A 115343-nucleotide genomic window follows, 5' to 3' on the forward strand; every position below is an offset into this window, starting at 1 on the left:
TGCGTGGCCGTGGTGAGCTTGGCCTTGAACGCCTCGTTCTCCAGCGGCTGGATCACGACCTTGACGTTGGTGTGCGCGGTCTCGTACTCCTTGGCGATCGCCGCCCAGACCGGCAGCATCGGCTCGGTGTTCTGAATGTGCCACCAGTTGATGGTCTGCGGACCGTCAGGGGTGCTGGGTTCATCGCTGCCGCAGGCGCTCAGCAGGTACGCGCCGGCGCCGGCGCCGGCGATGCCGAGCAGCGTTCTGCGGGAGAGGTGCGCTGTCATGTGCCATCCCTTCGAGGACTTACCAGGTGCTCGGATGCCGACCAGGTCGGCGGGAGGTGCGGAAACGCGGCTCCGAAACTTTCAGTACGCAGCCGGTATTTTCAAGTGATGGCGGGCACGTTACGACGTGGGCACGCACGGGGTCAAGGGGCTGTCGTTTCTCGACCTCAACCGTTACGGTGGGCGGGATTTCTGAGAGTTCAGTCCGAGAATTTTCGGAACTTCGCCGGAAGCCGGCGCAGTGCATCCCCGAACACAAGGAGCCGAACATGTCGACCGAGACCGCAGACGTGGCCACCGCCGCCCGGTCGATCCGCAACCCCGTCCTGCCCGGGTTCCACCCCGACCCCTCGATCCTGCGCGTCGGCGACGACTACTACCTCGCCACCTCCACCTTCGAGTGGTACCCCGGCGTCCGCGTCCACCACTCCCGCGACCTCGTCCACTGGCGCCCCATCGGCGGCATCGTCACCGAACGCCGCCTGCTCGACCTACGCGGCTGCGGCGACTCCAACGGCATCTGGGCACCCGACCTCACCTGGCACGACGGGCTCTTCCACCTCGTCTACAGCGACGTCGCCAGCTTCGCCAGCGGCTACTGGGACCCCCAGAACTACCTGATCACCGCCCCCGACATCACCGGCCCCTGGTCGGATCCGGTGGTGCTGCACTCGCACGGGTTCGACGCGTCCCTGTTCCACGACGAGGACGGGACCAGCTGGCTGCTGGCGATGAGCGCGGACTGGCGGCCGGGCCGCGACCGGTTCGGCGGCATCGAGATCCAGCGCTACGACCGGGCCAAGCGGCAGCTCGTCGGCAACGCGCAGATCATCTTCACCGGCACCGCGGCCGGCCTGACCGAGGGCCCGCACCTGTACCGCCACGACGGCTGGTACTGGCTGGTCACCGCCGAGGGCGGCACCAGCTGGGAACACCAGGTCACCGTCGCCCGGTCACGCAACCTGCACGGTCCGTACGAGGTCGACCCGGTCGGGCCGCTGCTCACCTCGGTCGGACGGCCCGACCTGACGCTGCAGAAGGCCGGACACGGCAGCCTGGTGCGGACCCAGCACGGCGACTGGTACCTCGCGCACCTGGCCGCCCGCCCGTACACACCACTGGGCAACTGCGTGCTCGGCCGCGAGACCGCCATCCAGAAAGTCGACTGGACCCCCGGCGGCTGGCCGAGCATCCCCGGCGGCATCCCCGCCGACGAGATCACCGCCCCCGGCCTGCCGACGCACGCCTGGCCGGTGGAGCCTGCCACCGACCACTTCGACGCCCCGCAGCTGTCGACCGCGTGGTCGACGCTGCGCCGCCCGGCCGGACCGGAGTGGCTCGACCTGCGCGCACGCCCCTCGCACCTGCGCATCCGCGGCGGGCAGTCGCCGGTCGGCAAGCAGACCCCGAGCCTGGTCGCCCGCCGCGTCGGCGCGACCCACTGCTCCCTGGAGACCGTCGTCGAGTTCGACCCCGCCGACCACCGCCACCTTGCCGGGATCACCGCCTACTACAACACGCTGAACTGGCACTACCTCTACGTCACCCGGGCCGACGACGGCCGGGCGGTGCTGGAGCTGCTCAGCTCCGACAGCGGCCGGCGCACGGTCTACCCGGAACTGACCGTGGACGCCAGCGCCGCGGGCCGGGTCGGCTTGCGCGCGGAGTTCGACGGCCCCGCGGTGCTGTTCTCCTACGACCTCGGCGACGGTTGGCGGCCGCTGCCTGTCGAGCTGGACGCGACGATCCTGTCCGACGAGCACGCCGCCCTGATCATCGACGGTGAGCCCGCCGCGTGGGGCTTCACCGGCGCGTTCCTCGGCCTGTGGGTGCAGGACCTCGGCAACGACGGCGTGCACGCCGACTTCGACCACGCGACCTATCTCGAACACTGACCCGTCCCGCCGATCGGGGCCCGGCCGCGTGCCGGGCCCCGATCGCGCTCTGCCGGACGAGACAACGACCTGCGCACATATCTCTGACCGAAACTTTCGGCGCTGAGCTGCGCCTATTCGACGCCACACCAAGGGGTTTCCGGAAGTTCCGACGGTTGACGACCTTCGAAGCCCATCGTAATGTTTCGGCTTAGTAACGGAACTTGAGCCGCAACTACCGCGCCGGGCGCGGGAGGGCTTTCTCCGCCCGCGGCCGCTTTCGCCGCTCACGCGTCATCCGCACCATCGCAAACTCCCGTGCCACTTCGTCGACCCCGTCGACCGCTCACCACGGAAGGAACGCCATGAGAATCAAACGGTGGATCGCCACCGGCGCCGTCGCCATCGCGACCGTCGGCGCGCTCAACACGCTGCCGGCCTCGGCCGGTCATCCGTACAACCCGGCCGACCAGAGCCTGCGCAACCTCGGTCTGCGCCACGACCTGTACATGGGCACCGCGGTCTCCATGGCCGCGCTGAACGACACGGCCGACCCCCGCTACCGCGAACTCGTCGCGTCGGAGTTCTCCACGGTGACCGCGGAGAACGAGATGAAGTGGGAGAGCCTGGAGCCCACCCGCGGCACCTACAACTGGGGTCCGGCCGACGAGCTGATCGCCTTCGCCAAGCAGAACAACCAGCGGGTGCGCGGGCATGTGCTGGTGTGGCAGAACCAGCTGCCCGGCTGGCTCACCACCGGCGTGAACGACGGCTCCATCACCACCGAGCAGCTGCGCGAGATCCTGCGCAACCACATCACCACCGTGGTGAAGCACTTCAAGGGCAAGATCTGGCAGTGGGACGTCGTCAACGAGGCCGTCAGCGACCCGTGGGACACCCCGTCCACCCTGCACTACAAGGGCTTCTGGGCGCAGCACCTGGGTCCGGACTACATCGCCGACGCGTTCCGCTGGGCGCGGGCCGCCGACCCGAAGGCGCTGCTGTTCTACAACGACTACAACATCGAGGCCTTCGGCTCCGGTGACCCGGCCAACGACAAGACCCAGTTCGTGTACGACATGGCCAAGAACCTGCTGGCCCAGCGGGTGCCGATCGACGGTGTGGGCAGCCAGGGTCACCTGGGCACGCAGTACGGCAACTACGACACCCTGCAGGTCGCGGCGGCACTCAAGAAGTTCGCCGGCCTCGGGCTGGCCACCGCGTTCACCGAGGTCGACGTGCGCAGCCAGCTGACCGAGGCGGTGCAGAACGGGGACTCCAACGAGATCAACCCGCGGCTGCAGGCGTCGGCGGCGAACTACAGCGTGCTGCTGCAGGCCTGCCTGGCCGACCGGCACTGCCTGTCGTTCACCGTCTGGGGTTTCACCGACAAGCACTCCTGGGTGCCGGGCTGGTTCGGCAACGAGGGCATGGCCAACATCTACGACGAGAACTACCAGCCCAAGCGGGCGTACAACCTGATGAAGGGCGACCTGATCTACACGGGTCCGCCGTACGTGCTGCCGCGCATCCCGCAGAAGCCGCGCAAGTAAGGACGTCGCACCCGTGGGCCCGGCAGCCTGGTTTCCAGACGCCGGGCCCACGGTGTCGGCAGACGAGTGGTGCCGGGCGGCGCGATGCAGGCGGGCGGCCCTACACCGCCCGCCGCCGTCGTGTCCTCGCACCGCCCGGCGACACCGGGCCCCTCGGAACGGCCCGGTCCGCGGCCACGCCGCCGACCCGCCGCCCGGTCGCGCCAGGAGACGCCCCGGCGCAACCCCGTGCGGTCGCCACCGCCGGTCACAGCGCCTCCTCCAACGCGCCGGGACAGCGGCGAACGGCCGACAACCTGGCCACAGCCTCCGCAGTATTTTGGGCGACACCGACCGCCGTCAATGACTTTCGGAAAGTATCGGAACCGGCACGCCGCCCGAGTCGCGATCGTTTTCCGGAAGTCGTTGACGCTGCGAAGACAGTCCGCGGACAATGAGATCCGCTACGGAAGAAACGTTTCTACGTGACTACAGAACAGTTTCCAGTGCTCATCGACACCGCGAGCGGCGACGGTGACGTCGTCAGCCTCACCTTCGACGACGGCCCCAACCCCGCCGACACCCCGCGCCTGCTCGACGTGCTTCGCGGCCACCAGGTCACCGCCGTGTTCTGCCTGCAGGGCGACCAGGTCGAGCGGCACCCCGAGGTGGTGCGCAGGATCGCCGCCGCCGGGCACACGCTGTGCAACCACAGCATGCACCACGACGACATGAGCGCCTGGACGCCCGAGCGGATCGCCGCGGACCTGCGTGAGACCAATGTCGCCATCCGCCGGGCCGTGCCGCACGCCCGCATCCCGTACTTCCGCGCCCCGTACGGAGCGTGGGGCCAGACCCCGGCGGTCGCGGCCTCGCTGGGCATGCGGCCGCTCGGCTGGCGGCTGGCCGTCGCCGACTGGGAGACCCCCGGCGCCGGCGAGCTGGTCCGCCGCCTGGAGCGGGGCATCACGCCCGGCGCGGTGGTGCTCCTGCACGACGGCGGTGGCGACCGCAGTCAGACCGTTGCCGCCGTCGAGCAGGTCATCCCGACCCTGAAAGCCCGGCACTACCGGTTCACGCTGCCCGAGACCGGCCGCTGACCCGCATCGCATCGATCAATGTCACCATCGTGAAACCTCGATGTCGTACTCTCGACGCGGGGAGGTCGCCATGCCTGATCCGCGCCGATCGCCGTCGCGGCTGGTGCCGTCGCCGCGGGGCGGCGTGCTGTCGGTCGAGGTCTCCGGCGCGCCGGACGGGCGTCCCGTGTTCCTCATGCACGGCACGCCCGGCAGCCGCAGCGGACCGCGGCCGCGCAGCATCGTGCTCTACCGGATGGGCGTGCGCCTGGTCTCCTACGACCGCCCCGGGTACGGCGGCTCGACCCGGGTCCCGGGCCGCCAGGTCGCCGACGCCGCGGCCGACGTGGCGGCCATCGCCGACACGCTGGAGCTGGACCGCTTCGGGGTCATCGGCCGCTCCGGAGGCGGCCCGCACGCGCTGGCCTGCGCGGCGCTGCTGGCCGACCGGGTGACCCGGGCCGCGGCGCTGGTGGGCATCGCGCCGCCGGACGCGCCCGGGCTGGCCTGGTTCGACGGCATGGCGCAGTCCAACACCAACGACTACGACATGGCCGACCGTGACGTGGCGCTGTTCACCGAACGGCTGCTGGCCCGCGCCGACCGCGCCCGCCGCGACCCGGAGAGCCTGATGGCGGCCCTGCGCGGCGAGCTGACCCACTCGGATCTGCGGGTCATCGACGACACCGCGATCCGGCGCCTGATCACCGACAACTACGCCGAGGCGACGCGGTTCGGCGGGCACGGCTGGGTCGACGACGCGCTGGCGTTCCGCCGCGAGTGGGGGTTCCAGCTGTCCGATGTGACGGGCGAGGTGCTGCTGTGGCACGGCGCCGACGACGCGTTCTCGCCGGTCGGGCACACCGAGTGGCTGGCCAGGCGCATCGCGCACGCGTACGTGCAGGTCCAGGCGGACACGGCGCACTTCGGCTCGGTCGAGATCCTGCCGCAGGCGCTGGCCTGGGTAACAGCCGGGCCCTGAACCCCTCAGCCGGGGAACGGGTCGTGGTGCAGGGTCGCCGTCTGATCGCGCAGGTGCCCGAGCTGGCGGTGCAGTTCGGCGTGCGAGGCCGGGTCCGCGGTGCGGTCCAACGCCCGGGTCCACAGCTCGTCGAGCCGGCGGCTCAGGGTCCGGCTCTCACCGGTGTCGCCGTGCAGCTGCAGGTAACGCAGCCGGTGCAGGAGGAGCTGCCGGACGGCGGCGTCACCGCACTCGGCCGCGCCCGAGGCGTCCAGGTGCGGCCACAGCGCGCCGTACGCGGCCCAGGAGCGGGGGTCGTCGACGTCGGCGCGGGGGCGGGTGGCGGCGAGCACCAGGTGGGCACGGTGCCGGTTGGCGGACAGGTCGGCGTCGGACATCCGGGACCGGACCACCCGTTGCAGGACCGGGTGCATCAGCACGCGCGCGCCGCCGGCGTCCTGGCCGCGTACGTCGAGGCGGACCAGGGCGAGCCGGTTGACCGTCTGCAGGAGCTTGCCGCGTTTCCAGCGGTCGGTGAGGGCCGGGTCGACCTCGCCGAGGGTGGCGGCGAGCGCGTCGCTGTACACGATGTGCAGTGGTATCTCCGGGGCGAGCAGCGCGCAGATCTCGATCAGCCGGTATGCCGCGGGGGTCTCCTCGCCCAGCCTGCGCAGTGACGCGTCCCAGGTGAGCTGCAGATTGGGACCGAGGCGGCCTGGTTCGACGAGTAGGTCGGCCGGGGGGCGGCCGGTGTCGGCCAGCCAGATGCCGGCCGCGGCGACGGCGATCGGCAGGTCGGCGACGGAGGCGGCCAGTTGCACCGCTTCGGAGTCGCGGATGGTGGGCAGCCGGTGGCGCAGGTGGGCGATGCTCTCGACCCGGTCGAACAGGCCGACTTCGAGCAGGTCGGCGTGTTCGGCCCAGCCGGGGTTGCGGGAGGTGACCACGACGTGCCCGGACCCTCGGGGCAGCAGGCCGACGGCCGCGTCGATGTCGTCGGCGCCGTCGATGACGATGAGCCAGTGCCGGTACATGCGACCGCGTTCGAGGGCGGCCAGCGCGGCTCGGGCGGTGGCGGCGGGAGTGGGGCGCGCGGCCACGGCCAGGTGCGGCGCGAGCGCGGCGAGCTGGGCGGTGACGTCGGCGGTGGCGTCGATCCACCACACGAGGTCGTAGGCGCCCGCGTAGCGGTGGGCGTACTCGACGGCGAGCTGGGTCTTGCCGATCCCGCCCATGCCCTGCACGGCCACACGCGCGCCGGCGGGCAGCAGGGTCGCGTCGTCGTGGTCGCGCAGCCGGGCGCGCAGCAGGCGCAGGTCGTCGTCGCGGCCGGTGAAGCCCGGGTCGCGGGGCGGCATGTGGAACATCATGGGCGGCAGGCCGGGGAAGCGCACCGGTGGATGTGCCGGGTCCAGGGCGGTCGCGGCGTGGCCGAGCAGGGTGAGCAGGCCGGTGCTGGCGGCGAGGACGTCGTCGCCGGACAGGCGCACGCTGTGCGCGGCGTCGAAGGCGGGCACGGCGGCGACGTCGGCGACGTACACGGCCAGCGGCGGGTTGGCGGCGGGGGCGCGCTCGTCGCGGGTGAGCCGGGCGAGCGCGGCGGCGTTGGCGGTCGAGACGATCGTCAGCCGGCGCCCGTGGCCGCGGCCCGGCGTGTTGCGGGGTGTCGGATCTGCGACGGTGAGCCCGGCGGCGTGGCAGAGCGAGATGACCCATTCGGCCCAGACCGCGTCGGTGGCGTCGTAGTGCAGGATCACCTCGGTGACGGCGGGGTCGGGAGTGCGGACGAACCGCGCCGCGGTGCGCCGCCGCAGGCCCTCGTCCATGATCGGTGCGCCGGTGACCGCGCCGCGGGTGATGTGGGCGACGAGCTCGGAGTATGCGGCGAGCAGCGTGCCGGGCATGCCGGGCGGGTCGGTGACGGCGGCGAGGATCTCCTCGAACGCGTACGCCGGCTGGTAGGGCACCTCGACGGCGGCCCAGTAGCGGCGGCGCTGGGCCTCGGTCATGTTCGCGGGCAGCCCGGCCATGCGGCGCATGGCGACGGTCCGCCCGGCCTGGGCCTGGGCGGGCTGGGTGGTGTCGACGTGCATCGCGACGGGCAGGATGCGGATGGACCGGTTGCGGTAGCGGGTGGATATCTCCTTGGCCAGCACGGCCGCTCCGTTGATCGCCTGTTCGGCGAAGGTGAAGCAGTTGACCAGGGTGTCGGGCAGGTGCGCGGTGCAGATGTCGGCGAGCTCGGTCAGGCCGGTGCGGCTGTCCACCAGGACGTAGTCGTAGTGGCGGCGCATGTCCTCGCGCAGCGCGTCGAAGAACCGGCCGCCGTGGCGGCGTTCGTAGAAGTCGTCCCAGTCGAGGTCGCCGAGCTGGGTGGCGTAGTCGCGGTTCTGCCGGCCCGCGGACAGGAAGTGCACGCTGCCGCCGCCGGGAAAGGACCAGCGCAGCGGCGTCGCATAGCGTTCCACCTGGGCGTAGTGGGCGTACCAGGACGGCTCGCGGGGCTCGTCGGCGGTGGTGGCGTGGTCGAACTCGCGGATCAGGTCGATGACCCCGCCGAGCGCGGACAGCCTGCTCACGTCGAGGAACGGATGGAAGAAGCGATGCAGGCCCGGGGACTCCAGGTCCCAGTCGGCGGCGAGCACACGTTTGCCGGCGGCACCCAGGATCCAGGCCACATTGGCCACCGCCATGGTGCGCCCGGTGCCGCCCTTGAAGGAGTAGAACGTGACGATCTCACCCTGTCGCGCCTCGGCGCCGTTCTGCACGGACGGCCCTCCTTGCATGTTATATGTATCGATTAAAGCACCCCGCGACGCCCTTTCGGCTCCTCGTCGCGACCCGCTCGACAGTCGGCAATTCACCGGTTCCGATGTTTTGCGGGGCGGGTCAGGTCGGATAGGATCCGCAGAGGGTGTCGGTTCACAGCTGAAATGAGTGCCAATGGCCGAAACGGTGGGAACCCGAGGCACGCTCGAAAACCTCGTGGAGATGCTCGTACGCGTACCCGAACTCGCCGATCCGGCCGTCCGTGACCAGCTCATCGAACAGATGCGCCTGGTGCTGCGGCGGACGTTGCGGGTCAAGCGTTTCGACGACGTGCGCCATGAGATGTCCAGCCTGGTCAACACTTCCGCGGCGTGCTCCGGCGGACTGCGCGTGCTCGCCTCGATCGTGGCCGAGCAGCATGTCGGCGACACCTCGGCCATCCGCGCGGCGGTCGCCGAGCTGAGCCCCGGCCTGCTGTCCGGACCGGACCGTGACCACCTGCGCAGCCTGCTGTCGAACCTCGCCGCGAGCCAGGTCGCCGAGGCCGTCGACGGGCTCGGTGGCGCCGAGCAGCTGTACTCGATGCGCACCTGGCGCGACACCGCCGGCGCCATCCGGATCATGGAGGGTCTGCCGATCCCGGACGACGGCGTGCCGCAGGTGCTGGCCTTCGCCAGCCGCCTGTCGGAGCTGCTCACCGGTCCGATCGCGGACGGCCTGCGGACCTGGGTGGACACCGTCGCCGGCGGTCTCGGCGTGGACCTCGCGGCGCTGGTGCTGCTGCGCGGCGGGGCGGGTCCGCTGCCCGCCACCGCGGCCCCGGCGTTCACTCCCCCGTCCCCGCGCACACCCAGTTCGCGCCGTTCCGAGACGCGCGTGGTCGGCGGCGGGGTGCCGATCCGCAACCGTAACTTCACCGGCCGCAGCGAGCTGCTGGACCAGCTGTCGGAGGTGCTCAGCAGCGGGGCGCAGGCGGCCGTGCTGCCGCCGACGATCCACGGGCTCGGCGGGGTCGGCAAGACCCAGCTCGTCGTGGAATACCTCTACCGCCACCTCGACGACTACGAGGTGGTGTGGTGGATCCCCGCCGAGCGCACCGCCACCGTGCTCGGCGCGCTGACCCAGCTCGCCGAGACGCTGCGGCTGACCGTCACCGAGGACCGGCAGCAGACCGCGCGCACCGTGCTCGACGCGCTGGCCGGCCTGCGCGTGCCGTGGCTGCTCGTCTACGACAACGCCGACGACCCCGACGCGCTCAAGCCGCTGCTGCCCGCGACCGGAGGCCACGTCATCGTGACGACCCGGAACCCGGAGTGGGGCTCGGTCGGCCGGCCCATCGAGGTCAACGTGTTCCCCCGCGAGGAGAGCATCCAGATGCTCGAGGGCCGCGGGTTGCACATGCGGCCCGGCGAGGCGAACGAGCTGGCCGAGAAGCTCGGCGACCTCCCCCTGGCGCTGGAGCAGGCCGCGCTGTGGTGCCGGTCGACCGCGATGCCGGTCAGCGAGTACATCGAGCTGCTGGACAGCCACAGCCGCACGGACCTGCTGTCGGAGTCCAAGCCGTACGGCTACCCGGTCACCGTGACCGCGTTCGTCACCCTGGCCAGCGAGACGTTGCGCGCCACCGCCCCGGCCAGCGCACAGCTGTTCGAGCTGCTGTCGTTCCTGTCGGGTGAGCCGGTGTCGCTGAACCTGCTCAGCCGGGGCCGCTCCGCCGACGTGACCGAGCCGCTGCGCAGCACCCTCAACGACCCGGTGAAGCTCAGCCGCGTCGTGCGCGACCTCAACAACCGAGGTCTGGCCAAGGTGGACCCGGTGCAGCGCATCCAGGTGCACCGCCTGGTCCAGGACATCCTGCGCGACATCCTGCCACCCGACCTGGCGAAGGTGACGCTGCGCAACACCCAGCGGCTGCTCGCCGAGGCCAACCCGGGCGACCCCGACGAGCTGGGCGGCCTGGACGTGCAGGCGGAGCTGGGTCCGCACCTCGACCGCGCGCAGATGATCTACTCCGACGACGAGGGCGCGGTCAAGACCGTCCTGGACCACACGCGCTACCTCTACATCATCGGCGACTACGAAAACAGCCTGCGGCTCGCCACCGAGGCGGCCGGCCACTGGGCCAAGCCCGCCGAGAACCCGGAGCGCGGGCCGAACGGCCTGGCGACACTGCGCGCCCGCAGCATGATGGCCAACGCGCTGCGCGTGCTCGGCAGGGCCAGCGAGGCCGCGACGCTGGTCCGCGACACCTATGACCGCATGTGCGCCAGCCCACGGCTCGGTGAGCTGCACGAGTTCACCCTCATCCACGCCAACCAGGTCGGCGCCCACCTGCGCATCGACGGCCGTTACAACGACGCGCTGGAATTCGACAAGGCGTCCCTGGACCGGCACCGACGGGTGTTCAACGCGACCGAGGCCTACACCTTGCGGGCGCAGGCCAACCTCGCCGTCGACCTGCGGATGATCGGCGACTTCGCCAAGGCGTTCGAGCAGGACCGCGACATCGCCAACCACTGGGAAGACGTCGGCGGCTCCGACCCCCGGGCACTGGCGGCGTACATCAACCAGGCCCGCAACTACTACGGCATGGGCGCCTACCGGGCCGGTCTGGACTGGATCCAGCAGTGGCGCGAGCCGCTGGCCGAGGCGCTGGGCGCGGGCAGCAGCCAGGTGCTGCTGGCCGAGCGCACCTACGCGATCCTGCTGCGCAAGCTGGGCTACCTCGACGACGCCCGGTGGATTCTGCGGGAGCACTTCGAGCGGACCCTGTCCCGGCTCGGCGACACCCACGAGTTCACCAACGCCGCCGCGGTCAGCTACGCCAACGTGCTGCGGCAGGTCGGTGGCACGTACGAGGCGGCGCAGCTGCTGGACGAGGCGATGCCGCGCTACGACCGCTACTTCGGCGTGGACCACCCGTTGACCCTGGCCGCGAAAGTCAACCAGGCCATTCTGGCGCGCACCATGGGCGACCTGGATCAGGCGCGTGCCCTCAGCGAGACCTGTTATGCCGGCTTCGGCGAGGTGCTCGGCGAAAAGCATCCGTACACGCTGTGCGCGGGCGCGTCGCTGGCCAGCGATCTCGCCCTGGCCGGTGAGCACGCCGCGGCGTGCGAGCTGTCCGAGAAGACGTACGAGCTGAGCCAGGGGTCCGGCGGCGGCCACGAGGCCCGCGGCGGCGGCGAGCACCCGTACCTGCTGATGCGCGGCATCAACTACGCGCATGACCTGCGCGCCGTGGGTCGCACAGCGGAGGCCGACAAGCTGCGCCGGACCTCGCTGCAGGCGCTGCGCGAGGTGCTCGGCGCGAGCCACCCGGAGGTGGAGGCGATCGAGCGGGACGAGCGCGCCGAGGGCGACATCGAGCCGCCCCCGACCTGAGCCCGCAAACCTGTGGCCCGCTGCCGGAACATCGGCTGCGGGCCACCGGCGTTTCGGCTCAGCCCGCGACGAGCTGCTTGTTGCGCTCGAGCCACTGGCGGTGCGAGTCGCTCAGCGCTTCCTCGGCGGCCGCGACCACAGCCGCGTCCAGCGGCTCGGCCAGCAGCTCGTCGGTGCGCTCGCGCAGCCCGGCGACCAGCCGCGCCCCGGCGTCGGTGAGCGCGCCGGAGGCCTCCACCGCGCCGAGCCCGCGTTCGACCTGCAGGCGCGCCTCGGCGAAGCGTGCGCTGGCCAGGTCGGCCAGGCCGTCCTCGTCGCGCAGCGCCCGCCAGGAGTCAGCGACCCCGACGAACGCGTAGACCCCCTGCAGCAGCCCGGCCAACGGCCGCGGGTCGGTGCGCCACGGCGCGTAGAAGCGGCGGGTGTCGGCCGGGTCGCTCATCGGGGTGAGGTCGAGCATGCCGCTGAGCTTCGAGTGCTGGAACTCGTGCACCATCGTGACGACCAGGTCCGCCGCCGACGAGGGGCGGGTAAGCCCGAAAGCGCCGAACGCGTACTTGATCGTGGCACTGCGCGCCGAGTGCGGGTCGGTCTGCGCCAGCGGCACCAGCACCTGCAGCCCGGCGGCGAGTTCGGCGGCGCGGCCCGGCATCCGGCGCTGCAGCATCCCCCAGGCCTGCGCGAACACGGTCTGCCAGTGCGCGACCTCGGCGTCGTCGAGCCGGTTGGCGGGCGGCGCGTGGTGGCCGTGGCGGTACGGGTCGACATCGTCGAGCGCGACGCCGGACGCGCCGGGGGCCGTGAGCCGGTGCACGGGCTGCCACCCGGGCGCCATCTCGCCGGTTCCACCCTGCGCGGGCACCGGCGACCCGGACCCGCCGGGCAGCGACCCGTCGGATGATCTCCCAGCGGACGGCGACTCGGCGGGCAGCGGCACGACCTGGCCGCCGACCGCCACGGACAGCCGGCCGCCGGCGGCGACCAGCCGTGCTTCCACCGCGTCGCCGACCGTCAGTGCTCCGACGCCGGGCACGGAGAGCACGCCGTCCCGGACCGGCACCGGCAGGTCGGCGGGCACACCCGCGGCTGCGGCGGCAACCACGGCGATGCCGCACAGCTGCCCGAAGTCGGAGGCGGCCGCGACACCGCGTTCGGTCGCCCGCACGGTGATACCGGTCCACGAGCCGACCAGCGGCGCACCGAGCACCTGGGCGAACCGGTCCGGCGCGGCGCGACGGGCCCGTTCGAGGGTGTCGGCCACGGCGTCGCGTTCGGCCTCGCTGCCGGGCCAGTTGCGCAGCAGGTGCCCGATGAGCAGCAGGTGGCGGCTGAGCTGCGCGGTCCGCAGCGCGTCGATGGCCGCCGGGCCGCCGTCACCGCGGGCGAGCGCGGCGAACTGGTCGGGATCGAACTCGTGGAAGGCAGTCATCATTTCTCCGGTTGAGCGGCACGGTTCAGGTCCGCCGCGACGCGCGCGGACACGTGGTCGATGAGGCGGCGCATGTCGTCGCAGTACACCGACGGGTTGAGGAAGCCGGCGCCGGGTCGGTACCGGTGGGCATAGTGGCCGCCGCCGCAGACGGGGCGCACCGGGCAGGCGTGGCAGGTGCTCGACAGCGCCTGCGCCCCGAGCTGGCGGGCGGCGACACCGGCGTCGTCGAAGACCCGGTCGAGTTCGTCGCGGCGCACGTCGAGACCGGTGGCCGCGGCCCCGGGATAGGCGGACTTGAGGGCGTCGACCTGCTCCAGCGCGCCGTCGGACTCCACCACCAGCATGCCCGCGGGGCTCAGCCCGACCTGCTCGGATCCGCTCGCTCCACCCAGCAGCAGGGCCAGGATGTCGTCGAACAGCCGGATCCGGACCGGTGAGTCCCGGCCGTACCAGCGGTCGAACACGGTGATCAGCCAGTCGGCGTACGGCGTCGTGCCGGGCCGGGCGGCGGGCGGCGGCTCGCCCCAGTTGGCGTGCGGCAGCAGGAAGTCGATCATCGGCGGGTCGAACGCGGACAGTGCCTCGAACGTGGCCACCGGGTCGGTGTCGGGTGCGACGGTGGTCAGGATCCCGGCGTACGCCGACCGGTTCGCGGGCTCGCGCAGCAGGTCCAGGGCGCGGGCGACGGCGGTGAAGCTGCCCCGTCCGGAGTGGGTGCGCCGATGCCGGTCGTGATCGGGCTGCGCGCCGTCGACGCTGACCCCCACGCTGATCCCCAGCTCCACCAGCCGGGTGACGGTGGTCCTGGTCAGCAGCACGCCGTTGGTCTGCATACCCACCCGCACCTGCGTGGTCTGCGGCATGCGGGCGTGCAGGAAACCGACGAGGCGTTCGATGCGGTCGAGCCGGAACAGCAACGGCTCACCGCCGTGCAGGATCACCTGCACCCGGCGCAGCCCGTGTGCGGTGACGTGCCGGGCGAAATTGTCGACCGCGGCCTGCCAGATCTCGTCGGCCATCACCGCCGGGCGATCACGCCAGGTCTGGTCGGTCGACTCGTAGACGTAACAGTAGTCGCAGGCGAGGTTGCAGCGCTGGTGAACCTTGAGGATGAGGTCGCGGATCGGTGTTGGCCGCCAGCCGGCGGCGCGCAGCCGCTCCGGATCGAGCTCGGCGTACGGCCACGGTGCTGCCGCTCGCTGTGCCTGCCGCAGCGACGTCATCGCGTCGCCGGCCGACAGCACGGTCACGAGGTGAACGACTGGAAGGCTGAGATGATGCCGTCCGGGTCGTCGAGCGCGCGGATCACTCGGCGGGCCGCCCTGGCGAGGGCGTCGTCGCCGGCTTGGATCGCATCGAGCAGGGGACGATCGGACAGATCAACCAGTGGCGACCATGCTGCGGCCGGAGGCTCCATCGTGATTTCAGCCTTCACCATTTGCTCCCCATCGGGTATGCCATACGGCGACCCTCGCCGGATGACGTGTTCGGCGCCGGACTATGTGCCCGGACGACTCAACATAGGGCTCAGTGGCAGGTGTCGGCACGTTTTTGCCACCCTGTTTGGCAAAGTTTGGCGGCGCGGGCTTGGCAAAGTTTGTCGATCTTCCAGTTGCGCCGCGGCCGCCGGAATGCTGTGCCCTCCCGAGAGTCAGATCGGCAGCGGATCCAGATCGCACTCGACCCGGGAACCGCGCGCCCAGCGGGCGACGAACTCGTGCTCGCCCAGCAGGTCCTGCCAGCCGACGAGCATGCGTTCACGCAGGTCATCGTCGGGTTTGCCGACGGCGATCAGGTCCAATGCCAAGTTCGTGCCGGCGGCCAGGGTCTCCGGGTGCTCGGCGCCGCGAGCGGCGACGGCGATCTCGTACGCGGCCCGGGACGCCTTCACCGCGCCGGCCCGGTCACCGGTCAGCGACAGATCTGTCGCATGATTGACCGCGGCCGCGATCGCGTACGGGTGACTCTCCCCGAGCAGCTTGTCCAGCTGCGCGGCGGCCTGCCGGCCGGTCTCGCGCGCGGCCGCCCACAACCCGCGGGCGCGCTGCACCGCGGCCAGGTTGACCCGGGCGACCGCCGTCAGCGGGTGCCCGTCGGACAGCCTGCTGCGGTAGCCCTCGACGGCGTCGGTGACCAGCCGCTCGGCCCGGGAGGTGACACCCGCGTCGCGCAGCGCGTTGGCGTAGCTGACCGTCACGCTGAGCAGGTGCGCGTCGGAGCGGTCGAGCATCTCCCGGCAGCGCATGTACAGCTCCGCCAGCTCGTCGAGCGCCTGCGGCCAGCCGAGACGGCGGCGGGCGACCGCGGCGGTGCGGCGGGCGGCGAGCATGCCTAGGTCGCCGTCGCCGAGCAGCCGGCTGCCCAGGGGCAGGTACCGGTCCAGCAGCTCCAGCGCCCGGTCGTAGTGGCCCAGCCCGGACTGGTCCTCGGCCAGCGCGAACGCGGCGCGGACCGTGGCGGCGGTGTCGCCGGCCTCCAGCCGCTCGAAGTCGGGCAGGTCCAGGAAAGCGGCTTCGGCGTACGCGCCCGCGTGCCGCAGGCTCGCCGACAGCCGCCGCCGGCAGTCCGCGGTGCGCGCGTGCCCCGCGCCCAGCGCGCGCAGGGACCGGTCGTGGTTCTCCCGGCCGGCCGTGACGGCCTGCGCGTAGTCGCCGGCCACCAGCAGGTCGGTGGCGGTGCCCGCGACCGCGGCCAAGGTCAGTTCGTGATCGGCCCCGTGCGCCGGGCTCGCCTGAAGCCGCCGTACCACGTCGACGGCCAGTTCCCGGGCCCGGGCGTAATCCCCCAGCCCGCGCCACGCACCGGCCAGGTCCACCTGCACCCGCAGGACCAGCTCGTGATCCGGGCCGAGGAAGTCCGGCTGCTGCCACACGGCCGCGGCCTGGCCCGCCAGGTCCGCGGCCTTGGCCAGGTCGCCGTCCAGGACACGGAACCGGACCTGGTCGGCGATCAACTTCTGCGCGTCCGGGTTGCGCGACTCGACCAGCCGGGACGGCTGCAGGTGCCGGCCGATCTCGCGGTACTCCCCCGCCGCGGCCACCCCGGGTACACCGAGCGCCGCACGGGCCAGGATCTCGTGGACGTGGTGGCGGGCCCGCGCGTCGGCGTCGGCGGGCAGCGTCGACCGCAGTGCCTGCCGGGCCAGGTGCGTCATCTCGACCTGGTGCTCGCCCAGCCGGATGAGGCCGTAGTTGGCCAGTGCCCGCAGCGCGCGGCGCAGCTCGACGCGGTTGCGCAGGGTCATGCCCAGCGCCGAGCCGAGGGTGGTCCCGGCGCGTTGCAGCAGGGCGATCGGCACCGGTGCCGGTCCGAACCAGCCGAACAGGTCGCACAGGTCCCGGTGCTCGGCGCTCAACCCGGCCCGGGCGATGGCCAGCGCGCTGACCACCGGATCCGACGGCGCGTACTGGCCGTGCAGCGCGGCCGGGTCGATCCGGGCCGCGATGTTCAGGGCCTGCGGCAGCCGGCCCACCAGCTCGATGAAGTCGGCCAGCTGCGCGTCGGTGATGCCGGGACGCTGCCGGGAGAGGAACTCGCTGGCCTCGTCCGGCGCGAATTCGAGCACCTCGACCTCGACCATCGTGGCGTCGTACGGCAGCTCGCGGTCGGTGGTGGTCAGTATGGCGTGCCCGCCGCCGATCGGCAGCAGGTCACGGATCTCCCGCTCCTGCTCGCCGTTGACGTCGTCGAAGATCAGCAGATGCGGCACCTCGGGCGCGCCGAGATAGCGGCGCAGCTCCGCCAGCGAGCGGTCGCCCGGCGATCCGTTGCCCAGCCCCAGCCGCGCGGCGAGCTCGGCCATGCCGGCGCGTGCCTGGTCGACGTCGGTGCAGCGCACCCACCACACGATCGGATAGCTCTCGCCGTACCGGTGAGCGTATTCGGTGGCGAGTTCGGTCTTGCCGGCCCCGCCGACGCCGTGCAGCACGACGGTCGTGTGCTCGTGCTGTTCGAACGCCGTGCGGATGCGGGCCAGGGCCGCGCGGCGGCCGGTGAACGAGGAGTTACGGGTGGGCAGTTGCTGCACCGGCCAGGAGACGACCGCGTCGGGTCGTGGGGGCTGCGGTGGAATGCCGCGCCCGGCGCGTGAGTTCGGCACCGTCGTCGTCTCCCCCGTCCGCGTCGGCCGCTGGCTGTCCTCCTGCGCGCGCGCCCAGAGTGCGTGGAACCTGGCGACCAGTTCGGTCTCGTTGCGCCGGGCGAGCGTGCGCTTGTTGAGATCGACGATAATCGACTGATACTTCGGCCACGAGAGCAGATATGCGCCACGCAGGGCCGCGCGGTAGGTCTCGTGCGAGACGTACTCCAGGGAACGGTCGCGGTTGATGCTCGTGCTGACCGTGCGGCCGGACGGGCAGCCGGCGCTCACGTACAGCTCATGCAGCGCGTCGATCAGGTCACGGAAAGGTCCCAGTGGGACCGCGTCCAAACTGGGTCTGCTGATCTGCACGTGGCGGCTCCGCGCGGATGACGGCCAGCCGAGGGTCGACGGTGGCGGGACTGACGGTGGCGGAACACGGAGACGCCCTGCGGGCCCCCGGCGAGCATATCGACGGATGACCCACCGGCGCCATCGACACGCGCCGTCATCGGCCACACCCCGCGAGCGGGTGAATCGCCTTGACAGCGTCACATTCCCGACAGTCAGGGGCGGCGGGCGCGGTGGCGCGGGGTGGATAGGTTTGGCGGATGGCGCGGGTGGTAGCGGTGCACGGCATTCACAACACGTACGCCAGCCGGCCGCAGATGGCCGACAGCTGGGTCCCCGCGCTGCTGGGCGGACTGGACAACGCGGCCCAGGCCGGCCTGGCCCCCACCGCCGGACTCACCGCATCCGAAGTGGCCTGTGTGTTCTACGGGGACGTGTTCCGCCCGCAAGGCAAGCGTCTGAGTGGCGACATTCCCCCGCTGACCTCCGACGACGTCGAGGAGGGCCCCGAAACCGACCTGCTCCTGCAGTGGTGGGCGGCGGCGGCGCGGATCGACCCCGCGGTGGTCGCGCCGGACGCGCGCACCCTGGGGCCGCGCACCTCGGCCCGCAAGGCCCTGCTGGCACTGGCCGGTGCGCGTTTCCTCGCCCAGGTGTCGGAGCGCCTGCTCGTGTGGTGGCTCAAGCAGGTCACGTCCTATTTCACCGACCCGGCGGTGCGCTCGGCCGCCCGGGAGCGCTTCGCGGCCGGGATCGGCGACGACACCCGGGTGGTGGTGGCCCATTCGCTGGGCTCGGTCGTCGCGTACGAGGCGCTGTGCGCCCACCCCGAGTGGCCGGTCACCGACCTGGTGACCCTGGGTTCGCCGCTGGGGGTGCCGCACCTGGTCACGCACCGGCTCGACCCGTCGACGGGGGCCTGGCCGACGGTCGAGCGGTGGACGAACATCACCGACGCGGGTGACTTCGTGGCGCTGCAACCACTGCTGCGCACCGTGTACGGCGAGCGCGTGCGCGATGTGGAGATCAGCAACGGGTTGGGCGCCCACCAGGTGGAGCGTTATCTGTCCGATCGGGAGACCGGGACGGCCGTGGCCGCGGGACTGCTCGCCGGCCGCGCGTGAACGGGCAGGAGGGCGCCGCGGAGCCGCGCCGGTACTTCATCGGCGCGGCGACGACCGTGTACGCGCCCGCGACCGACCTTGTGGACCTGCCCGAGCTCGTCGACGAGCTGGGCCGCGCCGCCGAGCTGTTCACCGGCCTGGGCTACGAGGTGGTGCCGGGCTTCGGCACCGACCTGACCGCGGTCGATTTCACCAGCCGCCTGCGGACCTTCCTGCGCAGTTCCGAGCGCCTGCCCGACGACATGATCGCGGTGTACTACACCGGGCACGGCGAGGTGGCCGGGTCCGGGACCGAGCTGCTGCTGCCGATGGCCGACGCGACCGCCGACCGCTCGTTCAGCTTCCTGCATGCCGGTGACCTGACCGGACGCCTGCTGGACAGCTACGCGCCGGGCGAGATGGTCGGCCAGCGGCTGCTGTTCGTGCTGGACACCTGCTACGCGGGCGCGGCTGCCGGCATGCTGGCCACCGGGGCGGTGGGCTTCGCCGACCGGCTGCGCCGCACGGCCGGCGGACCCGCCATCGCGGTGATCGTCGCGGCCCGCGACTACCAGCAGGCCGGGGTCGGCACGTTCACCCAGGCACTGGCGCTGGCAGTGCAGGAACGGGCGATCGCCGGTCACGAGGTGCCGTTCCTCCCGCTCGAGCCGTTGATCACGCAGGTGAACGCGGAGATGGCCGAGGCCGCGGCGGGTGCGGCGGTCAGCCAGCACGCCCGCCTGCTCTACTTCGGCGAGCGGGCCGGGGAGTTCTTCCCGAACCGGCTGTACAGCCAGTGGTACGCCGACCTCGACGTGCGCACCCGGGATCTGCGGCTGCAGCAGGACGCGCGGCGCGCCGACCGGGAGTTCATCGCGCGCATCGGGCAGGGCCTCGACCCGTCGTCCGAACGCGACGACCTGTGGCTGTTCACCGGGCGGCACGCCGCCCTGCGCCGGGCCTCGGAGTGGCTCGCCGAAGCCGCAGCGCACCCGCCGCCGCCCACTCTGGTGATCACCGGCGATCCGGGTTCGGGCAAGTCCGCGCTGCTCGCCCGGCTGGACACGCTGGCCGACCCGGGCCGCAGCGCCCGGGTGCCCGACGTGCACCTGCTGCCGCCGGACACCATCCCGCCCCGGGAGTCGATCAGCCGCTTCATCCACGCCCGCGGCCTGACCCCGGTGGCGCTGCTCGCCGGGCTGGCCGAGGCCTGCGGCCTTGACGACATCGCCGCCGTCGACTCGCCGGGCAAGCTCGTCGCGCAGCTGCGCAACCGGACCGAGCCGGTCACCGTCGTCATAGACGGCGTCGACGAGGCGGCCGGCGAGGTCGGCGACACCACGGTCACCGGCCTCGCCATGGTCACGCAGGTCCTCGCGCCGCTGGTGCGATCGGCGCACCGGACACCGCTGCGGCTGCTGATCGGCACCCGCCGGCACCTGATCGGCCCGCTCGGCAAGCCGGTCGAGGTCGTCAACCTCGACCGGGCCCGCTACGCCGACCAGCCCAGCCTGCAGGCGTACGTGCGCTCGTGCCTGATCGAGCTGGTCGACACGTCGCCCTACCGCAGGCAGCGGCCCGAGTACCTCGACGCGGTCGTCGACGCCGTCGCGGCGGCCGCCGGGGACTCGTTCCTCGTCGCCCTGATCACCGCTCGCAGCCTCGCCCTGCAGAAAGAGCCGGTGGCCGACCCGCACGACCCGGCTTGGCGTGCGTCGCTGCCGCGGGAGGCCGCGGGCGCGATGCGCCGCGATCTCGACGAACGCCTGGGCGACGACGCCGCGCGGGCCCGGGACCTGCTGCTGCCGCTGGCCTACGCGCAAGGGTCCGGGCTGCCCTGGGAGGACCTGTGGCCGCGCCTGGTGACCCGGCTGACCGGCCGCCCGTGCGGCAACCGCGACCTGGACTGGCTGTTCGAGAACGCCGGCTACTACATCATCGAGTCGCGGCTGGCCAACGGCTCCGTGTACCGCCTCTACCACGCGTCGCTGGCCGAGCACCTGCTCGCCGAACGCCGGGCCGGCCACGGAGCGCTCCCCCACCGCCTGCCCGACAACGGCGACGCCAAGGCCGACGCCGCGGCGATCACCCGAGCCGATCACCGGGCAATCTTCGACCTGCTCGTCGACCGGGTGCCCCGACGGCTCGACGGCACCCGGGACTGGGCCAGGGCCCATCCGTACACGGCGGCCGCCATCGCGAGCCACGCCGTCCGGGCCGACTGCCTCGACATGCTGCTCGCCGAGCCCCGGCTGCTCACCGACACCCCAGCCGAGCCGCTGCTGACCGCGCTGCACCGGGTCCGCACCCCGCAGGCGTGGGCGACCGCGGACGCGTACCGGCGCGCGATCGCCCGCATGCAGGCCCATCCGGCCGAACGGGCCGCCTACCTGCAGCTCGCCGCCCGGTGCGCGCGAGCCCCGCACCTGGCCGACGACATCACCGCCAGCGGCCTGCCGCTGCCCTGGACGGCGCACTGGGCGTCGTGGCGTCTGCACCCGCCGCACCAGACGCTGACCTGGCACCGCGGCCCGGTCACCGCCGTCGCGCTCGGCGAGGTCGCCGGCCGGGCGGTCGTCGCGTCGGCCAGCGGTGACCGCAGGCTTCGGCTGTGGCACGCCGCGACGGGTCGTCCGCTCGGCGAGCCGCTCGTCGGCCACACCGACTGGGTCACGTCCGTCGTGTTCGGACAGATTGACGGCGAGGCGGTCGTGGTGTCCGGCGGCCGGGACGGCACCGTACGGCGCTGGGACGCCACGACCGGCCGCCCGCTGCCCGGACGGCCCCACCGCCACCGCGGGCCGGTGCGCACGGTCGCGTTCGGGCGGCTCGACGGCCGCGCGGTCATCGTGTCCGGCGGTGAGGACGACAGCGTCATGGTGTGGGACGCGGCCACCGGCCAGCTCGTGGGCGGCCCTCTGGCGGGCCACTCCGGCGGGGTCTACGCCGTGGCGGTCGGCGACATCCGCGGGCAGGGCGTCGTGGCGACGGCCGGCGCCGACGGTCTGGTGCGGCTGTGGGAGGCGAACACCGGCAGCCTGTACGACGTGCCCTACGACGGCCACACCGGCCGGGTGAAGGCCGTCGCGTTCGGGCGGCTCGGCGACGACACGATCGTCGTGTCCGGCGGCGAGGACCGGACGGTGCAGGTGTGGTCGGCCGAGACGGGACGGCTCGTCGCGGACGTCTACACCGGGCACACCGACCACGTCAACGCCGTCGCCTTCGGCCGCCGCGGCTCGCAGCCCGTCGTCGTGTCCGGCAGCAACGACCAGACCGTACAGGTGTCCGACGTGGTCACCGGACGCCAGATCGGGGTCCGGCTCACCGGCCACAACGACTGGGTGTCATCGGTCGCGTTCGGCGTGCGCGACGGCCGGGCGGTGATCGTGTCGGGCAGCGAGGACGAGACGGTGCGCCTGTGGGACGCGGTGTCCGGCGAGCCCGTCGGCGAGCCCTTCACCGGTCACACCGGCGCCGTCGACGCCGTGGCGTTCGGCGACCTGGCCGGGCAGCCGATCGTCGTCTCCGGCGGCGGCGACCGCGCGGTGCGGCTGTGGGACGCCGCGTCCGGCCAGCCGGTAGGCGACCCGATCACCGGCCACACCGGCGCGGTCACCGCGGTGGCGTACGGAACCGTCGACGGTCGACCCGCGATCGCCTCGGGAGGCGGCGACGAGACGGTACGGGTGTGGCATGCCGCGTCCGGGCGGGCGGCAGGCGAGCCGATCACCGGCGCCGGCCCGATCCGGTCGGTGGCTCTGGGCAGCGTCGACGGCCGGGCCGTGGTGGCCGGGGCGGGCGCGGACGCCACGGTGCGGCTGTGGGACGCGGCGTCCGGACGGGAGGCGGGCCCGGCGCTGGCCGGGCACACAGGGCCGGTGAACGCGGTGGCCTTCGGCGAGCTAGACGGGTCGGCCGTCGTCGCCTCCGGCGGTGACGACCACACGGTGCGGCTGTGGGACGCCGCATCCGGCGAGCCGGTAGGCGACCCGATCACCGGTCACACCGGCGCGGTCACCGCGGTGGCGTTCGGGACCGTCGACGGGCTGCCCGCGGTGGCCTCCGGCAGCGACGACGAGACGGTCCGCGTGTGGTACGCCGACTCCGGCGAGCCCGTCGGCGAGCCGATCACGGGTGCCGGGCCGATCCGGTCGGTGGCGTTCGGGCAGCTCGGCCGGCAGCCGATCGTCGTCGCCGGGGGCGCCGGCGCGCAGGTGCGGGTCAGTGACGCGATCACCGGGGAGCCCGTCGGCACCCTGTACGCGACGCCCGACGGGGTGCGCTCGGTGGCGTTCGGGCGGCTCGGCCGCCAGCCGATCGTCGTCGCGGGTGGCGCCGACCGCGCACTGCGCGCCTGGGACGCGGCCACCGGGCAGGTCGTCGCGGCTCCGTTCGCCGGCCATCTGAGCCCGGTCACCGCGATCGCGTTCGGCCGCCTCGACCGGGCCCTGGTCGTCGCGTCGGGTAGCACCGACCACACGGTGCGGCTGTGGGACGCGGCCTCCGGCCGGCCACTGGCCGCCCCGTTCACCGGGCACACCGACGGCATCCGCTCGGTCGTGTTCGGACAGGTCAACGGCCGGACCGTCGTCGTGTCCGCCAGCGACGACCGCACCGTGCGGATCTGGGACGCTGCCACCGGCCGTCCCGTCGGCGAGCCTTTCACCGGGCACCGCAGTTCGGTGAACGCGGTCGCGTTCGGACGGCTGGACGGGCATCCGATGATCGTCTCGGGCAGCAACGACCACAAGGTGCAGATCTGGGACGCGGCCACCCGGAAGCTGCGCCGGCCGCCAGTCGACGCCCACCACGGCTACGTCAGCGCGGTCGGGTTCGCGTCGCTGCGCGGCCGCCCGATCGTGGTGTCGGGGGGCTTCGACCATGTCGTACGGCTGTGGGACGCACGCACCGGCGAGCCGGTCGGGGAGCCGTTCACCGGGCACGCCTCCGACGTCAACGCCGTCGCGGCGGGTGAGTCCGGCGACCGCCTGCTGGTGGTGTCGGCGGGCAACGACGGCACCGTGCGGACCTGGGACGCGGCCACGGGTGAGCCGGTCGGTGCGCCGTTCACCGGCCACGAGGGCTGGGTGCACGCGGCCGCGATCGACCGGCGCGGCGACCGTACGGTGGTGGTCAGCGGCGGGGCCGACCAGACGCTGTGGGTGCGGCCCGCACCGGGCGGGGCCGGTGACCGGCCGGCCGGCGGGACCCGTATCCGGCTCAACGCGACGGTGCACTGCGTGGCCGTACGCGACGCGTCCCACCTGGTCGTCGGCACCGAACTGGGCATCGTCAGCCTGCAACTGCCGTGATACCGCCGGCCGGGGCACGGGCCCTCGCCACCCCTAGGGCCCGCCCCGTCCCCCGGGTTCAGGCTGCGGCGCTCTTTCGCCGCTTGCGCTCGTCGCTCAGGATCTGCTTGGCCTCCTGCCGGCTGAGGCCGAGCTCGGCCAGCAGTTGCCGCTGCGGGATGAGCAGCAGCGCGCCGATGCCGACGCCAACCGCCGCGCCGCATCCCGGCGAGATCATCAGATTGTTGGCGATGAGCAGGGCCAGCACACCGATCATCGCGAACGAGAAGATCCAGACCGAGATCTTCAGGTTGCGGTGGGAGCGGACCAGCCGGTCGCGGTCTTGCGGGCTCAGCGTGCGCATGGTCACCGATGCCTTCCACTGGTGAAGCTGCCTGGTGTCGGCCGCGGCGGGACACGCCCCGGCGCGCCGACGCTAACCGCCCGGCACCGCCGCCCGCCCGGACCCTCGGCTCACAGCGCCGCCATCCGGCCAGCTCAGCGCGCCCAGGTGACGGCCGCGTCCGCTCCCCGGTGCGGGCCGGTCCGGCGACCGGCGCGGGCTGACCGTCCACATCGGCGCGTCCTAGAATCGGCTAGTCGACGAACCGGGGAGGGGGCCGCGGGCCACGATGGCGGAGCGTTCGAACGATCAGGACTCCGCGCCCCGGGTCGCGTTCACGGCCGCGCTGGCGCAGCTGCGCCGCCGCCTGCCCGACGTGTCCGACGAGGTGCTGGCGCGCCGGGCGAGCGGGATCGCGCTGCCGTCGGGGCGGCGTATCGCCGTCAACGCCCGTCGGCTCGGCGAGTGGATCAACGGTCGGTCGGTGCCGCGCGACTTCGAACAGGTGCACGCGCTCGTGCAGGCCGTCGAGACGGCTGCGGGCGGTTCGGCGACGGGCCAGTCGCTGCAGCGCTGGCGGCAGCTGTGGCGCGCCGCGCACGAGCAGCAGCGCGCCCCGGCACGCACGCCACAGGCCACCACGCCCGTGGCGGAGCTGGTCGTCGGCCGTCCGCCCAGCGACGCCGCCTCGCTGCGCGAGCGCCCGGAGCTGGCCGAGGCCATCGACGACGCGCTGCGCGACGACGCGGTCCGCCAGGTGCTGCTGACCGGGCCGGGCGGATCGGGCAAGTCGCAGCTCGCGGCGGCCGCGTTCCACCGGGCGCGCGGCGGCGGGGGCCTGTTCGCCTGGGTGTCTGCGTCGTCGCGGCAGTCGCTGCTGGCCGGCTACGCCCGGGTCTGGCGCGCCGTGTCCGGCGGAGCCCTGGACCGGCCTGCCACGGCCGGGCGCGCCGCGCACCCTGACGGCTACGGCCACGACGAGGAGACGCAGGCCGACCTGCTGGTCGCGTGGCTGCGCACGACGCCTCAGCCGTGGCTGGTCGTGCTCGACGACGCCGACGACCCGGCCGACCTGGACGGGCTGTGGCCGATCGGCGAGCACGGGCGCAGCATCGTGACGACCCGACGCCGGGACGCGATGGTGCTGCGGCCTACGGCGCGGGTCGTGCGGGTGGGCATGTTCACCGGCCCGGAATCGGTGGACTACCTGCGCAACCGCCTGTCGCTGGACCCTGCGGCGGGGCATGGCGAGCCGCCGCCGGACGCCGAACTGGCCGGGCTGGCGGCGGCGCTGGGGCACTTCCCGCTGGCGCTGTCGCAGGCCGCGGCGTTCCTCATCGACACCGGCACGGGCGTGGCGGCATACCGGCGGCTGCTCGACGACGAGCGCGAGCGGCTGGCCGACCTGTTCCCGCCGTCGTCGCCGGCCGACGGCCACGACCGTACGGTGGCCAGCACCTGGCAGCTGGCGGCGCAGCGGGCCGCCGCCCTGGCCAAGCCGGGCACGGCGCAGCGGCTGCTGGAGCTGGTGGCGCTGCTGGCCCCGGTGGGGGTGCCGCAGGAGCTGCTGCTGACCGGCGCGGCCCGGGCCCGGATCGGCGCGGACCGCCGCGAGGCGCTGGCCGCGCTGCGGGCGCTGCACAGGCTCAGCCTGCTCACCCACGACTCGGCGACGGTGGCGATGCACGCCCTGGTGCAGCGCGCGGTCCGGGAGTCGGTTCCGGACGCCGAACTGCCCGGCCTGGCCCGTGCGGCTGCGGACGCGCTGGACGAGGCGTGGGCGGCCCCGGACGGCGGCCTGCCGGTGGCCGCGCTGTACGACAGCCTGCTGGCGCTGCACCGGGCGGTCGGCGAGTTGCTGTGGCACGGGGGCATGCACCCGGTGCTGCGGCGGCTCGGCGAGCACCTGATGGCGGTGGGCCGCACCGCCGCGGCCCGCGACGCCCTGGACGACCTGGTCCGGCAGGCGCACACCCGGCTCGGCGGCGAGCACCGCGACTCGGTCTTCCTGGCGGCGCAGCGCGCCCAGGCGGTCGGCGAACTCGGCGACCCCGCCGCGGCCCACGCCGACCTGACCCGGCTGCGCGCCGACGCCGAGCGGCTGCTCGGCCCCGACGACCCGGACACGCTGTGGATCCGGCTGCACCAGGCGCTGCAGCCGTTCGAACTCGGCGCGCCCGCGGCGACGTACGACGAGATGGTGCCGCTGCTCGCGCACGCCTCGGCGGTGCTCGGCGACGACCATGCGCTGACGCTTCAGGCCAGGCGTTACGTGGCCCTGTGCCGGGGCATGTCCGGCGACGCGGCCGGGGCCCGGGACGGTTTCACCGCGCTGGCCGACGAGCTGGCGCGGCGGCGGGGGCCGGCACACCCGGACACCGTCAGCACCCTGTCCGACCTGGGCCGATGGATCGGCGAGGCCGGGGACGCGGAGCTGGCCGTCCAGACGTACCAGCGCGCGGTCGAGGGGCTGGTCGCGGTGCACGGGCCGCTGCACCACGACACCCTGACGGCACGGCACAACCTGGCCTACTGGCGCGGCCTGGCCGGGCAGCCGGCGGCGGCGGTCGCCGACTTCGGCGTGGCCACGCAGGACGCCGAGCGGGCGCTCGGGCCCAGGCACCCGACCACGCTGACGTTCCGCACCAACCTGGCCTACTGGACCGGCCTGGCCGACGACCCCGCCGCGGGCATGGCGGCGCTGGCCGAGCTGCAGGCGGTCGTCGAGCAGGTGTTCGGGCACGCCCATCCGCGGGCGCTGCGCACCCGGCAGCTGCACGCCCAGCTGCGGCACCGCGGCGGTGACGTGGCGGGCGCGGTCGGCGAGCTCACGGCGGTGCTGGCCGACATGCGTGCCGTGCAGAGCGACGACCATCTGCGTACTGGAGAAGCGGCGCAGCTGCTCGCGTCGTGGACGGTCACGTCGCACGACGCGGCCACCTCCCCTTAGCGGACGGTGCGTTGACCAGGCGCTGCTGACCGGCCACAGTGGAGTCGTGCACCGTGCTCTCCACGCGCTGACCGTGGCCGCGTACCTGACGCTGGTCGCCGGGGTGGTCGTGGCGCAGCCACCACCGGGCATGCCGCACTCCCCGGTCGCCGCGATCGTGCTCGGCGCGGTGTACGCCACGGCGGCCACCGCCGGTTTCAGCCGCGTGCACCGGGTGTCCCGGCGCGGACCGCGGATCGCCTTCGTCGCCGCTCAGCTGCTGCTCGGGTACGCCGTCTTCGTGACCTCGGGCGCGATGGTCGGCGCGATCCTGCTGCTGCTGGTGCTGGTCAGCCAGAGCATGCTGCTGCTGCCGCCGCGCGGCGCGCTGGTGATCGTCGCCCTGGTCCCGTTCGCGCACACGGGCATGGCGTGGCGCGAAGGGCTGCGCGAGGCACTGGGCATGCTGGCCGCAGCGGCGTTCGCCGCCGTGCTCACCCGCCTGATCATGCGCGAGCAGCAGGCCCGCCAGGAGCTGACCCACGCCCATGAGCAGCTGCGGGAGTACGCGCTGCAGGTCGAGCGGCTGGCCGTCGCGCAGGAGCGCAACCGGGTCGCCCGCGACATCCACGACGGGCTCGGCCACTCGCTGACCGTGGTGCAGATGCAGGTCAAGGCCGCGCGGGCGGTGCTGGGCAGCGACCCGGACCGGGCCGACGCCGTGCTGGCCAAGGCGCAGGTCCAGGCCGAGGAGGCGCTGGCGGAGGTGCGCCGCTCGGTGGGCGCGATCCGCGAGCCTCGCCCGCAGGCGCCCCTGGCCGAGGCGCTGCGCGGGCTGGCCGAGCAGGCCTCGGCCGCGGGCGTGCCCACCAGCCTGGACGTCACGGGGCAGGCCCGGCCGCTGCTGACCGCCGCCCAGGAGTCGCTCTACCGGGCCGCGCAGGAAGGCCTGACCAACGTGCGCAAACACGCCGGGGCGACCCGGGCCGAGCTGGTCCTCGACTACACCCGCCCGGCCGCCGTGCGGCTGGAGGTCCGCGACGACGGTGCCGGCCTGGCCGCGGACCCGGCCGAGCTGCCCGGCTACGGCCTGCTGGGGGTACGCGAACGCGCCGCGCACGCGGGCGGCCGGATGAGCATCGAGTCCGCGCCCGGCCGGGGCGCGACGCTGAGCGTGGAGGTGCCCGGGTGAGCCGCCTGCCGGTGCGGGTGCTGCTCGCCGACGACCAGTCGCTGTTCCGCGAGGCCCTGGCCGTGCTGCTCGGCGTGCGCGACGACATCGTGGTGGTCGGCGAGGCCGGCGACGGCGCGCAGGCCCTGGACCGCGCGGCCGAGCTGCGGCCCGACGTGGTGCTGATGGATCTGCGCATGCCGGTCCTGGACGGTGTCGCGGCCACCCGGCGTCTGCGGGCCGAGCACCCGGGCGTACGGGTCATCGTGCTGACCACGTTCGACGACGACGAGGACGTGTTCGCGGCGTTGCGCGCCGGGGCGCTGGGTTACCTGCTCAAGGACGCGTCGTCGGCGCAACTGGTGGAGGCGGTCCTCGCCGCCGCCCGCGACGAGGCCGTGCTGCAGCCGTCGGTGGCCGCGAAGGTGGTGGCCCGGTTCGCCCGGCTGCCCGACGAGGAACCGGCCGTCCGGCCGCAGCCGCTGGTGGTGCCGCTGTCCGAACGCGAACTCGACGTGCTGCGCCTGCTCGCCGACGGCCGCTCCAACCGGGAGATCGCGGCGACGCTGTTCCTGGCCGAGGGCACGGTCAAGAACCACGTCAGCGGGGTGCTGGCCAAACTCGACGCCCGCGACCGCACCCAGGCGGCGTTGCGCGCCCGCGCCCTCGGCCTGCTGTGACCCGGGCGTCCGCGTGCGCGGCGGCGTCGGAGCGCCCGTGCCCGCCCATGACCACCACCATGACTTCCGGCACCTGTGCGCACGTCCTGGACCGTTCAGGATGGTGGCCATGACAACCTCCACGACCGGTCCGGACACCCCCGCCGAGCGGCCCGCGCGTTCGGCCGCCCGCAAGAACCTGCGCTTCGCCCTGCATTTCGTCGAGATGGTCGTCGCCATGGTCGTCGGGATGGTCGCGCTGGGCCCGCTGTGGTCGCTGGCGTGGCCCGGCCTGGCCGACCTCACCGTCGCGAGTGTGCTGGTGATGGCGACGAACATGACGATCGGCATGGCGGCGTGGATGCGGTTCCGGCGGCACGGCTGGGCCCGTATCGCCGAGATGTCCGCCGCGATGTACGTGCCGTTCCTGATCCTGCTGGTGCCCTATGCGTTCGGGGCCGTCTCCGGTGAGGCGCTGATGATGGGCGGGCATCTGCTGATGCTGCCCGCGATGCTGGCCGCCATGCTGTGGCGGCACCAGGAGTACCGGCACCGGCCGGCGCTCAGCCCAGCCGCACCACGCGCACACCCCGCGGCGGTAGCGGCAGCTCTCCCTGCGGCCCCCGGGTCCCGGCGAGCAGTTCGCCGGGCAGGTCGGAGACGGTGACAGGCTGGTCGGTACGGTTGATGAGGAACGCGAAACGCTCCTCGCCCCGGCGGCGCACGGTCAGCTCGACGTCGCCACGCGAACCCGGCGGCAGTTCGCTGGTCACGCCCGCGGCGGTGGCCAGCGTCTCCAGAACCGCGGTGAGGCCCTGCGCCCCCAGGCGGGTGGACACGTACGCGGCGGAGCCTTCGCCGGTGGTGCGGCGGGTGACGGCCGGGTGTCCGGTGTGCTCGCCGGTGGCGTAGCGCGACAGCACCGCGACGTCGGGGCCGGTGACCTGGACCCGTTCGGTCCACAGGTTCGCGGGCAGGCCGTCGTCGAGGGTGACCGTCTCGGTGTCGAGCAGCGGCGCGAACTCCTCGACGCGTACGCCGAGCAGGTCGCGCAGCGCGCCCGGGTGGCCGCCGAGCCAGACGTGGTCGTGCTCGTCGACGATGCCGGAGAAGTACGTCGTGACCAGGTGACCGCCGGCTTCGGCGTACCCCCGCAGGTCCTTGGCGACCGCCTCGGTGACCATGTGCAGCATCGGCGCGACGACCAGGGAGTATCCGTCGAGCGGCGTGCCCAGCGGCACCACGTCGGCGCGGATGCCCAGGTTGAGGAACGCGGTGTACCAGTCCAGGGCCTCCTGCCGGTAGCGCAGGCGGTCGGTGGGGTGCGAGTCGGCCTCGGCGGCCCACCACGACTCCCAGTGGAAGACGATCGCGGCGGGGGCCTGCTCGCGGCCGGAGCCTGCGATCGGGGCGAGCTCGCGCAGGGTCGCGCCGAGGGCGGCGGCGGAGCGGAACACGTCGCTGTCGGGTCCGGCGTGCGGGACCATCGCCGAGTGGTACTTCTCCGCGCCCGCCGCGGACTGCCGCCACTGGAAGAAGCAGACCGCGTCCGCGCCGTGCGCGACGTGCGTCAGCGAGTCGCGAGCCAGCTCACCGGCCTTCTTGGCGACGTTGACCGGCTGCCAGTTGACGGCGCTGGTGGAGTGCTCCATGAGGAACCACGGCCGGCCCCCGGCGATGTTGCCGGTCAGGTTGGCCGAGAAGGACAGCTCGTCGAACGCCTGCGGGCCGGGCTCGACGTAGTGGTCGTTGGACACGAAGTCGATGTCGGCGGCCCAGGCGGCGTAGTCCATGCCCTTGGTGCCGCCCATGACCATGAAGTTGGTGGTGACGGGCACGTCCGGGGTGTGCCGGTGCAGGATGTCGCGTTCGGCGCGCAGGTACTGGCGCAGCGCGTCGGAGGAGAAGCGCTTGAAGTCCAGCTGCTGGGTCGGGTTGGGGTGGGTGGCGGCCAGGCGCGGCGGCAGGATCTGCGTCCAGTCGCTGTACTCCTGCGACCAGAACGCGGTGCCCCAGGCGTGGTTGAGCGCGTCCAGGGTGGTGTAGCGGGCCTGGAGCCAGGCCCGGAAGGCGCGGGCCGCGTCGTCGGAGAAGTCGTAGACGTTGTGGCAGCCCAGCTCGTTGGACACGTGCCAAGCGGTGAGCGCCGGGTGCCCGGCGTAGCGGGCGGCCAGCTTCTCGACCAGGGCCAGGGCGTGCTCGCGGAAGACCGGCGAGGTGGGCCGCCAGTGCTGGCGGCCGCCCGGCCAGATCGTCTCGCCGCGGGCGTTGACCGGCAGGATCTCGGGGTGCTTGGCGGTCAGCCACGGCGGCGGGGAGGCGGTGGCGGTGGCCAGGTCCACGGCGATGCCGTTGTCGTAGAGCAGGCCCATGACCTCGTCGAGCCAGTCGAAGCGCCAGGTGTTCTCGGCGGGCTGCAGTTTCGCCCAGGAGAAGATGCCGAGCGAGACGATGTTGACCCCGGCTTCGCGCATGAGGCGTACGTCGTCGCGCCACACCTCGCGGGGCCACTGCTCGGGGTTGTAGTCGGCGCCGTAGGCCAGGCCGGGCGCCACGTTGTCGGGCCGGCGCAGCCACTGGGGACGGGCGGGGTGGGTCACGGGGAGGCTCCTTGCGAGGTGGTGCGGTCGGGCCAGGGGGCCGTGCCGCGGGCGGTCGGGGTGTGCCGCCCGCGGCACGGGGAACGCGGCGGACAGGTGGTGACCCGTCCGCGACGCCGGGCTACGGTCAGCCGACCGTGAAGCCCTGGTCCTTGCCGTACTTGGCGGACGCCTCCTGCCAGGCCTTGAGGCCGTCGGTCAGCGGCTTGTCCGTCACGTACGCCTGTCCGACGGTGTCGTTGAAGATGCTGTTGGCGTACACCTGGAAGGGCAGGTACGACCAGCCCGGCACGACGTCGGCGGCCGACTTCGCGAAGATCTCGTTGGCCTTCTGGCCGCCGAAGTACGGGAACTCCTTGCCGAGGAACTCGGCGGACTTCAGCTCGGCGGTGGTGGCCGGGAACGCCCCGTTTTCGACGCGGATCTTCACGCCCTCGCCGGCGGTGGCGTACTTGAGGAACGCGTAGCCCAGGGCGTTGTTCGCGCCGGCCTTCGGGATGGTCAGCGAGCTGCCGCCGTTCTCGGCCGCGGCGTTGGCGCCGGCGGTCCACTGCGGCATCGGCGCGACGCGCCACTTGCCCTTGGCGCCGGGCACGCCGGACTCCAGGTTGGCGGGCATCCACGCGCCGATGACCAGGGTGGCGATGCTGCCGTCGCCGAGGCCCTTGTACCAGCCGTCGCTCCACGAGCCGACCGGGGCGAGCAGCTTGTCGCTGATCAGCTTCTGCCAGGTGCCGGCGAACTTGGTGGAGCCCTCGTCGGCGAGGTTGATCTTCACGTTGGTGCCGTCGACGGCGAACGGCTTGCCGCCGGCCTGCCAGATCAGGCTGGTGGTGAAGCCGGCGTCGCCGGTGTCGTTGGTGATGTAGGCCTTCGGGTCGGCGGCGTGCAGCTTCTTGGCGGCCGCGGCGTACTCGTCCCAGGTGGTCGGCACCGCGATCTGGTGCTTGTCGAAGACCTCCTTGTTGTAGAACAGCGCCATCGGGCCGGAGTCCATCGGCAGGCCGAAGGTGCCGCCGCCGGTCTTCACCGACGACCACGGGCCGGGGGTGAAGGTGCCGTCGAGCTCACCCGCGCCGAACGCGGCCAGGTCGGTCAGCGACTTGCCGAGGGCGAACTGGGGCAGGGCGTAGTACTCGACCTGCGCGACGTCCGGCACGCCGGATCCGGCCGCGATCGCGTTCTGCAGCGCGGTGTACTGGTCGTTGCCGGTGCCGGCGTTGACCAGGTTGACCTTGACCTTGGGGTACTTGGCCTCGAAGGCGGTGACGACCTGCTTGAGGGTCGGCTCCCAGGCCCAGACGGTGATCGAGCCGCCCTTGTCGAGCGCGGCCTGCACCTGGTCGGCCGTGACCGGGGAGGTCGTGTCGCCGCCGTCGTCGGAGCCGCAGGCCGCGAGCGCCGCGGTCGTGATCGCGGCGGTGGCGAGCGCCGCGGTGCGCAGGAACGCGCGTCGGTTGGTGAACATCGGTGTCCTCTCAAACGGGGTGTGGCGCATTTCGTGAGCGGTGAGGTCGGTGGGTCAGTCCTTGACGCCGCCGGCGGCGAGGCCGGACTGCCAGTAGCGCTGCAGGAACAGGAAGGCGGCCAGCAGCGGCAGGATGGTCAGCAGCGAGCCGGTGATGACGAGGTGGAAGATGGCCTGCCCGCCGGCGGTGGCGGCCTGGTCGTTCCAGGCGTTGAGGCCCAGGGTCAGCGGGTACCAGTCCGGGTCCTTGAGCATGATCAGCGGCAGGAAGTAGTTGTTCCAGGTCGCGACCATGGTGAACAGCGCCACGGTGACGATGCCGGGGGCGAGCAGCGGCATGCAGATGCGGATGAAGGTGCGCAGCTCGCCCGCGCCGTCGACCCGGGCGGCCTCCAGCAGCTCGCCGGGGATCGCCGAGGCCGCGAAGGTCCACATCAGGTACAGGCCGAACGGCGAGATGAGCGACGGGATGATCACCGCCCACGGGGTGTTGGTAAGCCCGAGCTTGGAGAACATGAGGAACGTCGGCACCGCCAGGGCCGTGGCCGGCACGGCGACCGCGCCGATGACGACAGCGAACACGCCGCGCTTGCCGGGGAAGTCGAACTTCGCCAGGGCGTACCCGCCCAGCGTCGCCAGCGCGGTCGCGCCACCCGCCCCCAGCACCACGTAGAGCAGCGTGTTGAGCAGCCAGCGGACGAACACGCCGTCGTCGTAGGTGAGCGTGGCGCGGATGTTGTCGAACAGCGCGAAGTCGTCGTCGAACCACAGCCCGAACGAGCTGAACAGGCCCTCCTGCGTCTTGCTGGCGTTGATGAGCAGCCATACCAGCGGCACCAGGCTGTAGATCAGCATGAGCGCGGTGAGCGCGGTCAGCAGCGGGCTGCGCCGCTGCTCCTTGCGGCGTACGCGGTTGCGGGCGGGTGACGCCGGACGTGGCGCGGCGGCGGTCGTGGGGGTGGTCTGCGTCGTCATGGCTACTTGTCCTTCCGCGTGCCACGCAGCTGGACGGCGTAGGCGACGATCATGGTCAGCACACCCATGACGATCGCGACGGTCGCGGAGTAGTTGTACTGCTGGCCGGAGAACGACAGCGAGTACGCGTACATGTTCGGGGTGAAGTACGTGGTGATCGCGTTGGGCGCCAGGCTCTGCAGGATGCTGGGCTCGTTGAACAACTGGAAGCTGCCGATGATCGAGAAGATGGTGGCGATGAGCAGCGCACCCTTGATCGCCGGGAGCTTGATCGCCCGGATCACCTGGAACTGGCTCGCGCCGTCGAGTTCGGCGGCCTCGTACAGCGACTTCGGCACGACCTGCAGCGCACTGTAGAAGATCAGCATGTTGTAGCCGACGAACTCCCAGGTGACGATGTTGCCGATGGAGGCGAGCACCAGGTCTGGGGAGAGCGGGTCGGGCAGGATCACGCCGAGCGCGTCGTTGAGGTTGCCGATCAGGCCGAACCGGGTGCCGTACATGAAGCCCCACATCAGGGTCGCCACCACGGCGGGCACGGCGTACGGCATGAACACCGCGACGCGGAAGAAGGCCTTGCCGTAGAGCCGGCCGCTGTCGATGGCCAGGGCGACCAGCAGCGCCAGGAACAGCATGATCGGCACCTGGACGAGCAGGAACAGCGTCACCCGCCAGGTCCCCGACCAGAACTGCGGGTCGGTGAAGGCCTGCTGGTAGTTCTCCAGGCCGACGAAGCTGGTCCCGCCGATCAGCCGGGTGCGGAACACGCTGAGGTAGAGCGCGTAGGCGATGGGCGCGACGAAGACGAAGGCGAACACGGCCATGAACGGGCCGACGAACGCCCATCCCGTCCAGGACCGGCGGCGGCGCGGTGGTCGGGTGGCGGCTTGGCCGGTGCGCGAGATGGTCGGAGGGGCAAGCACCGTCATGTCTCCTCCTTCCGGCAAGTTCTCAAGAATGGCTGGTCAGACCAGATGTTTACGCAAACATAGCGCTGCTGCCGAATCACACCCGGGCATGCACATGAGGGTACGACTCGATCACGTTGCGTAATGTTTACGTAAACATCAGCTCGGTGATAGTGTCACCGACGCCGAACAGGCGTCAAGGACCGGTTTCGGATTCGTTACACGAAGCACTCCGACGCCCGCGTACGCCGCACGAAGGGAGCACGGGATGAGCCGGCCGAAGGCGCCCCGGGTGTCGATGGCCGACGTGGCCCGGCTCGCCGGCGTCTCCTCGCAGACCGTCTCCCGCGTGGCCAACGGCCACCCCAGCGTCGTCGGCAGCACCCGCCAGCAGGTCCTCGCCGCCATGAAGGAGCTGCACTACCGCCCCAACAGCGCCGCCCGCGCGCTCAAGAGCGGCGAGTTCCGCACCATCGGCGTGATCCTGTTCACCCTGTCCAGCACCGGTAACAGCCGCACCCTGGAGGCCATCGCCACCCACGCGGCACTGCAGGGATACGCCATCACGCTCATCCCCGTGGCCGTGCCGACCCAGGACAGCGTGCTCGGCGCGTTCACCCGCCTCGGCGAACTCGCCGTCGACGGCGTGATCGTGATCATGGAGGTGCACCTGCTCGACGCGGCGACGGTGACGCTGCCGCCGAACGTGCAGGTGGTCGTCGTCGACTCCGACGCCGGCGACCGGTATGCCGTCGTCGACACCGACCAGGCCGACGGCGCCCGCCAGGCCGTGGCGCACCTGCTCGGACTGGGCCACCGCACCGTGTGGCACGTCACCGGGCCACAGGACTCCTTCGCCAGCCAGCGCCGCGCCCAGGCCTGGCGCGACACCCTCACCGCCGCCGGCCGCGAGGCGCCCCCGCCGCTGCACGGCGACTGGTCGGCCGAGTCCGGATACCGCGCCGGGCTCGCCCTGGCCGACGAACCCGACTGCACCGCCGTCTTCGCCGCCAACGACCAGATGGCGCTCGGCGTGCTGCGCGCCCTGCACGAGCGGGGCCGCGCCGTGCCCGCCGACGTCAGCGTCGTCGGCTTCGACGACATCCCCGACGCAGGCTCCTTCATCCCGCCGCTGACCACCGTGCACCAGGACTTCGCCGAGGTCGGACGCCGCTGCGTGGAAGGCATCCTGCAGCAGATCGACCGCGGCGAGACCGGGCCCGGCACCGCGCTGGTGCCCACCCGCCTCGAGGTCCGCGCCAGCACCGCACCACCGCGGCAGGCCGATCCCCGCCGGTGATTCCGCCCATCGCCCGGATTGGCGGCAACGCCCCGATGCCACCGGTTCGACCGGTGATTCTGCCGATGCCGGTCCCGTTAACATCGATGAAACTGACTCCACTGCTCGATCGACCAGCTTCCCGTCCCCCGCAGCACCGCTGCTGGGCAGCTGGTTCCTCACCGTCAGGAGTGGAACAGTGCAGCAATCCGTCTCGTCCCCCCGCCGGCGGCTCACCCGCCTGATCGCCACCGCGTTCGTCGCCACCGCTCTGGCCGGCGGAACCGCGCTCGGCGCCGCCGCACCGGCGTACGCCGACGAGATCGGCCAGGCGCCGACCTCGTCGAACATCACCGGCAACGGCAGCTTCTCCGTCTCGACGTACAGCATCTCCAGCCTCGTCACCGGCTTCGGCGGCGGCGTGGCGTACTACCCGAGCACGTCCGGCCGCTACCCGGTCATCGCGATCTCCCCCGGCTTCACCGCCCGCTGGTCCAGCATCAGCTGGATCGGGCCGCGCCTGGCCTCGTGGGGCTTCGTCGTCGTCGGCATCGAGACCAACAGCGTCTACGACCAGCCCGCCAGCCGCGGCAGCCAGCTGCTGGCCGCGCTGAACTGGGCCGTCAACTCGGCCCCCAGCGCCATCACCTCCCGCGCCGACGGCAGCCGCCGCGGCGTCGCCGGCCACTCCATGGGCGGCGGCGGCACCCTGGAGGCCCTCGCCGCCGACACCACCGGCAACGTCAAGGCCGGTGTGCCGATCGCACCGTGGAACACCGACAAGACCTGGAACAACGTCACCGAGCCCGTGCAGATCATCGGCGGCGAGAACGACTCGGTCGCCGGGGTCAGCTCGCACTCCATCCCGTTCTACAACTCCCTCGGCGGGCAGAAGAGCTACGTCGAACTGAACGGCGCCAGCCACTTCTTCCCGCAGACCACCAACTCGACCACCTCGCGGGCGCTGGTCTCCTGGTTCAAGCGCTGGCTCAACCAGGACGCCCGCTTCACGCCGTTCACCTGCGGCTACGGCGGCACCGCGGTGTCGGACTTCCGCACCAACGCCTGCTGATCCACCTCCACGGACGCGCGGCGGGGCTGGTCCCCGCCGCGCTTTCCGTGTGCCGCCGCCATCGGGCACCCCACCGAAGCGGCCCGTATATCGTGGATCCAATGCGGGTGACGACCTGGAACGTGAACTCGGTCAAGCAGCGGCTGCCGCGGCTGCTGCCCTGGCTGGACCAGCGGCGGCCCGACGTGCTCTGCCTGCAGGAGACCAAGCTCGCCGACGCCGCCTTCGCCGAGCTGCTGGGCAAGGAGCTCGCCGACCGCGGCTACGAGTACGCCGCGCACGGCGAGGCGCGCTGGAACGGCGTGGCGATCCTGTCCCGGGTCGGGCTCGACGACGTCGTGACGGGCATCCCCGGCGGCCCTGGCTTCCCGCACCCCGAGGCGCGGGCCGTGTCGGCGACCTGCGGCGGCATCCGCGTGCACTCGGTGTACGTGCCCAACGGCCGCACCCCCGACTCCGACCACTACCAGTACAAACTCGCCTGGCTGGGTGCGCTGCGCGACCTCGTCGCCGCCGGGCCCGACGCCGTGATCGTGGCCGGCGACATCAACATCGCCCCGGCCGACGCCGACGTGTTCGACCCCGACGCGTTCGCCGGCCATACCCATGTGACGGAGCCCGAACGGGCCGCCCTGGCCGAGCTGCAGGCAGCCGGGCTGCACGACGTCGTGCGCGACCACTGGCCCGACAAGCGGGTCTTCTCCTACTGGGACTACCGCGCCGGCATGTTCCACCAGGACCTCGGCATGCGCATCGACCTGGTGCTGGCCGGCACACCGGTCGCCGAACGGGTCAAGGCCGCCTGGGTGGACCGGCACGCCCGCAAGGGCACCGGCCCCAGCGACCACGCCCCCGTCATCGTCGACCTCGACGAGGCCCCGGACGGCGACATCGGGCCGATCGTGCCGCCGCCGTCCGCACCGGCCACCCGGCGCGGCAAACGCCTGCCCCAGGCCGCGGCCACCCCGGACGACAATTGACTGCTCCCCCACCTGAAGGCGGGGATTCTTCCCGTCCTCAGGCTACGAGGATTCCTGACTCAGGCAGCCACTGGAGCCGGCGGCTCGGGTGGTCTTACGCCCTCAGCGCCAGCAGGGCACAGCCCAGCCCTGATCAGCATCACGCGGGCGGAGTTCTTGTCCCGCGGGGACACGGCTCCGCACGTGGTACAGGTGTAGGTGCGCTCACCCAGCGGCAACGCATGCTTGGCTCTCGTCATGCAGTGCGCGCAGTCCATCGTGGTGTACGCGGGATGCACGGGCCGGACATCCCGGCCGTGCTTACGGGCCATCTCGACCAGTGCGGCCTTGGTGGCGCCGATGGCGGCGTCAGCGGCCTTGCGGGCCATGGTGGTCTTGGCGAGGAACTTCGGCCGGAAGTCCTCCACCGCGATGCGGTCATGGTCGCGGACCACGGTCTTCGCCCACTTGCGGCCGGCGTCCTGCCGCTGCCGGGCGACCTTCTTGTGCAGCTTCGCCGCCAGCCGCTTCGCAGCCAGGTAGCCCCTGCTCGCGGGCCTGCCCTTGGCCGGCCTACGCCGGGCCATCATCCGCTGATACCGGGCCAGTCTCGCCTGCGCGTTGCGGCCGTACTGCGCGTGAGGCAGGTCGTGGGCGTCGGAGGTGGTGGTCGCGATCTCCTTCACACCCCAGTCCACGCCGATCACACGCCCGGTGGCGGGCAGCGGTTCGGCCTGAGTGCCGACGACGAAGCTCGCATACCAATGCCCGACGCTGTCGCGGTAGACACGCACCGACGACGGGTCTGCCCGCAGTTCCCGCGACCACACCGGCGTCAGGACGATGTTCCCGGCCAGGTGCAGACGGCCGTCCTTGAGCCGGAAACCACGCCGGGTGTAGTTCAGCGAAGGACGGGCATCACGCTTCTTCTTCCACCTCGGCATCCCTGCCCGACGTGGCATCGGCAGCCGCTGCTCGATGTCCTTGAGCGCCTTCGCACGCGACCTGCCGAAATCGCGGATGACCTGCTGCTGCGCGACCGACGAGCCCTGCGCGAGCCAGGCCGTGGTCCTGCGGGCCTCGGTCAGCATCTTGTCCAGCTGCGCCGGGCCGCAGGTCAGCTTGTCTTCGGGATGCGCCCGGTTGTGCGCGTGGACGGCCTGGGATCTGGCGACGCATTCATTCCAGATCCACCGGCAGCGGTCCCACTCGCTGTCGAGCAGCTTGGCGGCGGTGGACGACACGCGCAGCCGATAGGTGTACCGGGCGTGCCCGGTATCCTGGCCCGTCTGCGTACTCACAGCGGCCACCGTAGCGGTGTGGTACGACAGTCGCCGCCGGTCCGCCTGGCGGACGATCGACTGTTCTTGTCCCGCTACGCGGGAGTCCGAATTCTTCCCCGGACTGAAGGCCGGGGCATCCTCCGGAGGACCTGGTGACCGGCGCGGACGCCCCTCGCCTGCACGTGGGCTGCGCGATGTGGAGCCTCAAAGCCTGGCAGGGACGCTTCCTGCCGCACCCGGCCACGGCCGAGGAGCGCCTGCGCGGGTACGCCGGCTGGTGCAACGCGGTCGAGGGCAACACCACCTTCTACGCGACCCCGGCCCGGGCGACCGTGGCCACGTGGGCGCAGCAGACCGACCCGGACTTCCGGTTCGTGGTCAAGCTGCCCAAGCCGATCACCCACGAGCGCCGCCTCACCGGCGCCAGCGCCGAGCTGCGCGCCTTCCTGGACGCGATCGAGCCGCTCGGCCCGCGTACCCACGCGGTCTGGCTGCAGCTGCCGGGCTCGTTCGGCCCCTCGGACGTGCCCATGCTGGCCGCGTTCCTGAAAAACCTGCCCGCCGAGCACCGGTACGCTGTCGAGGTTCGCCACCGCGCGTTCTTCGACGAGGAGCGCTCGGCGCGGCTGCTCGAAGGGGTGCTCGCCGCGGCGAACGCCGAATGGGTGCCGTTCGATACCCGCGTGCTCTTCCGGTCCCCGCCGACCAGCGACGCCGAACGCGACGCGTGGACCAAGAAGCCCCGCATGCCGCACCGCTCCCGGGCGCTCACCGACCGGCCGATCATCCGCTACCTGGGCCGCGACGACACCGCCGCGACCGTCGAGGGCTGGCAGCCGTGGGTCGAGACGGTCGCCGGCTGGCTGCGCGAAGGCCGCTCGCCGACCGTGTTCATCCACACCCCCGACAACGCCGACGCACCCGAGCTGGCCCGCCGCTTCCACGACGAGGTGCGGGTCCGGGTGCCTGAACTACGGCCGCTCCCCCAGCCCGAGCCGACCGAGCCGCTGACCCTGTTCTGAGCCCGCTTCAGCAGGCCTTCTTGTACGGCGGCGGCATCGGCGGGGCGTTGTCCGGGGCCACGTACGCGCCGATCAGCCGGAACACGATGTCGCTGGAGTTCGGGTAGACGCCCTTGCAGTCGAACGCGCCCGGCAGGAACGTGGTGGCCACCGAGATGCCGATCTTCTCCTGGGGTAGGAACGCCTCCGTGGCGCTGTAGCCGCCGAGCAGGGGGTCCTGCAGGATCCAGTCGCCGGAGCGGACCACGCCCAGGCCGTAGTTGTAGCCGACGATCTGCTTGAAGCACGACGGCGCGCAGTCGGCCTGCGCCTGCCCGAAGCCCAGCAGGTTCGGGTCGGTCATCGCGTGGTAGCTGTCCTCCGACAGCAGCATGCCGGTGCCGACGGCGATCGCGGTGGTCGCCAGGTCGTCGATGGTCGAGGTCTGGTTGGCGCCGACCGGGGTGCCCCAGTCGGAGTTCCAGTACGTCGCCTCCTCGTAGAACGCCGTCTTCGGCGGGACGCCCAGCGCCTCGCGCCGTTCCGAGCTGTACGAGTGCAGCGCGGGCTCGGGCACGGCCCCGGTCTGGCTGCCGACGGTGTTCTTCAGACCCATCGGCTCCATGACCTTCTCGCGCAGCAGCACGTCCAGCGGCTTGCCGCCGATCTTCGCCAGGATCTCGCCGAGGATCATGAAGTTGGTGTGGGAGTAGCTCCAGTTCGTGCCGGGCGCGAACTGGATCGGCCGGGAGAACGCGTACTTCAGGCGCCGCTCGAACGTCCACGACTGGAACGGGTCGGCGTTGAACGCGGCGTTCCAGCCCGGGTCGGTCTCGAAGTCGGGGTAGCCGGTCGTCTGGTTGGTCAGCATCTTCAGGGTGACCTTGCCGGACTCGGGCAGTTCCGGCAGCCAGCGGCCGACGGTGTCGTCGAGTCTGGCCTTGCCCTCCTCGACGAACAGCAGCAGCAGCGTGCCCAGGTACGCGAACACGACCGCGCCGTTGCGGAAGCGCATGTCCGTCGTGGCGGGCACGCCGTCGAGGGACTCGCCGAACGCCTGGGTCGTGACGACCTCGTCGCCCCTGGTCACCTTGACGATGACGGCCCGCAGCGACTGGTCCGTCATCGCCTTGCGCACGATGTCGGCGATCCCCTGCGCCTGTGGTGTCGGGATCGGCCGTGCCACCGTCGCCGTCGACACGTCCGCGGCAACGGTGCACCCGCCCAGCACGAGCATCGCAGCGGCTCCGGCGACAGCCGCGCGGCGGACGGCTCCCGCCATCGACCTGATCATCCCAGGATCGTATCGGTACAGATCGAACTAAAAGGGTGCAACCAGTGAACTCGGGCCGGTCGATAGAGTGCGCGGATGCGCCGTCTCATCCGGGAGAGCCGGATCGTCTCCGCCCCACCGGCGGAGATCTTCGAACTGCTCACCGACCCCGCTCAGCACCCCCTCATCGACGGGTCGGGGTCGGTGCTGGCCGCCCGGGGCGCGCCGCGCCGGCTGGCGCTCGGGATGAAGTTCGGCATGGACATGCGCATGGGCGCGGGCTACCGCATCCTCAACACGGTGGTCGAGTTCGAGGAGGGCCGCCTGATCGCCTGGCGGCACTTCAACGGGCACCGCTGGCGCTGGCGGCTGGAACCGGCCGGCGACGGGACCACGCTGGTCACCGAAGAGTTCGACTGGTCGACCGCGCGCGTGCCGCTGCTGATCAGCGTCAGCTGGTTCCCGCGCCGCAACCGCCGGGCGATCACCGGCAGCCTCGACCGGCTCGAAGCCCGCTTCGCCCCGCGCTGACCACGCCGCCGTATCCGGGCATGTCAGAGGGGTCGTGTCTACTGATCACACCGGCTCGACCAGGGTGCCGGAGCGAGCAGGGCACGAAGGGGAACACAGCCGCCATGGCCGATCTCAAGGACCACATCGACGACGCCAGCATCACGCGGCTGGCCGCTGCCCTCACCCGGGTCCACCCCGCGTTCCCCGCCGCGGACTTCCGGGCCGCCGCCGGCCGGGGGCTGGAACCGCTCGCGCTCAAGCAGCGCGTGTCGGCGGTGTCCGCGCAGCTCGCCCGGTTCCTGCCCGAGTCGTTCCCGCACGCCGCGCGCGTCCTTCGCGAAGCCGTCACGGCGACCCCGCTGGACATGTGGAGCGGCTGGCCCGCCACCGACTACGTCGCCGTGCACGGCCTGGCCCACCCCGACGACGCGCTGGCCGCCCTCGCCGCGTTGACCCCGCACGCCACCGCCGAGTTCGCGATCCGCCCCTACCTGGCCGCGCACCCCGAACGCACCCTCGCCCAGCTGCACACCTGGGCCACCGATCCGGACCAGCACCTGCGCCGACTGGCCTCGGAGGGCTCCCGGCCCCGGCTGCCGTGGGCATCGCGGGTGCCGATGCTGGCCGACCCGCAGGTCACCCTCCCGGTGCTCGACCGGCTGCACGACGACCCCGAGCTGTACGTCCGGCGCTCGGTCGCCAACCACCTCAACGACATCACCAAGGACCACCCCGACGTCGCCCTCGCCACGGCCCGGCGCTGGGCGGCGAGCGGCGGCGACGGCACCGCCTGGGTGATCCGCCACGCGCTGCGCTCGCTGGTCAAGCAGGGCCATCCCGGGGCGCTCGGGCTGCTCGGCTTCGACCACGGCGCGGACGTCACCGTCACCGGCCTGACCGTCACGCCCGCCACGCTGCCGATCGGCGGGCAGGTCACCATCGCGTTCACGCTCACCGCGGACACCGGCGTACGGGCCGCCGTCGATTACGTCGTGCACCACGCGGGCGCGCGCGGGCCTCGTGCGCCGAAGGTGTTCAAACTGACCACGGCCGACATCGAGCCGGGCCTGCCCCGCCAGATCACCCGCCGCCACACGTTCCAGCACGTCAGCGTGCGCCGGCTGTACCCGGGCCCGCATCGCATCGACATCCAGGTCAACGGCCGCATCCTGGCCGGAACCGAGATCACGCTGCAGGACGGCGACCGAGCCGGCGCAGGCACACCGACCGCCGGATGATCGCTGCTTCGGATCTGGACCGCGGTCTGACCACAGTCCTTGACCCGAAGCGGCGATCACCGCTCGCCCCCGTGTCGCCGTCAGCTCACCACGGGCGGGTCCTCGTCGGTGAACTCGGCCCGTACCACCAGGTCGCTGCTGCGCAGGGTGCCGGTGGCGGCCGGTTTGCGGCCCGCGCCGAGGTCCCAGATCTCCTCGGCGAGCGCCTTGCCAGTGGTCAGGTCGACGATCAGGCGGGTCTGGGCCCACCTGCCCGCGTCGTCCTTGCGGACGAACCCGACCGCGGTGCCGGTGCGGCCGTGCTGGTCCTGGACGGTGCCCAGCACGGTGGCGCCCTTGACGTCGGCGAGCACCCGGTATGCCGCCGCCCGGACCTGCGGGGACACGGGCAGGTCGGAGACGAGCTGCTTCGCCGCCTCGAACAGGGTGTGGTCGTTGGCGATCTGCACCTCGCTGCGGCCGAGCATGTCGGACAGCTTGTGCCGCAGCGCTCGCGGTTCGACGGGCAGCGCCTTCAGCTGGGCGAGGGTGACCTGGCCGCCGGCCAGCTCATAGGTGGGCAGGGCGGGTGTTCCGTTTCGGGAATCCCGGGGCTCGGGACGGCCCAGCGTCGGCCGCCACGGCCCGGGATCGGGAGTGAGGATGATCTTCCCGTCGACGATGGGCCACTGCGTCGGGGAGCCGTCCGCCTCCCAGGCTGCGATGTCCGCGGCGGTGATCGGAGCGGCTCCGGCGATGCGCTTGAGGGCCTTGCTGCCGTACGCGGTGCTCATGGTGTCCCAGTAGGCGATCTCCACCCCGTACCGGATGTTGTACGGCCGGGCTGCCGGGCCGACGCGCAGCGGTTGGGCGGTCTCTTTGGACAGCACCCAGTAGCGTCCGCCGGTCGCGGCGCCCGCCTCGGTCCGTTCGGCGGCGACCAGGAAGAACTGCCGGGCCGTCTGCGGTGCCGGAGCTGCGGCGGAGGCCGGTGCTGTGCTGTCGACTCCGGGCGGCGATGGTGTGCCCTCGGCCCGCGGCGGTGTCGTGCTGGTGCCGCCGGCCAGGAAGACCGCGACCGCGGCGGTCAAGGCAGCCGCGGGCAGCCCTGCGGCCACGGCGATCCGCAGCGCCGGCCGTCGTGGCCGACCGGCCTTGACCTGGGCGGCTCGGCCGACCGGGGCCGCTTCGACAACGCCGTCGAGCACGCGCCGTCCCTCGGCGCTGTCCGCCCAGCCGGTCGAAGTCCGCGGGCGTGCGGTGCGTACCAGTTCGTCGATGTTCATGGCGCTCCTCACGCTGCCAACGGATTGCGGACGGCCGACGGGTGGCTGCCTTCGGCGTCGGTGACCTGCTGGTAGGCCGACCGGAAGCGGTTGCGGGCCCGGTGCAGCCGGACCAGGTAGGCCGGGCGGGAGATGTCCAAAACCCGGGCGGCCTCGGCCGGGGACAGGTCGAACCAGGTCGCGGTGATCAGGACTTCGCGGTCGCGCTCGCCGAGCGTGTCCAGTGCCCGGCACACCTGGTCGCGGCGGGCGACGTCGTCGGCGAGTCCGTCCCGTTCGGACTCCTCGACGGCCAGGGTGACCAGGCGCTGTCCCAGGGCGGCCGAGGCGGCCCCGTGCCGGCGGCGGGCCAGCACGACGTTGCGGGCCGCGCCGAACAGCCAGCCGCGCTCCTCGCCGCTGCGGATCCGGTCCAGGGACCGCCAGGCGGCCAGGAACACCTCGCCGACCACGTCCGGGGCGTCCTGGCGGCCGACGCGCCAGGTCGCGTACGCGTGGATGTCGTCGGCATGTCGGCGGAACAGTTCCGTCAGCCGTTCTTGCCGTTCTCGCATGGCACCTCCGTGAGTCGCGCTGTCGACGGGTACTTGTCGAACCGCGCGCCGGGAATTACAGGCCTGCCGTGACGATCATCATCTGCGGCCGGATTTCACGCGACCGGCCGCCCGTAGCCTTGGCTGTACGATGACCTGCGAGTGAAGGGCCTGATGTCGTTGGCTACCCGAAGCAAGCGCACCGAGTCACGGCCCGCGTTGAGCCGGGACCGTGTGCTGCGGGCGGCGATCGAGATCGCCGACGAGGGCGGTATCGCCGCGGTGACGATGCGTCGGCTGGCCGAGAGCCTGGGCGCGGAGGCGATGTCGCTCTACCACCATGTGGCCAACAAGGAGCAGGTCCTCGACGGCGTCGTCGACGTCATCGCCGCGGAGATCAACGAAGCGGTCGGCCGGCTCACGCAGCCGACTCGCGGCGCGGCCTGGCGGAGCGCGGCCCGCGAGCGCATCCTGACGGCGCGACGGGTGCTGCTGCGGCATCGCTGGGCGGCGGCGCTGTTCGAGTCGCGGAGTGCGACCAGTCCTGAGGTGCTGCTGTACTTCGACGGCCTGGTCGGCATCATGCGCGACGGCGGGTTCTCCAACGACCTGGCCCATCACGCGATGCACGCGCTGGGCAGCCGGGCGATCGGGTTCAGCCAGGAGTTGTTCACCCCGGGTGCCGGGCCGGCCGCGGGTGAGCCCGATCCGGTGCTGGCCGGCATGGCCGGGCGGCTGCCGCACCTGGTCGGCATGCTGGCGGAGGTCATGCACGACGATCCGGATTCGACGATCGGCTGGTGCGACGACCAGGCGGAGTTCGAGTTCGGACTGGATCTGCTCCTCGACGGCCTCGACCGGCGGCGCTGACCCTACGGGTTCTCCCCCATTGACCGCCTTACGGCGTAAGGCTACCTTACAACGTAAGACTTACAACGTAAGGTCAGGAGACCTCGATGAAGGCGTACGTGCTCTACTCCTACGGGCCGCCCGAGAATCTGCACCTCACCGACGTCAACGAGCCCGCACCGGGGGCCGGTGAGGTGCTCGTCCGGGTCCGCGCCACCTCGATCAACCCGTACGACTGGCACCACCTGCGCGGCGAGCCGGTCGTCGCGCGGTTCATGGGCGGCGGCTTCGGCAAACGCCGCCCGAACCACCCGATCCTCGGCTGCGACGTCGCCGGCGAGGTCGTCGCGATCGGACCGGGCGTGACCCGCTTCCGGCCCGGCGACGACGTCTACGCGCTCGTGAAACACGGAGCCTTCGCGCAGTACACCTGCGTCCCCGAGGACCACCTGGCCGCCAAACCGCGCTCCCTCACGTTCGAGCAGGCCGCCGCCGTGCCGATGGCGGCGATGACCGCGCTCGTCGCGATCCGCGACGACGCCGGGGCGCGCAGCGGGCAGCGCGTCATCGTCAACGGGGCCTCCGGCGGCGTCGGAACGTTCGCGGTGCAGTTGGCGCGGTCGGCGGGTGCGGAGGTCACCGGCGTGTGCAGCGCGCGCAACGCCGAACTCGTCCGGTCCATCGGCGCCGCCCAGGTCATCGACTACACCACCGCGGACTTCACCCGGATCGTCCGCGACCACGACGCGCTCGTCGACATCGCCGGCAGCCCGTCGGTCTGGGCCGCGCGGCGCGTGCTGCGCCCGGCCGGGACCTACGTCGTCGTGGGCGGCGACGCGGGACGGTGGGCCAGACCCGTCGACCACATGATCGCCGCCACCCTGATGGGCAGGCTCACCTCCCAGCGCGTCGCCGTCACCGGCACTCCGATCGGCCCCGCCAGCGCCCGCGGTCTCGCGGAACTCACCACCCTGTTCGACAGCGGCACGGTCAAGCCGGTCGTCGAGCGCACTTTCCCGTTCGCGCAGCTGCCGGAGGCGATCCGCCATGTCGAGACGGGACGCACCCGCGGCAAGGTGGTGGTCGCCGTCGAATGAGACCGCGAAGCGGGGCCCGCCGGTGTCGGTCAAGATTGTTACGCTGCGCGCCATGTTCTCGGAGGACGTTGACGCCGACCTGCGGCGGATGGCAGCCGACCCCTCGTTTCCGCACCGCGACGCCGCCCGGCACGCGGTGCGGTTCCGCGTCGACGGCGATGTGGCGGACCTGGTCGCGGTGCACGACGATCCGCACCAGTGCGGGACGACCGACGTGCTGTTCGCCATGGCCGGCGCCAAGCGGCACTGGCTCAACTGGGTGCCGATGCCCAGCGAGGCGATCACCAACATCGCCAACGAGGTCGGCAGCCGCCGGGCGCGGGGCGAGGAACTCACCCTGACCGGCCTCGGGTTGTCGGCGGGCGAGGCGGCCAGCGCCGTCACCGCGTGCCGCCGGATCACCGGCCCGGTCCACATCGAGGTCGCCGGTTTCCCGCACCCCGACATCCGGGTGCCCGTGCGGCCCGGCCGGTACGCGGTCTGGCGCTACGACGGCGACGAGCCGCTGCCCGCCGTCGCGGCACCCTCACCTGCCGCGGTCGCGCTGCTGCACGAGGTCGCCAACGAGCCCTGGCCGTCGCTGCTGTCGGGATACACGCAGGCCGCGCCGCTCGGCGCGCTGCCGCTGGAGGACCTGCTCGGGCTGCTCGCGCACCTGCCCGGCCCGCCGGACACGGCGCGCTGGCAGCACCTGGCCACCTCGACGCCGACGTACTGGTATCGGCTGATGCAGCCGTGGGTGTGCCTGGGCATCCTGCACCACGCCACCGACGAGCCGTGGCCGGCGTCGACCCGCCGTCAGGTGCTGGTCGACCTGGCCTTCGGGGTCGAGGACTGGGTCAGCGACGCCGCGCTGTTCGCGCTCGTCACCGCCGCGTACCGGACACCGGAGCAACGCGAGGAGGTGCGCGTGCTGGTCCGGGCGCGACTCGACGCGGCCGTCGCGGCGCGCCGCGCGGTCACCATCGAGGAGTCGCTGGCGAAGCTGATGCTGGTCACGCCGGGTTGCCAGTCCGTCGACCGGGCCGTGGCGCAGGCGGTGCTGGACCGCGCCGAGCAGGACGACACGGACGAACCCACGGCGCCGGTGAAGCGCCGCTGGTGGCAGCGCCGCCGCTGATCCTCACCCTGGTGCGGCGGTCGTTCCCGCAGGCAGCGGCCGATTGACGTTGGGAAGGGCACCTTCCACAACGCATAGCGATGTGAAGGTGCCCTTCCTTTCATCGGGGGCGGCCGGTGAGCAGGGCGCGGCCCAGTGGGGTGACGACGTGCAGCATGTGGCGGCCGTATGGGCGGGTTCGCAGCAGGCCGGCCCGCCGTAGCGTCGTGGCGTGCTCGCTGGCGCTGGACAGCGCGATACGGACCCGGCGGGCGAGTTCGGTGGTGGTGCAGCCGTGCGGGTGCAACTGCGCCGCCCGCAGCACCGCGGCGCGGGTGTTGCCCAGCAGCGCGACGAGCTCGCCGTCCGGTGGCGGCATCCGTTCGGCGTCCCAGTCGGGATCGTGGTCGATCGGGTAAACCAGCACCGGCGGCCGGTCGGCCGCCCGCAGCGTGACGGGCGTGCCCCGGCAGAAGTACGAGGGCAGCAGCACCAGCCCCCGCCCGGCGAGGTGGATGTCGCGGTCGGCCGGGTAGGCGACGTGCAGGGTCGGCGCGTCCCACCGGATCGTCGGATGCAGTGTGGCGAGCAGCCGGTCGACGCCGCCGTCGACCAGGAACCGGGCTGCCCGCGCCCGTGCCCCGGCGACCTGTCCCGAGATCAGTTCCCAGTGCGCGGCGAGCGCCGCCTCGAAGTAGGCGCGCATCGCCGAGGCCAGCGCGGCCACCGCCGTGCGGTCGCCGTCGGCCAGCCGCTCCGCCCGCTCACGCGGGCAGTGCCGCGCCGGCACCCGGCGCAGGTCCGCGCGCAGGTGCTCGACCGGTGTGGCCAGCACTTCGCCGAGGCCCGCGTCGAGCGCGTCGTCGATGTCGTGCAGGCCCCTGGTCGGGGTCAGGAAGTCCGGCGAGTAGCCGGTGGGCGGGGCCAGGCTCAGCAGCTCCCGCATCTCGGGGGTGAGCCGGGCGATCGCCCGCCGCCGCCACGAACCGAGGGCGGCCGGGGCGTGCCCGCCGGTCAGCGCGTGCTGGCTGAGCAGGGATTCCCACAGTGGATCGGCGCCTGCGGCCAGCCGCAGCGAGCCCAGGTCTGCGGCGGTGAAGTGGATACGCAGCATGGTCGGGCCTCCGCTGCGCGGACTCTACCGCGAGACCGGCAATACGGGCAATCAATGATGCACATGCGGCGATCACCGCTGCTGCCGGAGCACGCTTCGGTCCTGCCCGAAGCGACTGGCTCCGCCGGACGGGCGGGTCGCATGCTCTGTCGCGACCACGCTGCACCATCCGACGACGGGAGCTGATCCGATGCGACGCCTGGCTCTGCTGTTCCTGACCCTCGTGCTGCTCGTTCCGGCCGCGCCCGCGCTGGCGGCGGGCACGTTCACCAACCCGCTCAACGGCAGCGCGGACCCGACGCTGACCTACGTCAACGGCAACTACTACCTGGCCACCACGCTCGGGGACCGGATCGGGATCTGGAAGTCGCCGACGCTGAAGGGCCTGGCCACGGCCGGTGAGACCACCGTGTGGCGCGACAGCGATCCCAGCCGCAACCAGCAGATGTGGGCCCCTGGGCTGTACCGGTTCGGGCCGCGCTGGTACGTCTACTACACGGCCAGCAACGGCGTGGACGCCAACCACCGCACGTACGTGATCGAGTCCGACGGCGACGACCCGCTCGGGCCGTACCACTTCAAGGCCCGCATCGCCGACCACGGCGAGTACGCGATCGACGGTGAGCCGTTCGTGCACAACGGGCAGATGTACTTCGCGTGGAGCGGTCCCGGTCGCGGCATGGGCGGCCCGGCGCAGATCTACCTGCAGCGCATGGACACGCCCTGGTCGACGACGGGTTCCCGGATGGCGCTGCCCGCCGGCGGCGGCTGCACCGAGGTGCGCGAGGGCGCGGTCGGGCTGCGCGGCAACGGGCGGCTGTTCCTCGTGTACTCCACCTGCGACACCGGCAAGCCCGACTACCAGTTGTGGATGAAGTCGATCGCCGACGGGGCGGACCCGCTGGTGGCGGGCAACTGGGTGCAGCACGCGGGGCCGGTGTTCTGGCGCAACGACGCCGCGGGCGTGTACGGCCCGGGGCACAACGGCTTCTTCAAGTCCCCGGACGGAACGGAGGACTGGATCGTCTACCACGGCAAGACCACGTCGGCGTACACGTACGCGGGCCGCACCACCCGAGCGCAGAAGATCACCTGGAACGGCGACGGCACGCCGAACCTCGGCCGCCCGGTGGCGCTCGGCGCGGCGCTGACGCCGCCGTCGGGTGACCCGGACAACCCGTCCACGGCCTGGTCGGCGATCGTCGACAACACCACCGAGGGGCGGTTCACGGCGAGCGCGAACTGGGGCGTGTCGTCGTACTCGGTGCAGCGCCACGGGGCCGACTACCGGTTCGCCGAACCGGTGTCGGCCAGTGACGCGGCCTGGTATCGGTTCGCGATCCCGGAGACCGGCACGTACCGGGTCGACGCGTGGTGGCCTTCGCTGTCCGGGTACAGCACGAAGGCGCCGTACGTGATCGTCACCGCGAGCGGCAACCAGACGGTCAACGTCGATCAGCGCTTCAACGGCGGCTCGTGGCGCACGCTGGGCACCTTCACGCTGACCGCCGGGGACGAGAACAAGGTGGCCGTGAGCCGCTGGACCAACGGCACGGGCCTGGTCATCGCCGACGCGATCCGCATCACCCGGGTCTGATCGGAATGGGTCTGGGAGAGCCGGGGCGACGCGGCTCTCCCAGACCCGGAAACTAGCGCAGTCCGAAGGCCCGCACGACGGTCTGGGTGACCGTGTTGCCGGCGGAGTCGGCGGCGCTGACGCGGATCGAGGCGAACTTCGCCCACCCCGGCGCGTGCAGGGTCGTCTGCCAGGAGCCGTCACGCCGGTCGAGCGGCACGCGCTGCCAGGTGCGGCCGTCGTCGTACGACACCTCCAGCTCGACCTTGCCGACCTTGCCGCCCTGGTGGACGCCTTCGAACTGCCGGGCGGTCACCGCCAGGCGGGCGCGGCGGTCGGCCCGGCCCGCGAGGTCGGTGTCGACCGTGTAGTGCACGCCCATCAGCGGCAGCCGCCGGATCTCGTCCGGTGCGGCCCCGGTGAACGGGAACGTCCACTCGGTGCGGGTGCTGACCGAGTACGGCGACACCACCGACTGGCTGGTCTCGGTGATCAGCCGCACCGGCCGCGGGCCGGGCGCGAGAGTGCCGTACATGCTGCTGCCCGGGTTCTCGGCGATCAGCTCGTCGCCCTGGTACAGGCTGGTCTTCTGGCTGATCTCCCCTTCCCAGACCAGTGCCTGGTGGTGCGGGTCGGAGTCGCCCCAGTTCGGCAGCGCCCACACCATCAGGTCGTTGCCGAGCATCGTCGGGCGGCCCGACACGAGACTGTCCTGCAGCATGGCGGGCCGGCCGACCGGCGCGAACCAGCGCACCTGGCTGCGGCTGCCCGGCCGGTAGCCGAGCAGCTCCGACGAGAACGTCAGCGGCTGCACGGTGGCCTGCTCGAACCACTGGTTGCCGTGGTCGGCCGACACCCAGTCGGTGCGGGCGCCCTGCGCGGGCACCGGCAGCACCGCGCCGCCCAGCGCCGACCCCGGCTGGTCCGGGGACACGTCGTAGCGCAGCCCCAGCCCCGAGCCGGGCACCGGGCTGCGGTAGGCGACGTCGATGCGGGCCAGGTCACGCGGGCCGGGCCGGTAGGACACGTCCTTCGGGACCACGCCGCGGTAGCGGTGGACCAGGTCGTACACGTAGGACGGGACCGGGTGGGACTCGACGCCGTAGCGCTGCCTGCCCTTGGCCAGCTGCGTGATCAGCTGCTCGCCCTGGTCGCGGCCGATGGCGGCGACCGGCAGCGCCGGGTTCGGGTTGTCCAGCTCGTACCAGGCGTCCAGGCGGCCGTCGCCGTCGTTGACCAGCAGCATCATCCGCGCCCCGGCCGCGGCGGCCGCGGCGGCCTGCGCGACGACGTCGCCGCCCGCCCGGTGCCGTACCACGGCGATCTTCCCGCGGACCCGGGCCCGCTGCAGCTCGGCGGCGGTGCCGAGGCCCGCGTAGGCGAGGTCGAGCTGCTCGCGGCCGTCCGGCAGGCTGCGCGAGGCGGTCTGCATGAGCAGGTCGTCGTAGCGCTGCCCGTGCCCGCTGATGGTCAGCGGCGGCTCGACCAGGCTCCACCGGAACCCGAGGCTGAACGCGCCCTGCTTGACGGCGCGGCCGGTCGGGGTGGCCCAGATGCCGTGGTAGCGGCTGTGGACCGTGTAGTTGTCGAAGAACGGCGACAGGTCGCCGTAGGTGCGGCCGTAGTCGATACGCACCTCGGCCCGCGCGGTCGGCGTCTTCACCTCGGCGGCGACCTGACGCAACTGCCGGGCGTCGAGCACGACGGTGCGGTCGCCGGCCAGCACGATCTCCGGTGCGAGCAGCACGCCCAGGCCCAGCGAGTGCGGTCCGGCGATGCCGGGCAGGTCCGCATGCATGATCGCGCTGTAGGTGCCCGGCTGCAGGCTCGCGGTGAGCCGGCCGGTGCCGTCCACCGTGTACAGCTTCGGCACGGTGTTGCGGGTGATGTCCTTGAGCAGGATCACCCCGGCCAGGCCGCGCCCGGCGCGGTCGCGGGTCTGGAACGTCAGGTCGGCGCGCTCGCCCTCCTTGTTCAGCCCGACCAGGGTGCGCAGCCGTTGCCCGCCGGGGCCGGTCGCGTCGACCGCTGCGTTGGCGTAGGTGTCGTCCTGCGCGCTGTCCAGGGCGATGTGGATGGTCGCCTCGGCGGTGCCGTGCGCGGGCACGGTGACCCGCGGGGTGTCGAGGGTGAACAGGCCCGCCGGTGCGGTCGGAGCACGGACCGCCAGGTCCAGGTCCACCGGCGCGTCGCCGGTGTTGGTGTAGACGACCTTGCGGTCGACGCGCTGCCCCGGCTGGTACGGCCAGGCCAGGTCGGTGAAGTCGGTGCCGGTCGCGAACACGGTCGCGCCGGTCGCCGCGACGGCGTCGACCCGCCCGATGCCCTCGAAGTACGGGTCGATCCGCTCGGAGTTGCGGCTCGTGCTCATCAGCACGTCCTTGAGCCGCTGCCCGGTCCAGTCCGGGTGCGCGGCCGCCAGCAGCGCCGCCACGCCCGCGACGTGCGGCGTCGCCATCGAGGTGCCGCTCATCGTGGTGTACAGGCCCTCGCCCTCGCTCGACTGCTGCGAGCGGGCCGCGTACACGTCGACGCCGGGCGCGGTGATGTCGGGCTTGAGGGCGTTGTCGCCGCGGCGCGGGCCGCGGCTGGAGAAGAACGCGAGCCGGTCGAGGCTGTCGACCGCCCCGACGGTGAGCGCGGCGTCGGCGGCGCCGGGCGCCCCGACGGTCTGCATGTCCGGGCCGGAGTTGCCGGCCGCGATGGTGAACAGCGCGCCGGTCTGGGCGCTGAGCTCGTTGACGGCGCTGCTCAGCGGGTCGGTGCCGTCGGTCGGCGCGCCGCCCAGGCTCATGCTGACGACCTTGGCGCCCTGCTGGCGGGCGGCCCACTCCATCCCGGCGATGATCCAGGAGTCCTGGCCCTCGCCCAGGTCGTTGAGGACTTTGCCGACGTGCAGGCGTGCCCCGGGGGCGACGCCGCGCTCCCGGCCGTCCGACGCCGCGCCGGTGCCCGCGATCGTCGACGCGACGTGGGTGCCGTGGCCGTGCTTGTCGGTCACCTCCTGCCCCGGTACGAAGCTGGCGGTCTGCGCGATCTGGCCGGCCAGGTCCGGGTGGGTGACGTCGACGCCGGTGTCGAGCACCGCGACCGCGACTCCCGAGCCGGTGTTGCCGGCCGCCCAGACCTGCGGCGCGCCGATCTGCGCGGTCGTGTCGGCCAGTGCGGCGCGGACCTTGCCGTCCAGCCACACCTTGGTGACCCCGCCGGCCAGCGCGGGCCGGGCGTCGGCGCGCTTGGCGGCGGCCGAGGCGGTCAGTGCCGCCCAGAACCGGTCGGCGTCGCCGCGCTGCTGCTCGACGGCCGCGCCGTGCACGCTGTCCAGGCCGCGTACCTGCACCGAACCGGGCAGCGGCGTCCGGCGGGCGGTCGCGCCGTCGGCGTACTGCACGATCAGCGGCAACTGAGGCCGGCGGGCGTCGTCGTAGCCGTCGGCGATCAGGTCGGTGACGTTGAACAGCCGCTCGTCTAGCAGGCCCGCGGCGACGTACGGCGCGGCCGCGTCCGGGTAGACGTAGGTGTCGGTGCCGTAGGTCAGCACATGCGCGCCGGCCGGGCCGCCGTGCGCGCTGCGGACGCTGGTGGTGGTGCGGCCGCCGGGCAGCGCGGTGACGGTGACCCGGTCGCCGGTGATCAGCGTGATGGTGTGCGAACCGCTGGGCTTGACCGGGGCTTTCCCGGCGGGCCCGGCAGCGACGGCGCTGCCTGGGGATGTGACCGAGATCGTGCCCAGGACCAGCGTGATCGCCAGCAGGGCGTGCGCGGGGGCGCGGCGTCTCGGTGAGGGAAGTGCTGCCACGAGGCGGACTCCGTTCGTGCGGGGGGTGAACGCCCGAAGATCGTCGCAACGTCGCAGGCCACACGGGACAGGTCGGCGATGGCGCAGATGTGACTCGCCCCTTCGCGCCACCCGCTTTCGCCGGGTCGACGTCCAGCACGTCATGATCGTCGGACTTGCCAGGCACTCGGGCGAAACCGGCCTCAAGATACGCACACCTGCCCGGCAAGTCCGACGGTCTTGAGGAGGTCGGAGCGATCGCCGCCCACGCCAGGTATGCCTGGCACTACCTCGGTTCGGCCCGCTGGGCGGCTGGGCCGGGCCGCTCCCGCTGGCTAGCGTGTCCACATGCCCTCTGAGCAGCCACATCACCTCTTCGCCGCCCTCACCTCACCCCGTTACCTGATCTCGGAGTGGCCCTGGCGCGCGCTGCTGTCCGTGCTGACCGCGCTGCCCGTCCTCGGCGTCGCCGCGCTGCTGCTGTCGCCGATCACGCTGCCGTGGGCCGGCTGGCTCGTGCAGCTCTCCCATGGCGGGCTGCACACCGCGCCGCTGGTGTTGGTGTCGGGGCTCACGACAGCCGGGCTCGCCATGTTCGGCACGCTGCTGGCCGCCCCGTTCGCCGCACTGGAACGTCGCCGCGTGGGCATCGTCGACCCGCGCCCGGTCGACCACCTGCCCCGGGCCGGCAACGTGGCGTCCTGGTTCGCCGCCCGCTACGCCGAGCCCGCCGCCTGGCGTGAGCTGCTGTACCTGGTACTGCTGGCGACGGTGGCCCCACTCGTGTACGCCACCCTGGCCTTCACCGCGTTCATCGTCGGCACTCTGATCATCAGCCCGCTGCTGGTGCCCCGGAACGCCGACGGCCGCTACGGGATCGACAGCGCGATCAACCTGGGCCCGTGGCAGGCGAGCACGCCCGCTCAGGCGATCCCGGTCGCGCTGCTGGGCCTGGCCCTGCTGCCCGCGCTGGCCTATCTGACCGGCCTGGTCGCGGCCGGTCACGCGGCCACGGCCAGGGTGCTGCTCGGCGGCGGAGGGCAGGCCGAGTTGCGGGAGGTAGCCCGGTCGCGGACCCGGTTGGTCGACGCGTTCGACGCCGAACGCCGCCGCATCGAACGCGACCTGCACGACGTCGCGCAGCACCGGCTCACCAGCCTCACCCTGCAACTGGGCGTCGCCCGGTTGGACCTGCCCGACGACACCCCTGCCGCCCAGGCACTGGACCGGGCGCACGCCGAGGCCAAGGATCTGATGGTGCTGATGCGCGACCTCGTGCACGGCATCAGCCCGCAGGCGCTGGCCGACCTCGGCCTGCCCGCCGCCTTGCGCGACCTCGCCGACCGCAGCCCGCTCGACGTCACGGTCACCGTCGAACCGGACGTCGCCGATCGCTACCCGTCGCGGGTGGAGAACACCGCGTACTTCGCCGCCTCCGAGGCGCTGGGCAACGTCGCCAAGCATGCCGGGGCCGCGGCGGCGGCGATCCGGCTCGCCCGGCACGGTGACGTCCTGGTCGTCGAGGTACGCGACGAGGGCAAAGGCGGGGCGGACCCGGCTCGCGGCAGCGGCTTGACGGGCCTGGCCGACCGGGTCGCGGCGGTGGGCGGTCGGCTGCTGCTGTCCAGCCCGGCCGGAGGCCCTACGCTCGTACGGGTGGAGCTGCCGTGCCTGCCGTGACCAGGGTCGTGCTGGCCGAGGACGGGGTCCTGCTGCGCGAGGGCCTGGCCGGGGTGCTGGAGCGCTTCGGGTTCACGGTGGTGGCCGCGGTCGGCGACGCCGACGCGCTGCTCGCCGCCGTGGCCGCCGAGAACCCCGAACTCGTGATCACCGACATCCGCATGCCGCCCGGCTTCACCGACGAAGGACTGCGCGCCGCGTTGGCGCTGCGGGCAGCGGACCCGGGCCGCGCGGTCGTGGTGCTCAGCCAGTACGTGCAGGCCGAGTACGCGTCCCGGCTGCTCGACAGCGGCGACGGGCGGCGGGTCGGCTACCTGCTCAAGGACCGGGTCGTCGACATCGCCGACTTCGTCGGGGCGCTGCGCTCGGTGCTCGGCGGCGGCACCGTCATCGACCCCGACGTGGTGCGGCGGCTGCTGGCCCACCGCCGCGACCCGGTCGCCGAGTTGTCCGGCCGCGAACGGGAGGTGCTGGCGCTGGTCGCCGAGGGCCACTCCAACGCGGCGATCGCCCGGCGGCTCACGGTCACCGAGGCCGCCGTCGGCAAACACGTCGGCAACATCCTCGCCAAGCTCGGCCTCCCACCCGACGACGACACCAACCGGCGGGTCCTGGCCGTGCTCGCGTACCTGCGCTCGAACCCGGAACGCTGAACCGGTCCGAGGTCAGGGCGGTTCGGCAAGTTCGTGCGGCGTAACAGGCCACGGAAGTGGTTCGGCATCGAGGACGGTTCGAGGCCGAACCACTGCGCCAGCATTAACCTGACCTACTTGATGGCTTCGTCGCGCGGGACGCCCGTGCCGTCCGCGTCGACCGGCGCGCCGAACTGCCGCACGTCGGCAACTACCGGCGCACCATCGGCATCATCGGCGCATCGCGGATCGGCCGCCGCTTCATCGAACTGCTGCTGCCGTACGATCTCACAGTCCTGGTGTATGACCCGCTCCTGGACCCCGCCGACGCCGCGGCGCTCGGCGTCCGCGCCGGCGGCCTCGACGACCTATGCGCCCACAGCGACGTGGTCAGCGTCCACGCCCTCGAGCTGCCGACCACCTACAGCGGGACTGCCGTTCGCGCACCCGGTGCGGCCCGAACGCCTCGCCTCCAGCGCCTGACCGGGCCAGGGTTCGCGGCGTTCCTTGACCGCGACCTGGTCGGCCCACCACCAGCCGAGCAGAAAGCCGGTACGCAGTCAAGGATTACCGCCTCTAGGCTGGCGCCGCCAAACAGTACCGGCCCAGCCGCGTGGCACCAGCTTCACGCCTTCCGTTCTGGACAACTACAACTCGACCCATGGCCCTTGTGGAACTATCGCACCTTATGCCTCGCTGATGCTATTCGCCTAATTCGTTTGGTTCTTCCAAATTTCGCCAGTAACTCCAGCACCTCGGTGACGTTCGAAACCTCTGCCAGCCGAATCTGCAACCAGTCGGACCAAGTCTCGACAACATCCCCACTCAAGCCAGAGATATTTCCAAACGCTTCGAGGATTTCGACCTCCCGCGCTCGCCGGAATGCATACTCCCGCTGATGATCGTCCCTCAGTATCCCTATCCAGTCTTGCCTAGAATTAGGGTCCTCAATTTCGAGCATATGCAATGCCACACCTGTGCCGAGCACGACATCGGGGTCTAGCGACACAGCTTTTAGCAACTCTTCGCGGCAGGTGCCGGTTTGCATTGCCTTTCTGTAGAGCTCCCACCGCTGATGCTCATCATCAAGGTTCTCTGGACCGGCTTCGCCGAGACAAAGCGCAAGCCGGCTAATTGCGACTTCAAACTCGCCAGCTTCTAGCACCCTGTCCTCTTTCCGGTTACCGGGTCCTTCGGATGGTTTTTGTTGTACTCAGCCATCTTGGCACGCATCGAATTCCTGAGCGTCTTGAGATTGTCCTTGACCGGCACTAATCGAGTACATCCCCGTCTGCAATGGATGACTCATCCACCCGACAGGTAGCAGGCGTTTACTGTTTCGACGCTGCCAGCCCGAATGGCGTTGAAGGCCATTCGGGCAGGTCCGTAGCACCGGCTTCGACGGCAGCATGAGATGGTGGCGAGTTCAGGCTCGACGTCCGTTCAAAGGTCGCGAACTCAGGGCAATGCAATACGGGATGCCCGCGCAAAGGTGAGGGCGCCCATGCCCTTGCGCTAGCCGCGGGTGAGAACTGCCGTGAGGTGGCGGGTGTTGGCCCAGACGGCGTAGAGGGCAGGAGCGGGCAGGAGTAACAGACCGATCGCGGGTTTGGCGACCACTGCGGCGGCCAGGATGCCGAGGATCGCGAGGTTGGCCAGGCTCAGGTACCAGTGGCGGATCGACAGGTAGGCGCAGGCCAGGGTTGTTCGCCAGGTCGGTTTGGCGTCGGCGGCCAGGAGGGCGGTGACCGTGACGGCGACCAGGGCGATGAGCAGGGCAAGCAGCGGGGTGACCGCGCCGAAGGGGCTGCCGAGGGCGAGTTGGAAGTCGGCGGCGAGCACGATGACGGCGGCGGCCGCGGCGGCGGCGATCGCCAGGGATCGGGCGAACGTCGCGCGGTAGGCGGTCCAGAAGGTGCGGCCGACGTGGTGTTCGCCTTCGGACAGCGCCTGGAAGGCGGCGAAGGCTGCGGCGGCGGCCGGGCCGCAGAGTGCGGACAGCGCGGTGTAGAACGGCCAGGCCTGCAGGGGGCTGCCGCCGCTGAGGGCGAGAGCCGTCAGCAGGGGCAGGCAGGTGGCGACGAGGCAGAGGTTGATTTTCAGGCCGGCGTACACGGTGCCGAAGACGGTGTCGTAGGGCAGGCGGGCGAGCAGGCGCATGGCGGTCAGCCCTTCATGCCGGAGGAGGCGATGCCCTGGATGAAGTGCCGCTGGCCGAGCAGGAAGATGATCGTGATGGGCAGGATGGACAGCACCGAGCCCGTCATCATCATCGCGTAGTCGGCGTCGTACTGGCCGACGAACGAACGCAGGCCGAGCTGGATCGTCCACAGGTCGTTGCTGGTCAGGTAGATGAACGGACCCATGTAGTCGTTCCAGGTGTTGACGAAGGTCAGCAGGGCCAGGCTGGCCAGCGCCGGCTTGGACAGCGGCAGCATGATCCGGGCCCAGATGCCGTACTCGGACAGGCCGTCGACGCGGGCGGCCTCGCACAGTTCGTCGGGGATGGTCAGGTAGTACTGGCGCATCAGGAAGACGCCGAACGCGCCGAACGCCTGGATCAGGATCAGCGACAGGAACGTGTCGGTCAGCTCCGCCTTCTGCATCATGATGTACTGCGGGATCATGTACGCCTGCCAGGGCACGGCGATGGTCGCGATGTACAGCACGAACAGCGTGTCCCGGCCGCGGAAGCGCACCTTGGCGAACCCGTACGCGGCGAAGCTGCCGGTCAGCACCTGCAGGAACGTGATGACCAGGCTGAGGAACACGGTGTTGCCGAGGTAGGTCGACAGCGGCACCCGGGTCCAGATCTCGGTGAAGTTGTCCCACTGGAAGTCCTGGGGGATCCACTGGATCGGGATGGTGAACACGTCGTTGTTGCGCTTGAGCGAGGCGCTGACCATCCACAGGAACGGGACCAGGATCGCCAGCGCGGTCAGGGCCAGCACCGCGTACAGGGCGATCCGGCGGGCGAGGGCGAGCGGGCCGCGTACGCGCGGGGCGGCAGCCGTGTCGGCGGTGGTCATCGGCGCTCCCGGCGGTTGTTGAACCAGAACTGGGCGAGGGTGAGGACCAGCACGAGCAGGAACAGCACGAACGAGATCGCCGAGGCGTAGCCGAACTCGCCCTCGACGATGCCGCGGCGGTAGATCTGCTGCGACAGCACCAGGGTGGCGCGGCCGGGGCCGCCGTCGGTCATGACGACGATGAGGTCGAAGACCTTGAAGCTCTGCACGGTCAGCAGGACGAGCACGAGGAAGGTGACCGGCCGCAGGCCGGGCAGGGTGACCGCGCGGAAGCGCTGCCAGGTGCTCGCGCCGTCGACCTTGGCGGCTTCGTACTGCTCGACGGGGATCGCCTGCAGCCCGGCCAGGAACAGCACCATGTAGTAGCCCATGTCGCGCCAGACGCTGGTGAGGATGACGGCGGGCATGGCCCAGGTGGTGCTGGTGGTCCAGCCGGGCGGGCTGTCCACGCCGAGGAACTGCAGGAACTGGTTGACCGGCCCGAACTCGGGGTTGAACAGCATGTTCCAGACGATGGCGACGGCGACCAGCGAGGTGACGTACGGGAAGAACGCCGCGGCCCGGAAGAAGCCGAGGCCGGCGATCTTCCGGTTGAGCAGCAGGGCCAGGCCCAGGGCGGCGAGCATGGTCAGCGGCACGTGGCCCAGGGCGTAGTAGGCGGTGTTGCGCAGCGCGATCTTGGTGGATTCGTCGTTGAGCAGCCGCTCGAAGTTGTCCAGGCCGACCCACTCGGGCGGGTTGTAGGAGTCCCACTCCATGAACGACAGCGCGAACGCGGCGAGCACCGGCACGAGGGTGAGCACGGCGAAGCCGAGGAAGTTCGGCAGGATGAAGCTCCAGCCGATGAGCGTGTTGCGCCGGGCACGCCGCCTGTCGCGGGCCCGCGGCGGGGGCGCGGCGCTCGCGGTCGCCGGCGTCGCGGTGAGCAGGTCTGCCATCTCGTCCTCCCGGGCGGGGACGGCCGGGCGGCCGTCCCCGCGTAGCTGCGTCAGTTGACCTCGTTCTTGACGCGGGTCTCCATCTCCTTGATCGCGTCGTCGATCGACTTCTGTTTGGTCATGATCAGCTGGTGTTCCTCGTTGAGGATGGTGTCGACCTTGGCGGTCTTGTCGCTGACCGGCATCTCAGGGTTGATCTTGTCGGGGGTGAAGGCCTTCTTCGACAGCTCGTCGGTGGGCATACCCGGCAGCGCGAAGTACTGCGAGCGGATCTCGTCGCTGGAGTATGCCGGGACCACGCCGATGCCGGCGATCGCCTTGGCGCCCGCGGCCGAGGCCGCGAACTGGACGAACTTCTCCGCCGCCGCGGCGTGCTTGGCCTTCTTGTTCACCGCGAACGCGGTCGGCGCGCCGAACGTGGTGATCCCGGCCGAGCCGGTGCGCTGCGGCAGGGGCGCGATGGCCCAGTCGGCGTCGGTGGTGCCCTTCTTCTTCTCCGACAGGACCTTGGCGATGTACCAGGTGCCCATCGGCAGCATCGCGGTCTTGCCGGACTCGAACATCGAGGCGTATCCGGTCTTCTGCGTCACCGCGGTGCCGAAGTCCAGCGTTGCCCCGGCCTCCTGCAGCGCCAGCGCGGTCTTGTACTGGTCGGCGAAGAACTTGTAGTCGCCGCCGAGCTGGTCGCCGCCGGTCTGCGCGGCGGAGATCGCCTGCACGATCGAGCGCCAGGTGTGCTGGTAGGCGCCGTAGACCTTCTTCTCGCCGCTGCCCGTGGTCAGCTTCTTGGCCAGCTCGACGTACTGGTCCCAGGTCAGGTTCGTCGGGTACGGCTGGCCGGCGGCGTCGAACATCTTCTTGTTGTAGTACAGGACCCAGAAGTCCTGCCGGTACGGCAGCGCGTAGTACTTGTCGCCGTCCTGCTTGTACTGGTCCAGCCCGGCGAGCTTGCCGGCGTCGGCCGACGTCGCCAGCGAGCTGATGTCCTTGAGCTGGCCGCGCCCGGCGAAGCGCACGTAGTCGGCCAGCGTCTTCATGGTGATGACGTCGGTGGTGTCGCCCCCGGCAAGCATCGTGGTGACCTTGGTCGGGTAGTCGGCGGCGAGGATGTCGACGGGCTTGATGGTGATGTCGGGGTTCGCCTGGTGGAAGGCGTCGAACAGGGTCTGGAACTCGGGCGTGGAGGCGAGGCTCCACACCGCGACGGTCAGCTCTACGGGGCCGCTCTCGGCGCTGTCGTCACCGGAGCCGCACGCGGTCAGCGGCAGCGCGACTGCCATCGCCAGACCGACCGCTGCCAGCATCTTCCTTCTTTTCACGAACGTTCCTTCCTAAGGACGGCCGCTCCCGCGGCGGAGGATCTGTTCTGTGCGTGGTGGTGCGGGCCGGTCGGCGGCACGGGCAGCGCCGCCGTCGTGGTGGCCTGGTCGGGCCAGGTGACCCGGACGACCGGCGCGTCCTCGGGTCCCGAAATCTGTGCCAGCGGCCACCGGTCACCGCCGTTGAGCGCGAACGCCGCGACGTGCCAGGCCGCCTGCCCCGGTCTGGTCTGCAGCCAGGGGATGGCGGTGTGCTCGGTCAGCGGGGTGGCGTCGTGCACGGTGTGCACGCCCGCGACGTCGAGGCCGTGCAGGCCGACCGCGGTCGAGGTGAGCGTCGTGCCGAGGGCCTCGGCGACGGGGCGGCCCGCGGGGTCCGACGCGGGTCGGCTCGACCGGTCGCCGGCGGTCGCCGGGACCGGCCAGCCACCGACCCGTACGGCGGTGACCTGCTCCCAGCCGGGCGCACCGGCTGGATCGACATGGATCAAACGCACCTCCCATGCGCCGCGCACCACCGACACCGTGGTGACGGTGGCGGCGTCCATGGCGTCGCCCGGATAGCCGGAGCCGTGGTCCGGGGCGTCGCGGTCGGGCTTGACCCAGTGGCAGCGGGCCCGCGAGGCCAGCACCGCGGCGCCGTCCCGTTCCCGTACGTCGAGGGTGGTGAAGCCGCTGCGGTGGGTCGCCTCGCCGTGCGCGTCGAGCAGCACCACGGACTGGTCCAGCGGGGAGTCCCAGCCGTCGTCGTCCATCGCGGGCGCGGTCGCGGTCGAGTAGCCCAGCCGGGCGTACAGCGGCGAGTCGGTGCTGCGGTCGCCGGGGCGGGCGTGGTCGGTGCCATGGTTGTAGACGCGGACGACCCCGTCGGCCGCCGTCGCCGACAGGGCCCAGCCGGGGGCGGTGATGACGGCGAGCTGGTCGGCCTGCTCGACGGGCAGCGGCTGCTCGACGGCGGTCCACACCGGATGCTCGGCGGGCAGGGCGAGGCCGAGCAGGCCCTTGGACGCCCAGTAGGGCGAGCCTGGCCCGGAGTAGCGCTGGGCGATGCGCCGCCACGGGTGGTACCAGCCCAGGGTGAGCAGCCCGTCCTCATCGGGTGCGCCGCGGTCGGCGAAGTGCTTGACGATCCCGGACGCGGCCCGGCGCAGCAGACCCGGCGCGAGCGCGTCGGTTCCCGCGATCGCACCGGCCCAGAACGGGGCGGCGGCCGCGAAGCGGTAGGCCAGGCTGCGGCCTTGGATCAGCGGCGAGCCGTCCGCGCCGACCAGGCGCACCGCGTCGAGCAGGTAGCGGTCCAGGCGCCGGGTGTACTCGGGCAGTAGCGGCGCGGCCTGCGCCTGCGCGCCGGTCATCCGGCTCCACAGGATCGGGTACAGGTGCAGCGCCCAGCCCGCGTAGTGGTCGTAGCTGCGTTCAGGCCCGTCGCAGTACCAGCCGCCGTCGCGGGCGAACGACTCGTGCCGGGCCAGGTCGGCGGCGATGTCGTCGGGTGACCAGGGGCCGCCGACGGAGGCGAGGAACTGCTCGACGACGATGCGGAACCAGACCCAGTTCGTCTGCGGGTAGGTGTGGTCGCCGACGACCTGGGCGAGGTAGTCCACGACCCGGGCCTGCACGCCGGGGTCGAGGTTGTCCCACAGCCAGGGCCGGGTGAGGTCGAGGATCAGCGCGATCGACGCCGCCTCGACTTTGGCCTGGCCGTGCTCGCGCGGGGTCACCCAGCGTTCGGGCGAGTGCGGGTCGGTGCCCGCGGCGATGCCCTGCGCGTAGCGTTCCAGCAGGTTGCCGGGGTCGCGGCCGTGTTCGCCGGCGATGCGGAACCCGGCGAGCAGGAACGTGCGGGCGAAGCCTTCGAGGCCGTCGACGGCGGTGCCGTAACCGCCGGGCGCGCCGGGCGGGGTGATCCGCGCGCCGGTCGGCGAGGCGTGCCGCCAGGCCGATTCGAGCAGATGGTCGGCCAGCGCCGCCCATTCGGCGCGGGTCCAACCGGTATAAGGAGAGATCATGCGATCACTTCCATCGCTTCGCTGGTGACGGCGTCGATCGGGGGGCGGCCGTGGACGAAGTGGTCGAGTTCGTCGAGGGCCTGGGCGCTCAGGCGGCGGGTCTCGGAGCCGAGCGACCCGGCGATGTGCGGGGTGATCATGACGTTGGGCAGCTGGGCCAGCAGCGATCCGGCGGGCAGCGGCTCGGGGTCGGTCACGTCGAGGATGGCGTTGAGCCGGCCGGTGGCGCATTCACGTTCCAGGGCTGCGGTGTCGATCACGGCGCCGCGGGCGGTGTTGATGACGGTCGCGCCGTCGGGCAGCAGCGCCAACTCCCGGGCCCCGATGGCGTGCCGGGTCTGCGGCAGCTCGGGCAGGTGCAGCGAGACGATGTCGGACTTGGTCAGCAGCTCGTCGAGCTCGACGAGGCGGCCCCCGGCGGCGGCGACGGCCGCCGGGTCGGCGTACGGGTCGGTGACGAGCACGTGTGCGGTGTCGAGGGTCCGCAGCCGTTCGAGCACGCGCCGGCCGATGCGGGAGAAGCCGACGATGCCGATGGTGCGCCCGTAGTTGGACAGGTCCTCGCGGTGGTGCACGGCGTCCCAGTTCGCCGGGCGCAGCCGGGACTCGGCGGCCAGCACGTGTGCCTTCTTGCCCGCGAACACGATCGCGGCGAGGGTGTACTCGGCGACCGGGGTGGCGTTGGCCTCGGCGGCGCTGGTGACCAGGATGCCGCGCCGCCAGAGCTCGTCGGAGACGAGGTTGCGCACGCTTCCGGCACAGTGCAGCACCGCCCGCAGCCGGGGTGCGGCGGCCAGCCGGTCGGCGGTGAGCCGGGGCGCGCCCCACGAGGTGAGCAGCACCTCGGTGTCGGCCAGGCGGGCGCGCACGTGCGGGTCGTCGAGGTCGTCGGTCCAGACCGGATCGCCGAGGTCGGCGAGCGTCCGCAGCCGTTGCAGCTCCTGCGGCCCGAATTGGAGCCGGAACGGTTCGGGCCCCATCACGAGCAGTGCCTGCGGACGGTACATGCGGTGGCCTCTCCCCAGGTTCCCCAGCGTTGCTGATATGTTTGTTTATGTTCATTCGAACAGTGCGATGAGTAGACCAGCCTGGAAACTGCACGACAAGGGCCCGTTACGAAGCTGTAACACGCAACGCGTAGACCTGGGCTTTTCTTTGTGAACGAATATGTTCGTTTCGGGGGCGAGGGAAGGGGACGATGGTGCGAGCAGACCGCCGTCGATACCCGTCCGGGCCGGTCAGGTCCGTCCGGACGGCGGCATGCCGCATGCCGTGCCACCGCCCGCGTCCGTGCACAATCGAGCCCGACGCGCGCGACACCACCGTGGAGGCCCAGCCGTGACCCTGTCCGAGCCCCCGCTGCTGCCGGACCAGCGCCGCGAGCGGCTCCTGGCCGACCTGCACGCCCACGGCACGCTGCGGGTCAGCGAGATCGCCCGCGCGCTGGGCGTCACCACCGTCACCGTGCGCCGCGACATCGCCCAGCTCGCCGACGAGGGCGCGATCGAGCGTGTGCACGGAGGCATCCGGCTGCCCCGCGGCGGTGACGTCCAGCCGCAGTTCAGCGTCGCCGTCGAGGAGCCGGGCCGGTCGACGAGCACCGACGAGGCGTCGCTGCCCGCCGTCGGCATGGTCGTGCCGTCGCTGGACTACTACTGGCCGGAGATCGTGCGCGGCGCGCGCGACGCCGCCCCGGACGCCGGGGTGCGCATCGTGCTGCGCGGATCCTCCTATGACGACGTCGCCGACGTACGCCGGCAGACCGCCTGGCTGCTGGAGACCGCCGGCATCCAGGGCCTGCTCATCGCACCGCCCACCATCGGCGACGAGGCCGCCCAGCTCATCGACTGGCTGGCCGGGCTCGACATCCCGGTGGTGTTCCTCGAACGCACCGCCACCGTGGGCCTGTACCAGGAACACGTCGAGTCCGTGTCCACCGACCACGCGTTCGGCGCGAGCCTGGCCGTGCGGCACCTGGCCGCGCGCGGGCACCGCCGGGTCGGTTTCCTGGCCTCGGCAAGCAGCCCGCACACTCCCGCGGTGCGGCGCGGCTGGCAGCAGACTGTCACCGCGATCGGACTCGACCCCGACGCCCCCGAGCTGATCAGCCCCGATCACCGCGACCCGCGCTGGGACGACGAGATCGACCTCGGGATCGACGCCTGGCTGGCCGATGGCACGACCGCGCTGCTGGCGCACTCCGACCGGGAGGCGATCTCGCTGGTCGCCCGCTGCGAGGAGCGCGGCATCCGGGTCCCGGACGACCTGGCCGTGGTCGCGTTCGACGACGAGGTCGCCGGCCTGGCCAACCCGGCCCTGAGCGCGGTCCGGCCGGCGAAGTACACCATCGGCGAGGGCGCGATGCAGCTGCTGTCCAAACGCCTGCTGGACCCGGCGCGGCCCGTGCACCGCGTGCTGATCAGCCCGCAGCTGATCGTGCGCGACTCCAGCGGCCCGCGCGGCTGACGGCCGCCGTGACCGCCAGCGCCTTCCCCCGCCCGGCGGGCGAGCTGACCTCGCTGCTGCGCGACATCCGCGCCGCGGCCGCCGACGACACGATGCCCGAACTGGGCTACCGCGCCTACCGCGACTTCTTCGACACCGGCAACCGCCTGCGGTACGAGCGGCACTACTTCCGCCGCCGCGCCCGGCTGGCCGCCCGCGCCGCCCAGGCGCTGCTCGACCCGGACACCGACCTCGGGCCGCTGTCGGACACCCTGTGGTCGGTCTGCGACGAGTACACCTGGGCGCTGCCCGCCCACGTGCGCCACAGCGCCGATCAGGGCCGCGGCCCCGAGCAGTGCCTGGACCTGTTCGCCGCGGAGACCGCGCACACCCTCGCCGAGACCGTGGCCGCCCTGCACGGCCGCCTCGACCGGCGCGTCGCCGACCGGGTGCGCGCCGAGGTGGAGCGCCGCGTCTTCGTGCCCTTCACCGACCCCCGGCCGCTGAACTGGGAGGGCTACCGCAACAACTGGGAGGCGGTGTGCGCGGGCGCGGCCGGTATGGCGGCCCTGGCGCTGCTGCGCGACTGCCCCGCTGACACGGACCGGCTGGCCGCGATGCTCGACCGCAGCCGCGCGGCCATGGACCGCTACCTGGCCGGGTTCGGCGACGACGGCGGCTGCGCCGAAGGCGTGGACTACTGGGTCTACGGCTTCGGCTACTTCGTGTACTTCGCCGAAGCGCTGCGCGAGCACACCGGCGAGGACCTGCTGGCCTCGGCGAAGGTCGCCGAGATCGCGGCGTTCCCGCACCGGGTGGCGCTGGGCGCGGGCGCGTACGCCCCGTTCTCGGACGCCTCCGAGCGGCCGTGGCTGCCGGCGGGGCTGCTCACCCGGCTGGCCGAGCGTTTCGGCACACCACCGGCGCGGATCGTGCCGTCGTTGCACGACGACCACTGCTACCGGTGGGGGCACCTGTCGCGCACCCTCGCCTGGTTCCGGCCCGGCCTGCCCGCGACCGCGGTCGAGGCGACGAGCTTCCTGCCCGACCTCGCCTGGGTCGTCAGCCGGGGCCGGTTCGCGTTCGCGGCCAAGGGCGGCCACAACGACGAGCCGCACAACCACAACGACCTGGGCCATTTCGTACTGCACACCGGTGGCCGCAGCGTGCTGGACGACCTCGGCGCGGGCGAGTACACCGCCGGCTACTTCGGTCCCGGCCGCTACGACCACCTGCATCCGTCGGCGCGCGGGCACTCCGTTCCCGTCATCGACGGGCAGGTCCAGCTGCCGGGCGCGGACCGGGCGGCGAAGGTGCTGCGCTACCACGACGACGGGCGGACGGTCTGCTTCGACCTCGACCTGACCTCGGCATATCAGGTGCCGGGCCTGCGGTCGCTGGTCCGGCGCTTCCGGTGGTGGCCGGACGGCCGCCTCGAACTGACCGACGAGATCGACGCCGACCGGGAGCTGCCCGTCGAGGAGGTCTTCGTCAGCCGTGTGAAGCCGTCGCTGTCGGCCGGCGCGGCGGACTGGGGCGGCCTGGTCAGGCTCGGGCACGGGTGCGCGCACGCCTCGGTGGAGGAGGTGACGGCCGCCGACCACCATGCGCGGCCGGACCGGGTGTACCGGCTGAGCTGCGGTACCACGACGCCGGCCGGCCGGGGTGTCCATCGGTTCGTGTTCGACCTCGGGTGAACGACGCCGACGGCGCGCACTTTGTGTCCGTTATGCGCCCCTTCCCCTGCCGATCGATTTCCCCGACAATCGCCCTATGTCGGATCAAATCGGTCATCATCTGCCTCGCGTGCTCGTGATCGGGGCCGGAATCTCCGGGCTCGCGGCGGCACGGGCACTGCACGGGCTCGGCCATCCTGTCACCGTCCTGGAGGCCCGCGACCGTGTCGGCGGGCGCATCTGGACCGACGCCGACGGCGTCGACCTCGGCGCGCACTGGATCCACGGCACCGAAGGCAACCCGATCACCGAGCTGGTCGAACGGCTGGAGATCCCCTACAGCTACGTGGGCGGCGACAGCTCCTACACCGGCGGCTTCGACAACCTGGACCTGTTCGGTCCGGATCGGCGGATCACCAGCCAGGCCGCCAAGAACCGCACCCTGGAACTCGCCGACGGCGTGCTGCACGAACTCGAACAGCGCGCCGAACACGCGCGCAAGCACGGGCACCCGGACATGTCGCTGGCCGAAGCACTCGGGCAGATCCTCGCCGACCGCGGCTACAGCCCCGAAGACGAGCACGCCGTGCGATACCACCTCAACGTCGTCCTGCGCGAGGACGTCGCCGAGGACGCCGACCGGCTGTCGCTGAAGTTCTGGGAGGACGGCTACCTGGTCTACGGCCACGGCGACAGCGTCCTGCACCGCGGCTACCAGTCGGTCGTGGACGCGCTCGCCGACGGCCTGGACATCCGGCGCGATCACGTCGTGACCCGGGTCGAGACCGGCGCGGCGAGCGTGCGCGTCGTCACCGGACTGGGTGACTTCGCGGCGGACAAGGTGCTGGTGACCCTGCCGCTCGGCGTCCTCAAGGCCGGGGCCGTGGTCTTCGACCCGCCGCTGCCCGAGCCGAAGCAGTCGGCGATCGCCCGGCTGGGCTTCGGCACCCTCAACAAGATCGCCCTGCATTTCCCGGAGCCGTTCTGGCCCCTGGAGCAGTACGCGTTCGGCTACCTGTGCCGCGACACCGACCGCCATCCCACGGTCGTGATCAGCATGTGGAAGTCGCACGGCAGACCCGTGCTGGTGATGCTGCTCGGCGGCTCGCTCGGCCGCGACCTGGAGACCTGGCCCGACGAGCAGGTCGCCGACTACAGCGCCACCGTCGTGCGCGACCTGTTCGGCCCCGACGCGCCCGCCCCCGAGCACATCTCCCGCACCGGCTGGTCGGCCGACCCGTTCGCCCGCGGCTCGTACGCGTGCATAGGCGTCGACGCGTCGCCGAAGGACATCGGCGTGCTCGCCGAACCGGTCGGCGATCAGCTGTTCTTCGCCGGTGAGGCGACCAACGGCCACCACTGGGGCTGCGTGCACAGCGCCTACGAGTCGGGCCTGCGCGAGGCCGCCCGGATCAGCGGTGACGCCTCCCTCTACACCGCGCCGAGCGCCGAGACCCCGCGCCGCCAGCGCCGCGACATCGACCGCATGAAGCGGTTCGCGCGCATGCGCATGAGCCACCTGCCCGACCACGACCTGAAGGAGCGGGTGGCGTGCCTGCGCGACGGCGTCGACCCGTACGGCGTGCGCCTGTTCGCGCCGCTGGTCGAGGCCGAGCTGGAGACGCTGGCCTCGATGTTCGACGAGCTGTCCTTCGGGCCGGGCGAGGCGGTGTGCCGCGAGGACGATGCCGCCCACGGCGTCTACCTGATCGCCGCCGGGCAGGTCGAGGTCGACTTCGGCGGCGTGTACGAGCGCGCGACGATGGCCCGCGGGGCCCTGCTGGGCGGTCACGACCTGTTCTTCAGCGCCCGCACCGCCACCGTCACCGCCGTCGGCGACATCGAGGTCTACTACCTGGACCACTACCGGTACAAGACGTTCCTCTACGCGTTTCCCGACGTCATGATGCTGATGATCTCGGATCTGGTGACCCGTTGGGAGCAGCTGGAGAGCGCGCTGGGCGCGAGGGCGCTGCCGGGCGCGCAGCGGCGCGCCGCGCGACACGACGATGAGGCGGTCACCACGAGCTGATCCGGCCTGCCGGTGCGGTGCATCAACGGACGTCTCCGGCATATGGTGGCGACGTCGCGTCACGGCCTCCGGCCGTCGGCGCGACGTCGACCTCCGAACGAAAGGCCAGTTCACCAGTGCTGCCGCAGCCCTCCGCCCCCGGTGACGAAACGCTCGGCGCGACCGGCCTGGCCGCGCCGGACGTGCTGGTCACGGTCCGTGGCGGCACGCTGCGCGGCAGGCGGGAGGACGGGCTGACGGTGCTGCGCGGTGTGCGGTACGCGACCGCGGCACGGTTCTGCCCGCCGGTGCCCGAGCAGCCCTGGCCGGGCGTACGTGACGCGATCGAGCACGGCGGAGTCAGTCCGCAGCCGCAGGCCCGCCCCGGTTCCGCCGGCGGCCGGCCCGAGATCGGGGTGCAGTCCGAGGACTGCCTCAACCTGACCATCGTCACCCCGGCCGCCGACGGAGCCCGCCGGCCGGTGATCGTCTGGCTGCACGGCGGCTCGTACCGGTCCGGCGCGGGCTCCTGGGACCGCTACCGCACCGACGGGCTCGCCCGCGAGGGCGACGTGGTCGTGGTCAGCGTCACCTCCCGGCTCGGGGCGCTGGGCTACCTGGCCGCACCGGGCGTCTCCCCCGGCAACCTGGGCCTGCTCGACCAGATCGAGGCCCTGCGCTGGGTCCGCGACAACGCCGCCGACCTGGGCGGCGATCCGGACAACGTCACGCTCGTGGGGCAGTCCTCAGGCGCGCACTCGATCGCCTGCCTGCTGGGCGTGGCGGCAGCCCGGCCGCTGTTCCGCCGGGTCGTGCTGCAGAGCCCGCCGCTGGGGCTCGGCCTCGGCGGCGCGGCCGACACCGGGCGGCTGGGCGAGCGCTTCCTCGCCCGGCTCGGCGGCGATCCGCTGACGGCGTCGCTCGATCAGGTGCTCGCCGCGCAGCAGGCAGCTGAGCGCGACGTCTCCGGACGCGGGTTCACCCCGGCGTACGGGCCGGTGGCCGGCGCGGATCCGCTGCCCGACGCCGACGGCTGGCTCGCCGCGTGCCGGGCGGGCGCCGGCGACCTCGACGTGGTGCTCGGCACCACCCGCCGCGAGATGGCGTACTTCCTGGCCGGTGGCCCGCTGTCGCAACGGGTGCCGCTGCTCGGGCGAGCCGTCGAGAACAGCCTGATCAGCGTGTTCACCTGGACGGCGTTCACCCGGCCGACGCTGCGGTTCGCCAGGCTGCTGGCCGCGGCCGGGGCGTGCGTGTTCGTGTACGGCATCGACGGCGTGGCTTCGGCCTCGCCGTACCGGGCCGGTCACTGCAGCGACCTGCCGTGGCTGCTGGGCGACGAGGCGGCGTGGGCGCAGGTGCCGATGCTCGCCGGGCAGCTCTGGGACGACGTGCACGAGCACGGCAGGCCGCTGCGCTCGGCGTGGCTGTCGTTCGCCGCCGGTGGGGCGGCCGCGCTGACCGCGCACGGCTGGACGCCCTACCGGGGCAGGCGCGCGGCTGTGCACCGCTTCGGCGCGTGACGCGCGTGCTGCGCGGTCAGCCGCCGCCGTGCAGTGACCGCTGGAAGGAAGCGGCGATCTCGGCCAGGTGCGCGCCGTACTCCGGCTCGGTCGGCAGGTAGTCGCCCCGCTGGTCGTCGCGGTAGCCGTACAGCCAGCGGTGGCAGGTGTTCTCGTCCCGCTGCGCGGCGTGGATCGCCCGGAGCAGGACCGGCCGGTAGATCAGCCGCGCCCGCCAGTTGCCGACGTAGCTGGCCTTGAGGTGCGCCGTCACCGGGTGGGGCCGGCGATGGGCGTACCCGACGACGGTGATCGTCCCGTTGCCCATGCCGCCGAACCCGCCGAGCACGCACAGCTTCGCGCCCGCGGGAAAGATCTTCTGGCTGCGGAAGTCGGCGTGCGGACCTTCCTCGCGGTACGGGTACGGCAGCAGGTTGCCGACGATGCACCACTCCGGGTTCCACTGGTCGTCCACCGTGCTACCGGTCCCGGTCGGCGCAGTTGTTGCTGGTGCGCAGGACGGTGTACTCCCGGTCGTCGTTCGTGATGCCCGACGGCCCGCCGTCGAACCAGCTCTCCACGGTCTGCAGGCCGCGGCGCTGCTCGTAGTGCAGGTGCGCCGCGCCGGAGTCGCCGGTGCTGCCGACCTTGCCGATCTGCTGGCCCTGCTCGACGTCCTGGCCCTCTTCCACCATCGGCGGTTCGAGCAGGTGCATGTACACCGTCGTCCACCGGCCGCCGTGGTCGATCTTCACCCAGTAGCCGCCGCCGCTGCCCCGGGGGCCCTGCGGATTCTTCTGCGTACGCCCGCCCAGCTCGCCGTTGATCCCCGCCTCGACGACCGTGCCGCCGTAGGACGCCAGCACCGGCCGCCCCCAGGACTGCCCGGACATCGGGAACATGTCCACGTCGTCCGCGCCGTGGCCGGGATAGGTGCCCAGCTGCCACTTCTCGCCGCACGCGACGGGCAGCTGGAACAGCGGGCGGGGCCCGGCCGGCCACAGCCACAGCGCCGCACCGGCCACGACGGCGATCGCCGCGACGATGCCGAGCGTGCGCAGCACGCGGGTACGTCGGCGGCTGCCGCGATGGCGTTTGCTGCTGCGGTACACGGTCGGCACGGACCGAGCATGCCAGGCCGTGGCAAGGCCGTGTGCCCGTTGCCGCAGAGCCGGGCCGGGGCCGTCGACGCCCGTCCCGGCTCCGCGCCGACGGTCAGCTCGCGGTGCAGGTCACTGCGGGAACGCCGTTCGTGCCGTTCCACGAGCCGAGGAAGCCGAAGTTGGTGCTCGCCCCGGCGGCCAGGCTGCCGTTGTAGCTCACGTTGCGGGCGGTCACCGCCGATCCGCTGCTGGTCACCGTCGCGCTCCAGGCCTGGGTGACGGCCTGGCCGTTGGTGTACGTCCAGGTCACCGTCCAGCTGGTGATCGCCGATGCGCCGGCGGTCACCTTCACATCGGCCTGGAATCCGCCGGGCCACTGGCCCACGATCGAGTACAGGGCGGTGCAGCCGCGCCCGCTCGGCGACGGAGGCACGCTCGGTGACGGCGAAGAACTCGGTGAGGGCGACGCGCTCGGCGAGGGCGACGGGCGCGGTGACGCCGAGGCGCTCGGCGACGGCGTGCCGCCGAAGATCGTGGCCTGCTTGGCGGTGGCCTTGATGCCGTTGGGGCCGTTGAAGATCCGCAGGCCCCACGTGGTGAGCTGAGCGGGGTCGAAGTTGACCGTCATGTCCAGGTACGGATCGTTGTTGCCCGCCCAGGACCAGCCGAGGTAACCCAGGCCGCGGGCGGTGGCCTCGGCGATCAGCGTCTGGTCGTCGACGTTGTTCGACGAGCGCTGCCACCCGAACTCGCCGATGACCAGCGGCCAGCCGTTGTTCTGGAACCGGTCGAGGTAGTCGCGGATCGCCGCGGCGGTGTTGAACACGTCGTACATGTGGATCGACAGCACCGTGTTGCGCTGGGTGTCGGCGTTGAGGACCGTCTGGGCGTTGTCGCGCATCACGTACTGCCAGTCCTGGCCCCAGTTCGGCGCGTCGACCATCAGCAGGTGCTGGAAGCCGTTGGTGCGCATCTTCTGGATCGCGGACACCGTCGCGGCGGTCCACTGGCCGGCGTTGGTGTTGCCGATCGGCTCGTTGCCGATATTGATGACGACGTAGTCCTCCTGGCCGACCAGCACGCTCTTCTGGCTGATCCAGTAGTTGACGGCCTCGTCGAGCGAGGCGGCCGCGCCGTCCTCGCCGTACCCGGTGGTGTCGTGCACCTCCAGGACGCAGATCATCCGGTTCTGCTTGCACAGGTTGATGACGTTGGCGACGTCGTTGGACGGGCCCCAGCGCTTGCCGCTGCCCAGCACGACCCGCACGGTGTTCGCGCCGGCGGCCTTGATGTCGGCGAACGAGCTGGTCTGGCCGGTGAACCAGACGTGCTCGTGGTTCACCCCGCGCATGATGAAGTTCTGGCCGTTGGCCTCGACGATGTTGCGGCCGCTGATGTGCAGGCCGACGGCCGCCTCAGCGGGGCTGACGGCGACGAGGATGGATGCGGTGGCCGCCAGCACGGCGACACCGACGGATGTGAGCAGTCTTTTCATGACCTACCTCTGGAGGAGGCCCCAGACAGGGGCGGATCGCGTCATGCCCGCAGGCACACATGCCTGATCACTGATCGCTGCCCTGGCCCATCCGCGCGTCGGCCAGCGTATGCGCATTCGTCGGTACGTGCAACTAATGCAAGCCAGGCCAGGCGGCACCACGGCAGGCGATGATCGGGGCATGGAGGTTCTCAGCAGCCGCGTCCTGATCCGCCCGGCCGACCTGGAGTCGTCGCTGCGCTTCTACCGCGACGTGCTCGGGCTGGCCGTGTTCCGTGAGTTCGGGCCGCCCGAGCATCCGGGCGTGGTGTTCTTCCTCGGCCAGGGGCTGCTGGAGGTGTCCGGCCGATCCGACATCGGACCCATAGGGCCGGTCCGGATCTGGTTGCAGGTGCGCGACCTGCTCGCGGAGCACGAGCGGCTGGTTGCCCTGGGCGCGACGGTCGTACGCGAGCCGCGACGCGAGTTCTGGGGCCTCGACGAGATGTGGATCGAGGACCCGGACGGGGTGCCCATCGTGCTCGTCGAGGTGCCCGCCGACCATCCGCTGCGCCGCGACCTGCGCTGACCAGGCAGTAGGCGACTTGCCAAGCAGCCCTTCTTGCACTAGTACTTTATCTGTTACAGTACTCGACGTGCCCGATATACCTGACAGCGATACCTTCCTGGCGAGCGACGCGTTCGCCGCCGACCTCCTGCGAGGGCATACCGACACGATCGTGTTGGCGGTTCTCAGCCAGGGCGAGAGCTACGGCTTCGAGATCTTCAAGACGATCCGCGACGCCACCGGCGGCGCGTACGAGATCAAGGAGGCGACGCTCTACGCCAGCTACCGCCGCCTGCTCAAGGACGGCCTGGTCGAGGCCTACTGGGGCGACGAGACCCAGGGCGGCCGGCGCAAGTACTACCGCATCACCGACGCCGGACGCGCCGTGTACCACGACAACGTCAACGCCTGGGAGATCACCCGAGGCCTCATCGACACCCTGCTCGAACTGGGCAAGCCCGCTCGCACGGGCATCCCCCGACCCGGAAGGCGGCCGTGATGACCGACGACAGCCTGGCGATCCACCGCCTGCTCGACGAGGCGTACGCCGGAATCGAGATGACCCCCGAGGCGCGCGATCTCAAGGAGGAGATGCGCGCCAACCTGGTCGCCCGCATGGCCGAGCTCGGAGGATCCGGCGTGAGCGGAGCCGAGTCCGCGCGACGCGCGATGGCCGAACTGGGCGACATCCGCGCGATCGTGACCGAGACCGCCGCGACGTCGACCGCCGCGCCCTGGCTCGACCAGCGAGTGCGGCCACGACCGGCGTACGTCATCCGGACACTGCTGCTCTCGCTGCCGGCGGCAGCGGCACTGGCCGTGCTCGTCTGGTCCGTGCTCGACACGGCGGTGCACGGCTGGCAGCCGCTCGCCGCCGCGGTGCTGGCGCTGACCGGCGGCGTCATCGTGGCCGACGCGCTGCGGCAGGAGACCACCTCCAGCTATCCCCTGCCCACAACTCGCGCACTCGGCTACGGCGCGGCCGCGACACTCGGCCTGGCCGGTGCCGGATGCGTGGCGGCCGCCCGTCCCGAATGGCCGGTCGGGCTGCTGGTCGCCGCCGGGGTGCTGCTGGTCGCCTCCGCCGTCGCGTTCACCTACCTGGGCGTGACCCAGACCAACCGCCACAAGCCGTGGATGGTCCGGTTGCAGCGCGAGCACCAGGAGATGGCCGACGTGTTCGCGGGCGATCCGGCGGCCGCCGCCCGGTTCGGCATCTACACCGCGGCCATCTGGCTCGCCGCGCTCGCGGGCTTCGCGGTGCTGACCTTCACGGTCGGCTGGGCCTGGTCGTGGCTGGCCCTGCTAGGCGGCTTGCTGGCCATGCTGGTGATCATGGCCCGCACCATGTTCCGCCCGCGCGGCTCCGAGCCGCACCGCGCCGCCTAGCCATCTCCGGCCGGGTGCCCCGGCACCCGGCCGGTCATCCGGCGGACAGCCGCCAGGCCGCGTAGGCGATGCCGGCGAACAAGGCGGCCACGCGCCCGTCGCCGGCGGCCGTCAGCCGCCCAGGGCGACCAGCATGCCTTCGCAGCTGCGTACCACGGCTGCGGCCGCGCGCCGCTGATGCAGGCCCAGCCGCGGGTCCTCGGCGTGCTGCTGCCAGCGGTGCATGGCGTCGGCGGTCCGGTCCCACAGCTCGCCGCCGGACAGCTCGTGGTCGGCCCCCAGCCGCACCGCGGCGTCGGTGCCGTGGCCGCCCAACAGCCGGTGCGCCTCCGCGCCGGCCTCGCCGGTGAACGCGACCTGCCCGGACCGCATAGCCGCCAGCAGCCGCAGCTCACGGAAGTCGTGCGCGGTGGCGAGCAGCTGTTCCACCCGTGCGCGCAGGTGGACGCCGTCCTGGCCGGGCAGCCGGCGGGCGAGCCGGTCCAGGCCCGCCAGCGCGGTGCGGGCCTTGAGCACGGTGCGCCGTTCGACGAAGCAGCCGTTGACGACCTCGCGGAGTTCGGCCAGACCGCTGCGCCGCACGAGTTCGGCGGCGAGTTCGGCGCGGGTGGCGCAGCCGGTGCGGGCCAGCGTCAGGCTCGTGACCCGAACCCGCTGACCGCGCGTGAGCAGGAGGTCGCCGATCTCGTGCTGGCCGGGCTCACCTATCGCCAGATCGGCGAGAAGCTGTTCATCTCCGCCAAGACCGTGGAGCACCACATGGCCCGGATCCGCCGGCGGCTCGGCTGCGACAGCCGCAGCGAGCTGCTCGCGAAGCTCAGGGCGATGGCGGCCGAGCCAGGGCTACGCGATCCGGTATGACACGTCGGCCGTCATCGCGATGCCGATCCCGCCGACGACCCTCAGCTCCCCCGCGCCGGCCACCATCGCCGGGCGCTGCGAGCGCGCGTCCCTGACCTGGAAGGAGAAGCCCTGCCGGATCGTGTCGTCACCGCGCGGCTGGGCGACGTAGAACCGCTCGTCGCCGCCGAACGTCCACCCGCCGTCGGCGGTCCTGGCGAACAGGTAGACCGTGTCGAAGCTGTTGCGGGGCACCGCGATGGGCACGGTCTGGCCCTGCCCGTCCGGCAGCAGCCGCCACCCCACCGCGTGGGAGTCCCGGCCGCCGCACAGGGCGACGAACAGGGCGCGGCCGCTGTGGTTGTGCACCGTCAGCCGCCGGTTCGTGTCGGTCACCAGCCACGTCCCACCACCGCTGCCGGTCCCCAAGATCTCGAAAGGATCCATGCGCCGCCGTCTTCCCGAGGCTTCCAGGACACCGTCATGGTATCGACGAACATGACATCGGAAAGGGCTTGGCAATGACAACTGCGTGTCCTGACGATGTCCCGGCGGCGAGCACCATCGGGATCGGACCATCGCCCGAACAGGAGCCGCGCGCGGGTAAATGCTTTGCGCAGCCGAGAGACCGTCACGAGACTCCTCTGCCATGAACGAATCCACCTGGAAGCTCTTCGATCGCGTCGCCGCCGACTACGACCAGGTGGCCCCGTTCTTCGCCGAGTTCGGCCGCGCCATCGTGGACGTGCTCGACCCGCCCGCCGGCTGCCGGCTGCTCGACCTCGGCTCCGGACGGGGCGCGCTGACCGCGCCGGCCCTGGCCCGGGGCTGCGCCGTGACGGCCGTCGACGCGGCGCCGGCGATGGTCGAGCGGCTGGCCGCCGACCATCCGGCCGCGGTAGCCCACGTCATGGACGCCCAGGCCCTGGACCTTCCCTCGGACGCCTTCGACCTCGTCGTCTCCTCGTTCGTCGTCCACGTGCTCGACGATCCGGCAGCCGGCGTCGCCGAGGCGTATCGCGTGGCCGCGCCGGGCGGGCGGTTCGCGTTCACCGGCGGCAGCGCCCGCACCGCCGAGTTCGAGCGGGACACGCGGCCGGCCGCCGCAGCGCCGCCGCTCGCCCGCCGGATGGACGCCCTGTTCGAGGAGTTCGCGGTCCACCTGCCCCCGAACGGGAGCATGGGCCGGGTCGTGGACGCCGCGGACCTGCTGCAAGAGGCGGGTTTCGTGGACCTGCGGGTGGACCACGCCACGATCGCCGTCGAGTTCGCCGACAACGCGATGCTGTGGCGCTGGGCGATGAGCCACGGCTACCGGGCGTTCATCGAGGACCTGCCGGACGAGCACCGCCAGGAGTTCCACCGCCGGTGGATGGAGCTGCCCGCGACGGACCGGGTCCTGCAGCGGACCGCGGGGGTCTGGTCCGGCCGCAAACCCGGCTGAGCGTACGCGCGAACACGCCGTCGGCCGCTCGGGAAAATACCGGTGCGCGATCACCAACTCGCCGGCGGCGAACCGCGTGTTGGTGGCGGAGGTGACGGATGGACAGGTACGACGGTTTCCACGACTTCGTCGTCGCGCGGGGTGGTGCGCTGTCGCGCACGGCATACCTGCTCACGGGTGAGCATCACGCGGCCGAGGACCTGGTGCAGACCGCGCTGGCCAAGGCGGCGGCCCGGTGGCGGCAGATCGTGGACCAGGGCCAGCCCGAGGCGTACGTGCGCCGGATCATGGTCAACGAGCGGATCACGTGGTGGCGGCGGCGTCCGGCCAAGCCCGTCGCGTACGTGCCCGACCTGCCCGGCCCCGACGAACCCCACCAGATCGTCGACCGGATCGCGCTCGGGCAGGCGCTGGACACGCTGAGCCCGCGTCAGCGCACCGTCGTGGTGCTGCGCTTCTACGAGGACCTGTCCGAAGCGGAGACCGCCGCCGCCATGGGCTGCTCGATCGGCACCGTCAAGAGCCAGACCCACGTGGCGCTGGGCCACCTGCGCCGCGCACTGCCGTTGTTCGCCGAGCAGGCCGGACAGTACGCCGACGCGAACGCCGCGGTCGCCACGGCAGCCCGGCGGCGAGCCCGGCGCGCGGCCGTGGTCGCGGCACTGGCGCTGGTGCCGCTCGCCCTCGGGTTGATCGTCTACGCGACCCTCGGCCCCGCGAAGGCCCCGCCGCCGCTGACCCCCACGCCCATCTCGTCACCGCGCCCGTCGCTGGTCGCGCCGCCCGGCTCGCCCGCGCTGCCGGAGCGCGTGCCGGTGGCCGGGGCGGTGCTGCCGGACCTGCCGAAGGACCGCGGTGTCGGGCCCGCGTCGCTGCTGCGCGCGGACCTCGACGGCGGCGTGATGACGGTGCAGATAGCCGCCGCGTCAGGCTGGTACCAGCTGCGGATAACCGCCCCGGAACCGCATGTGCCCACACTCTGGCTGTCACCCGACGGCCGCTGGCTGAGCTGGACCGAGCAGAACGGGCAGGTCATGCTGCGCGACCTGACCGGCACCTCGCAGCGGCGCCTGGCCGGCAGCCCCTCCTTTTGGTCCCGCTCGGGCAACTGGCTCGTCATCGACGTGCCCTACCCGGCTGACGCTTTCGGCACGCGGCTGGTCCCGCTGGCCGGCGGCAAGGAGTATCCGTTGGCCCGCAGCGGCCGGTGGGACGACATCAAGGGCGTGCTCGACACCGGCGAGGTGCTGAGCGGCACCGCCGACAAACCCGGCAGGACCAGTTTCTCGCTGTCGGTGACCGATCCGCGTACCGGCCGTTCCCGCCGTGTCGACGTGGACGTCTCAGCCCTGCTGAAACCGGATGACCACGTGCTCGCTCACGCGGACCTGCCCGTTGTCGTCCCCGTCACCGGCAGCACCGCGGCGGTCCTGGTCTTCACGGCCGAGGACCGCGAGCACCGTGCCACGTACGTCGAGTTCTCGCTGGTGGACGGCACAGCGATGCATCGGATCGACCTGGCCGGGCACCGCGGGTCGGCCGAGATCTCGGCGTTCCCGTGCCTGCAGGGCCGCGACCTGATCTGGAGCGACGGGAAGGTGCTGCGGCGGGCCGTCTTCGGGACGACGACCGGCGGCGCGGCGCTCGACCTGCCCGCCGACGGTTTCTCCTATCGCCTCCCCGGCTGCCGGCGCGAGGCCGCGTACCGGGAGGGCTGAGACCGCTCTTGCCGGCCGGTGGCACCCGCGAAGTGGTGCCACCGGCCGTTGCTGAGTCCCCGTGGCGAGCCCCGCGAAACCGGGACTCGCATGACATAGTGACGCCTCCCCGGGCGCGTGTTGACAGGTGACACGAGGGAGGAACCTGATGGATGAGCTCGCCGAGCGCGAGTTCCGGGAGTATGTGGCGGTGCGGCAAGGGGCCCTGTACCGCGTCGCCTACCTGCTCACCGGGCATCACCAGGACGCCGAGGATCTGCTGCAGGTCGCGCTGACGAAGCTGGCGCTGCACTGGCCCAGGGTGCACCGGTCGGGGTCACCCGACGCGTACGTCCGCAAGATCCTGTATCGCCAGCACATCAGCGTCTGGCGGGTCAGCCGCAACCGCCGCGAGTATGCGACGGAGCTGGTGCCCGAGCGGGGCGCTGTCGAGGACCCGGCCGGTGAGACGGTCCTCAAGCTGGCGCTGGCGCGGGTGCTGGGCGAGCTGACCCGCAGGCAGCGGGCGGTGGTGGTGCTGCGCTACTACGAGGACCTGCCCGAGGCCGAGGTGGCCGCGCTGATGGGCACGTCGATCGGGACCGTTCGCAGTCAGGTCCATCGCACCCTGACGCGCCTTCGTGTGCTGTGTCCGGAGCTGAGATACATCGAGGAGCCAGTGTGAACACACCACCTGAACCTGAACTGAGAGAGGCGATGCGGCGGCTGTCGGAGGTCGCCGGGCCGGCGGACCTCGCCGATGCCGCGCTGCGGGGCGCGAAGGGCATGCGGCGCAGGCGCGCACTGGTGACGGCGGTGGCCGCGGTGACCGCGACCGCGGCGCTGGCCGTGCCGTTCGCGATGCGGGGCACGGCGCCGGCGAGTTCGCCCGGACTCACTCTGCCTGTGGGCGCCGCCGCGTCGCCGGCGAGCCTGGGTGAATGCCGGAACGCGCCGATGGTCAACCCCAGCACCAAGGAGGTCGCGCAGGAGCACTGGCCCGAGTATGTGCGGACGGTGCTGCGGCTGCTGCCCGACCGGGACGACTACGTCGTGCAGAACACCTACGACGTCTGCAACTGGGGCGAGCCGGGAGCCTCCAACGCCTACACGGTGATCAACCTGGGGCACCTTCGCGAGCACGGCCATCTGACCGTGAACCTGTACGTGTACGAGACGGCGGCGTGGGTGCCGCAGTCCTGCGCCGACCTGACCGCGTCCGCGGGCGCGGCACAGGACCTGGCTGTGCTGTTCTGCGAGGAGGGTGTCGGTGCCGCGCCGCTGCTCTACGGGACGGCCTATTCCAATACCACGGTCACGGTCGGGGCCGTCTACCCGGATCACCGGGCGGTGGTCATGGAGCGCAACGGCGTGGAGGCGGTCCCGGTGATCGACGTGGATGATCTGAAGACAGTGGTCGCCGACCAGGAGCTGCTGAGCCTCGTCCCGACTGCGGCAAACCCGCTGCCCACTCCGTCGGCGAACGTGCCTGAGGTCAAGGCGACCACCGCGCCGAAGAGCTGAACCGGTGGGCGATCACCTGCGGGAAGTCCCGCAGGTGATCGCCCTCGTCCGGCGGGAGCCGGGAGTTCGCCGTCCGGTCAGCTCCGGTGCAGCACGATCAGTTCGGCATCGTGGTCGGCGGTCCACTGGACCGGCAGGCCGACGGCGCTCAGGTGGCTGCCGGAGTACTCCGGTCCGTCCTGCTGCCGGTAGACGTCCCGGCGGCCGAGGCCGCGCAGGGGCAGGCGCACCGGCCGCGAGGGCAGCAGCCCGGGTCCGTCGAGGCGCCCGGTGTTCCAGGCGAGCACGACCACGGTCGCGCCGTCGGGCGCGGTGTACTGCACGGCGCAGCGGGCCTGGTCGGGGCCGCCGATCAGGTGCACCTCGCCGCGTTGGATCACCTGGCGGATCTGCTTGTACCGGGCGATCCATGAAGCCGCTTCGGCGCGCTGCTGCTCGTTCCAGTGCCGGATGTCGGCGCCGATGCCGAGCACGCCCGCCATGGCGAGCACGAACCGGAACGCCAGCGAGCGTGGCCGCGGGTCGAACAGGCCGGGCGCGTCGGTGACCCAGGAGCTGAGCAGGTGCGGCGCGTTGGCGTGCAGGAAGCCGTGCTGGATGGCGAGCCGGTCGAGCGGGCCGGTGTTGTCGCTGGGCCAGACCACGTCGGCGCGGGCGGCCATGGCCAGGTCGGTGCGGCCGCCGCCGCCCGCGCACGCCTCGATGATCACATCGGGGTGGTCGCGGCGCAGCTGCTCGTAGATGCGGTGCAGGTTGGCCACGTGTGCGCCGTCGAGGTCGACGGGTGCGGCGGTTCCGGCCCGGCCGGGTTCGGTGCGGGGGCGGTTGAAGTCCCACTTGAGGTAGCCGATGTCGTGGCGGCGCAGCAGCCCGTCGACGGTGCCGTGCACGAACTCGGCGACCTCGGGCCGGCCGAGGTCGAGCAGCAGCTGGTTGCGCACGAGGGTCTGCGGGCGGCCGTCGACGGCGTACACCCAGTCGGGGTGCTCGGCGTACAGCCGGGAGGCGGGGCTGACGCATTCGGGTTCGACCCACAGGCCGAAGGTGAGTCCCATGGCGCGGATCTGCGCGATGAACGTGTCGAACCCGTCGGGGAATTTGGCCTCGTCGACGGTCCAGTCGCCGAGCCCGCCGCGGTCGTCGTGGCGGCCGATGAACCAGCCGTCGTCGACGACGAACGCCTCCGCGCCGATGTCGGCGGCGGTGCGGGCCAGGGCGAGCTGGTTGCCGGCGTCGACGGCGAAGCCGGTGGCTTCCCACGAGTTGTAGAGCACCGGCCGGACCCGGTCGAGCCGATCGCCTGCGAGTCTGCGCTGGTAGGTGTGCCAGACGCGGGCGAGGCCGTCGAGGCCTTCACCGCTGTACGCGCCGGCGGCGACCGGCAGCGTGATCGTGCCGCCCGGGAGCAGTTCGAGCGGGCCGTCGGCGAGGTGGCGGCCCGCGGTGACGCGGGTCAGGCCGCCGGTGTCGCGCTGGGCGCTGATCTCCCAGGAGCCGGTCCAGGCCAGCGCGACGCCCCAGGCCGGGCCGGTCTCGTCGGCGCGGTCGCGCACGGCGAGCCAGGGCACGAACAGGTGCCCTGGCACGCCCTGGGCGCTGCCGACGGCGAACCGGCCCTGGCCGAGGTCGACGTGGTCGAGCTGGAACTCCTGCGCCCACTGGCCCCACTGGTAGCTGATCCGGGCCCCGTGCGGGGTGGGCAGGTTGAACCCGGCGGAGGCGGCCTGGACCAGGCGCAGCGTGGTGTCGCCGGGGTTGTGCAGTTCGGTCCACCGTTCGACGACGTCGGTGCCGTCGGGCATGCGGTAGCAGTGCTCGGCGCGCAGCCCGGTGACCGGGTCGGTGAACAGCACGCGCAGCTGCCGCTGGTCGCCGATCGCCTCCTGGAAGTCCCAGGACACGCGCCGGTCGCCGGTGGGCGGCTCGACGATCAGTTCCGCACCGGCGAAGGGCCGTACGCCGTCGGTGGCGTATTCGACCGGGGCGTAGTCCCCGGCGGTGAGGAACGGTGTCGGCCCGGTGTAGGCGACCGGCGACGGGCCCGCGCCGACGCCGTGCTGGCCCCAGGCGACCAGTTCCAGCCACCGGCCGTGGTCGGGCACGGCGACGGTGTACTCGGTGTGCTCGCCGCGCAGGGTCCACTGTCGGTTGCTCATTTGACTGCTCCGATCGCCAGGCCCGAGATGAAGTGGCGCTGGAAGGCGAGGAACACCGCGACCGTCGGCACGGCGGCGATGACCGTCCCGGCGGCGATGACGCTCCAGGACGACACGAACTGGCCCTGCAGGCCGAGCAGTGCCGGGGTGACCGGCATCGTGGCCTCGGTGCGGATGACGGTGATCGCCCACAGCAGGTCGTTGAAGATCCAGGTGAACGACAGCGCGCCGAGGGCGGCCAGGGCCGGTCGGGTCAGCGGCAGGATGACCCGGGTGAAGATCTGCCCGACGCCGGCCCCGTCGATGGTCGCGGCCTCCTGGATCTCGTTGGGCAGGTCGCGCATGAAGCCGTGCAGCACGAAGGTGTAGAACCCGAGTCCGAAGCCGACCTGCACGGCGATGAGCGCCCAGAGGGTGTCGTACAGGCCGGTCAGCTCGCTGAACTTGCTGACCGGGATGAGCACGATCTGCGGTGGGAGCAGGTTGCCGGCGAGCATCAGCAGCAGGATGGTGCGCCGGCCGGGGATGCGGTAGCGGCTCAGGGCGAAGGCCCCCATCGCGCCCAGGCCGAGGCTGAGCAGGACCGCGGGCACGGTGACCAGCAGGCTGTTGATGAGGGCCTGCAGCTGGCCGCCGTCGGTCCACGCCTGGACATAGGTGTCGAGGGTGAACGAGTGCGGCAGGCTGCCCACCCCGTTGCTGGCGATGTCGTCGAAGGTGCGGGTGGACAGGACGACGACCCAGATGATCGGGCCGAGCCACAGCAGCGACACGGCGATCATGGCGGCGTGGTAGCCGCCGGTGCGCAGCTTGCTGATCATGACTCCTCCCGGAAGGCGCGGACCAGGTAGCCGATGATGACCACGAGGGCGAGCAGGAAGATCACCACGGCGATCGCCGAGCCGTAGCCCAGGCGCAGGCTCTGGAACGCGGCCGAGTACATGTAGGTGCTCAGCAGTTCCGAGGAGTGGTACGGGCCGCCGCGGGTCAGCGACCAGACGATGTCGAACGAGCGCAGCGAGTCGATGACGATGACCGACAGGATGACCGCGTTGACGCCCTTGAGCTGCGGGACGGTGACGTGCCACAGCCGCTGCCAGCTGCTGGCGCCGTCGACTTTCGCCGCTTCGTGCACGGCCGGGTCGACGGCCTTGAGCCCGGCCAGGTAGAGCACCATGATGTAGCCGATCTGCCGCCACAGCGACGGGATGATCACGGCGTAGAACGCGGTTTCCGGGTCGGCCAGCCACGGCCGGATGAGGTGTTCGAGACCGACCGCGGTCAGCACCTGGTCGACGAGCCCGTCGGGCTGGTAGAAGACCCGCCAGACGAGCGCCGTGACGACCAGTGAGAACACGACCGGCAGGAACAGTGCGGCCCGGTAGAAACCGACGCCGCGGCGCTCGCGCTGCAGCGCCAGCGCCATGCCGAAGCCGCCGATGATGGACAGGCCGCCGAACAGCAGCAGCCACAGGACCGTGTTGCCGAGGGCGCCCCGGAAGACCGGGTCGCCGGCCAGCTCGACGTAGTTGTCGAAGCCGACGGGCACCGGGGCGGCCAACCCGTCCCACCGCGTGAACGAGAAGAAGACCCCTTGGATCGCGGGCCAGAACACCCAGATGCTCTCGACCACGAACGGCACCAGAACGAAGGTGAGCAGGAGCGGCGACGGCCGAAACGACCGCCGCCGCCGTGCAGTGCTGTTGGTGGAGCTGACCGCGGTCACGTCAGCCCTTGAAGACCTTCTCGGCGTTCTTCTGCCACTCGGCGAGGATCGCGTCGATCTGGTCGGGCTTGTCGATGAACCTGGTCAGCGCCGTGTCCGCGGTGGGCTGCAGCGCGTCGCTGGAGTCGCGGTTGAAGAACTGGGTGAGCTCGGCGGCGCCGGCCAGCATCGCCTTGCCCTTGGCGACCAGCGGCGTTTCGGCCGCCTTGGCCTTGGGGTGGGCGGGCAGGATGATGCCTGCGCTGTTGGCGACGTAGGCCTCCTGCGCCTCCACGGAGGCCACGTAGGTCAGCAGCGCCTTGGTGGCGGCCGGGTTGGCCGTCTTGGCGCTGGCGAACAGGCCGTCGGTGGGCGCCTCCTCCGCGACCGGGACCGCCGGGTCGATGATCGGGAACTGGAAGAAGTCGAGGTCCTCGACGACGTCCTTGGCGGTGGCGTCGGCCAGGAAGGTGCCGATGAGGAACATGCCGGTCTTGCCCGCGAGCAGGGCGGTGGTCGCCTCCTGGAACGGGTACGCCTTGCCCTTGGGGTCGAAGTACGGCAGGACCTCGCTCCACTTGGCGAAGACGGCCTTGACCTTGGGGTCGTCGAAGCGCTGCTTGCCGGCGAGCAGTTCGCGGTGGAACGGCGCGCCGTTGACGCGGATGTTGAGGTAGTCGAACCAGGCGGAGGCGACCCACGGGGTGTCGCCCAGGCCGATGCCGATCGGCGGGATGCCCTTGCTCTTGAGCGTCTGGCACAGGGTCAGGAACTCGGCCCAGGTCTTCGGCGGCTGCACGCCCCACTTGGCGAAGTTGGACTTGCGGTAGAAGAAGCCCCACCAGTAGTTGTTCATGGGGACGAAGATCTGCTTGCCGGTCTCGTCGGTGGACACGTTGCGCATCGCCGGGGTGTAGTCGCCCAGGCCCTGCCACACGTCGGACACGTCGAGCAGCAGGTTCTTGCGGGAGTACGCGTTGGCGACCGAGCCCGAGTACCAGGTGTACAGGTCCGGCGGGTTGGCGGAGCTGAGGTAGGTCGGCAGCTGGGTGCGGTAGATCTCGGTCGCGACGGTGTTCAGCGTCGCGGTGCCCTTGCCGAGCTTGTTGAAGTCGGCGATGAGCTTCTCGAGGCCGGACTTGGCCGCGCCGGTGAGGTTCGACTGGAGGGTGATGCCGCCGCCGGCGGGGGTGTTGCCGGAACCGGCGGAGCTGGCGCAGGCGCTGAGCAGGGGGCCCGCGCCGAGGGCGCCGAGGCCGGCGAGGCCGAGGCCGAGCAGCCGGCGACGACTGGGATCGAAGTCGCTCACTGAGGACATCCTTCCTGAGGGATGCTGGGGGTGACTGTGCGTATGTCGATCACGTAAATCCGTATGACGAACAGGTTGCATCGCGCCCCGGCAACTGTCAAGATATCTTCGTAATTAATGATTAGATCTCGAGTGGGGATCACTACTCCGGCAGATGGGGAGCCAGTCTATGCGCGGCCTTGACGGCAAGAACGCCCTGATCACAGGGGCGGCCGGCGGCATCGGCGCGGCCACCGCCCGCCGGCTGGCCGCCGAGGGCGTCGCCGTGGGCCTGCTCGACATCGCCGAAACCGGCCCGCTCGCCGACGAGATCAACCGCGCCGGAGGGCGCGCACTGTCAGTGACCGTCGATGTCTCCGACGAGGACGCCTGGACCGAGGCCGCCGCCACTGTTCGCGAAGCCTTCGGGCCGATCGGCATCCTGGTCAGCAACGCCTACGCCGTCGAGGTCACCCCGGCCCACCTGACCACCCGGCAGTCCTGGGACCACCAGCTCGCCGTCAGCCTCACCGGGACGTTCCTAGGCGTGCGCGCGTGTCTTGCCGACCTGCGCGCCGAGCACGGCGCGGTCGTGGTCGTCTCCTCGGTCCACGCCCTGGTCGGGCTGCCCGGCCGCCCCGCGTACGCCGCCGCCAAGGGCGGCCTGGTGGCCCTGGCCCGCCAGCTCGCCGTCGAGTACGGTCCCGAGATCCGCGTCAACACCGTGCTGCCCGGCCCGATCCTCACCGCCGCGTGGGACGACGTGTCCGAAGCGGACCGGCGGGCCAGCGTGGCCGAGACTGTGGCCAAGCGGTTCGGCACCCCCGACGAGGTCGCCGCCACGATAGCGTTCCTCGCCTCCGCCGACGCCGCCTACATCACCGGGACCAGCCTGGTGGTCGACGGCGGCTGGACCGCGACCAAGGCCTCGGCCTGACCTGACCGGCACCGACGAGCGAGAAGGCGCGAAGCATTGGCACAGTACACAGGACGCGGCGTCCACGGGCAGACCGTCGAGATCATCGCCGGGCGGATCCTCGCCGGCGAGATCGCCGAAGGCTCGACGATCAACCTCGCCGCGCTGCAGGCGGAACTCGACATCAGCCTCACCGTGATGCGTGAGGCGCTCAAGGTGCTCACCGCCAAGGGCCTGGTCGACGCCCGCCCCAAACGCGGCACGTTCGTGCGCCCCCGCGCCGCCTGGAACCTGCTCGACGCCGACGTCATCCGCTGGCAGTTCGCCGGCGGCGCCGACGCCTCGCTGCTCGACCAGCTGCACGAGGTACGCGCCATCATGGAACCCGCCGCCGCGAGACTCGCCGCCGCCCGCGCCACCGACGACGACCTCGCCGCGCTCGACGCCGCGCTGGCCCAGATGGCCGACGCCCAGGACGACCCGGCCGCCGCCGTCGCCGCCGACCTGAACTTCCACCGTGCCCTGCTGCACGCCGCCCACAACGAGTGGCTCGAACGGATGAAGGTCGTCATGGAGACCGGCCTGGCCGAACGCGACAAGCTCGTGCACGGCGCGCAGCACCACGACGACCCTGTCCCCAGTCACCAGGCCGTCGTGGCCGCGATCCGCGCCCGCGACGCTGCGGCCGCCGAACGCGCCATGGGTGACCTGCTGGACAAGGCAGCACAGGACGTCGACCACGTCCGCAAGCAGAAGGACACCCGGTGAAGATCGACCGTATCGAGACCTTCCTCGTCGCGCCACGCTGGCTGTTCTGCCGCGTACAGACCGACGACGGGCTGGTCGGCTGGGGCGAGCCCGTCGTGGAAGGCCGGGCCGAAGTCGTCCGGGCCGCCGTCGACACGCTCGCCGAACTCCTCATCGGCGAGGACCCGCTGCGCATCGAGCACCACTGGCAGGTGCTGACCAAGGGCGGCTTCTACCGCGGCGGCCCCGTGCTGTCCAGCGCCGTCGCCGGGCTCGACCAGGCCCTGTGGGACATCGCCGGGCAGGCGTACGGCGCGCCCGTGCACGCCCTGCTCGGTGGCCCGGTCCGCGACCGGGTGCGCGTCTACGCCTGGATCGGCGGCGACGACCCGTCCGAGATCGGCGAACAGGCCGCCGCACAGGTCGCCGCCGGGATGACCGCGGTCAAGATGAACGCCTCCGGCCGGCTGTCCCCCATCCCGACCTCCGCCGAGGTCGACGCCGTCGTCAGCCGCGTCGCCGCCGCCCGCGAGGCCCTCGGCGAGCACCGCGACATCGCCGTGGACTTCCACGGCCGGGCCGGGTCGGCGGCCGTACGCCGCATCCTGCCCGAGATCGCGCCGCTGCGGCCGTTCTTCGCCGAGGAGCCGGTCCTGCCCGACCAGGCCCACCGCCTGCACGACATCGTGACCTGCTCCCCCGTGCCGATCGCCACCGGCGAGCGCCTCTACGGCCGGGCCGAGTTCCTCGCCCCGCTGCAGGCCGGTGTCGCGGTCGTGCAGCCCGACCTGTCCCACGCGGGCGGCATCTCCGAGGTGCGGCGCATCGCCGCGCTCGCCGAGACCCACGGCGCGGTGCTCGCCCCGCACTGCCCGCTGGGCCCGATCTCGCTGGCCGCGAGCCTGCAGGTCGCGCTGGCCACGCCGAACTTCCTGATCCAGGAACAGAGCATCGGCATCCACTACCACCAGGGCAGCGAGCTGCTCGACTACCTGGTCGACCCGGCGCCGTTCGCGTTCGTCGACGGCCACATCAACCGCCTGGACGCCCCGGGGCTGGGCATCACCGTCGACGAGGCCGCCGTACGCAAGGCCGACGCGACCGGTCACGCCTGGCGCAACCCGGTCTGGCGGCACGACGACGGCTCCTTCGCCGAATGGTGACCGACGCACCGATCGCGCTGCACGCCGAGCTGGACCCCGCCCACGGCGGCCGGTGGACCAGCCTGTCCGGCGGCGGCCGCGAATGGCTCTGGCACCGCCCCGGCACCGGCCGCGACGACGTCCGCCCCGGTGACGCCTTCGTCGACGCCGGCGGCCTGGAGGAATGCCTGCCGACCGTACGCGGCCTGCCCGACCACGGCGACCTCTGGCCCCACACCTGGCAGCAGGACCCGGGCCGGCGCACCGACCCGGGCGGGCGACACCCCCACGCCTGCGGTGGCGGCGAAGCCGGACGCGACAGCGGCGGTTCCGGCTACGACGGCGCCGCGACCAGCGACGAGCCCGCGTCCCGCGCGACGATCACCCGGCCCGAGTTCACCTTGACCAGGACCGTGCACCACCGCGACGGCGCGGTCGTCGTCGGCTACACCCTGGCTGCCGACCCCGGCTACCGGTTCGTGTGGGCCGCCCACGCCCTGCTCGACCTGAGCCCCACCGCCCGCCTGGACGCACCCGACGGCACCACCACCAGGCTGTACCCCGAAGCCGCACCGCTGCTCGCCGAACCCTGGCCCGGCGACCGCCCCTGGCTCGAAGGTCCCTGGCCCGCCCCGGCCGGGCTGGCCCTGGACAGGCTCGGCCCCGACGACGGCACCGCGCTCGGCGCGATCCTCACCGACTGCCCGACCGTGCACGTCACCGACGGAGCCGACCGGCTCACCCTGCGCCTGGACTGCGACGGCCAGCCCCGCTCCACCGCCCTGTGGCGCAACCTGCGCGGCTGGCCCCAGCCCGGCCCCTACCGCAGCATCGGCGTCGAACCGATGCTCGGCGCCGTCTTCGACCTCGCCGAAGCAGGCTCCGGCGACGCCGCCGAAGTGCCCGCGTCCGGCCAGATCACCTGGCGGCTCACCATCACCGCTCACCGCCGCGGAGGCACCACCCGATGAACCTGCTCGACACCCTGCGCGCCCACCGGCTGCTCGCGATCGTGCGCGGCCCCGACCCGCAGGCCGCCCTGGACAGCGTGCTCGCCCTCGCCGACAGCGGCGTCAACCTGATCGAGGTGTCGCTGACCGCCGCCGGAGCGCTGGACACGATCCGCCGCGCCCGCGCCGCGCTCGGCCCCGGGTTCGCGCTCGGCGCGGGGACGGTGCTCACCGAGACCGACGCCCGCCAGGCCGCCGACGCCGGAGCGACCTTCCTGGTCACCCCCGCGATCGCGCCCAGTCTCGCCGAAGCCGCCCGTCTCGGCCTGCCCGTGCTGGCCGGTGCGCTGACCCCCAGCGAGGTCGTGCAGGCCACGCTCGCCGGGGCGGCGGCGGTCAAGCTGTTCCCCGCCTCCATCGGCGGCCCCGGCTACCTGCGGGCGCTGCGCGACCCGTTCCCGCAGACCGCGTTCGTGCCCGTCGGCGGCGTCGACGCCACCCTGGCCCCGCAGTACCTGCAGGCGGGCGCGATCGCGGTCGGGGTCGGGTCGCCGCTGCTCGGCGATGCCGTACGGGGCGGCGACCTGGCCGCGCTGCGCGAGCGCGCCCAGGCGTTCCTCGCTGGAGCGGCCGCATGACTGACGTGCTCACCCTCGGCGAGACCATGGCCGCGTTCCGGATGGCCGGGCCCTTGCGGCTCGGCGGCCCGGCGCACCTGTCGATCGCCGGTTCCGAGTCCACCGTCGCGATCGGGCTGGCCCGGCTCGGCCACCGGGTGAGCTGGCTCGGCGTCACCGGCGCGGACGAGCCCGGTGAACTGGTACGCCGCAGCCTGCGCGCCGAAGGCGTCGACATCTCTTTGGCGCGCATCGACGCCCACGCCCCCACCGGGCTGATCCTGTTCGAGCCCCGGGTCGGCGACCTCACCCGGGTCGTCTACCACCGCACCGGCTCGGCCGGCTCCCGGCTGACCGCCGACGACGTGCATCCCGCGTTCGCCGACGGCCGCACGCCGCGGATCGTGCACGTCACCGGCATCACCTGCGCCCTCGGCGACGGCCCGTACGAGGCGGTGCGGTACGCCGTCGGACACGCGCGGGCCGCGGGCAGCCTGGTCAGCCTCGACGTCAACCACCGCAGCCGGCTCTGGTCGGTGCGGCAGGCCGCGGAAGCGCTACGGCCCCTGCTGCCCTCCCTCGACCTGGTCATCGCCTCCGACGACGAACTCGCGGTGCTCACCGACGACCTCGACCCGGTCGCCGCGCTGCTGGCCGCGGGCGTACGCGAAGTCGTGGTCAAGCACGGCGCGGGCGGCGCGACCAGCCACGGCGAGCACGGCACACTGCACCGGCCCGCCCGGCGGGTGCCGGTCGTCGACACCGTCGGCGCGGGCGACGCGTTCGTGGCCGGCTACCTGTCCGGCGTGCTCGACGGTGCCGACGCGGCGGCACGGCTCGACCGCGCCGTCACCGTCGGGGCGTTCGCGGTCGCCACCCGCGGCGACTGGGAAGGGCTGCCGTCTCGCGACGACCTCGCCCTGCTCGACCACGACCCCGGCAGCGCCGTCCGCTGAAGCCCTTCCCTCGGAGAGGAACACCATGACGACGCAGGAGCACACGATCCTGAGCGAGCCGGTGGCGTGGAGCGACGACCGGCTCGAACTCGGCGAAGGAGCCCGCTGGGTCGACGGCCGCCTCGTGCTCGTGGACCTGCTCGCCGGGCGGCTGCTGGAGACCGGCGGCGACGCGCCCGGCCCGCTGCGTGAGCTGTACCGGCTGGATGTGCCGCTGGGCGCGGTCGCGCCGGTGGCCGGACAGCCCGGCCGGTGGCTGGCCGCCGCCGGCACCGGCCTGGTCCTGCTCGACGGCGGACTGGTCCACCCGCTGACCGACCTGGAGTCCACCAACCCCGTCCCGGCGCGGATGAACGACGCGGTCGCCGACCCGCGCGGGCGGTTCTGGGCCGGGAGCATGACCTACGACGCCACGCCGGGCGGCGGCACGCTGTTCCGCCACGACGGCATGACGCAGGCGGCGGTCACGGGGCTGACCATCACCAACGGCCCGGCGTTCGACGCGACCGGCACGGTCATGTACCTCGCGGACACGCCGCTGGGCCAGGTCGACCGGTTCACCGTCGACCCGGCCACCGGCGAGCTCTCGGAGCAGACGCCGTTCCTGCGGCTGACCGCCGACGACGGGTTCCCCGACGGCATGACCGTCGACGTCGCGGGCAACCTGTGGGTGGCGCTGTGGGGCGGCCACGCCGTACGCCGCTACCGGCCCGACGGCACCCTCGACCGGCAGATCCGCCTCGCCGCAGCCCAGCCGACCAGCGTGTGCCTGGGCGGCCCGGACATGCGGCGGCTGTTCGTCACCACCGCGTCCTATGGGCTCTCCGCGCCCTCGCCACTCGACGGAGCACTGCTGGCGGAGGACGTCGACATCCCCGGTTCACCTGCCGCCGCCGCGGACCTTGCACGTGGATGAGGCGGCGGCACGGCAGCCGACCCGTCACCGCCCGGCGCAGGCGGCCTCCAGGGCGGTCAGGTACGAGCGGGCCCAGGCCTGGATGTCGTTGGCGCGCACCTGCGCCCGCATGGCGGCCATCTGCGGGTTCGGCTCGGCCGGGTCGGCTTCCAGTGCCTCGATCATGGTGTCCTTGAGGCCCTCCACGTCGTGCGGGTTGACCAGGTAGGCCTGCGTCAGCTCCGCGGCGGCCCCGGCGAACTCGCTGAGCAGCAGCGCCCCGCACCCGTCGACGCGAGCGGCGACGTACTCCTTGGCGACCAGGTTCATGCCGTCGCGCAGCGGGGTGACCGCCATGACGTCGGCGGCGCGGTACAGTGCGGCCAGTTCGGTGCGGTCGAAGACCTGGCTGAGGTAGTGCACCGGGGCGACGCCGAGCCGGCCGAAGTCGCCGTTGATCCGGCCGACCTCGCGCTCGACCCGGTCGCGCAGCAGCCGGTACTGCTCGACGCGTTCCCGGCCCGGGATGGCGACCTGCACCAGGACCGTCTCGGGGACCTTGAGCCGGCCGTCGGCGAGCAGTTCCCGGTAGGCCTTGAGGCGGTGCTCGATGCCCTTGGTGTAGTCGAGCCGGTCCACGCTGAGGATCACCCGCTGCGGGTCGCCCAGGTCGGCCCGTAGTTTCGCGGCCTTGTGCACGACCTCGTCGCGGCTGGCCAGTGCCTCCATCTCGGCGGTGTCGATCGACACCGGGAACGCGCCGGTGCTGGTGACGCGGCCGTCGAGTTCGACGCCGCGCTCGTCGACGTTCGCGCCGAGCACCTTCGCGACCAGTTGTCGGAAGTTGTGGACCGCCTGGATGCGCTGGAATCCGATCAGGTCGGCGCCGAGCATGCCGCGCAGCAGTTCGGCGCGGCGCGGGAGCTGCATGAACAGCTCCGGGGGCGGGAACGGCACGTGCAGGAAGAAGCCGATGCGCAGGTCGGGGCGTTGTGCGCGCAGCATCGCGGGCAGCAGTTGCAGGTGGTAGTCCTGCACCCAGACCACGGCGCCGTGGGCGGCTTCGCGGGCGGTGCGGTCGGCGTAGCGCTGGTTGACCCGCTGGTAGGCCTCCCACCAGCGGCGGTGGTGCACCGCGGGTTCGACGGCGTCGTGGTAGAGCGGCCACAGGGTGGAGTTGGCGAAGCCCTCGTAGTGGTCGCGGATGTCGTCCTCGGACAGCTCGACCGGGATCAGGTGCACGCCGTCGACGTCGGGCAGCGGTGGGGTGGGGCCGGGCTTGTCGGCCCAGCCGATCCAGGTGGCCGGCTTGTTGATGAGCACGGGATGCAGGGCTTCGCCCAGGCCACCGGGGCTGCGCCGCCACTCGAAGACTCCTTCGGAGGCGGCGGCGTCGTTGATGGGCAGACGGCTGGCGACCACGACTAGCGAGGCGTCCCGCATCGGGTGCCCCCTTTCCGGGCTTTTACTGACATGAGGACGGTTCGTGCGGCTCTGCGGTTATTGATCGGGCCACGCGAACTTGTACCAACCCAAAGTTACGCCGCGATTACAGAACGCACTTCCTTCGTTCGTGCCAGTCTTTCTCACAGTAATCGCAGAGTTCCTCGCGATCCATGTTCGTCTCATCACGCCGTACACAATGGACGGTTTGATTACGCAGCTCGCACGTGCGAGAAGCAGGCGTGAACGTGAATCACGCCCCGATTCCAGCTCAGGTCCGACCTCACTGTCCGCACATCCGCGCGCTGTCGGCCCACTCACCAGGTGATGAAGATTAGCTTCTTGACCTTGCTCATATATGTAGCTAACTTTCACGTAGCCGAACAACTCTCTCGGAGGCTGTCGATGAAACATCTCGCCGCCGCCGTCGCAGCCCTGGCGGTCGCTCTGCCCGCCCCCGCCGCGGCACGGCCCGCCCCGCCCCCCGCCGCCGAACACGGCTGGGTCACCTCGACCCTGCGGCGCATGAGCCTCGAACAGAAGGTCGGCCAGCTGTTCGTCACCTACGTGTACGGCTCCGACGCCGACGACCCCGCCCCGGCCGACCGCACCGCGAACCTCGCCGCCTTCGGCGTCGAGACCCCCGCCGAGGTCGTGGACCGGTTCCACCTCGGCGGCGTGGTCTACTTCGCCTGGTCGCACAACCTCGACAACGTGCGGCAGATCGCCACGCTGTCCAACGGGCTGCAGGCCGCGTCACTGAGCCCCGGCGGCAAGGACGAGGTCCCGCTGCTCATCTCCACCGACCAGGAGCAGGGCGTCGTGCAGCGGATGCCCGCGCCGTCGGCCCAGTTCCCGGGCTCGATGGCGCTGGGCGCGGCCCGGTCCCCGGCAGCCGCCCACCTCGCGGCCGAGGTCACCGGCCGCGAGCTGAGCGCGGTCGGCGTACGCCAGCCGTACGCGCCGGTCGCCGACGTCAACGTCAACCCCGCCAACCCCGTGATCGGCGTACGCTCCTTCGGCGCGGACCCCGCCGCTGTCGCGGGCCTCACCGCGGCCCAGGTCGCCGGATTCGAGCAGGGCGCGGGAGTGACCGCGGTCGCCAAGCACTTCCCCGGCCACGGCGACACCGCCACCGACAGCCACACCGGCCTGCCGGTCATCCACCACACCCGCGAGCAGTGGGAGCGCATCGACGCCCCCGCGTTCCGGGCGGCGATCGCCGCCGGCGTCGACTCGATCATGACCGCGCACATCGTCGTGCCCGCGCTCGACCCGTCCGGCGATCCGGCCACCCTGTCGCCGACCATCCTCACCGGAGTGCTGCGCCAGGAGTTCGGCTACCAGGGCGTGGTCGTCACCGACGCGCTCAACATGGCCGGGGTGCGCACCAGGTACGGCGACGCCCGCGTGCCCGTACTGGCCCTGAAAGCCGGCGCGGACCAGCTCCTGATGCCGCCGAACCTGGCCCTGGCCTACGACTCGGTGCTGCGGGCCGTGCGCGACGGGGAGCTGACCGAGCGCCGCATCGACGAATCGGTGCGCCGCATCCTGTCGGTCAAGTACCGCCAGGGGCTGAGCCGCTCGCCCTACGTCGACGTCGAGGCCGCGGTCTCATCCGTCGGCGCGGCCGACCACCTGGCGGCGGTCGCCGAGGTCACCGACCAGACCCTCACCGCCGTACGCAACGACGCCGGGCTGCTGCCGCTGCCGGGCGCCGACCGGTCCGTGCTCGTCACCGGCTGGAACAACGCGGCCTTCAACCCGATCGGCAGGCTCGCCGACGGCTTCACCAGCCGCGGCTCGCGCACGACCGCGCTGCCCGCGACACTGCCGTCTACCCAGGCCATAGCAAACGCCGCAGCCCAGGCCGCCCAGCACGACCTCACCGTCGTCCTGGTCAACAAGGCCTGGGACACCGCCGTCGGCGACCCGCGCGCCAGCCAGCAGCAACTCGTCGCCGCCCTGGTCGCCACCGGCAAGCCCGTCATCGTCGTCGCCGTGCGCGACCCGTACGACATCGCCCACCTGCCCGGGGTCAGCACCTACCTGGCGGCCTACACCTACACCCCCGCGGCCATGGACACCCTGGTCCGGGTGTTGCACGGCGACCTGTCCCCGCACGGACGGCTGCCGGTCACGATCGTCGCCGCCACCGACCCCGCCACGACCCTCTACCCCGCCGGCCACGGCCTCACCTGGTAGGAGAAACCCTTGTTACGCAGAAACCTCATCACCGGCGGCATCGCCGCGGGCGCGCTCGGCGCGACCGCGCTCGCCGTGCCCGCCGGGGCCGCGCCGAAGCCGCGCCGGGTCCAGACCGGACTGGATCGGCTGGTCGCCGAGGGGTTCGCCACCCTCGCCGGGCAGAAGGTCGGCGTGGTGTCGAACCCGACCGGCGTCGACGCCGACTACCGGCACCTGGTCGACCTCATCCACGAGTCCGGCCGGGTGAACCTGGTCGCGGCGTTCGGGCCCGAGCACGGCTTCCGCGGCTCCGCGCAGGCCGGCGGCAGCGAGGGCACCGGCATCGACGCCCGCACCGGCGTCACCGTCTACGACGCGTACGGCGCCTCGCAGGCCAAGTGGGAAGAGCTGATGACCCGGGCCGGGGTCGAGACCGTCGTGTTCGACATCCAGGACGTCGGCGTGCGCTTCTACACCTACATCTGGACCATGTACACCTCGATGGTCGCCGCGGCCCGGCTGGGCCTGCGCTACGTGGTGCTCGACCGGCCCAACCCGATCGGCGGGCGGGCCTACGGGCCGATGATGACCCCCGAGTTCACCTCCGGCGTGGGCCTCAAGGAGATCATCCAGCAGCACGGGATGACGGTCGGCGAGCTGGCCCGCTTCTTCAACGCCGAGTTCCTGCCCGCCGAGGCGGGCCGCCCGGTCGAGCTGGACGTGGTGGCGTGCAAGCACTGGAGGCGCGACATGTTCGCCGCCGACACCGACGTGCCGTGGGTCATGCCCAGCCCCAACATGCCGACCCCGGACACCGCGCTGACCTACCCGGGCACCGGCCTGTTCGAGGGCGTGTCCTCGATCAGTGAGGGCCGGGGCACCACCCGGCCGTTCGAGCTGGTCGGCGGGCTGGCCACCGACTTCGACTACCACTGGTCCGACCGGCTCAACGACCGTGACCTGCCGGGTGTGCGGTTCCGGGAGGCGTACTTCGTACCGACGATCGCGGGGCACCACCCACCGCTGCTCAACAAGCTGTGTGCCGGGGTGGAGGTCAAGGTGACCGACCGGGCGGCGTACGACCCGATCCGGACCGCGGTCGCGATGCTGGTCGAGGCACGCAAGTATGCGGCGTTCGCGTGGCGGGCCGACTCCTACGACCCGGTGCGGCCGTACTGGGTGGACAAGCTCACCGGCTCGTCCCGGCTGCGCACGATGATCGACGCGGGCGCGGACGTCGACGAGGTGGTGGGCGCCTGGTCACAGGAGCTGGCGGCGTTCGAGCAGCGACGCCGACCGTACCTGCTGTACTGACAGCGCGCAGTGCCCCCCGGCCGCCGGTCCTCATCGGAACCCGGCGCCGGGGTGCGCTCATCGCGGTCCTCGCCACCAGTTCGCCTCACCCGTGAGCAGGACCTCGACGCCTTCCGGCGTCTCCCGGACCGTCAAGCACACCTGCTCGTACGCGGCCCCCACGCGGGACAGGATCCCCGTGACCGGACGGCACTCCCGCGTCCAGCCGTAACCGGCCAGCACCGCGCGCACCTGTGACACGGTCAGTTCGCCCTCCAGGAGCACCGTCCTGGCGCACAGCGCCCCGTTCTGGCCGCAGCCCTCGTCCCACTCCCGGGCGATCGACAGACCCGACCCCCACGGCACGGCATCCCTGGCCGAGGGCATCCGCGCGCCGGGAAATTTCGCCCCCACGAAACCCCAGCAGCCCACGAGCAGCATCGCCGCGCCCAGGGCGGTCAGACTTTCGAACCGCCGGCCGCGCACCGAGCGCCCCACGAGCATCACCACCACAGGCACCAGCGAGGCCAGCGCCGTGTACGGCAGCAGCCAGTCCTGGTCCGGTGCCAGCGGCCCGCTGTTCAACCACACGTGTGACGCCAGCAGGCACCCCACCAGCGCGATCGACTGCACCGCGAACGCGGTCACCGCCACTCGCAGCGTGGCAGCGACCACCACGACGACCAGCATCGGCACGAGCACGATCAGCGCGCACACCACCGCGATCCAGGGCTCCCCGAGGTGCCACCGACCGATCAGCGCCACCACCGTGATCACGGCCGGCACCGCATACGCCATCCGCCCCCGCCACCCGGCGGGCCGCCACCACGTCTTCAGCACGTGCGTATCTTGCAGGCTCCGGCGGCTCGCGCGCTGACCCGCGACCCGGCACCGCGGTCAGACCGGCCGGCCCGGCGGCAGGATCCGCTGCCACTCGCTGGAGTAGACGGTGCCGAACAGCCGCAGCTGGTCGCCTCTGCAGCTGTAGGTCTCGGGGGTGATCGTGGCCTTGAGCCGCTCCTTGGCACGCTGGCTTCCGTTGACCTTCAACGTGGTCCAGCCGGTCGCCTGCGGGTTGCTGTAGTTGATGGTCTTGTCGTCGGCCACGTAGTTGAGCTTCGTCGTGCCATTGTGGATCATCTCGAACCGGTCGCCGTAGCCGGAGCCGCGCCGGGTCGTCTTGTCGACGGTGGTCATCGTGCCATCGGCCTTGATCTGCATCAGCGTGCCCGAGCCCGTGAACTGGATCTTGTTGCCGTACATCTCCCAGTTGGCCGTGAAAGCGGTCTCCCGCCAGCTGCCGATCAGGCAGTCGGCCGGAGCCGCGCTCGGCAGCGGTGCCGGTGGCGAGGGCGAAGGGGACGCGGCGGCCGTCGGCGAAGGGCTCGGCGGCGCGGCCGGTTCAACGCGCAGGGCCAGGTAGGCCGCGGCACCCCCGGCCAGGCAGAGCACCAGCAGCGCGACGAGCGCCACCACGCCCACCACCACGGGCATGGTCCAATCACGACGGGGCGGAGTCGGCTGCACGAGAACAGCATCCGCAAGGATCACCGTGACGACAAGTCCCGAATCGATCACACAGCCGATAGTCGAGACGCGTCGCGGTCATTTGCCGGGCAGTACCTCGTCCAGGAAGTCGATGCCCTGCTCGATCAGGCCGCCGATGTCGTCGTGGCCCTCGAAGCAGTGGTCTGCCCCGGGCACGAGCACCAGGTCGGCCCGCACCCCGACTGCGCGCAGCGCCTCGGTGAAGGCCTGCCCCTGGCCGGGGCCCACGATCCGGTCGGCGGTGCCGTGCACGGTCAGGAACGGCGGCGCCCCGGCGTGCACCCGGCTGATCGGGTTGCCGAACGCGACGAACTCCCGCCGGCCGCTGACCGGCCCGCCGAACAGCAGCGCGGGCGGGGCGGCCGGGTCGTCCAGGTCATCGAAGTCGAACAGGTCGACCGCGCCGTACCAGTTGACGACCGCCTGGATCGCGGTGTCGCCGGTGCCGGTGAGCCCGGCCATCGCGGCGAGGTGGCCGCCCGCCGACTCGCCGAGCGCGGCGAACCGCGCCGGGTCCAGTTTCAGCTGGTCCGCGTAGAGGCGCAGCCAGCGTACGGCGGACTGGACGTCGAGCAGCTGGGCCGGGTACTGCGCCTCCTGCGCGAGCCGGTAGTCGATGTCGGCGACCGCCCAGCCGCGGTCGAGGAAGCGCTGGTGGAACCGGTGCGGTGCGACCGTCGCCGGCAGGCCCACCCGGCTGCCCTCCAGCCAGCCGCCGCCGTGCACCCACAGCAGCACCGGGAACGGCCCGTCGCCGGGCGGCAGGTGCAGGTCCAGGTGCAGCGGCCGGTAGCCGGGCACGACCGCCACGGTGCAGTCGGCGTAGGTGACGGTGGGCCGCGGCTCCGGTGGCGGGTATCCGGTCACGGGCGCACTCCATTCATGATCACTACGATGTGCCGAGAATACATCGAATGACGGCCGTGGCCGGCCGCAGCGAGCCCACCACCCCCGGAGGACATCACCATGACCATTCCCCGCCTGTCACCTGCCGGTTGGACGATCGCGGTCTTCGGCCTCGCTGCGCTGCTGCTGGGTGCGGTCGGCCTGATCAGCCCAGCCACGCTGCTGGCCGCGATGGGGTTCACCCACGACGGCACCGCCGCCCGTGCCGCGGACGACTACACGCTCGTGTTCGTCCGGACCTCGGCGATGGCCTCGTTCAACATGGGCGTGTACTACCTGCTCGCCGCCGTGAAGGACTGGACGGCGTTCTTCGCCTTCACCGTGGCGTTCCGGCTGGTGACGTTCGCCGTGTTCACCACCCTGGTGCTGACCGATGCCGCCCCCGCCGGCTTCTTCGCCGTGGCGGCCTGGGAAGGGGCGGGCGCACTAGCCACCTTCATTGCACTGCGTGCCGGACGAACCACAGCACAGCAGGTAGCCGCTGTATGACCCCCACCGCGTCGGCTGCGCTCGGCAGCCGGCCGGCGGGTGGGCGAGCCGGACCGCAGCGTTGTTCCGGTCCGCGGCTCACGCAAGCTCCGAGGCCACCTTTCGCCTGTTCAGCCACTCCCCTGCAGGCTCTGCCCACTTCCGCTCCGGCCACAGGCGAAAGGCCAGCCATTCGCGTGCCGCCGCGAGTCGGTCGGACATGTCGAATCGATCGGGGGTGGCGCGATACTCGCGTAGTGGTCGATGACCGAGAGCGACGATTCCCACGAGATCAGGCCGGTTCAACCGCCTCGACCAGAAGAGCACACGGGCCTCGGCACGGGGTTCGCGGGCCGCTGCCGCTTGCAGCCACCAGCCGAGGGCGTCGTCGGCATCCTCCAGACGTTCGGCCCACAGCGCAAGATCCCTGAGCACTCCCGGCGATCTCGGCTCCGGAAGACTCAACAGGATCGACTGACCGAGCAGGTTCAGTTGCGGATGCTCGACACCGTGTCTCCAGCAGAAGCCCGCAGCTCCCTCCGCATCATGATCTGCCCAATCCACTATCACGCTGACTGCGTGCGCATACTCGCCTTTTTCCATCAACAACATCGCGTACACCTCGGAAGCAGCGGCCTGACCCTCGCCGGCTGCCCGGTGAAGCACCTGGATCGCCTCACCACGAATGAGTTCATCGCGCTCGCTACGGCCGCCCACGATCGCCCTCAGCGCCTGGATCTCATACTCGCCGAGAACCCAGCCGGGGTATTCAGCAGAGGCGGTCTCCCGGCGCAACGGCAGCTGCCCGCCCAGGTACTGGTGGAATGTCTGCATTTCGAGCCGGTCACTTCGCAGCGCAGCAGCGAGGGTGTCGTGAGCAGCGGTGAGCCTCCCGACGCCGGCAGCGAACAGGAGAACCCCGAGCAGAACACCTGGCGCAGCGATCAGCAGAGGCAGACGGCCGTACGACCCCAGCACCATCAGATTGACGCACAGCGCGAACGCAACCGCCGAACGGAACTCACCCTCGGCTCGCAAGCGGTCGTACTCACCGAACAGCTCGGGTTCTCGACCGAGCAAGCGCATAGGCACGAGTGCGAACTCCCGCTCCAGATCCCGCAGACAGCGCTCGACGTCGACACGCCGCTCGATGATCGCGTGGCGCGTACGCATCGGGACGGACAAGGAAACCATCGTGGCCAGTTCAGCCGTGATCGGGTCTGCCAGGAAGGCCTGACGCGCCTCCCCGTCTCGGCTCAGCACCTGATCAAGACGGATCACGGCGGCTTCGTGGATCGTGAGTCTTCCCACTCCGCTCATCCTCATGCGGCCCGACCGCACGATGACCCCCAGCAGCGCGCTCGAGAGCACCTCGCTCAGTACGCCCACAAGGTATCCAGCGACGGTGGCGGCCGCGAGGGCCGGGGTCTGCCCGACGGCTTCGATCAGGCGATAGATCGCGCTCAGCACACCAACCGCGTCCTGCGGTCGCGGCAGGTACTCGCCAAGGAGCAGCCAGAGTCCGATCAACCAGATGAGACCCGCCACCAATGGCGCGCGGAGTTGCCGCACGCCTGGCAGAAGTGAGGTGAGCACACCTCCTCCCTATCAGATCGGCGGTGCAATGTGGATGGCTCGGGTGCTTCGTAGGCCGGGCAGAAGGAAGGGCCGGGAGAATCGGCTCCCGGCCCTTCCTTCGCCCCTGGGCGCCGCTCACAGCGCCTAGCGGTCCTCAGTCTTGCTAGGGGTTGACCACGCTCACCGTCAGGACGCCGCCGGACTGGCCGGTGACGGTGGCGATGACGCCGAGGCCGGCGACCTTCACGCTGCCCTGCGGGTTGGCGGTGCTGTAGTACGCGTCCGGGTTGGTGTCGTCGAACGTGGCGATGCCCGCGTTGGCCGGGGCGCAGGCCGCCACGGTCTGCACGGTCTGGGTCTTGCCGCTGCCGACCAGCACCTCCTTGTGCAGGCACAGCTCCGGCACCGGCTGGATGCCGAACGTCGCGTCGAACGGCTGGCGGCGGTTGCTGGGCCGGGTGCCGTCGGGGTACGCGAACGGCGCGGGCCGGGCGTCGACCGGCAGCGACAGGCCGGTGCCGGGGTGCTCGGAGGTGTTGTTGTCCTCGACGGTGTGGTTGACGTACCACACGAGCATGCCGGGGCGGAACGAGAAGAACTCGACCTTGTCCGGCGCGCTCAGGTTGTAGCTGAACTGGTAGGGGCCGGTGCGCAGGGTGTCGTCGTAGCCGACGTACTGGCGGTTCTCCAGCAGGTAGTAGCGGTCGGCGGTGGTGGTCACCGTGCCGGTCGAGCGCTGCCACTGGCCCGTCGCGGTCCAGGCTCCGGGCTGCTCGACGTCGTCGGTCAGCACGGTGGTGTTGCCGGCCTTGACGACGACGTCGTCGATGAACGCGCCGGCGAAGTGCACGCCGCCGTCGGTCTGGTAGCGGAACCGGAACTGCGTCGCGGCGCCGCCGGCGGTGTAGGACAGGCGCAGCGTGGTCCACTTGCCGTTCGACGAGCCGGTGATCGGCTGGCCGATCTGCGACCAGGTCGTGCCGCCGTCGGTGGAGTACTCGCCGTACAGGTAGTCGAAGCCGGCCTCGATGTCGTACCAGGCCTTGGCGGTCACGGTGACCTTCGAGGCGGCCGGCACGGCGTGCGACAGGGACTCGTTGAGCTGGTCGGCGCTGCCGGTCCACCAGGCGTACTGGCCCGAGGAGGGCGTGGTGTACGTCGTCGAGGTGGTCGCGGCGGGCAGGTTGACCTTGATCGCCTGGGCGTTGGCGGCGTCGGCGTCCTGGGCCGGGTCCAGCAGGATGGTGCCGCTCTGGCCGGGGTTGACCTCGCGGTAGTCGAGCCAGCCGAGGAACAGCTTCTCCTCGGGGCCCATCAGGCCGGGCGTGGTGCCGATGCCGTTGTTGGCCTCCGCGCCGTGGCCGAGCCACGAGCCGGAGCTCATCAGCGTCCAGAACGCGGTGGTGTTCTCGCCGCCGGCGGTGTCGTAGTAGTCCGGCAGGCCGAGGTCGTGGCCGAACTCGTGGGCGAACACGCCCAGGCCGCCGTTCTCCGGCTCGGTGGTGTAGTCGCCGAGCCAGTAGTTCGAGTTGCCGATGCGGGCGCCGCCGGACAGGTTCTGCTGGCCGCCGACGCTGGGGCCGGACACGCCGTAGTCGGTGGCGTTGACGTACCAGCGGTGCGACCAGATGGCGTCCTCGCCCTGCGCGCCGCCGCCGGCGTCCTCGCCCTCACCGGCGTGCACCGCCTGGAAGTGGTCGATGTAGCCGTCGGACTCGTCGAAGTTGCCGTCGTTGTCGAAGTCGTAGCGGTCCCAGACGTCGAACTGCGCGAGGTACGCGTTGATCTGGTCGGGGGTCATGGTCGCCAGGGCGTGCTGGTACCAGGCGTTGCCGGTGTCGCCGATGAACGCCCAGGAGCCGCCGTTGTCCTCGATGGCGTTGTCGCCGTAGTAGGACGCGTTGTAGGGCACCTTCACCCAGTCGCTGACGGTGTTGGTCACCGAGTACCGGCCGGAGGACAGGTCCTCGTAGAAGGTCTTCATCGACTCGCCGGAGCCGTTGAACAGCTGCTCGTAGTGGGCGGTGTCGAAGTCGGGGGCCCATTCGGTGGAGTTGTTCACCGAGCGGTCGGGGGCGGGGATCTCGTTGTGCAGGGGGCCGGGGGCGGTGCCGTACTTGCCCACGCTCTGCGTGCCGAACTCGGACAGGATCGTGAAGATCTTGTCGGTCTTCTCGAACGCCACCTCGACGACGTTGTCCGTCGCGGCGTCGACGGTGACGTTGCCCTTCGCGTCGATGCGCGCCTTGCCGCGGGCGACCATCTCGAGAGCTGCCTTGCGCTTGGCGAGCCACTGCTCGGTGCGCGGGCCGGGCCGGTTGTCCGGCCGGTGGGCGGCGGCGGCCTGCGCGCCGCCTGCCGCGTTCCCGCTGGGGGCAGGTGCTGCACCGGCCGGCCATTGCAGGGCAGCGACTACCATCGCCGCGCCGGCCGCGCCGGCGACAGCGGAGATGGTGAGCTTCCTCATCGTGTTGATCCCTCCGGGGCGGAAATTATGAAGCAGTTTTCGCTTCACTTTGCGGAGCCTCACACAGAACGACGAGTTCATCTCTCCGCCGCCGAGCCGGGTGGTCCGTGACACGGATGTCGCGGTCGCGTCGCGGACGTCGGCCGGCACCGTCATCACCGGGCCGGCTGCGGTCGCGTGGGCAATCCTGCAACACCGGGAGCCGACGGCGAGGGCACCCAGGCCCCGCATCCACTACATATCGACCAACGTCGCTGCAAATGTGGGCGCGAACGGCTCCGACATCGAGATTGGCCAGTTGACTGCGTTCCACGGGCTCGTCTAACGTCGCCGGGAAGCGCTTTCCAGCGCCTTCACGACCGGGTTACCGCAGCAGACGGCCCGGTGCCAGGCACGTCCCATGCCGTCGCCCAACGGCATGGTCCGCTCCCAGCACAAAGGACGCACACCGATGAAACCGCACACACCTCACCGCCGGCGCGCACGCCTCGCCGCACTGGTCACCGCCGCGGCCGCGGCCGCGCTGACCGTCATCGCCGGCACCCTGCTGACCACTCCCGCCAGCGCCGCGACGCTGTTCAGCGCCGACTTCGAATCCGGCGCGAGCGGCTGGTCCAAGTCCGGCGGCGACTGGACCGTCGTCGCCGACGGGTCCCAGGTGTTCCAGCAGGCCAGCGCCACCACCGACCGCGCCCGCCAGTTCGCCGGCTCCAGCAGCTGGACCGACTACACCGTGCAGGCGCGGGTCAAGCCGCTGACGTTCGGGTCCGGCGGCGTCGCGGCCCTGGTGTCGCGGTCCAGCGGAGCCACCGTCATGTACCGGCTCGCGCTGACCGGCGGCAACCGGGTCGAGCTGCAGTACATGAACGGCAGCAGCATCACGGTCCTGGCGGGCGTGTCCCGCACCGTGTCGACCGGCACCTGGTACACCCTGCGGATCACCACCAGCGGCACCACCGTCAGCGGCTACGTCGACGGCACCCTGGTCGGCTCCGCGGCCAGCACGGCGATCGCGGCCGGCCGCATCGGCCTGTTCACCGGGTACGCCAGTGCCCGCTTCGACGACGTCAGCGTGACCGACAGCGTCACCACCCCACCCAGCAGCCCGGCTCCGTCGGGCAGCAGCGCTTCGCCGTCGCCGTCGAGCGCGTCCCCGTCACCGTCGAGCGCGTCGCCGTCGCCGTCCAGCGCGTCGCCGTCGCCCAGCGTCAGCCAGCCGCCGTCCGGCACGCTGTACGTGGCGCCCAACGGCAGCGCGAGCGCGGCCGGCACCCTGGCCAGCCCGACGACGCTCGCCTCCGCGATCACCCGCGTCACCGCGGGCGGCACGATCTTCATGCGCGGCGGGACCTACAGCTTCTCCTCCACGGTGACCGTCGAGACCGGAAACAACGGCACGTCCAGCGCCCGCAAGAAGATCGCGGCGTACCAGAACGAGGTCCCGGTGCTGAACTTCTCGGCCCAGGCCGAGGACCCGGCCAACCGCGGGCTCGCCGTGAACGGCAACTACTGGCACGTGTACGGCATCGTCGTGGAGCGGGCCGGTGACAACGGCATCTTCGTCGGCGGCAGCAACAACGTCTTCGAGCGCACGATCACCCGGTTCAACCGCGACACCGGGCTGCAGCTGTCGCGGACCCTGTCCAGCACCCCGCAGAGCCTGTGGCCGGCCAACAACCTGATCCTGAGCGCGGAGTCGCACGACAACGCCGACTCCGACGGTGAGGACGCCGACGGCTTCGCCGCGAAGCTGACCGTCGGCTCGGGCAACGTGTTCCGCTACGCCGTGTCGCACAACAACATCGACGACGGCTGGGACCTGTACACCAAGACCGACACCGGGCCGATCGGCGTGGTGACCATCGAGGACTCGATCGCGTACAACAACGGCACGCTCAGCAACGGCGGCCAGGCCGGCGCGGGTGACCGCAACGGCTACAAGCTGGGCGGCGAGGACATCGGGGTCAACCACATCGTGCGGCGCAACATCGCCTTCAACAACGGCAAGCACGGGTTCACCTACAACAGCAACCCGGGTTCGATGACGGTGTCGAACAACATCAGCATCGACAACGACGAGCGCAACTTCTCCTTCGACGCGGGTTCGTCGGTGTTCCGCAACAACACCTCGTGCCGGTTCAGCAGCGGAACCAACGACCGCATCGTGGGCAACTCCGACAGCTCGAACCAGTTCTGGTCGGGCACGAACGGGTCGCGGTGCTCCGGGCTCAGCGGTGCCCTGGGCTGGTCCTTCGCCAGTGACGGCCGGCTGGTGGTGACGCTGGGCGGCGCGGTGGTCACCCCGTAACCGCAACGCGAGGCGGGGCCGTCGACCGGCTGGTCGACGGCCCCGCCCTGTCTGTGCGCGCAGGCGCGACCGGCCGTCATCGCTCACTCGGCGAGCAGTGCCCCGGTCAACGCCGGCAGGGTCAGCGGCAGCGCGAGGTGGTAGCCCTGGGCGAAGGAAACCCCGACGCGGGCGAGCGCGGCGAGCTGCTCGCGGGTCTCGACGCCCTCGGCGGTGACGTGCAGCCCGAGGGTGTGGGCCATGTCGGTGAGCATCTTGACGATGGCGTGGTCGCGCGGGTTGTGCAGCATGCCGGCCACGAACTCCCGGTCGATCTTGATGCCCTGGATGGCGAGGCGGGACAGGTAGCGCAGGTCGGTCGAACCCGCGCCCATGTCGTCCAGGGCCACGCCGACGCCGCGGCGGATCAGCCTCTTGAGCCGGGGGCCGGCGTGGACGAGGGTCTTGAGGTCGGCGCCTTCGCACAGCTCCAGCCGCAGCCGGTGCGCGGCCAGCCCGGCGTCGCGCAGCGCGGCGGTGACCATGCCGGTGAAGTCGGTCGCCAGGGTGGCCGCGGACAGGTTGACGTTGACGTGCGCGGGCGCCGCGTGACCGAGGGATGCGGCGAGCGCGGCCATGTCGGCGCAGGCCCGGTCGAGGACCCAGCGGTCGAGCAGGGTCAGGTGCCCGCCGTGGTCGGCCGCGGGCAGGAAGCGGTCGGGGGTGATCAGGCCCAGGGTCGGGTGCTGCCAGCGCACCAGCGCCTCCACCGCCACGACGGTGCGGTCGGCGAGCCGCACGATCGGCTGGTAGAGCAGCCGCAGCTCGCCGTGGGCCACGGCCTGGGCGACGGTGCGCCCGGCGACGTGCGCCGCGTCCTGCGGGCGGGCGGCGGCGCGCCCGCTCCATCGTCTGACCAGGCGCAGCAGTGCCGCCACGTACGGCAGGGCGGTGATGCTGTCGACGAGGCTGATGAACCAAAGCGACATCGGGATGTGTACGGCCATCGGGAGGCTCCCCTCGGGCGACGGAGGTCGTCCTCGGCTGAGGACGTGCGTCAACTGTCGCCGCCGCGGGCTCGCCACGAGCCCGTGTCCGGCACTGGTCGAACGGTTGCGGTCGGTTTCGCGGGTGCCCGGGCCGACGGGTCGGGCAGCCCGTGGCGACCCGGGGTTCGGGACTGGTGTCCGTTTCCAGGGACCCCTGGTCGTCAACTAGATGGATTAGATTGAGGAGGTATCCACGGCGTGGCGGGCTCGGTGTCGAGCGCGGCCTCGCGGAGTTCCCGGCGTGAGCTGATGGCGAGCTTGGTGAAGACCTTGCGCAGATGCCACTCGACGGTGCGCGGGCTGATGTACAGCTCGGCGCCGATCTCGGAGTTCGTACGCCCGTCCCGGGCCAGCGAGGCGATCAGGGACTCCTGGGGCGTGAGGTCGAGCAGCGACTCGGGCGTACGCTTGCGCACCGTCTCCCCCACGGCCTGCAGCTCGTTGCGGGTGCGCTCGGCGAACGCCTCGGCGCCCATGACCGTGAACATCTCGTGGGCGCGGCGCAGATGCTCGCGGGCGTCCGCGCGGCGGTTCTCCCGGCGCAGCCACTCCCCGTACACCAGGTGCGCCCGGGCCAGGTGCGCGTTCATCCGGCAGGCCGCGAGCCGGTCGATCGCCTCACGGTAGAGCTGCTCGGCGGCCGGGCCCTCGCTCACCAGCGCCCGCGAGCGGGCTTCGAGGCCCAGCGCCCACTGCGTGCCGCTGGCCTGCGTGCGTTCGGTGAGCTGTTCCAGCGCCTGCGCGGCGGCCTCGGGCTGCCCGGCCCGCGCGGCGGCCTCCACCAGTTCGGCCAGCGCCCACGACCGGGCCACGAACAGGTCGCCGGTGGTGACGCGTTCAGCGGCGGCCTGCGCCGAGGAGTAGCGGCCCAGGCTGTTGTCCAGCACCGCGGCGGCGTACTCCGTCAGCACCAGCGCACTGCCCTCGCCTCGCGGGAAGGCGTCGGCGATGCCGTCTTGGGTCAGCTGGGCGGTGGCCTGCTGGTCGCCGCGCCACGCGGCCAGCATCAGCGGCGTGTACGGCGGGGGCGACACCCGGATGGCGGACTCCAGCACCGCTGCCTCGTCGTCGCACGCGGCCGCGGCCGCGAAGTCCCCGGCCTGCACGTAGTAGCTGCCGAGGTAGTCCAGAGCCATCGGCAGCAGGCTCAGCTTCCCCGTCTGCCGGGCCGAGCCCACCCTGCGTTCGAGCAGGTCCCGCCACGCCGTTTCCTCCCACAGCTCCGCCGCCACCAGCGCGGCGATGAGGCAGATCCAGGTGAGGTCCTGTTCGACGGCGCGGACGGCCTCCATCGCTCGCCGCAGGGTGGGCACCGCCTGCGGGTACCCGTCGGTGAACTTGATCGACAACCCCTCGAGCAGCAGGTCGACGGGCTGCTGCGAGCCGGGTTCCGACAGCGCCGCGCGGGCGGACTCGGCCACGGTGCGCACGCCGAACTCGGGTTCGAGCCGTCCGGCACCGGCGAACACCGCCGCGAGCAGCGCCTCCAGGTAGGTCTCGCGGGCCAGCGCGCCGTCCAGCGGGACGAGCCGCTGCGCGGCGTGCAGCAGCAGGCCAGGCGCTTCGCTGCCGCGACTGCGCAGGAATGTCAGCTGCGCGCGCAGCCGTTCCAGCCGCGCCCGCTGCAGCCGGTCCAGCGGGCTCAGCTCCGCCGTGGCCAGCAGGTCGTTTGCCATGTCGGGCGCCCCGGCTTCGAACGCGGCCTGCGCGGCGGCCAGGGCGCGTTCCCCGCGGCGGCCCAGGTCCGGAGTGAGTTCAGCGGCCCGCCGCAGGAAGGCCGCGGCTGCCGCTGCGCCGCCGCGGGACTGGGCACGCTCGGCCGAGCGCTCCAGGTCCTGCGCGACCTGTTCGTCGGGCACCGCCGTCGCGGCCGCGAGGTGCCAGGCGCGCCGGTCGGGGTCGGCGACGCTGTCGGTCGCCGCGGCCAGGGCGCGGTGCACCTGCCGACGTTCGGCGGGCGTGGCCGAGCGGTAGACGGTGGAACGCACCAGCGGGTGGGTGAACCGCACCAGGGTCCCGATCGTGATCAGGCTGGCTGCTTCGGCGGGTGCTGCCGCGTCGGCGGACAGCCCGAGACCGGAGGCGGCGCGCCACAGCAGTGCGGGGTCGCCGACGGGGTCCGCGGCGGCGACCAGCAGCAGCCGTCGCGTCGGCGGCGGAAGTTCGCCCAGGCGGCGCAGATAGCACTGCTCGATCCGGCTGACCTGGCTGAGCGACGGCCGGCTCCGGGGCAGGCCGTACCCGCCGGCCAGCTCGGGCAGGGTCAGTTCGTTGGGCAGCTCCCGCAGGGCCAGCGGATTGCCGCGGGCCTCGGCCAGGATCCGGTCGCGTACCCGCTCGTCGAGCCGTCCGGGCACCACCGACGCGAGCAGCGATCGTGCGTCGCGGTCGTCGAGGCCCGCCACCACCAGTTCGGGCAGGCCGAGCAGTTCCCGGTCGCCGGGCTGGAGTTCGTCCTGGGGAACCCGTACGGCGAAGACGAGGCCGATCGGGTCGGCCGTCGGCCGTCGCGCGACGAAGGCCAGGGCCTGCCTTGACGCCTGGTCCAGCCACTGGAAGTCGTCGACCAGGCACAGCAGCGGCCGGCCGGCTGCCACCTCGGACAGCAGGGTCAGGGCAGCCAGGCCGACCAGGAACCGGTCCGGCGGAGGCCCTTCGGCGAGCCCGAACGCGCTGCGCAGCGCGTCGCGTTGCGGGGCGGGCAGGCGGTCGAGCTGGTCGAGCATCGGGCCGCAGAGCTGGTGCAGGCCGGCGTAGGCCAGTTCCATTTCGGACTCGATGCCGGATACGCGGTGGGTGCGGATGTTCGACGCGTTGTCGGCGAGATAGTCCAGCAGCGCGGTCTTGCCCTCGCCGGGCTCCCCGCGCAGCACCAGGACCGCGTGCCCGCCCTCCCCGATCTCGCTCAACAGCCGGTCGAGCGCCTCGCATTCGGTGCGCCGACCGTAGAGTTCGTGACCCGCAGACATGTCAGACATCTCCCGTGAGGAGCCGTCGACCGGGATGCCGCCGCGGCCCACCGGCCCGGAGCACGATCATCGTTTCGGGTGCCATCAGCCTATCGCCCGGGACGGCGGGGCCGGGCGGGAACGAGGCCCCCGGCCGGACGCCCGGCAGCAGACCGCCCCTTGCGCTACGGCGGCGCACCCGACAGCATGGAAACAGCGTTTCCGTTGGAGGTCGTTCGTGCGGTACCTGATCGTCGGCATGGAACTGGCCGCCCACTGGACCGCGGACGGCCACGCCGTCACCGGGACGACCACAACCCCCGAGCGGGTGGCGCAACTGCGCGACGCGTGCACGGACGTGGCGGTGCTGCGCGGCGACGACCGGGACGCGCTGTCCGCGGCAGCCGCCGGGGCGGACGCGGTCGTGGTGACCGTCAGCCCGCGCTTCTCCCGCGCCGTCGACCCGGCCGAGCGCGCCGGCGAGTACGCGCTCGCCCTCACCGCCACCGCGCGCACCGCCGCGGCCGTCCACCACCGCGTCGTCTTCGCGTCGTCCACCTGACAGCCCGGACCGGAAAGTTCCGGAACTTTCAGTTCCGGCAGCCAATTCGCCGCGTACAGCTGGGCTCCGCGATCACCAACGACGAACAGCGGTCAGCTCTTTAACGATGAATGTCGTTCCGATAGTTACCGGAAGTCGTTGACTTCGCGATCGGCGCTGCCCGACGATTCGTCTATCGATGAACGTGATCGCGTCAGGCCGGATCGGACTCCGGCCGGGCTCCTCCCGGTCGTCGACCCGTCCCGATCCGCGGTCCGGTGCCCGTACCCGACGTCCCTCACGGATCCTCCCGCACGCCGGCTCGCACCCACACCTCCTGGCTCGCCCAGGCCTCACGAGTAGGTGGACCACATGCCCGACACCCCCGACCGCCCGACCGGTCGCCGGCCCGGCCGCCTGCGGCTGCTGTTCGGCGCCGCCTGCGCCGCGGCACTGGCCGTCGCGGCCGTGCTGCCGGCCGGCAACGCCAACGCCGACACGACCGTCACCACCAACCAGACCGGCACCGACAACGGCTTCTACTACTCGTTCTGGAAGGACAGCGGCAACGTCTCCATGACCATGGGCGCCGGCGGCCAGTACAGCACTCAGTGGAGCAACGTCAACAACTTCGTCGCCGGCAAGGGCTGGAAGCCCGGCACCCGCCGGACCGTCAGCTACTCCGGCAGCTTCAACCCGTCCGGCAACGCCTACCTCACCCTGTACGGCTGGACCCGCAACCCGCTGATCGAGTACTACATCGTCGACAACTGGGGCACCTACCGGCCCACCGGCACATTCATGGGCACCGTCACCAGTGACGGCGGCACCTACGACATCTACCGCACCCAGCGCGTCAACCAGCCCTCCATCGAGGGCACCGCGACGTTCTACCAGTACTGGAGCGTCCGCCAGTCGAAGAAGACCGGCGGCACCATCACCGCGGGCAACCACTTCGACGCCTGGGCGAGCAAGGGCATGAACCTCGGCAGCCACGACTACCAGATCATGGCGACCGAGGGCTACCAGAGCAGCGGCAACTCCAACATCACCGTCAGCGAGGGATCCGGCGGCGGGGGTGGCGGAGGCGGCGGCGGCAGCAACGGCTGCACCGTCACGACCACCCGCGCCGACGAGTGGTCCGACCGGTTCAACGTGAACTTGGCCGTCAGCGGCAGCAGCGCCTGGACCGTCTCGATCGGGCTCAACGGCGGCCAGAGTCTGCAGAGCAGCTGGAACGCGACCGTCACCGGCAGCACCGGCACCCTCACCGCCAGGCCCAACGGCTCCGGCAACAACTTCGGCATCACGGTCTACAAGAACGGCAACAACACCACCCCGACCGCGAGCTGCTCCGCCTCAGGAGGCGGCGGCAACCCCACACCCACACCCTCGCCCTCCCCGACCGGAGGCGGCGGCGGAGGCGGCAACAGCTGCTCGGCCGGCTACGTCGGGCTGACCTTCGACGACGGCCCCAACACCGGCACGACGAGTCAACTGGTCAACACCCTGCGCCAGTACAACGCGACCGCGACGGTGTTCCCGACCGGCTCCAACGCCCAGTCGAACCCGTCGCTGATGCAGGCCTACCGCAGTGCCGGGCTGCAGATCGGCAACCACAGCTGGGACCACCCACACCTGATCAACATGAGCTCCAGCGACATCCAGTCGCAGCTGACCCGCACCCAGCAGGCGATCCAGCAGACGGCGGGCGTCACACCGAACCTGTTCCGCCCGCCGTACGGGGAGACGAACTCCACCCTGCAGCAGATCGAGAACTCGCTCGGCCTGCGCGAGATCATCTGGGACGTCGACTCGCAGGACTGGAACAACGCCAGCGCGAGCGCGATCCGCCAGGCCGCGGCACGCCTGACCAACGGCCAGATCATCCTCATGCACGACTGGCCGCAGAACACGATCTCGGCGCTGCCCGGCATCATTCAGGACCTGCAGTCGCGCAACCTGTGCACCGGCCACATCTCGGCGAGCACCGGCCGTGCCGTCGCCCCGTCCGGCAGCGGTGGCGGGGGTGGCGGCGGGGGCGGTAGCTGCTCGGTCAGCGTCAGCCGTGCCGACGAGTGGAGCGACCGGTTCAACGTGACCCTCGCCGTCAGCGGCAGCAGCAACTGGACCGTCACCATCAACCTCAACGGCGGCCAGAGCCTGCAGAGCAGCTGGAACGCGACCGTCACCGGCAGCACCGGCACCCTCACCGCCCGGCCCAACGGCTCCGGCAACAGCTTCGGCGTCACGCTCTACAAGAACGGCAACAACACCACCCCGACCGCGAGCTGCGCCGCGGCCTGATCCGCAGCGGTGGGGACGTCGCATCTCGGGCGTCCCCACCGCACACCCGCGCGAAGCCCGCCCCAACAGGCACGAAAGCCGTGTTCGGGCAGCCATCAGCCCAACATCTGCGCAGGTAGGCCCTTGCTTATAGTCCTCGCGTGCCTACCAAGATTGAAATCGAAGACGAGATCATCCGCATCCTGCGGGCGCTGCGCAGCGCGGACCGCGAGCGGCACACGATGCTGGCCCGCGACCTCGCGGCGACCATGGTGGCACTGCGCGAGCACTACCTGACCCCCGAGGGCCGCCCGGACTGGACCGGCCGCAACTGGCAGTACCGTGACGCCGTCCGCAACATCTACGGCCGTGCCGACTACACCGCCGAGGAACGCGCCACCACGCAGACCTCCGTCCGCTACCACATCGGCAACCTGATCCGTCAGCACCTGTCCCCGGCCGAGCTCGAAGCCGCGGGCATCACCGCGCCCAGCCCGCACGCCCGGCAGGCAGGCCGCCGCCGGCGCGCCTCGACGATCCTCGCCGCCCTCGCACCCGACGCCACCACCGCCGACGCTCCCC

The 115343-nt window shown here is 71.9% G+C and carries 88 protein-coding genes and 4 pseudogenes (1 of these 92 running past the window's edge); 51 read left to right on the forward strand and 41 right to left on the reverse strand.

Annotated features, from left to right (window positions below; translation table 11 throughout):
• Positions 1-269 (reverse strand): annotated as a pseudogene (locus tag AB0B35_RS22650) (ABC transporter substrate-binding protein); the annotation flags it as partial.
• 269 nt (positions 270-538) lie between these two features.
• Here AB0B35_RS22650 and AB0B35_RS22655 point away from each other — a divergent pair.
• The 4 genes from AB0B35_RS22655 to AB0B35_RS22670 all read left to right on the forward strand — a co-directional run bounded on the left by AB0B35_RS22655 (position 539) and on the right by AB0B35_RS22670 (position 5736).
• Positions 539-2164 carry a glycoside hydrolase family 43 protein gene (locus AB0B35_RS22655; RefSeq protein WP_361048617.1) on the forward strand — a complete coding sequence of 542 codons (1626 nt, stop codon included), beginning with the start codon at positions 539-541 and terminating at the stop codon, positions 2162-2164.
• A gap of 344 nt (positions 2165-2508) precedes the next feature.
• Entirely contained in the window at positions 2509-3696 is a 1188-nt protein-coding gene (locus AB0B35_RS22660) for an endo-1,4-beta-xylanase (RefSeq protein WP_361048619.1), read from the forward strand.
• Positions 3697-4160: 464 nt separating this feature from the next.
• Entirely contained in the window at positions 4161-4775 is a 615-nt protein-coding gene (locus AB0B35_RS22665; RefSeq protein ID WP_361048621.1) for a polysaccharide deacetylase family protein, read from the forward strand.
• Positions 4776-4845: 70 nt separating this feature from the next.
• Complete coding sequence (locus AB0B35_RS22670) at positions 4846-5736, forward strand: alpha/beta fold hydrolase (protein WP_360525225.1); 891 nt, start codon at positions 4846-4848, stop codon at positions 5734-5736.
• Positions 5737-5741: 5 nt separating this feature from the next.
• Here the strand turns inward: AB0B35_RS22670 and fxsT (AB0B35_RS22675) are convergent, their stop codons facing one another.
• Positions 5742-8483: an FxSxx-COOH system tetratricopeptide repeat protein gene (fxsT, locus tag AB0B35_RS22675; protein WP_361048623.1), complete on the reverse strand. Its 2742-nt coding sequence runs from the start codon at positions 8481-8483 to the stop codon at positions 5742-5744.
• A 175-nt stretch (positions 8484-8658) separates the two neighbouring features.
• Here fxsT (AB0B35_RS22675) and fxsT (AB0B35_RS22680) point away from each other — a divergent pair, with 175 nt between their 5' ends.
• Entirely contained in the window at positions 8659-11868 is a 3210-nt protein-coding gene (fxsT, locus tag AB0B35_RS22680; protein WP_361048625.1) for an FxSxx-COOH system tetratricopeptide repeat protein, read from the forward strand.
• Positions 11869-11926: 58 nt separating this feature from the next.
• Here fxsT (AB0B35_RS22680) and AB0B35_RS22685 read toward each other — a convergent pair whose 3' ends face one another.
• The 4 genes from AB0B35_RS22685 to fxsT (AB0B35_RS22700) all read right to left on the reverse strand — a co-directional run bounded on the left by AB0B35_RS22685 (position 11927) and on the right by fxsT (AB0B35_RS22700) (position 17750).
• Positions 11927-13297: an HEXXH motif domain-containing protein gene (locus tag AB0B35_RS22685; protein ID WP_361048627.1), complete on the reverse strand. Its 1371-nt coding sequence runs from the start codon at positions 13295-13297 to the stop codon at positions 11927-11929.
• Complete coding sequence (locus AB0B35_RS22690) at positions 13297-14550, reverse strand: FxsB family cyclophane-forming radical SAM/SPASM peptide maturase (RefSeq protein ID WP_361048629.1); 1254 nt, start codon at positions 14548-14550, stop codon at positions 13297-13299. Before AB0B35_RS22690 ends, AB0B35_RS22685 begins: the two co-directional genes overlap by 1 nt.
• Positions 14547-14735 (reverse strand): hypothetical protein, encoded by a 189-nt coding sequence (locus AB0B35_RS22695; protein WP_361048631.1) that lies wholly within the window; start codon positions 14733-14735, stop codon positions 14547-14549. The genes AB0B35_RS22690 and AB0B35_RS22695 overlap by 4 nt, the downstream gene beginning before the upstream one ends.
• Before the next feature lie 216 nt (positions 14736-14951).
• On the reverse strand, positions 14952-17750 hold the full coding sequence (fxsT, locus tag AB0B35_RS22700; RefSeq protein ID WP_361048633.1) for an FxSxx-COOH system tetratricopeptide repeat protein: 2799 nt from the start codon (positions 17748-17750) through the stop codon (positions 14952-14954).
• Positions 17751-17989: 239 nt separating this feature from the next.
• Between fxsT (AB0B35_RS22700) and AB0B35_RS22705 the strand changes: the two genes are divergently transcribed.
• Together AB0B35_RS22705 and AB0B35_RS22710 are read left to right on the forward strand one after the other, a co-directional pair.
• Positions 17990-18853: a hypothetical protein gene (locus AB0B35_RS22705; RefSeq protein ID WP_361048635.1), complete on the forward strand. Its 864-nt coding sequence runs from the start codon at positions 17990-17992 to the stop codon at positions 18851-18853.
• On the forward strand, positions 18850-24147 hold the full coding sequence (locus tag AB0B35_RS22710) for an NACHT domain-containing protein (protein WP_361048637.1): 5298 nt from the start codon (positions 18850-18852) through the stop codon (positions 24145-24147). Before AB0B35_RS22705 ends, AB0B35_RS22710 begins: the two co-directional genes overlap by 4 nt.
• Positions 24148-24205: 58 nt before the next feature.
• Here AB0B35_RS22710 and AB0B35_RS22715 read toward each other — a convergent pair whose 3' ends face one another.
• Positions 24206-24496, reverse strand: coding sequence for a hypothetical protein (locus tag AB0B35_RS22715; RefSeq protein WP_361048639.1), 291 nt, complete (start codon positions 24494-24496; stop codon positions 24206-24208).
• 262 nt (positions 24497-24758) lie between these two features.
• On the opposite strand from AB0B35_RS22715, the gene AB0B35_RS22720 reads away from it, so the two are divergent.
• The 4 genes from AB0B35_RS22720 to AB0B35_RS22735 all read left to right on the forward strand — a co-directional run bounded on the left by AB0B35_RS22720 (position 24759) and on the right by AB0B35_RS22735 (position 29895).
• The gene (locus tag AB0B35_RS22720; RefSeq protein WP_361048641.1) at positions 24759-27419 is read left to right on the forward strand and encodes a tetratricopeptide repeat protein; all 2661 of its coding nucleotides are present in this window, start codon (positions 24759-24761) and stop codon (positions 27417-27419) included.
• Positions 27420-27465: 46 nt separating this feature from the next.
• On the forward strand, positions 27466-28590 hold the full coding sequence (locus AB0B35_RS22725) for a sensor histidine kinase (protein WP_361048643.1): 1125 nt from the start codon (positions 27466-27468) through the stop codon (positions 28588-28590).
• Positions 28587-29249, forward strand: coding sequence for a response regulator transcription factor (locus tag AB0B35_RS22730; protein WP_360525191.1), 663 nt, complete (start codon positions 28587-28589; stop codon positions 29247-29249). Before AB0B35_RS22725 ends, AB0B35_RS22730 begins: the two co-directional genes overlap by 4 nt.
• Positions 29250-29358: 109 nt before the next feature.
• Positions 29359-29895 carry a hypothetical protein gene (locus AB0B35_RS22735; RefSeq protein WP_361048645.1) on the forward strand — a complete coding sequence of 179 codons (537 nt, stop codon included), beginning with the start codon at positions 29359-29361 and terminating at the stop codon, positions 29893-29895.
• Here AB0B35_RS22735 and AB0B35_RS22740 read toward each other — a convergent pair.
• The 4 genes from AB0B35_RS22740 to AB0B35_RS22755 form a co-directional block, all read right to left on the reverse strand.
• Entirely contained in the window at positions 29792-31828 is a 2037-nt protein-coding gene (locus AB0B35_RS22740) for a beta-galactosidase (protein ID WP_361048647.1), read from the reverse strand. The genes AB0B35_RS22735 and AB0B35_RS22740 overlap by 104 nt on opposite strands.
• Before the next feature lie 127 nt (positions 31829-31955).
• Positions 31956-33296 (reverse strand): extracellular solute-binding protein, encoded by a 1341-nt coding sequence (locus tag AB0B35_RS22745; protein ID WP_361048649.1) that lies wholly within the window; start codon positions 33294-33296, stop codon positions 31956-31958.
• 54 nt (positions 33297-33350) lie between these two features.
• A complete protein-coding gene (locus AB0B35_RS22750; protein WP_360525178.1) occupies positions 33351-34271 on the reverse strand; it encodes a carbohydrate ABC transporter permease in 921 nt (306 codons plus the stop codon).
• Positions 34272-34273: 2 nt separating this feature from the next.
• The gene (locus tag AB0B35_RS22755; RefSeq protein WP_360525175.1) at positions 34274-35200 is read right to left on the reverse strand and encodes a sugar ABC transporter permease; all 927 of its coding nucleotides are present in this window, start codon (positions 35198-35200) and stop codon (positions 34274-34276) included.
• Between the two features lie 247 nt (positions 35201-35447).
• Here AB0B35_RS22755 and AB0B35_RS22760 point away from each other — a divergent pair, with 247 nt between their 5' ends.
• The 3 genes from AB0B35_RS22760 to AB0B35_RS22770 all read left to right on the forward strand — a co-directional run bounded on the left by AB0B35_RS22760 (position 35448) and on the right by AB0B35_RS22770 (position 38510).
• Positions 35448-36479 (forward strand): LacI family DNA-binding transcriptional regulator, encoded by a 1032-nt coding sequence (locus AB0B35_RS22760; protein WP_360525172.1) that lies wholly within the window; start codon positions 35448-35450, stop codon positions 36477-36479.
• Positions 36480-36657: 178 nt separating this feature from the next.
• Positions 36658-37530, forward strand: coding sequence for an alpha/beta hydrolase (locus AB0B35_RS22765; RefSeq protein WP_361048651.1), 873 nt, complete (start codon positions 36658-36660; stop codon positions 37528-37530).
• 101 nt (positions 37531-37631) lie between these two features.
• Positions 37632-38510 carry an exodeoxyribonuclease III gene (locus AB0B35_RS22770; protein WP_361048653.1) on the forward strand — a complete coding sequence of 293 codons (879 nt, stop codon included), beginning with the start codon at positions 37632-37634 and terminating at the stop codon, positions 38508-38510.
• 59 nt (positions 38511-38569) lie between these two features.
• Here AB0B35_RS22770 and AB0B35_RS22775 read toward each other — a convergent pair whose 3' ends face one another.
• The gene (locus AB0B35_RS22775; protein ID WP_361048655.1) at positions 38570-39790 is read right to left on the reverse strand and encodes a transposase; all 1221 of its coding nucleotides are present in this window, start codon (positions 39788-39790) and stop codon (positions 38570-38572) included.
• Positions 39791-39966: 176 nt separating this feature from the next.
• On the opposite strand from AB0B35_RS22775, the gene AB0B35_RS22780 reads away from it, so the two are divergent.
• Entirely contained in the window at positions 39967-40794 is an 828-nt protein-coding gene (locus AB0B35_RS22780) for a DUF72 domain-containing protein (protein WP_361048848.1), read from the forward strand.
• A gap of 7 nt (positions 40795-40801) precedes the next feature.
• On the opposite strand, the gene AB0B35_RS22785 is transcribed toward AB0B35_RS22780, so the two are convergent.
• Entirely contained in the window at positions 40802-42067 is a 1266-nt protein-coding gene (locus AB0B35_RS22785; RefSeq protein ID WP_361048657.1) for a serine hydrolase domain-containing protein, read from the reverse strand.
• A gap of 75 nt (positions 42068-42142) precedes the next feature.
• On the opposite strand from AB0B35_RS22785, the gene AB0B35_RS22790 reads away from it, so the two are divergent.
• On the forward strand, positions 42143-42577 hold the full coding sequence (locus tag AB0B35_RS22790) for an SRPBCC family protein (RefSeq protein ID WP_361048659.1): 435 nt from the start codon (positions 42143-42145) through the stop codon (positions 42575-42577).
• A gap of 104 nt (positions 42578-42681) precedes the next feature.
• Entirely contained in the window at positions 42682-43797 is a 1116-nt protein-coding gene (locus AB0B35_RS22795) for a DNA alkylation repair protein (RefSeq protein ID WP_361048661.1), read from the forward strand.
• 80 nt (positions 43798-43877) lie between these two features.
• Here the strand turns inward: AB0B35_RS22795 and AB0B35_RS22800 are convergent, their stop codons facing one another.
• Both AB0B35_RS22800 and AB0B35_RS22805 read right to left on the reverse strand, forming a co-directional pair.
• The gene (locus AB0B35_RS22800) at positions 43878-45062 is read right to left on the reverse strand and encodes a CU044_5270 family protein (RefSeq protein WP_361048663.1); all 1185 of its coding nucleotides are present in this window, start codon (positions 45060-45062) and stop codon (positions 43878-43880) included.
• A gap of 8 nt (positions 45063-45070) precedes the next feature.
• Entirely contained in the window at positions 45071-45616 is a 546-nt protein-coding gene (locus AB0B35_RS22805; RefSeq protein WP_361048665.1) for a sigma-70 family RNA polymerase sigma factor, read from the reverse strand.
• Positions 45617-45769: 153 nt separating this feature from the next.
• Here AB0B35_RS22805 and AB0B35_RS22810 point away from each other — a divergent pair, with 153 nt between their 5' ends.
• From AB0B35_RS22810 to AB0B35_RS22820, 3 genes are all read left to right on the forward strand, one after another.
• On the forward strand, positions 45770-46465 hold the full coding sequence (locus AB0B35_RS22810; RefSeq protein ID WP_361048668.1) for a TetR/AcrR family transcriptional regulator C-terminal domain-containing protein: 696 nt from the start codon (positions 45770-45772) through the stop codon (positions 46463-46465).
• 86 nt (positions 46466-46551) lie between these two features.
• Positions 46552-47541, forward strand: coding sequence for an NAD(P)-dependent alcohol dehydrogenase (locus AB0B35_RS22815; protein WP_361048670.1), 990 nt, complete (start codon positions 46552-46554; stop codon positions 47539-47541).
• 52 nt (positions 47542-47593) lie between these two features.
• Positions 47594-48661 carry a hypothetical protein gene (locus AB0B35_RS22820; RefSeq protein ID WP_361048672.1) on the forward strand — a complete coding sequence of 356 codons (1068 nt, stop codon included), beginning with the start codon at positions 47594-47596 and terminating at the stop codon, positions 48659-48661.
• 100 nt (positions 48662-48761) lie between these two features.
• Here AB0B35_RS22820 and AB0B35_RS22825 read toward each other — a convergent pair whose 3' ends face one another.
• Positions 48762-49754, reverse strand: coding sequence for a winged helix-turn-helix domain-containing protein (locus tag AB0B35_RS22825; protein ID WP_361048674.1), 993 nt, complete (start codon positions 49752-49754; stop codon positions 48762-48764).
• 190 nt (positions 49755-49944) lie between these two features.
• Between AB0B35_RS22825 and AB0B35_RS22830 the strand changes: the two genes are divergently transcribed.
• Complete coding sequence (locus AB0B35_RS22830; RefSeq protein WP_361048676.1) at positions 49945-51351, forward strand: family 43 glycosylhydrolase; 1407 nt, start codon at positions 49945-49947, stop codon at positions 51349-51351.
• A gap of 52 nt (positions 51352-51403) precedes the next feature.
• On the opposite strand, the gene AB0B35_RS22835 is transcribed toward AB0B35_RS22830, so the two are convergent.
• Positions 51404-55129 (reverse strand): S8 family serine peptidase, encoded by a 3726-nt coding sequence (locus AB0B35_RS22835; RefSeq protein WP_361048679.1) that lies wholly within the window; start codon positions 55127-55129, stop codon positions 51404-51406.
• Positions 55130-55456: 327 nt separating this feature from the next.
• Between AB0B35_RS22835 and AB0B35_RS22840 the strand changes: the two genes are divergently transcribed.
• From AB0B35_RS22840 to AB0B35_RS22850, 3 genes and pseudogenes are all read left to right on the forward strand, one after another.
• Entirely contained in the window at positions 55457-56788 is a 1332-nt protein-coding gene (locus AB0B35_RS22840) for a sensor domain-containing protein (RefSeq protein WP_361048681.1), read from the forward strand.
• The gene (locus AB0B35_RS22845) at positions 56776-57441 is read left to right on the forward strand and encodes a response regulator transcription factor (protein ID WP_361048683.1); all 666 of its coding nucleotides are present in this window, start codon (positions 56776-56778) and stop codon (positions 57439-57441) included. Before AB0B35_RS22840 ends, AB0B35_RS22845 begins: the two co-directional genes overlap by 13 nt.
• Before the next feature lie 161 nt (positions 57442-57602).
• Positions 57603-57833, forward strand: a pseudogene (locus AB0B35_RS22850) (NAD(P)-dependent oxidoreductase); the annotation flags it as partial.
• 263 nt (positions 57834-58096) lie between these two features.
• On the opposite strand, the gene AB0B35_RS22855 reads toward AB0B35_RS22850, so the two are convergent.
• The 7 genes from AB0B35_RS22855 to AB0B35_RS22885 all read right to left on the reverse strand — a co-directional run bounded on the left by AB0B35_RS22855 (position 58097) and on the right by AB0B35_RS22885 (position 65722).
• Positions 58097-58585 carry a hypothetical protein gene (locus AB0B35_RS22855; protein ID WP_360525126.1) on the reverse strand — a complete coding sequence of 163 codons (489 nt, stop codon included), beginning with the start codon at positions 58583-58585 and terminating at the stop codon, positions 58097-58099.
• A gap of 350 nt (positions 58586-58935) precedes the next feature.
• Positions 58936-59580: a DUF624 domain-containing protein gene (locus AB0B35_RS22860; RefSeq protein ID WP_361048685.1), complete on the reverse strand. Its 645-nt coding sequence runs from the start codon at positions 59578-59580 to the stop codon at positions 58936-58938.
• Positions 59581-59585: 5 nt separating this feature from the next.
• Positions 59586-60449, reverse strand: coding sequence for a carbohydrate ABC transporter permease (locus AB0B35_RS22865; RefSeq protein ID WP_361048687.1), 864 nt, complete (start codon positions 60447-60449; stop codon positions 59586-59588).
• Positions 60446-61387 carry a sugar ABC transporter permease gene (locus AB0B35_RS22870; protein WP_360525111.1) on the reverse strand — a complete coding sequence of 314 codons (942 nt, stop codon included), beginning with the start codon at positions 61385-61387 and terminating at the stop codon, positions 60446-60448. The genes AB0B35_RS22865 and AB0B35_RS22870 overlap by 4 nt, the downstream gene beginning before the upstream one ends.
• A gap of 50 nt (positions 61388-61437) precedes the next feature.
• Positions 61438-62706, reverse strand: a complete 1269-nt coding sequence (locus tag AB0B35_RS22875) for an extracellular solute-binding protein (RefSeq protein ID WP_361048689.1) — start codon at positions 62704-62706, stop codon at positions 61438-61440.
• Positions 62703-64715 (reverse strand): DUF2264 domain-containing protein, encoded by a 2013-nt coding sequence (locus AB0B35_RS22880; RefSeq protein ID WP_361048691.1) that lies wholly within the window; start codon positions 64713-64715, stop codon positions 62703-62705. The genes AB0B35_RS22875 and AB0B35_RS22880 overlap by 4 nt, the downstream gene beginning before the upstream one ends.
• Entirely contained in the window at positions 64712-65722 is a 1011-nt protein-coding gene (locus AB0B35_RS22885; RefSeq protein ID WP_361048693.1) for a hydroxyacid dehydrogenase, read from the reverse strand. Before AB0B35_RS22885 ends, AB0B35_RS22880 begins: the two co-directional genes overlap by 4 nt.
• A gap of 331 nt (positions 65723-66053) precedes the next feature.
• On the opposite strand from AB0B35_RS22885, the gene AB0B35_RS22890 reads away from it, so the two are divergent.
• The 4 genes from AB0B35_RS22890 to AB0B35_RS22905 all read left to right on the forward strand — a co-directional run bounded on the left by AB0B35_RS22890 (position 66054) and on the right by AB0B35_RS22905 (position 72370).
• The gene (locus tag AB0B35_RS22890; protein ID WP_361048695.1) at positions 66054-67181 is read left to right on the forward strand and encodes a substrate-binding domain-containing protein; all 1128 of its coding nucleotides are present in this window, start codon (positions 66054-66056) and stop codon (positions 67179-67181) included.
• Positions 67182-67189: 8 nt separating this feature from the next.
• Entirely contained in the window at positions 67190-68857 is a 1668-nt protein-coding gene (locus tag AB0B35_RS22895; protein ID WP_361048697.1) for a heparinase II/III family protein, read from the forward strand.
• Between the two features lie 109 nt (positions 68858-68966).
• The gene (locus AB0B35_RS22900) at positions 68967-70868 is read left to right on the forward strand and encodes an FAD-dependent oxidoreductase (RefSeq protein WP_361048700.1); all 1902 of its coding nucleotides are present in this window, start codon (positions 68967-68969) and stop codon (positions 70866-70868) included.
• Positions 70869-70984: 116 nt separating this feature from the next.
• Positions 70985-72370, forward strand: coding sequence for a carboxylesterase family protein (locus AB0B35_RS22905; RefSeq protein WP_361048702.1), 1386 nt, complete (start codon positions 70985-70987; stop codon positions 72368-72370).
• A 16-nt stretch (positions 72371-72386) separates the two neighbouring features.
• Here AB0B35_RS22905 and AB0B35_RS22910 read toward each other — a convergent pair whose 3' ends face one another.
• The 3 genes from AB0B35_RS22910 to AB0B35_RS22920 form a co-directional block, all read right to left on the reverse strand.
• Positions 72387-72824, reverse strand: coding sequence for a hypothetical protein (locus AB0B35_RS22910; protein ID WP_361048704.1), 438 nt, complete (start codon positions 72822-72824; stop codon positions 72387-72389).
• 4 nt (positions 72825-72828) lie between these two features.
• Positions 72829-73470, reverse strand: coding sequence for a M23 family metallopeptidase (locus AB0B35_RS22915; protein ID WP_361048706.1), 642 nt, complete (start codon positions 73468-73470; stop codon positions 72829-72831).
• A 94-nt stretch (positions 73471-73564) separates the two neighbouring features.
• Positions 73565-74947: a cellulase family glycosylhydrolase gene (locus AB0B35_RS22920; protein ID WP_361048708.1), complete on the reverse strand. Its 1383-nt coding sequence runs from the start codon at positions 74945-74947 to the stop codon at positions 73565-73567.
• Positions 74948-75128: 181 nt separating this feature from the next.
• Between AB0B35_RS22920 and AB0B35_RS22925 the strand changes: the two genes are divergently transcribed.
• The 3 genes from AB0B35_RS22925 to AB0B35_RS22935 all read left to right on the forward strand — a co-directional run bounded on the left by AB0B35_RS22925 (position 75129) and on the right by AB0B35_RS22935 (position 76883).
• On the forward strand, positions 75129-75515 hold the full coding sequence (locus tag AB0B35_RS22925; RefSeq protein WP_361048710.1) for a VOC family protein: 387 nt from the start codon (positions 75129-75131) through the stop codon (positions 75513-75515).
• Between the two features lie 67 nt (positions 75516-75582).
• Positions 75583-75993 carry a PadR family transcriptional regulator gene (locus AB0B35_RS22930; protein WP_361048712.1) on the forward strand — a complete coding sequence of 137 codons (411 nt, stop codon included), beginning with the start codon at positions 75583-75585 and terminating at the stop codon, positions 75991-75993.
• A complete protein-coding gene (locus tag AB0B35_RS22935; protein ID WP_361048714.1) occupies positions 75993-76883 on the forward strand; it encodes a permease prefix domain 1-containing protein in 891 nt (296 codons plus the stop codon). Before AB0B35_RS22930 ends, AB0B35_RS22935 begins: the two co-directional genes overlap by 1 nt.
• Positions 76884-76994: 111 nt before the next feature.
• Here AB0B35_RS22935 and AB0B35_RS22940 read toward each other — a convergent pair whose 3' ends face one another.
• Positions 76995-77639, reverse strand: a complete 645-nt coding sequence (locus AB0B35_RS22940) for a hypothetical protein (protein ID WP_361048852.1) — start codon at positions 77637-77639, stop codon at positions 76995-76997.
• On the opposite strand from AB0B35_RS22940, the gene AB0B35_RS22945 reads away from it, so the two are divergent.
• Positions 77571-77744, forward strand: a complete 174-nt coding sequence (locus AB0B35_RS22945) for a helix-turn-helix transcriptional regulator (RefSeq protein ID WP_361048716.1) — start codon at positions 77571-77573, stop codon at positions 77742-77744. The genes AB0B35_RS22940 and AB0B35_RS22945 overlap by 69 nt on opposite strands.
• On the opposite strand, the gene AB0B35_RS22950 is transcribed toward AB0B35_RS22945, so the two are convergent.
• Positions 77727-78119: a hypothetical protein gene (locus tag AB0B35_RS22950; RefSeq protein WP_361048718.1), complete on the reverse strand. Its 393-nt coding sequence runs from the start codon at positions 78117-78119 to the stop codon at positions 77727-77729. The genes AB0B35_RS22945 and AB0B35_RS22950 overlap by 18 nt on opposite strands.
• 253 nt (positions 78120-78372) lie before the next feature.
• Between AB0B35_RS22950 and AB0B35_RS22955 the strand changes: the two genes are divergently transcribed.
• The 4 genes from AB0B35_RS22955 to AB0B35_RS22970 all read left to right on the forward strand — a co-directional run bounded on the left by AB0B35_RS22955 (position 78373) and on the right by AB0B35_RS22970 (position 82388).
• Positions 78373-79167: a methyltransferase domain-containing protein gene (locus tag AB0B35_RS22955; protein ID WP_361048720.1), complete on the forward strand. Its 795-nt coding sequence runs from the start codon at positions 78373-78375 to the stop codon at positions 79165-79167.
• 98 nt (positions 79168-79265) lie between these two features.
• The gene (locus tag AB0B35_RS22960) at positions 79266-80885 is read left to right on the forward strand and encodes a SigE family RNA polymerase sigma factor (protein ID WP_361048722.1); all 1620 of its coding nucleotides are present in this window, start codon (positions 79266-79268) and stop codon (positions 80883-80885) included.
• A gap of 148 nt (positions 80886-81033) precedes the next feature.
• Positions 81034-81549, forward strand: coding sequence for a SigE family RNA polymerase sigma factor (locus tag AB0B35_RS22965; RefSeq protein WP_360525058.1), 516 nt, complete (start codon positions 81034-81036; stop codon positions 81547-81549).
• Positions 81546-82388 (forward strand): hypothetical protein, encoded by an 843-nt coding sequence (locus AB0B35_RS22970; RefSeq protein WP_361048724.1) that lies wholly within the window; start codon positions 81546-81548, stop codon positions 82386-82388. The genes AB0B35_RS22965 and AB0B35_RS22970 overlap by 4 nt, the downstream gene beginning before the upstream one ends.
• A gap of 77 nt (positions 82389-82465) precedes the next feature.
• Here AB0B35_RS22970 and AB0B35_RS22975 read toward each other — a convergent pair whose 3' ends face one another.
• The 4 genes from AB0B35_RS22975 to AB0B35_RS22990 form a co-directional block, all read right to left on the reverse strand.
• Complete coding sequence (locus AB0B35_RS22975) at positions 82466-84544, reverse strand: alpha-galactosidase (protein WP_361048726.1); 2079 nt, start codon at positions 84542-84544, stop codon at positions 82466-82468.
• Entirely contained in the window at positions 84541-85365 is an 825-nt protein-coding gene (locus AB0B35_RS22980; protein ID WP_360525049.1) for a carbohydrate ABC transporter permease, read from the reverse strand. Before AB0B35_RS22980 ends, AB0B35_RS22975 begins: the two co-directional genes overlap by 4 nt.
• Positions 85362-86186, reverse strand: coding sequence for a sugar ABC transporter permease (locus tag AB0B35_RS22985; RefSeq protein ID WP_361048728.1), 825 nt, complete (start codon positions 86184-86186; stop codon positions 85362-85364). Before AB0B35_RS22985 ends, AB0B35_RS22980 begins: the two co-directional genes overlap by 4 nt.
• An 85-nt stretch (positions 86187-86271) precedes the next feature.
• Entirely contained in the window at positions 86272-87558 is a 1287-nt protein-coding gene (locus tag AB0B35_RS22990) for an extracellular solute-binding protein (RefSeq protein WP_361048730.1), read from the reverse strand.
• Positions 87559-87727: 169 nt separating this feature from the next.
• Between AB0B35_RS22990 and AB0B35_RS22995 the strand changes: the two genes are divergently transcribed.
• Genes AB0B35_RS22995 through AB0B35_RS23025 form a run of 7 tightly spaced genes read left to right on the forward strand, consistent with a single transcriptional unit; the run spans position 87728 to position 93781 of the window.
• A complete protein-coding gene (locus AB0B35_RS22995; RefSeq protein WP_361048732.1) occupies positions 87728-88474 on the forward strand; it encodes an SDR family oxidoreductase in 747 nt (248 codons plus the stop codon).
• Between the two features lie 36 nt (positions 88475-88510).
• Positions 88511-89221 (forward strand): FCD domain-containing protein, encoded by a 711-nt coding sequence (locus AB0B35_RS23000; RefSeq protein WP_361048734.1) that lies wholly within the window; start codon positions 88511-88513, stop codon positions 89219-89221.
• Complete coding sequence (gene dgoD / locus AB0B35_RS23005) at positions 89218-90363, forward strand: galactonate dehydratase (protein ID WP_361048736.1); 1146 nt, start codon at positions 89218-89220, stop codon at positions 90361-90363. Before AB0B35_RS23000 ends, dgoD begins: the two co-directional genes overlap by 4 nt.
• Positions 90357-91313, forward strand: coding sequence for a hypothetical protein (locus tag AB0B35_RS23010; RefSeq protein ID WP_361048738.1), 957 nt, complete (start codon positions 90357-90359; stop codon positions 91311-91313). Before dgoD ends, AB0B35_RS23010 begins: the two co-directional genes overlap by 7 nt.
• Positions 91310-91930, forward strand: coding sequence for a bifunctional 4-hydroxy-2-oxoglutarate aldolase/2-dehydro-3-deoxy-phosphogluconate aldolase (locus tag AB0B35_RS23015; RefSeq protein ID WP_361048740.1), 621 nt, complete (start codon positions 91310-91312; stop codon positions 91928-91930). The genes AB0B35_RS23010 and AB0B35_RS23015 overlap by 4 nt, the downstream gene beginning before the upstream one ends.
• Positions 91927-92865, forward strand: a complete 939-nt coding sequence (locus tag AB0B35_RS23020) for a sugar kinase (RefSeq protein ID WP_361048742.1) — start codon at positions 91927-91929, stop codon at positions 92863-92865. The genes AB0B35_RS23015 and AB0B35_RS23020 overlap by 4 nt, the downstream gene beginning before the upstream one ends.
• A gap of 25 nt (positions 92866-92890) precedes the next feature.
• On the forward strand, positions 92891-93781 hold the full coding sequence (locus tag AB0B35_RS23025; protein ID WP_361048744.1) for an SMP-30/gluconolactonase/LRE family protein: 891 nt from the start codon (positions 92891-92893) through the stop codon (positions 93779-93781).
• Positions 93782-93805: 24 nt separating this feature from the next.
• Here AB0B35_RS23025 and AB0B35_RS23030 read toward each other — a convergent pair whose 3' ends face one another.
• Entirely contained in the window at positions 93806-95203 is a 1398-nt protein-coding gene (locus AB0B35_RS23030) for a trehalose-6-phosphate synthase (protein ID WP_361048747.1), read from the reverse strand.
• 405 nt (positions 95204-95608) lie between these two features.
• Between AB0B35_RS23030 and AB0B35_RS23035 the strand changes: the two genes are divergently transcribed.
• Positions 95609-97408 (forward strand): glycoside hydrolase family 3 N-terminal domain-containing protein, encoded by a 1800-nt coding sequence (locus tag AB0B35_RS23035; protein WP_361048749.1) that lies wholly within the window; start codon positions 95609-95611, stop codon positions 97406-97408.
• Positions 97409-97417: 9 nt separating this feature from the next.
• Positions 97418-98704: a DUF1343 domain-containing protein gene (locus AB0B35_RS23040; RefSeq protein WP_361048751.1), complete on the forward strand. Its 1287-nt coding sequence runs from the start codon at positions 97418-97420 to the stop codon at positions 98702-98704.
• Between the two features lie 57 nt (positions 98705-98761).
• Here AB0B35_RS23040 and AB0B35_RS23045 read toward each other — a convergent pair whose 3' ends face one another.
• The 3 genes from AB0B35_RS23045 to AB0B35_RS23055 all read right to left on the reverse strand — a co-directional run bounded on the left by AB0B35_RS23045 (position 98762) and on the right by AB0B35_RS23055 (position 101098).
• The gene (locus AB0B35_RS23045) at positions 98762-99523 is read right to left on the reverse strand and encodes a hypothetical protein (protein ID WP_361048752.1); all 762 of its coding nucleotides are present in this window, start codon (positions 99521-99523) and stop codon (positions 98762-98764) included.
• 57 nt (positions 99524-99580) lie between these two features.
• Positions 99581-100177 carry a hypothetical protein gene (locus AB0B35_RS23050; RefSeq protein ID WP_361048754.1) on the reverse strand — a complete coding sequence of 199 codons (597 nt, stop codon included), beginning with the start codon at positions 100175-100177 and terminating at the stop codon, positions 99581-99583.
• Positions 100178-100288: 111 nt separating this feature from the next.
• Positions 100289-101098 carry an alpha/beta hydrolase gene (locus tag AB0B35_RS23055; RefSeq protein ID WP_361048756.1) on the reverse strand — a complete coding sequence of 270 codons (810 nt, stop codon included), beginning with the start codon at positions 101096-101098 and terminating at the stop codon, positions 100289-100291.
• 99 nt (positions 101099-101197) lie between these two features.
• Here AB0B35_RS23055 and AB0B35_RS23060 point away from each other — a divergent pair, with 99 nt between their 5' ends.
• Complete coding sequence (locus AB0B35_RS23060) at positions 101198-101626, forward strand: hypothetical protein (RefSeq protein WP_361048758.1); 429 nt, start codon at positions 101198-101200, stop codon at positions 101624-101626.
• A gap of 78 nt (positions 101627-101704) precedes the next feature.
• On the opposite strand, the gene AB0B35_RS23065 is transcribed toward AB0B35_RS23060, so the two are convergent.
• Entirely contained in the window at positions 101705-103201 is a 1497-nt protein-coding gene (locus AB0B35_RS23065) for a hypothetical protein (RefSeq protein ID WP_361048760.1), read from the reverse strand.
• A 145-nt stretch (positions 103202-103346) separates the two neighbouring features.
• A complete protein-coding gene (locus tag AB0B35_RS23070) occupies positions 103347-105650 on the reverse strand; it encodes an immune inhibitor A domain-containing protein (protein WP_361048762.1) in 2304 nt (767 codons plus the stop codon).
• A gap of 451 nt (positions 105651-106101) precedes the next feature.
• On the opposite strand from AB0B35_RS23070, the gene AB0B35_RS23075 reads away from it, so the two are divergent.
• On the forward strand, positions 106102-107958 hold the full coding sequence (locus AB0B35_RS23075; protein ID WP_361048764.1) for a LamG-like jellyroll fold domain-containing protein: 1857 nt from the start codon (positions 106102-106104) through the stop codon (positions 107956-107958).
• Positions 107959-108041: 83 nt separating this feature from the next.
• Here the strand turns inward: AB0B35_RS23075 and AB0B35_RS23080 are convergent, their stop codons facing one another.
• Together AB0B35_RS23080 and AB0B35_RS23085 are read right to left on the reverse strand one after the other, a co-directional pair.
• A complete protein-coding gene (locus AB0B35_RS23080) occupies positions 108042-108944 on the reverse strand; it encodes an EAL domain-containing protein (protein ID WP_361048766.1) in 903 nt (300 codons plus the stop codon).
• A gap of 203 nt (positions 108945-109147) precedes the next feature.
• The gene (locus tag AB0B35_RS23085; RefSeq protein ID WP_361048768.1) at positions 109148-111955 is read right to left on the reverse strand and encodes an AAA family ATPase; all 2808 of its coding nucleotides are present in this window, start codon (positions 111953-111955) and stop codon (positions 109148-109150) included.
• Between the two features lie 217 nt (positions 111956-112172).
• Here AB0B35_RS23085 and AB0B35_RS23090 point away from each other — a divergent pair, with 217 nt between their 5' ends.
• From AB0B35_RS23090 to AB0B35_RS23105, 4 genes and pseudogenes are all read left to right on the forward strand, one after another.
• Positions 112173-112496: an NAD(P)H-binding protein gene (locus AB0B35_RS23090; RefSeq protein WP_361048770.1), complete on the forward strand. Its 324-nt coding sequence runs from the start codon at positions 112173-112175 to the stop codon at positions 112494-112496.
• 351 nt (positions 112497-112847) lie between these two features.
• A pseudogene (locus tag AB0B35_RS23095) lies at positions 112848-113837 on the forward strand (glycoside hydrolase family 11 protein); the annotation flags it as partial.
• Between the two features lie 90 nt (positions 113838-113927).
• Positions 113928-114782 (forward strand): annotated as a pseudogene (locus tag AB0B35_RS23100) (polysaccharide deacetylase family protein); the annotation flags it as partial.
• Between the two features lie 140 nt (positions 114783-114922).
• Positions 114923-115343 carry the 5' portion of a hypothetical protein gene (locus AB0B35_RS23105; RefSeq protein ID WP_361048772.1) on the forward strand. Its footprint extends 182 nt past the window's final position, so the window shows 421 of its 603 coding nt (coding positions 1-421); it begins with the start codon at positions 114923-114925; its stop codon lies off the right edge, out of view.

It is taken from the genome of Catellatospora sp. NPDC049133, from assembly GCF_040648455.1.
In the GTDB taxonomy this organism is placed as follows: Bacteria; Actinomycetota; Actinomycetes; order Mycobacteriales; family Micromonosporaceae; genus Catellatospora; species Catellatospora aurea.

Bases quoted from the DNA above. Each gene is read 5' to 3' on its own strand.
- AB0B35_RS22655 (WP_361048617.1), top strand. From the start codon at position 539: ATGTCGACCGAGACCGCAGACGTGGCCACCGCCGCCCGGTCGATCCGC.
- AB0B35_RS22660 (WP_361048619.1), top strand. From the start codon at position 2,509: ATGAGAATCAAACGGTGGATCGCCACCGGCGCCGTCGCCATCGCGACC.
- AB0B35_RS22670 (WP_360525225.1), top strand. From the start codon at position 4,846: ATGCCTGATCCGCGCCGATCGCCGTCGCGGCTGGTGCCGTCGCCGCGG.
- fxsT (WP_361048625.1), top strand. From the start codon at position 8,659: ATGGCCGAAACGGTGGGAACCCGAGGCACGCTCGAAAACCTCGTGGAG.
- AB0B35_RS22685 (WP_361048627.1), bottom strand. From the start codon at position 13,297: ATGACTGCCTTCCACGAGTTCGATCCCGACCAGTTCGCCGCGCTCGCC.
- AB0B35_RS22705 (WP_361048635.1), top strand. From the start codon at position 17,990: ATGGCGCGGGTGGTAGCGGTGCACGGCATTCACAACACGTACGCCAGC.
- AB0B35_RS22720 (WP_361048641.1), top strand. From the start codon at position 24,759: ATGGCGGAGCGTTCGAACGATCAGGACTCCGCGCCCCGGGTCGCGTTC.
- AB0B35_RS22735 (WP_361048645.1), top strand. From the start codon at position 29,359: ATGACAACCTCCACGACCGGTCCGGACACCCCCGCCGAGCGGCCCGCG.
- AB0B35_RS22745 (WP_361048649.1), bottom strand. From the start codon at position 33,296: ATGTTCACCAACCGACGCGCGTTCCTGCGCACCGCGGCGCTCGCCACC.
- AB0B35_RS22750 (WP_360525178.1), bottom strand. From the start codon at position 34,271: ATGACGACGCAGACCACCCCCACGACCGCCGCCGCGCCACGTCCGGCG.
- AB0B35_RS22755 (WP_360525175.1), bottom strand. From the start codon at position 35,200: ATGACGGTGCTTGCCCCTCCGACCATCTCGCGCACCGGCCAAGCCGCC.
- AB0B35_RS22760 (WP_360525172.1), top strand. From the start codon at position 35,448: ATGAGCCGGCCGAAGGCGCCCCGGGTGTCGATGGCCGACGTGGCCCGG.
- AB0B35_RS22770 (WP_361048653.1), top strand. From the start codon at position 37,632: ATGCGGGTGACGACCTGGAACGTGAACTCGGTCAAGCAGCGGCTGCCG.
- AB0B35_RS22780 (WP_361048848.1), top strand. From the start codon at position 39,967: ATGTGGAGCCTCAAAGCCTGGCAGGGACGCTTCCTGCCGCACCCGGCC.
- AB0B35_RS22785 (WP_361048657.1), bottom strand. From the start codon at position 42,067: ATGATCAGGTCGATGGCGGGAGCCGTCCGCCGCGCGGCTGTCGCCGGA.
- AB0B35_RS22790 (WP_361048659.1), top strand. From the start codon at position 42,143: ATGCGCCGTCTCATCCGGGAGAGCCGGATCGTCTCCGCCCCACCGGCG.
- AB0B35_RS22795 (WP_361048661.1), top strand. From the start codon at position 42,682: ATGGCCGATCTCAAGGACCACATCGACGACGCCAGCATCACGCGGCTG.
- AB0B35_RS22800 (WP_361048663.1), bottom strand. From the start codon at position 45,062: ATGAACATCGACGAACTGGTACGCACCGCACGCCCGCGGACTTCGACC.
- AB0B35_RS22805 (WP_361048665.1), bottom strand. From the start codon at position 45,616: ATGCGAGAACGGCAAGAACGGCTGACGGAACTGTTCCGCCGACATGCC.
- AB0B35_RS22810 (WP_361048668.1), top strand. From the start codon at position 45,770: ATGTCGTTGGCTACCCGAAGCAAGCGCACCGAGTCACGGCCCGCGTTG.
- AB0B35_RS22815 (WP_361048670.1), top strand. From the start codon at position 46,552: ATGAAGGCGTACGTGCTCTACTCCTACGGGCCGCCCGAGAATCTGCAC.
- AB0B35_RS22820 (WP_361048672.1), top strand. From the start codon at position 47,594: ATGTTCTCGGAGGACGTTGACGCCGACCTGCGGCGGATGGCAGCCGAC.
- AB0B35_RS22825 (WP_361048674.1), bottom strand. From the start codon at position 49,754: ATGCTGCGTATCCACTTCACCGCCGCAGACCTGGGCTCGCTGCGGCTG.
- AB0B35_RS22830 (WP_361048676.1), top strand. From the start codon at position 49,945: ATGCGACGCCTGGCTCTGCTGTTCCTGACCCTCGTGCTGCTCGTTCCG.
- AB0B35_RS22840 (WP_361048681.1), top strand. From the start codon at position 55,457: ATGCCCTCTGAGCAGCCACATCACCTCTTCGCCGCCCTCACCTCACCC.
- AB0B35_RS22860 (WP_361048685.1), bottom strand. From the start codon at position 59,580: ATGCGCCTGCTCGCCCGCCTGCCCTACGACACCGTCTTCGGCACCGTG.
- AB0B35_RS22865 (WP_361048687.1), bottom strand. From the start codon at position 60,449: ATGACCACCGCCGACACGGCTGCCGCCCCGCGCGTACGCGGCCCGCTC.
- AB0B35_RS22870 (WP_360525111.1), bottom strand. From the start codon at position 61,387: ATGGCAGACCTGCTCACCGCGACGCCGGCGACCGCGAGCGCCGCGCCC.
- AB0B35_RS22880 (WP_361048691.1), bottom strand. From the start codon at position 64,715: ATGATCTCTCCTTATACCGGTTGGACCCGCGCCGAATGGGCGGCGCTG.
- AB0B35_RS22885 (WP_361048693.1), bottom strand. From the start codon at position 65,722: ATGTACCGTCCGCAGGCACTGCTCGTGATGGGGCCCGAACCGTTCCGG.
- AB0B35_RS22920 (WP_361048708.1), bottom strand. From the start codon at position 74,947: ATGAAAAGACTGCTCACATCCGTCGGTGTCGCCGTGCTGGCGGCCACC.
- AB0B35_RS22925 (WP_361048710.1), top strand. From the start codon at position 75,129: ATGGAGGTTCTCAGCAGCCGCGTCCTGATCCGCCCGGCCGACCTGGAG.
- AB0B35_RS22935 (WP_361048714.1), top strand. From the start codon at position 75,993: ATGACCGACGACAGCCTGGCGATCCACCGCCTGCTCGACGAGGCGTAC.
- AB0B35_RS22955 (WP_361048720.1), top strand. From the start codon at position 78,373: ATGAACGAATCCACCTGGAAGCTCTTCGATCGCGTCGCCGCCGACTAC.
- AB0B35_RS22960 (WP_361048722.1), top strand. From the start codon at position 79,266: ATGGACAGGTACGACGGTTTCCACGACTTCGTCGTCGCGCGGGGTGGT.
- AB0B35_RS22965 (WP_360525058.1), top strand. From the start codon at position 81,034: ATGGATGAGCTCGCCGAGCGCGAGTTCCGGGAGTATGTGGCGGTGCGG.
- AB0B35_RS22975 (WP_361048726.1), bottom strand. From the start codon at position 84,544: ATGAGCAACCGACAGTGGACCCTGCGCGGCGAGCACACCGAGTACACC.
- AB0B35_RS22980 (WP_360525049.1), bottom strand. From the start codon at position 85,365: ATGATCAGCAAGCTGCGCACCGGCGGCTACCACGCCGCCATGATCGCC.
- AB0B35_RS22995 (WP_361048732.1), top strand. From the start codon at position 87,728: ATGCGCGGCCTTGACGGCAAGAACGCCCTGATCACAGGGGCGGCCGGC.
- AB0B35_RS23010 (WP_361048738.1), top strand. From the start codon at position 90,357: ATGGTGACCGACGCACCGATCGCGCTGCACGCCGAGCTGGACCCCGCC.
- AB0B35_RS23015 (WP_361048740.1), top strand. From the start codon at position 91,310: ATGAACCTGCTCGACACCCTGCGCGCCCACCGGCTGCTCGCGATCGTG.
- AB0B35_RS23020 (WP_361048742.1), top strand. From the start codon at position 91,927: ATGACTGACGTGCTCACCCTCGGCGAGACCATGGCCGCGTTCCGGATG.
- AB0B35_RS23025 (WP_361048744.1), top strand. From the start codon at position 92,891: ATGACGACGCAGGAGCACACGATCCTGAGCGAGCCGGTGGCGTGGAGC.
- AB0B35_RS23030 (WP_361048747.1), bottom strand. From the start codon at position 95,203: ATGCGGGACGCCTCGCTAGTCGTGGTCGCCAGCCGTCTGCCCATCAAC.
- AB0B35_RS23035 (WP_361048749.1), top strand. From the start codon at position 95,609: ATGAAACATCTCGCCGCCGCCGTCGCAGCCCTGGCGGTCGCTCTGCCC.
- AB0B35_RS23050 (WP_361048754.1), bottom strand. From the start codon at position 100,177: ATGCCCGTGGTGGTGGGCGTGGTGGCGCTCGTCGCGCTGCTGGTGCTC.
- AB0B35_RS23060 (WP_361048758.1), top strand. From the start codon at position 101,198: ATGACCATTCCCCGCCTGTCACCTGCCGGTTGGACGATCGCGGTCTTC.
- AB0B35_RS23070 (WP_361048762.1), bottom strand. From the start codon at position 105,650: ATGAGGAAGCTCACCATCTCCGCTGTCGCCGGCGCGGCCGGCGCGGCG.
- AB0B35_RS23075 (WP_361048764.1), top strand. From the start codon at position 106,102: ATGAAACCGCACACACCTCACCGCCGGCGCGCACGCCTCGCCGCACTG.
- AB0B35_RS23080 (WP_361048766.1), bottom strand. From the start codon at position 108,944: ATGGCCGTACACATCCCGATGTCGCTTTGGTTCATCAGCCTCGTCGAC.
- AB0B35_RS23085 (WP_361048768.1), bottom strand. From the start codon at position 111,955: ATGTCTGCGGGTCACGAACTCTACGGTCGGCGCACCGAATGCGAGGCG.